A 114,324-nucleotide genomic window follows, 5' to 3' on the forward strand; every position below is an offset into this window, starting at 1 on the left:
ATGGCATTCAAGTCGGTCCCGGAAGATGCGGCTGTCGGGCCGGTGTTCGGCACCTTGGAGGTGTTGGTTGCGGTGATCCGCACCTTCTCCAGTGTCACGCCAAATTCTTCGGCAACGACCTGGGCGACCTTCTGATAGAGCCCCTGCCCCATCTCGGTGCCGCCGTGGTTCAAATGAACCGAACCGTCGGTGTAAAGATGGACAAGCGCGCCTGCCTGATTGAGGTGTTTCAGCGTGAATGAAATGCCGAATTTCACTGGCGTCAGGGCCAGTCCCTTTTTCAGGACGGCATTCACCGCATTGAAATCACGGACATCGTCCCGCCGGGACCAGTAATCGGAGGTCTCTTCCAGCTGGGCGATGAGTTCATGCATCACCGCATACTCTTCCACCGGCATGCCGTAAGGTGTCAGATTGCGCTCGCCATCATAAAAGTTCAGCTTGCGGATATCCAGAGGATCCCGGCCCGTCTTGATGGCAATCGCATCAATCATGCGCTCGGCAGCCAGCATCCCTTGAGGCCCGCCAAATCCGCGGAATGCAGTATTGGAGCACGTGTCTGTTTTCAGACGGCGGGACCGGATAGCCGCATCTGGGTAGAAATAGCTGGAATCGGCGTGAAACAGTGTTCGGTCATTCACACCAAGGGACAGATCGACTGAGTAGCCACACCGTGCCAGGAACTCCATGTCAACCGCGCGGATCTTGCCGGTACCATCATGGCCGACCGTCCAGTCAACGCGGAAATCGTGCCGCTTGCCGGTCATGATCATGTCGTCATCGCGATCGAGCCGGACCTTACACGACTTGCCTGTGGCGTGCGAGGCAAGTGCAGCCAAGCTCGCCCATTGGTTCGCCTGGGATTCCTTGCCGCCAAAGCCACCGCCCATACGCCGCACTTCCGCCGTGACCAAGGCATCCGGGACCCCGAGGACCTTGGCCACGGTGTGCTGCACTTCCGTCGGGTGCTGGGTCGACGTATGAACCAGCATGCCGCCCGCTTCCTGCGGCACGGCCATGGCGATCTGGCCTTCCAGGTAGAAATGCTCCTGCCCGCCAATGCGGAACGAGCCGGACAAGACCTCTTCCGCCGCTGTCATGCCGGTTTCAGGTGATCCGCGCCGGAACTGGTAGTCCGGCAGAACCATTGTTTCTGCAGCTTCGGCGTCTTCCTGCGTCAGGATTGGTGGGATCGGTGCAACCTCGATATTAGCTTTCAGGGCTGCCTTGCGCGCCTGATCCCGGGTTTCGGCCACAACGGCAAAGACAACCTGGCCGTAAAACAGGATTTCTCCATCAGCCAGAACCGGATCATCGCCAAAGCCGGACGAACAATCGTTGGTTCCCGGAACATCCTCAGATGTCAGCACGGCGACGACGCCGTCACTTGCGCTCACATCCGTCAGATCGATGGAACTGATCTTGCCGCGGACCGCAGATCTCGCCCAGCCCGGAACGACATGCAGCGTGCCTACGGCCTCCGTCAGATCATCAATATATGGCGCTGTACCCGTGACATGCATTTCTGCACTGTCATGGGGCAATGGTTTCCGCACGTGCTTTAGCGGGGCAGTCACTTTGCTCGGATCAAGCGGCGCGGTCATGATCTGCCTCCCGCTTTGCCAAAACCCGGACGCTTTCCGCCGCCGTTCCATCGGTTTCCATCAAGGCTTTCGCGAGCAAGGCCCGCGCCGTTTCCATGCGGTATTCCGCGCTTGCCCGCATATCCGTCAATGGCGTGAAGTCGGTGTTGAGTGCGTCAATGGCGGCCGCCCAGGTCGATGCATCCTCCAGGATCGCTCCTTTCAATGCCGCTTCTGCTCCGCTGGCCCGCTTCGGTGTTCCCGCCATGCCGCCATAGGCGATCCGCGCGTCGATGATCCGGCCATCAACAATGGTAAACCGGAAGGCGGCCATGACGGATGAGATATCCTGGTCGAAGCGCTTTGAAATTTTGTAGCAGTGAAAGACCTGATTGGCGGAGGGGCGCGGAACAAACAGTCCGGTCACGAATTCCCCGGGAAGACGTTCCTGTTTACCGTAGTCGATGAAGAAGTCTTCCAATGCCAGAGCGCGATCAGTGTCTGCTGACTGAAGCTCCAAAGTTGCGCCAAGTGCAATGAGCGCTGGAGGCGAATCTCCGATCGGCGATCCGTTGGCGATATTGCCGCCAACCGTTCCGGACGCGCGAACCTGTTTGGACCCAATCCGCTTCCAGAGTTCGCCCAGATCCGGTGAGATCCGCGTCATCGCGGCCTCAGTTGCCGCAAAGGTCGCCGTCGCCCCCATCAAAATACCGGCCTCGCTTTCCTCGACTCTGTCCAGGCCCTCGATCCGGCCGAGCCAGATGGTTTTAGGCAGATCGCGGAGGTGTTTTGTAATCCAGAGGCCGACATCGGTCGCGCCAGAGACCAGGGTGGCATCCGGATGCTGACCGTAAAGCGCTGCCAGGCCGTCCAAAGATGCCGGCGAGGAGAAAAACCGTTCACTGGTTCCAAGGAAAATATCGCGGCTGTCTGCGAGTTTCTTCAGTTGCTCGCGGGTTTCATTCGACCGCCAGGTGAACGCGTCATCTGCAACGTTGAAACAGGATTCAAGCGCCGCATCAACAATCGGGCGATATCCCGTGCACCGGCAAAGGTTTCCGGCGAGCCATTCCGTGACCGTCTTGCGGGATTTTGCTTCACCCTCTGCGTGATACAGGGTGAACAGCGTCATGATGAAACCCGGTGTACAGAACCCGCATTGGGATCCGTGAAGCTCCATCATGGCCTGCTGAACCGGGTGCAACCGCTTGTCCTGAACAAGATCTTCCACGGTCACCAGTTCAGCGCCGTCGACCATGCCCAAGAGCTGAATGCAGCTGTTCACAGGCTGATAAGTCAGCTTGCCATCAATGACCCGGCCAAGGGCGACGGTGCAGGCACCGCAGTCACCCTCCCCGCAACCTTCCTTCGTGCCGGTTTCCTTTCGGCGGAGCCGCAAATAGTCAAGAAGTGTCTCGGTCGGTCCGACATCGTGGAGCTCGACGATTTCTCCGCCTTTGATGAACCGGATCGTATCCCGCATTGCTCAACTCCCCCGATAGGTTGAATAGCCGAACGGCGAGAGCAACAACGGCACATGGTAGTGCGCGTTTGCGTCAGCAATCCCGAAGCGGATTGGAACGATATCCAGAAAAAGCGGATCCGGTAGGGTTTGATTAGTACGTTTCAGATACTGGCCTGCATGGAAGCGGAGCTCGTAGGTTCCGGTTTCAAACACATCGTCGGAAAGAATTGCACCGTCGACCCGGCCGTCGTCGTTGGTCACATGGCTTGAAATATGAGCTGGCGCATCGTTCGCAGACCAAAGCTCTATCTTGAGGCCCTTTGCAGGGACCCCCAAAGCAGTATCCAGAACGTGCGTGGTCAAACGCCCCATCAGTCTCTCCCTCTTGCGACAGTGCCGCAAAATCCATCAGATTAAAAATGTGCCTGAAATAGACGCAGATCCAAAGCGCTCATTTGCGTACTTAATGATGCCTAATTGGCATCAATGGATGCTAGCCGCTCTTTCAAGGCGAACACTGCGTGATCAAAAAACATCGCCGGGGCCAATGCCAAGGCGCGCAGAGACGATGTTACCACACAAAGACGATCGGCCTGAAGAGGTTCATCTTTCAATGGCTTAAAGATCAGATGCCCGGCTTCAATATCTTCTTCGCAGCCGATCTGCGTTTGAAACCCAATAACGTTCTCATCCCGCGCCAACGCTCGCATCAATCGCAAGGAATTCGCCTCAACATAGGTCATGGATGCACCAGGAATCCGGCTCCGGATGACATCAATCCGGGCCCGGATCGACAAACCTTCCGCTGGCAAGGCAACCGGATAGCGGAGACAATCGGCAAGACTCAGTCCGTTTTCGTCGGCCAGAGGATGGTTGGGCGCCATCACCGCGCCAATTACCAGATCATGATGGAAGGCCGCGGTCAGGGTCGACATGTCGGGAGGGTCAAATGTAAACCCGACATCCGCTTCGGCCGCTTCTACCTTCCTGGCCGCTTCCTGCGAAGAGGAAACCGAGACGTTGACATGGATACCGGGATACGTCCGGCGGAATGAACTGATCACCGCTGGCAGCAACCGCTCTGCAACGCTCTCCACGGATGCGATGGAGACGGTTCCCCGGCGCAATCCTTTCAACGCATCCAGTTCAGCAACCGTGCCTTCAAAGTCCGAATAGGTCCGCCGGATGTGCGCCAGCAGCACCTCGCCGGCCTGAGACAACCGCATCCGCCGGCCCACGCGCTCAAAGAGCTGCAGGCCCAGGGCTTCTTCAAGCCACAGGATTTGCCGGTTGACTGCGGACGAAGCAACATTCAGCTCGCGCGACGCGGCCCGGATAGACCCAGCCTCGGCAGCGGCAAGAAAGTACCGCATCGCTGGGCTGTAAAGATTCCGGGCCAGCTCCTGTGCGCGCGCTGAACGCATTCTGAACCTTCCTTATGGGATCAGAACGGTCGTGCCGGTGGTTTTCCGGCCTTCCAGATCGGTATGCGCCTGGACCGCGTCGGCCAAACGGTACTCCTGGTTGACCGCGATCTTCACAATGCCTTTGGATACGACATCAAACAGATCGCCGGACGTCATCTCCAGCTGTTCGCGGGTCGCAATATAGCTAAAGAGCGTAGGCCGGGTTGCGAACAGCGATCCCTTTTGCGCAAGCAGTGCAAGATTGAAGTCCTGGATCGGGCCGGAGGACTGACCGAAGCTGACCCACAGCCCGCGAGGCTTCAAGCAATCCAGCGAACCCGGGTAGGTGTCCTTGCCAACAGAATCATAAACAACGTCGCAGCCCTTGCCGTTGGTGATTTCCTTGACGCGTTCGACGAAGTTTTCCGTTCTGTAGTTGATGACATGCTGGTAGCCGTTGGCCTTGGCCAGATCGACTTTGTCCTGTGACCCTGCAGTGCCAATCACCGTTGCTCCAAGATGGGCTGCCCATTGCCCGGCAATCAGGCCGACGCCCCCGGCTGCGGCATGAAACAGAAGGGTTGTCTCCGGGCCGACATTGAAGGTTTGGCGGAGCAAATACTGGGCCGTCATCCCCTTCAGCATCATGCCGGCCGCAGCCTTGTCATCAATTCCGTCAGGAACGACCACAAGGCGGTCCGCCGGAATGATCCGCTCTTGAGCATAGGCGCCAAGCGGACCGACATAGGCCACACGATCACCCGGCTTTATGTGGGACACGCCCTCACCGACTGTCTGAACAATACCGGCGCCTTCATTTCCTGGAATAAACGGTACCCCATCGGGTGCCGGATAAAGGCCGGACCGGAAATAGGTGTCGATGAAATTGAGGCCAATCGCCGTGTGCCGGATGCGCGCTTCACCGGGGCCCGGCTCGCCCACCTCTACATGCTCCCAGGTTAAAACATCGGCGCTGCCTGTCTCATGCACGCGGATTGCCTGTACCATATCAACTCCCACAGATTTTCATCATGATTGCACGCAAACAACTGGTGCAGATCCTTGCAAAGACCATATCCAGCCCGTCGCAACGATGCCAGCGCGAAACGAAGAACACACTGTTTACAGTGCATTAGAAGCTAGAGCCGGGAAAAGTTCTCGTTGAGTGACCGATCAATCGACGCGATCGATCAGCTGCTGAACCGCGGACACTGAGAAGAGATAAAGGCTGGCACCTGTAAACAGGACAGCTGCCCAGGTACTCAACACCATCCCATCCCAGATCGCGAGCGCAGCAAGCGCCATCCAGACAAGCGTGACTGGAAGGGTCAGCCAGCGCCAGCGTTTGACGCGGACCGGGTGAACAAACCGGATCGGCGCAAATGTAAGAACACAGCACACGATTACAGCGGCAATCGTGAAGGCTTCGGACGGCGACAGCACCATGAGACCGAACACCACCATATTCCAGCCTGCCGGGAAGCCCTTGAAGGATCCGTCCGGCGTTTTCATGCCGTTGTCTGCAAAATAGAGCGCACCGGTGAACACAACGAGGCCGCCGCAGATCCAGTTCCACGGGCTTGAGAGCATCAGGCTCCAGGACAGCGCAAAGGCGGGCAAGAACACATAGGTGGCATAGTCGATGACAAAATCGAGGGACGCCCCAGACCAGCGCGGTAGGCGTTCCGCAATGTTGTATTTTCGCGCAAGTGGACCATCAATGCCATCGACGAAAAGTGCCAGTCCAAGCCAGGCAAACATCTCGTCCCATTTGCCCTGTGCACCAGCAAGCAGCGCAATCAGCGCAATCGGGGCTCCGGAAGCTGTCAGAATATGGATCAAAAACAGCGCGGGTTCCGGCGCGACTTTGCCAGGCGTTACGTCCGTCACGGGCCTAGGTCCTCGTTTAAACAATAAAATCCGCGCGGAGTTGCATTTCTTTTTCCGTGGCGCGGTGGCTCCCAATTCTTCGCCCTGATAAGAGTGCTAAGGAGTCAACGGCTTCTATTAGTATTGCAAATCGATGACAGTGTGAACCGCAAAAGCAGAGAAACACTTCAAACCGCAATGTTTCTAAGAAGCGCCTTGACCGAGAACCACTCCAAACGCAAGCGCACCGCCCCATCCCAGCAAAAATATCCCGATCCCAATTGGGAAAGCCCGGCTGGGAAATGTTTTTTCCAAAGCCATCACCGCGCCAAGCACTGCAATCCAAAGGATGTTCATCAACCCAACCGCAAACATCACCGTCATAACGGCCCAGCAGCAACCAAGGCAAATCCAACCCTGTGCCAGTCCCTCACGAAAAGCAGAATGGGCGCTATAATCGCCTCGGTTCCGGGCAAAGGACCATCTGGGATACCAGCAGCGTTCTAAACAGGCGCGCTTAGCAGGCGTGAATTGATACAGGCCCGCGGCAAGCAAGACAGACGTGGTGAGTGCCATACTGACCGGTGCCATCATGTCAGACAACGCACCAATCTTGGACAAACCAACCTGCGCGATAGTCGCAACAACCGCATAGCCGATCCAGACAGCGAGATATCCAATCACGACGGAAACGGTTGCAAAAAAGGCTGATTTGGTCTGATTGTCCTCAATAGAAACGTACTGGTGAAAGGCTTTCACCATGGGCGTCGCGGACGGCAGCATCATGGCCAGTGCCATCATTGCCCACATCATAAAAATCTTGGCAAAGTCGACACCCGTCAACGCAACGCTAGGCATGCCGAACGTTGCGCCGGCCGGCAAACAAAGGGCTGCAAGTGCTGCCCTGGCCTCTTCCGGCAAACCGCGCATGAAATTGAACTGATTGAACAGAATCATTCCCGGCCCGGCTTCAGCCATGTCCATACTTGGAACCATGGCCGCGACCATAACAATTAGATACGACCAGCCGCTCACTGTCAGCGCCGCGACGACCAAAAGAACAAGCGGCCATCCCCGCTGCGGTTCGTCGATTTGCGGTTTCAAGCCATCAGGAGAATGCAAAACGGTCATATGTGTTGTCTTGGGCCAGTCTCATTGCCAGTTTCGAGCAGAACCTACCGCGGAATTCAGCTCAACGAATTGATATTTCTCATGGAGCAGACCACACCCTCGGAGCATTGACGATCCAATTGTCGACCTGCGTGATTTGGTCCCGTTGATCTTTCTGAGGTATAGCCCAACATCGTAAGGCAAGTTGCAACGAGTGTTTAAGTGCGGAAACGATAATGGCCCGGGCGAATAAAGAAATCACGTGTGATGCAGTTGTTGTCGGTGGTGGACCGTCTGGGCGGATCACGGCGCTGGCCCTGGCAAAGACCGGCACCAAAACAGCTTTGATCGCCCCTTCTGACGCGCCACTAGATGCTCGGACGACAGCACTCTGGCAAAAATCGATCGATTTACTCCAAGACCTCGGCGTCTGGGACGACATTCTGCCAACGGCAGAGCCCTTGAAAACGATGCGCATGATCGATGGGTCCAAACGGCTGATCCGCTCCCCCGAAACCCTTTTTGAAAGCGCGGAACTTGGCGTTGAAGAGTTTGGCTACAACATCATCAACGCCGAACTGAACAAGGTACTGGCCGCCGCCTGTTCCGCTGAGGACAACCTCACTTGCGTCGATGACCTCGCTGAAAACGCTGCTTTTTCCGAAGATAAAACCATTATCACCACAAAAACCGGGACAACCGTTTCTGCAGATCTCGCTGTTGCAGCCGATGGCCGTAACTCACTCCTTCGAACCTCGGCCGGGATAGAAGTCAAGCGCTGGTCCTACCCACAGACCGCCCTTGTTCTCAATCTCGAGCACACGCTGCCGCACCGCGGTATCTCGACCGAATTCCACACACCAACCGGACCGTTCACACTTGTTCCGCTGCCTGGCCGGCAGTCCTCTTTGGTCTGTGTCGAGACGGCAGAAACCGCTGGGCGGTTGAAAACCATGGACAAGACGCTGCTCGCTCGGGAGTTGGAAGACCGGGCACGCTCCATTCTCGGCAAGTTCACGGTGATTTCCGAACCGCAAACCTTCCCGCTGTCTGGCATGACCGCCCAGTCGGTGATTTCAGATCGTTTGGCTCTGGTCGGGGAAACAGCGCACGTTTTCCCACCAGTTGGCGCGCAGGGCCTGAACCTATCCATGCGGGATATCTCCGATTTGATATCGGCTGTGGCTGCGGCTCAGGCAAAAGGACTGGACATCGGCAGCCCGGAAGCTCTGAGAACTTTTGAGCACAAGCGGATGGTCGATATCCGGTCTCGGACCAATGCGGTCGATATGCTGAACCGGTCCCTTTTGACGGATTTCCTGCCGGTTCAAGCAGCCCGAAGCGCGGGCATGTATCTGGCCGGCAAGATTGGCCCTTTCCGGCGTTTGCTCATGCGCGAAGGGATGGCGCCGGGAACCGGGTTTCAGCTGCGCCCATAATTCTTGCCTCATTGGAGGTGCTTCAGCGCAGACTTCTTTCTGCTGTGGTAGGTCAAGGCCATCCGGATCATCTGCCGCAACTCCGGCAGAGGCATGGGTTTAACAAGAGACAGGTGCAGGCTCCGGTCTCCGCCGAAGATGAGGTTTGGGAAAAGACCCCGCCATTCCGATACAAGACTGGTGTTGCAGGAAACATAAAGCGCAATGTCGCCCAACTCGGAACCATCACTCGCGATACGGATTGTCGTACCTGATTTGGGTTTTACCGTCAGATAGCTCGGTTGGCCCCATTTGAGCGTTTCGACAACTTTGCCGATGCCGTCAGTCTCAGCGGCCGTCTCGAGGATCAGGAGGCGGAGCTCAAGCAACCCATCGCGGATCTCAGGTGATTCCTGTTCAATCAGTGACAGTGTGGCATTGCCTGACACATCACCCTCCCCGCATGACTTCCGCGAACCCGGTCGGGAGTGCGCCTGTGGTTATGGCCCAAATGAAGGTGGTCACAGTGACAATTGAAACAAGCGTGCCTATCAGGACAAAGCTCGAGGCCCGCTGCACGTAAGTCCCGTAATGCTGGGCGATGACGAACACGTTTGTCGCCGGTGGCAAACATGCCATCAGCACGGCCGTCGCGATCCAAACCGGGTCGATATTGCCAAGCCACATCAACAACATGAAGATCAGCAATGGATGCACGATCAGTTTAACCGCCAGAACAATCGGCAGTTCGATCGGGATCCGGCCAATTGGGCGGATGGCTATGCTGACTCCCATGGCAAAGAGCGCACACGGCGCTGCGGCGTTGCTGAGGTAGGTCAGGAGTGTCGAAAACGCCTGAGGCTGCTGCAACTCAAAGGCAGCGGCCAACACCCCTGCGATGGTCGCCAGAATAAAAGGATGGCTGAAGATCCGCCAAAGAATGCTTTTGACGGTATCTGCGATGCTTTGATCTTCGGCGCCCGCGACTGCCATCATCATTGGCGCCAGAATGAACATCAGGGCATTATCGAACGACAGGATGAGAGCCGTCGGCACTGTTGCCTCTTCTCCAAGGACCGCGAGTGTCAGCCCCGGCCCCATGTAGCCGACGTTGGAATACGCGCCTGCAATGCCCAGAATCGTCGATTCGGCGATGCTCCCCCGTGTAGCCACCACCCCGATGCAGAAGGCCACCGCGAACACGATGTACGTGGTGAAGGTCGTGGCCGCGATGAACGCGAAATTCGCCAATTCCTCAAAAGGGGTTCCGGACAACAGCCGGAAAAACAATGCGGGCAGAGCTAGGTAGACGACAAAGAAGTTCATCCAGCTCAAACCGGCTTCGGGGATCTGTTTGATCTTGCCGGCCGCGTAGCCCAGGAAAATCAGCCCGAAAAACGGTAGAGATAGCGAGATGACGTTCTGCATAATGAGTTCGAAATACTGCGTTTGGCAGGCCGGTTGCGGTGATACGCGGCTGAGCGCTTGCATAATTGTGCTGCCTTCGATAAGGACCCCAACATGCAAGACGGCGCGCCGGATCGCATTCCAAACAGGTCTTGAGGTGAACCGCAAGGCCATAACGTTCCGTATGCCGCTTGTCCCGTGTGCTTTTGCCGGAACGGTGAGACCAATTCAGGCCGTGTGGACCGGGACTGTCCGCCATCAGTGACCAGTTCAGCTTCTATGACGTTTCGAAACCACCTTGAAAGCCTTCTGCTTTCCGCAGCGATTGGCCTTTTCCGGTTGTTCCCGGTGGATTTTGCGTCCTGGCTGATGGGACGTTGCTGGCGCTGGATTGCTCCTTTGAATGCGCGCCACAAACGGGCGCTGACGCATCTGGAAAACGCTTATCCGGACATGCCGCTGAAGGAGCGGGAAAAAATCGTTCTGGGGATGTGGGACAATCTCGGCCGGGTCGCTGCCGAGACCTTCCATATCGACGGGCTCCTGCATCAAGACCATCGGTTCGAGGCCGATGCCGACGAGATCACGCAGGCGGTTCTCCGCGGGGAACAGGCCGCACTGTTCGTGTCGTTTCACAGTGGCAATTGGGAAATGTGCGTTCAGCCCGCGGTGATGGGCGGCCTTGAGATTACCGGCGTCTATCAGGCTTTGAAAAACCCAGAGGCCGACAAGGCGCTCCGCTCGTTGCGGAAGGATCTTTACAAGGGTGGCTTGTTGTCGAAAGGCCACCAGACAGCGCGGAAGATCTTGTCGACCCTTAAAGCCGGCGGGATTGTCGCTATCATGGGCGATCTTCGCGAGACCCGGGGAATTCAGGTCCCGTTTTTCGGTCAGATGGCTTATGCAAACCCAATTCCCGCCTCTCTGGCCCGATCCTGCGGTGTGCCGATTGTCCTTGGACGGGTGATCCGAAAGAACGGCGTGAACTTCCGCATAGAAGGGCGTGCAATCTCCGTGCCCGTCACAGATGACCGGCAGGCGGACATTGAAGCGGCGACTGTCCGTATTCATGAGATTTTTGAAGAATGGATTCGCGAGCATCCTGAGCAATGGATGTGGATCCATAAGAAATGGGCTGCAGCTGGAAGCGCAGCTCCGGCGAAGGACGCTGCGTAAGCAGACGACGCCCTTCCGCCTTTCGGAGCAGTTGCAGTGCAACATTTGGAAGATATGCTAGGGCCACAATTGTGGAGGACAGCATTTTGACCAAAACCCCGAGCGCATTTTACAAACCCCTTGCGATTGGCGCGCCGGATCCCTTCCGTGAACTGCCCGTTACCCTGGAGCGGATGATCCATTTCGTTCCGCCGCATATTGAGAAAATGCGCGCCAAGGTGCCGGATCTCATTGCCAAGGTAGACGTGGTCCTCGGCAATCTCGAGGACGCAATTCCCGCCGATGCCAAAACGGACGCACGCCGTGGCTTCATCCAGATGGCCCAAGATAACGACTTCGGCCAAACGGGGCTTTGGACAAGGGTCAACTGCCTAAACAGCCCCTGGTTTTTGGATGATTTGATGGAAATCGTTCCGGCAGTTGGTGAGAAACTCGATGTCATCATGCTGCCGAAAGTCGAGGGTCCTTGGGACATTCACTATCTCGACCAGCTTCTTGCGCAGCTTGAAGCGAAGGCGGGCATTCAAAAACCGATCCTCATTCACGCGATCCTTGAAACCGCCGAAGGGGTGAAGAATGTTGAGGCGATTGCCGCTGCAAGTCCGCGGATGCACGGCATGAGCCTGGGGCCGGCTGATCTTGCAGCCTCGCGTGGCATGAAAACCACCCGGGTTGGCGGCGGACATCCAGATTATGCAGTTCTTGCAGACCCAACCGAAGGTGCGGCACGAACGGCTTACCAGCAAGATCTTTGGCATTACACGGTGGCAAAGATGGTGGATGCCTGCCTATCGTATGGATTGAAGCCGTTTTATGGGCCGTTCGGCGATTTTTCCGATACCGATGCGTGCGAGAGCCAGTTCCGCAATGCGTTCCTGATGGGTTGTCTCGGTGCCTGGTCACTGCACCCCACACAAATCGATATCGCCAAACGGGTCTTCTCGCCAGATTCCGGCGAAGTGGCCTTTGCAAAAAAGATCCTGGAGGCCATGCCGGACGGAACGGGCGCGGTCATGATCGATGGAAAGATGCAAGATGACGCGACCTGGAAGCAGGCCAAGGTAATTGTTGACCTGGCTAAAGTTGTCGCATCCAAGGATGCAGACCTTGCTGAAGTGTACGGTCTTTAGATTTCGGCAAGTTTGCCGAGCTAATATTGACACTTAGACCCCTTGCATGTGCACAATAGGAAAGCTACTTCCTGCACATGCAAGCAGTTGGCGATTGAGTAATCATGCGTACGGCGAAATTCAAAATAGGTCAGGTGGTTCGGCACCGGGTGTACCCCTTTCGCGGGGTAATCTTTGATGTTGACCCGACCTTCAGCAATACCGAAGAATGGTGGGATGCCATTCCAGAAGACGTTCGCCCGAAACGCGACCAGCCGTTTTATCATCTGCTCGCCGAAAACGATGAAACCGAGTACGTCGCTTATGTCAGCGAACAAAACCTTGTTCCCGACATGACAGGGGAACCGGTGCGCCATCCTCAGGTTGCTGAGATCTTCGAAGAACAGTCAGATGGCTCTTATCTGCCGCGGTCTGTCGAGATGCACTGAAGATCTTCATGACTAGCAGCTCCGAAGATTGAAAGCCGGGTCACCAGGTCCGGCTTTTTTGTTGGCCACGTCCCTGTTTTGCCGACACAAACAAAAAGGCCGGAGCATTTTCGCTCCGGCCTGATCGGATTTTATCAATAAGAAAAGATCTTACTGGTTGGCCGCGTTTTGTGCGTCGATCAGCTTCTGACGTGCTTCGTCAGCCCGTTTCTGCAACTCGTTCTGCAGTTCTTCCTGGCGCTTTTGCAGCTCAGCAATGTCCATCGGCGCGCCGTCATAAACCTTGGTGAAACCAATCAGCGTGACGTCGAAAGCGATTTCCTTGCCCTGCTGGTTGAACGGAATAACCCGCATGCCACCGCCCTGCTTCATCGCATTGACGAAGTTGTTGTCGATTGCCAACTCGGCATAACACGCATTCGGCGCACAAATGCTGTACTTGCCCTGAACCGGCTTACTGTCATCGATCTGGATGCGAACGCCTGGCTGAATCAAAACCCCGGTCGGTACGGCCACCAGGAGCTTCTTCCGAGCTTCGCCTTCAACTTCCTGGATGGCGACGTTGCTCAGGAACTGACCGGTATTCGTCCGCAACTCTATAGAAATAAAGCAGACTTCTTTGTTATTGGTCTGCTCGTTCTTGTTACACGCCTTTGTCCAAGGGCTCTCTTCTTCCTGGGCAATTGCGGGAGCACTTGCGAAAGAAGACAGGGTCACGAGCGCGGCGGCGGCGCCAGCGATCAATCCTCTTTTCAAAACACTCTTCATCGAAACGTCCTCAATCGTGGATGTGCAAATCTTTGCGCTGTTCTGTGACATTCCGCATACAACCGCAAGACCCGGCCGCGCTTTCATGTCGGTTTTCCATGGTAAGACATCCAATTTGGGCAAGAGGGTGACCGATATGCAACGCACTTTCCGATCTGCGAAACAATTCTGAATATCCAATAGTTTCCTGCTTGTTCGGCGCGCTGCCTTTATTTCCTTGTGGTACGCTTTTGAAATGAGAATCAACCGGTTTTCCGTATTTGTCATGTTCAACTGGCCGCGACATTCAGAAAAAAGCAGCTGTGCGAAAACCGCACAGGCGTTGCTGTTTGCCGTTTCTCTCGGCATGGCCGCTGTGCTTTCGACACTTTTAGTTCCCGCTGCATATTCGGCCGACGACTCGGTCAAATGGTCTCATGGCATTGCGATGCATGGCGAACCGGCCCTGCCACCTGATACGCCTTTTCCATACGCAAATCCTAATGCACCTAAAGGCGGTTCCATCACTTTGGGTGTTCAAGGGACTTTCAACAGCCTGAATTCTTTCATCGTTCAAGGCGGCTGGACGTCTGCCCGGGGTATGCGGGAACGTCAGTTCGGCAACAACATCTTTGAAAGCCTGCTGGTTCGGTCTTATGCAGAGCCGTTTTCCCTTTACGGGCTGCTCGCACAGCGCGTTCGAATGCCAGATAGCCGCGAATGGATCGAGTTTGAGCTCAATCCGGACGCCAAATTCTCAGATGGTTCGCCGGTTACAGTTGAAGACGTGATCTTTTCCCTCGAAATCATTGAAGAAAAGGGACGTCCGCCGTTCCGTAATTGGTATGCGCAGATAAAGGAAAAGAGTGTCACTGCACCCAACCGGCTGAAACTGGTCTTTGAAAACGGCGACAACCGGGAACTGCCCCTGCTGGTTGCCCTTGCCCCGATCTTTTCCAAAAAACACACAGATGCCGAGACGTTCGACCGCTCGACCCTCACACCGCTTGTTGCCTCCGGCCCCTACACATTCAAGACCATCGAACCAGGCCGGCTGGTGGTTTACGAGAAAAATCCGGACTACTGGGCGAACGACCTACCGGTCAAAAAGGGTTTCGACAATTTCGATGAGATCCGTGTCGAATACTATCGCGATGAGACCACGCTCCAGGAATCATTCAAAAAAGGCCTCATCGACTTTCTGAAATTCGGTGATCCCGTTCGCTGGGCCACGGGCTTTGACTTTCCTGCCGCCAAGGATGGCGATGTCTTAAAGCTGGAGATCCCGCGTGGTGTTCCAGCGCCCACGCAAGGCATGGCGTTCAACACCCGGCGAGACCAATTTTCCGACCGGATGACCCGAAAAGCACTCAGGATGCTGTTCGACTTCAAGTGGGTGAACGACAATCTCTACTATGGGCTCTACAGGCGGACAGCGGGTTATTGGGACAATTCCGAACTGTCATCGATCGGCCGGCCTGCGAGCGCACGAGAACGCGAGCTGCTTGCCCCCTTCCCCGATGCTGTTGACCCGGACGTTCTGGCGGGCACGTGGCGGCCGGCAGACGCGGATGGCTCAGGCAGGGACCGGAAAGTTCTCCGTGCGGCCCTGAATGAATTCAAGAAAGCCGGATACGCGCTTCAAGACCGCAAGCTGATCCATCAGGAAACAGGCGAACCGCTCAGCTTCGAAATCCTCTCCAAGAACGAGGACGAGGAAAAACTGGCCCTAGCCTATATCCGGACCATGGAATTGCTTGGAATAGAGGCAACGGTTCGCAGTGTAGATCCGTCCCAGTTCGAAGACAGGCGCACACGGCGCGATTTCGACATGGTGTTCAACACTTGGACGTCTTCGCTGTCTCCGGGCGCGGAACAGTACGGGCGTTGGTCATCGCAAGCTGCTGAAACTGAGGGATCCTTCAACTTCGTAGGGGCCAGCGAACCGGCGATCGACGCCCTGATCGACGAAATCGTCGGTGCCCGGTCCAGGGAACACTTTGTCGACGCGGTGCGTGCCTTTGACCGGGTTTTGATCTCAGGGGCCTACTCGGTACCGCTCTATCACTTGCCGGATTATTGGGCCGCACACTGGAAACGCGTTTCGCCGCCAAGCCACCATTCTCTTTATGGGGATGAACTGGACACGTGGTGGTCAACCTCACTCAACTGATCGGACCTACGGACGACTTGAAAAATGAAAGTAACGCCTGAAAGCCTGGTGCAGGAACATCATGAAAGCGGAGCCTGGTCCGATTTGCCACTTGATGAAATTTTCCGCCAAACCGCCGAAACCCACCCCGACCGTGTCGCCATCGTCGATGCGCCGGATCGCGCAACCTGGACAGGCGGCGCGCCACGCCGACTGACCTACGCTGAAGCGAATCGCGAGATCGACAAGCTTGCCGCATTTTATGGTGCAGTCGGGCTCACGCAAGATCATGTGGTTGGTGTCCAATCGCCCAACACCGTAGACACCGTCATTGCAATCTTGGCCGCCTTGCGTGCCGATTTGATCGTTTCCCCGCTTCCCCTGCATTGGCGGCAGAAGAACGTTCTGGATGCGCTTAATTCGATCGGTGCAAAGGGCCTGATTGCGGCAGACCGGATCGAAACCCGGGATGTTGGCACAGCCGCGCGGGATGTGGCGGCGGAACTGTTTTCGCTGCGTTTTGTATTCGGTCTTGGAAAGGACATTCCCGACGGCTTGATCGAACTTGGACCAATGCTTGCCGAAATGGGAGATGAGCTGCAGTTCGAGCGGAGCGAACCGCGCCCGGATCCCGCGGATCATGCTGCGACAATCTGCTGGAGCCGGAGCGGCGAAGAAAACATGCCGGTCAGCCGGTGCCACAATCATTGGACGTCCTGCGGCACTTTGGTCATCAACGAAGCGCATATCAAGGAAGCGGGCAATATTGTCCTCCCCTATTCCCTCAGCGGGCTGACAGGTCTTGGCGGCGGGCTTGTGCCCTGGCTGATGACGGCAGGAACGCTTCATCTTCATCACCCGACGTCGCTTGCTAATCTTGCCGACCACGCCAAAGCCGTCAAAGCGGATGTTGTTCTCGCACCGGGGCCACTTGCGCAGACACTGGACCGTAAGCTTGGCGATGTGAACACCACCCTCCTGGCTGCCTGGAACATCTCTTCGCCGCAGCCAACAACGTTCGTACCGCGCAGGCGTATGGTTGATCTCAATATCGCCGACGAATTTGCCCTGACGGCCCACGCGCGGGGCCCGAGTGCGAAATCAAGGCCCATACCCCTGGGAAAGCATCAGGGGCCAGAGGGGTGTGAAAGCGGGCCAGCCCTAGTCGAAATCGCCGTCTCTGAGACATTTGAAGGCCAAATGCCGACCTTGCTGGTGCGTGGTCCAATGGTGCCCGATATCGGGTGGCGGACACTAAACGGCAATCAGCGCCGCCTGCGGTGGGAAGGCAACGGATATCTGAATACAAATATCAAGGTCTCTGTCACCGATGAAGGGCTGAATGGTTTCGGCGTGCCGGGTCTTTATGCCTTGGGCACCGGTAACCTGGAGACGATTGACGTTATCTATTCGTCTTATCCCGGGATACGGGAAGCGGCCGCGTTCATTGTCGAAGACCCGGTCCTCGGTGCGCGCATGTACGCGGCCCTTGTTCCAGAACCCGGCCACGTGCCCGATGCCGGTGCTTTTTTCGCCTATCTTGACGCTGAGGGAGTTGACCTTGCCAAAATCCCACACAGAGTGTTGATATTGCAATCGTTGCCGCGAAACGACGACGGTACGGTGTGCCGGGACCGATTGACACTACGCACACAAAGGCTGCCTGCGGCTGTCGCGTAATATAAGAGGGGCCTGATGAAGGCAGGTCGATGGTGGGAAACGGGATGGACGTAGAAACCTCGCTCTCTTGGCGCGGACCTTATTGGTATGTGGGACGGTGCCCTCTCCGTCCAGCGTCTTCCCATGCTGAGAACGATCAAGATGTCTCTCTGATGGGGCTGTTTGACCGCTCACTGTCTCCACCACAGCAGCTGCCGGCGGCGGTAATCATCGACATTCAAGACATCCCTACCGAAAAAAGGCGCCCATTTTTTCTTTGGCTGGCAGAAGAGATTCGAACTCTGCCTTGCGATGTTCCGCTTTACATTCTGACTGGAAGCGAAGATGAGCCGGTCGACGGGCTTCGACCAATGGCGATCCTGGAACGGTCAGTTCCAGATGACATCCTGGTGATGCTGATTTGCATTCATCAACGGGCTCTACTTCGTTCGGAAGAAGCTCGGATCCGCCGGCGCATCTTCGGTAGGATCCCCGGGTTTGGTGCGGCACCACACTACACCGGCGGCAGCGGCCTGATGGTTGTCGGGGTGAGCGGACGTTTTCTGGAATGGCAGGCCGCAAGCAGCCACAATGTGGAAGTCGTCGGAGCGTTTGACGGGGGCATGGCCACCGAATTCATGGCGCAGCGGGCGTTTGACGCGGTTGTCATCGACAGCACGTCCGAAGACACCATCGACTACATGCAGCAAATCAGGCGGGACGCCCGCTTTGCGAGCTTACCGGTCTTGGCTGTGTGTGAAGATCCAGAAGATGTCGTTACCTTGTTCCGGAATGGAGCCTCCGACGTCCTTCTTGGAAGAAACAGCCCCGAAACACTCAACCGGAGGCTGGCGTCAGCCATTCGCCTTGGCAAACGGCGCCGTCTCGCCGACCGCGTTCTCTCAGAAAGTCATATGTGGCTTCAGCAACAAATTACCGTCGGTGGCCTCGCTCAAGATCGGTATGAGCATTATCTGGAGACGACAGCCAACGCGATGGCAGCCCGCGGGCTCGATCTTTGGGAAATGCGCCTGTCTCCGGAAAACTTTAATATTCCTGCTTCAACCGCAGAGGATCTTGCGGAACTGAACGGTACTTTGCTGTCTGTTGCGGATGCCACAAGCCGGGATGAAGACCTGGTTTGCCTGGTCCGCGGTCTTGGCCCTGTGGCTGTCTTGAAGAATGAAGCCGGTACTTTGCGCCTTCAAAAACGGATAAACTCCATTCTCGCTCACACGGTGATGGCGCCCTGAACCCGGTTCACAAAGTGTAGATCGGACGTCGGGGCATTTCCCCGGCGCACTCATCCTGCTAGTCTGGCGGTGAGAATACAAAAACTGCAACAAACCCAAGGTCTCCCGAATGAGTAGCACCCCAGCAATCACCATTGATATCGTCTCAGATGTGATGTGCCCTTGGTGCTATATTGGCAAACGCCGGCTGGAGGCTGCGCTCAAACAAGTGCCTAACATTCCCGTCGAAGTTCGCTGGCACCCGTTTCAGCTCGATGCAACGCTTCCCAAAACCGGTAAGGACCGGAAACAGTATCTGAGCGACAAGTTTGGAGGAATGGAACGGGCGAATGCCTTCTATTCCCAAATCAAAACGGCCGGTACGGAAGAAGGTATCCCGTTCGACTTTGACGCCATCAAGCTGTCACCGAACACGCTGGATTGTCATCGACTCATTCTGTGGTCCCGAGCCGATGATGTTCAGGATGATGTGGTGGAGCGGCTGTTTAAGGCTTATTTTGTCAATGGCGAGGACCTGACAAAGTCCGAACTTCTGGTCCGCATTTCAGAAGAAGCGGGAATGCAATCGGATCTCGTCGAGCAACTGCTCGAGACCGAGACCGACCTCGACAAAATCATTACTCAGATAGGCAAAGCCCAGGAATCAGGCGTGACCGGTGTTCCGTGCTTTATCATCGACGGACGTTTTGTGCTGGCTGGCGCCGAAAAAGCCGAAACAATTGCAGCCGGCATCATGCACGCCGATGCGACACGCACCGACGTGGAAGCAGAAACCGCGTCATGATTGGTTTGGCTTACTTTTCGTAAGGCGCGATATCGACGAATCCGAGTTCAGTCGTTGGGTCAAGACGGAAGTCGACGATCCGCCGGACCTGCCGTTTCTTTTCCATCTTCAAGCGTTTCCAAGCCAGCGCGGCAGCGGCCTTAGGATAAACGTGGAAGCCTCGGGGTGCCGTCGACAAATTTTCAAGACCCAGTGTCCGGCGCAAGACACCATTGCCATAGCGAACAGCAAATTCGTGGCGGATGTCGCGCGTCCAATGTTCCGTCGTAACGGAGATGTTCAGGCAATCGTGGTTCTCGACCCGGTGCGGGCCATAGAGCGGCCAATGCATCATCTCCCCGGCCTCCAGGTCGTGCACCTCGGCATACTCGTCAAACCACGGCTGATACGGAACTTCCTCTTCCGTTTCCTGCATCAAGATCTTTTCAAGCGACTCGTCGGTCAAGAACGCCTGATTGACCGGGTATACGTAGACCCGTTTTTTTCCCTGCAGTTGCCAGAGGCTCTGCCCCTGCACATCAGCATGGTAATAAACTTGGATTTTGGGTGAGGACACCAAAAGGGACATGTTGCGCATTGTGGTCTTCAAGTGCGGAACACGGGCCTCGAACTCTGAAAAAATCTGGTTGAGGACGCGATCATATTGCGGATCGATGTCCATGATCCGGAATACGTTCATCCACAAACGGCCGTTGCGAATGCAATTGATCACTTCGGTCCCGCTGGTGCTGCCGATTTCCCCATGGCGCCACTCCTTGACATTCTTGTCGTGGCCCATCGTGTTCAAGGTGTATTGATGCGGCTCAAGCTTGTCGATCAGCTTTCCAAGAGCTTCCTCGGAAAACAATCCAGTTTCCGCGAGCCGATGCTTAAGCTTGATGTTCTGACGGTCAAACAGCGCACTGTGTTGATCTTGCCAATTGGCAATGACATCTTGGGTTTGGGAAATCGCATTCATAACGCAGCCAATCATCCAGAGTTGAACGCTGCATATGTATAAGAACAACTTCAATATATTGTAAATATTGACGCTGTACTCGTGGTTAATGCATTAACCATTAGTCCGGTAATTTGCCAAATGGAACAACAAAACACCGTTATCCGAATGGTAAAAAAATACCCCGCAGAATTTTGCGGGGTATCGAATAGCGTGAATACAACGATCAGCCTTTGAGAATGGACCGGCCGGCGTAGAAAGCTTGCGGACCGAGTTCTTCCTCGATGCGGATCAATTGATTGTACTTGGCAAGCCGGTCAGAGCGCGCCAAGGAACCGGTTTTGATCTGACCGCAATTGGTTGCGACCGCAAGATCTGCAATTGTTGCATCTTCGGTCTCGCCAGAACGGTGCGACATCACGGCTGTGTAAGACGCCTTGTGTGCCGTCTCAACAGCATCGAGTGTTTCAGACAATGTTCCAATCTGGTTGACTTTCACCAGGATGGAGTTGGCTACGCCCTTCTCAATACCCTGACGCAGACGCGCTGAGTTGGTCACGAAGAGATCATCACCAACCAGCTGACATTTGCTGCCGAAAAGATCGGTCGCAGCCTTCCAGCCATCCCAGTCATCTTCCGCAAGACCATCTTCGATGGAAATAATCGGGTAGCGGTTGACCAAGTCTTCCAGATACTTCGCCATTTCCTCAGGATTCAGGGTCTTGCCCTCGCCTTCCAGAACGTATTTTCCGTCCTTGAAAAACTCGGTCGACGCCGCATCGAGTGCCAGGAACATGTCTTCACCCGGCTTGTAGCCCGCGCTCTCGATCGCCTTCATGACGAACCCGATGGCGTCATCGGTTGATGCAAGGTTCGGGGCAAAGCCGCCTTCATCGCCGACATTCGTGTTGTAACCGGCGGCAGACAAAGCTTTTTTCAGTGTATGGAAGACTTCTGAACCCATGCGGACAGCTTCGCTGAGGCTTTCCGCGCCAACCGGCATGATCATGAATTCCTGGAAATCGATCGGGTTGTCGGCGTGTTCACCGCCGTTGATGATGTTCATCATCGGAACAGGCAGGGTGCGGGCCGAAGTTCCACCGACATAGCGGTAGAGCGGCAAACCGGTTGCCTGCGCTGCAGCGCGCGAGACAGCAAGTGAAACACCGAGGATTGCGTTTGCACCAAGGCGTGCCTTGTTCGGGGTTCCATCCAGATCGATCATTGCGCGGTCGATTTGGAGCTGGTCTTCGGCTTCCAGGCCACCGATCGTTTCAAAAATTTCGCCATTCACGGCATCAACGGCGTTCTGGACACCCTTGCCCATGTAGCGGTCGCCGCCGTCCCGCAGCTCGACAGCTTCGTGAGCGCCGGTGGATGCGCCGGACGGTACAGCTGCGCGGCCGAAAGATCCGTCTTCAAGAAAGACGTCGACTTCCACGGTCGGGTTGCCACGGCTGTCAAAAATCTGACGGCCGGTGATGTCGATAATGGCGGTCATGAATTACTCCTCGTTTGCGCTCATCGGTTCCCAGCATTTGGAAGAACCGCCGCGATAAGTCCGGGGCAGCGATTTCAAACACCGCCTCCCCCAAGCAAAACGGGCCGCAAACTCGCGGCCCAATCGATCAAGCCGGCGAACCGGCGGATTTCTTTACAACAGCATCAATGGCTTTCAGCTCAGCCAGAAGAGCTCCAAGGTTCCGCAGCGCGATCATGTTCGGGCCATCTGATGACGTCGTGTTCTCAGGATCTGGATGGGTTTCAATAAAGACCCCGCCAACACCGACAGCAACGGCTGCGCGCGCCAGCACAGCAACCATTTCACGGTCACCGCCGGAAGATCCGCCAAGACCGCCTGGCTGTTGGACGGAGTGGGTTGCATCAAAGACCACCGGTGCTCCGGTTTGCGCCATGATCGGCAACGCGCGCATATCGCTTACCAGCGTGTTGTAGCCAAAGCTCGCGCCACGCTCGGTCAGGAGAACATTCGGATTGCCGGAATCCGTTATTTTCCGGAGGACGTTTTTCATGTCCCAAGGGGCAAGGAACTGCCCCTTCTTCACGTTGATCACAGCACCGGTTTCAGCAGCTGCGACCAGAAGGTCTGTCTGCCGGCATAAAAAGGCCGGGATCTGGAGGACGTCGACCACGTCTGCGACTGGAGCACATTGCTCTGCGTTATGAATGTCAGTCAGGACCGGAAGACCAAATTTCTCTTTGATCTCAGCAAAAATTGGCAAGGCTTCGTTCAAGCCGATGCCGCGGGTTGCTGAAAGGGACGTCCGGTTCGCCTTGTCGAACGAACTCTTGTAGACAACCGGAATTCCAAGACTGCCCGCAATTTCCTTCACTGCTGCCGCGCATTCCAGCGCATGCTCGCGGCTTTCCAATTGGCATGGCCCGGCAATCAAGCTGAAGGGCGCGGAATTGTTGAAGGAAACGCTCCCCACGTTCACAGTGCGGTTGGCTTCAGTCATCAAGGATCCTTTGTCTGCTGGGTAACAGCGGCCCGCTCAATTGAGCGAGTAAATGAGGGTGATGTGAATTCGCGTGTTCAATAACCTTCTTTTCCAGAACCTGCAATATCAGGCGGCTCGGAACACGTAATTCATTTTAATCGATTTAAAAAGCAGGCAGCTCCAGACGTGTAGTTTACGCCACATCCGTTTCACGCAGATAAGAGATACATTCAGTGTTAATACTCTCCGGGGTATTGCCAATACAAAAGAAACGTTACGTCCTGAAGCGTGTTGCGGTAACGCGCTGTCGGATGTGAGCACACGTTGATAAGAGCCACGTGCGTGGCGGAATTTGCAAGAGTTGGAATTTCAGGCATGACCAAACCGATCCGCAAAGCCATCCTTCCCGTTGCCGGTCTCGGAACCCGCTTTTTGCCGGCAACAAAAGCTGTGCCGAAGGAAATGCTGACGATCGTCGATCGGCCGATAATCCAGTACGTGGTGGACGAAGCGCGGGCCGCCGGCATTGAACACATCGTTTTCGTTACCGGCCGCAACAAACAGGTGATTGAGGACCACTTCGACGTGGCCTATGAACTTGAAGACACCTTGAAAGCACGCAACAAGACAGCGGCTCTGGATCTTCTTGAAAAACATCGCCCGACACCCGGATCAACCAGCTTTACGCGCCAGCAAGCCCCGCTAGGGCTTGGCCATGCCATCTGGTGCGCACGCGACATCATCGGCGACGAACCATTTGCCATTCTTTTGCCGGACGTGATTATCAAGTCGAAAGTCAGCTGCCTGAAACAGATGGTCGACCTTTATGACGGAACCGGCGGCAACGTCATTGCGGTAGAGGAAGTGCCGGAAGATCAGACCCAGAACTACGGCATTGTGGAGCTCGCTGAAAAGATAAACGAAAACGCAGCGCACATTTCCAACATGGTCGAAAAGCCGGCCCCTGGAACCGCCCCGTCCAATTTGATGATCACGGGACGCTATATTCTTCAGCCGCAGATCTTCGAGCTGTTGTCAAAACAAGATACCGGTGCGGGCGGCGAGATCCAGCTGACGGATAGCATGCTTAAGCTGATGGAAACTCAGCCGTTCTCGTCGATCAAGTTCGAAGGCCGGAGTTTCGACTGCGGCTCCAAGGCGGGGTTCTTGAGCGCCAACATTGCGTTCGGTCTTGATGATCCGAAACTCGCCAGCGAAATCCTGCCGTTCATGCGTGAGATGATCGACCAACCGGCGGCAGCTGAGTAACTGTTCGAAACTGTGGACTGATCAAAACCCGTCACGAACCGTGGCGGGTTTTATGTTTCACGGCGTAGCGACCCTTCCGAAGTGGCGGCAAGAAGCTGACTTATCCCCACCGGGCGCATTCCGCAGGGGATTCTTAGCTATTTAAGAACTGAAAAGGAATTACCGGCGTATAGTTGGAGTGTTCGAGAAAGGAGACACCGACTATGGCAGCCTCTTATTTCCGGAAATACGCGGCCGGCGTCGTCCTTGGCGCAGCCCTGGTTATTGGCACGGTTTCACCAAGCTTTGCGGCAGATACCAGCGTGTTTCAGTCCATCATCAAGAACCAGATGAGCGCATTTGCTGCGGACGATGCCAAAACGGCATTCTCCTTTGCAACAAGGTCTCTGCAGCAGCGGTTCCAGACCCCTGAGTTCTTTATGCAGATGGTCAAAAGCGGGTATCAGCCGGTCTACCGGCCGAAAGACGTGACATTCGGGCAGTCCAAAATGACCAAGTTCGGCCCGACCCAGGAAGTCTACGTTACTGGCCCCAAAGGCCAGAATTGGCTCGCCCTCTACAGTTTTGAAGAGCAAGAAGATGGGTCGTGGCGGATCTCCGGATGCTATCTGACAAAGTCGGACGGGTTCGCAGCTTAGAAGACCTGGGCAAGTTTCAAGGACATCACAGCGCGGCGATGTCGCCGCGCGCCCAGTCTTCCTTGGTCTTGGCGTAGAAATCCTCGAACCGGCTCTCTTCAATTGCGTCCCGCATGCCCTGCATGAGCGTTTGATAGTAGGCGATGTTGTTCCAGGTCAGCAGCATTCCTGAGAGCGCTTCTCCGGCGCGAAACAGGTGGTGAAGGTAGGCGCGGCTGTACGTGCTTGTCGCCGGACATGCGCTCTCTTCGTCCAAGGGGCGTGGATCGTCCTGGTGGCGGGCGTTCTTCAAGTTGACCTTGCCAAACCGGGTGTAAGCCAATCCATGTCTTCCGGCCCGGGTTGGCATGACACAATCAAACTGATCGATCCCGCGTTTCACGCTTTCCAAAAGATCGTCTGGTGTGCCGACGCCCATGAGGTAACGCGGCTTGTCGACCGGCATGACAGGGGTGGTGATGTCGAGCATTTTCAGCATCACCTCTTGCGGCTCTCCGACAGCAAGGCCACCAACGGAATAGCCTTCCATAGGCAATTTGCCGAGCTCTTCGGCTGAACGGATGCGGAGATCGGGAACATCGCCGCCCTGAACAATTCCGTAAAGCCCCTGCCCCTTGCCTGGGCCGCCCATCTTTTCAAATTGGCTCCGCGAGCGTTCGGCCCACCTCAGCGACAATTCCATGGCCCGCTGAACTTCTTCGCGCGGGCTCGGCAACTTGATGCATTCATCAAGCTGCATTTGAATATCGGAGCCGAGCAAGCCCTGGATTTCGACAGACCGCTCCGGTGTCAGATGATGCTTGCTGCCGTCGATATGGCTTTGGAACCGGACCCCATCCTCATCCAGCTTGCGCAGTTGAGCCAAAGACATCACCTGAAATCCGCCACTGTCAGTCAGGATCGTATGCGGCCAGTTCATGAATTTGTGCAAACCGCCGAGCCGATCGACCCGTTCGGCGGTCGGGCGCAGCATCAAGTGATAGGTGTTGCCAAGGACCACATCCGCACCGGTTTCACGGACATGATCGGTGAACATGGTTTTCACCGTTGCCTGTGTCCCGACCGGCATGAAGGCTGGCGTCCGAACAACACCATGCGGTGTCGTGATTTCACCGCGGCGGGCCATACCGTCAGTAGTGATCAGTTTAAAGCCGAATTTCTTGGGGTCGGTCATGAGGATGCGTCCTGGCTTGCGTCTGGAAACAGCAGAGACGCATCGCCATAGCTGTAAAATCTGTATTCGGTGTCGATGGCATGCTGATAAGCAGCCCGCATGGTCTCAAGGCCTGAAAGCGCCGAGACCAGCATGAAGAGTGTCGACCTCGGCAGATGGAAGTTGGTCATCAACGCATCGATGGCCTTGAAATTATAACCAGGCGTGATGAAGATCGACGTCTCATCTGCAAACGGCACAATTGTCCCGGTTTCCTGGGCCGCGCTTTCAAGAATACGCAAGGACGTGGTTCCAATGCTGACCACCTTGTTGCCCCGCGCCTTGACGGCTTGAAGGGCTGCAGCGGTTTCCTCCGACACTTCTCCCCATTCGGCATGCATCTTGTGATCATCTGTATCGTCGGCTTTGACCGGCAGGAACGTGCCTGCCCCGACATGCAGCGTCACCCGGTGCATCTCGATCCCGCGGTCCTTGATGGCCGCGAGCAACTCAGGAGTAAAATGGAGGCCGGCAGTCGGTGCTGCGACCGCGCCGTCCTTTTCCGCAAAGATTGTCTGATAGTCTTGCCGATCCTGCTCGTCTTCGCCGCGCTTTTGCGCGATATAAGGTGGCAGCGGAATGTGACCGACCTGTGCAATGGCAACATCCAGCTCCGGTCCGGAACAGTCGAACACCAGCAGAACCTCGCCGCCGTCAGATTTTTCCGTCACCGTCGCCGTCAACCGGGCGCCGTTGCCTTCGAATAAAACAAGATCATCGACCTGGAGTTTTTTGGCCGGGCGGACAAAGGCCTTCCACCGGTCAGCCGCAGATCTCAGGTGCAGAGTGACACTGATCCCTGCTTCAATGTCGCCGCGCCGCCGTTTGCCCTCCAGCTGAGCCGGAATGACCTTTGTATCGTTGAACACGAGCGCGTCGCCCGGCTCCAAAAGAGCAGGAAGATCGCGCACGCCCTTGTCGCTCAGTTCAGGTGTTTCACCAGGACGCACAACAAGCATGCGCGCGGCATCGCGTGGCCGCGCAGGCCGCAAGGCAATTCGTTCATTGGGAAGCTCAAAGTCAAACTGATCGACACGCATGGTGAAGGCTAACTGATCCGGTTTTCGGGGTGTTCGGTTGGGGCTGATAATGCCGGTTTGGCATTAGGTCAACCGGAGGTGAAAACAAACACAGCGCGGATGTTGCCACCCGCGCTGTAAAAGTCAGAGCTGAAGTCGAGACTTAAGCGTCTGCGGCAACCTTCATTGAATTGATCTTGTCCGGATTTTGGACAGGCTCACCGCGTTTGATCTTGTCAACATTTTCCATGCCTTCGATCACCTTGCCCCAAGCCGTGTATTGGCGGTCAAGGAAGGTGGCATCGTCGAAGCAGATGAAGAACTGACTATCACCGGAGTTCGGATCCTGAGCACGCGCCATCGAACAAACGCCGCGCACATGCGGTTCGGCGTTGAATTCCGCCTTCAACTTAGTGCCGGAACCGCCGGTACCTGTTCCATTCGGGCACCCGGTCTGGGCCATGAATCCTTCGATTACGCGGTGAAAGACGATTCCGTCGTAAAAACCCTCACGAACCAATTCCTTGATGCGAGCAACGTGGTTGGGCGCAAGGTCCGGGCGCATTTCGATCACGACCTCGCCTTGGGTGGTGTCCATGATCAATGTGTTTTCGGCGTCTTTGATGTCAGCCATAGTTATCTCCTTGGGTATTCAGGGGCCAGTTGGTGCAGCACCGGTTAGCCGGCGTCCGCAGCAACTTGCATCTTGATGATTTTATCCGGGTTTGCAGGTGGCTCACCCTTTGTGATGTTGTCGACGAGGTCCATACCTTCGACGACCTTGCCAAACACGGTGTATTGACCGTTCAGCCAGTCACCATCATTGAACATGATGAAAAACTGGGAATTGGCGCTGTTCGGATTCTGGGCCCGGGCCATGCCAAGCGTTCCACGCTGAAATGGCTCGGACGAAAATTCAGCGTTCACGTCCGGCTTGTCAGATCCGCCGCGGCCGGTTCCGGTTGGATCGCCTGTTTGCGCCATGAACCCATCAATCACACGGTGAAAGACGATGCCGTCATAAAACCCGTCGCGCGTCAGTTCCTTGATGCGCGCGACATGGTTTGGAGCGAGGTCCGGGCGCAGCTCGATGACCACACGGCCATCTTTCAGATCCAGATAAAGCGTGTTTTCCAGATCTTGCTGTGCAGCGGCCATAGCCGGCATGAAGATCAGGGAAGCCAAAACAGCCAGGGCTGTGAGAATTCGTGACATTGGATACTCCCGCAGTTCACGTCGTTAACATGGGGTGAGTTGGGATTAGCTCAGAACGGTATCAGTCCGGTCTTGCACGCCGGCGCAAGGGGTCTGCAACCGGCTCAGGAACAAAAGCGGAGATTTCCCCGCCCATTTGCGCGATTTGGCGCACCAAAGTGGCCGTAATGTGCCGCACTGCCGGAGACGCCGGAAGGAACACGGTTTTTATGTCCGGCTCCAATGTTCCGTTCATTCCAGCCATTTGCATCTCGTAATCAAGATCGGTCCCATCGCGCAGCCCGCGCACCAGATAATCGGCTTTTTGGGTGCGTGCTGTGTTGATCACGAGATCGGAGAACGCGATTACCTCGATCCGGCTCACTTCAGCCTCGGAGAGTTCGGCTACCGCTGATGTGTGGATTAGCTCAACCCGTTCTTCGAACGAAAACAGCGGTTTCTTTCCCGGATGAATGCCGATGGCCACGACGACCTTGTCCGCCAGTGCAAGCGACTGTCTCAAGATGTCCATATGGCCGTTTGTTACCGGGTCGAAAGAGCCCGGGTAAAGCGCGATACGTGTCATGGGCTCATCCTTACTCTGGCGCTCGCCGCATCACAAGGCATCCGAGCCCGTGAAAGACAATTTCCGCCATGCGACATTGTGTGATGGCGGTCACAGGTTTCTTGCCGGACATGGGCCAAGGTGGCCTCATCAACAAACGGCGTGAGCAGGAGCCAAGACGATGAGGAGCAGCAGTTTTTACAAAACAACCGGTCATCACCAGGTTGCCCGTCCCTTTACAGCGAAAACCAAAGCCATGGACCCGATTGCAAATTTCAAACTGGCCTCGATCTTCATCCTGGCCCTGCTGACTGTCTTGATCGCAGGCATCATCAGCATGAACGCGAGCAACGCTTCACAGGCACAAGAAGCTGGTCAGACAGCACCGCAAGGCATGATGGCCACCAAGACCGACCGCGCTGTCATCCCGGCAAAGGCCGCCAACTGTGAAAGCCAGACATGGGGCGCATGGAGCGCTGAATGTGCCGCAGAGCTGACCGGCGCCTCCAAGGTTCGCACCGTTTCCTACGTTACGATCGAAAAACAGCCGAACACCGTCAACCAGACCATTTTGGCCCGCTACCCATCGACCAACTGATCTATATCCTCCAAAACCCAATATCCCCAACGGCAAACAGCGGCTCAGGTTCCACCCTGGCCGCTGTTGTCGTTTTCGGTTTCCCAAATTGCGAAGATACTCTCCAAATCCGGCAAATCCTGACCAACCAGGATCAGCAACAAATTCATCATAGCGTCTGTTTTAATTGACTTATTTCAGGTCAAGAAGCTTTGGCAAAGAGTTTGCTCCGTCAGGTATATCAGCGCTTCGGCGCAGCAACACAGGGAGCAGAATGATGACGAAGACCCACGCAACACGCCGCCCTCGTACCACTACATGGACCCGGACTGCACTGATCAAAAACTATGAGGATCTTGGTATCGCCGCGTTGCATGCGGCGCTGGTATGCAGAAATTTTCGTTCACCAGCACAAGCCGCCAATCAACTCACGACTTGGCATGGCGCCCCGAACATGTCCGGCATTCTTGCAGGTGTTGCAGAGAGTTGAGCTGGCAGCAAAACAAAGTGAACCTGACAGAGAAAAGGGCGGCATATCTAACTCCGAAATGCCGCCCGAATTCTAAGTGTTACTCATTTGAACCTGAGGAGCTGTTCGGTGCATCACCATCGCCCACCTCGCCTGACCCAGCGTCGCCCTCGGCTGCGCCACCTTCTGGCAGTTCACCTTCGACGAGCTCTTCATCCTCATCAACCTCGGAGATCCCTTCAACGGCGACGACCTTCTCGTCTTCGGCCGTCTTGAATATGATCACCCCTTGGGTCGCGCGGCCAGCGATACGGATTCCATCAACCGGGCAGCGGATCAACTGACCGCCATCCGTCACCAGCATGATCTGATGACTGTCTTCAACCGGGAACGAGGCTATCAAGCCGCCATTCCGGTTGTTGACGGCCATTGCCGTAATGCCCTTACCGCCGCGGCCGGTGACACGGTACTCGAAAGACGACGTCCGTTTGCCATATCCGTTTTCAGAAATGGTCAGGATGATCTGTTCAGCAGCGCTCATTTCCGCATAGCGTTCCTGAGACAACTCGCCAGCAACAACACCATCCTCGTCTGCAGCCCCGCCGTTTTCATCCGCTTCGCCGCGCATGGCCCGGGAAAGCTTCAGATATGCGGCGCGCTCCTCGGCATCGACATCGATGTGATGCAGGATTTGCATGGAGATGACACGATCGCCGTCCGCAAGACGGATGCCGCGCACGCCGACCGAATTCCGTCCAGCGAAAACACGCACATCGGTCACAGGGAACCGGATACACTGGCCGGAATTCGTGGTCAGCATGACATCCGAATGCTCAGAACATGTGTCGACCCCCACAATGCCGTCGCCATCTTCCAGCTTCATGGCAATCTTGCCGTTCCGGTTGATGTTGACGAAATCGGAGAGCTTGTTCCGGCGCACGGTGCCGCGCACCGTTGCAAACATCACGTCGAGGTTTGCCCAGGTGTCCTCGTCTTCCGGTAACGGCAGAATTGAGGTGATCTGTTCGCCTTGTTCCAACGGCAGCATGTTGACCAGGGCCTTGCCGCGCGAGGTCGGGCCGCCGAGCGGCAGACGCCAGACCTTCATCTTGTAGCAAATGCCACGAGAAGAGAAGAACAGAACCGGCGTATGCGTGTTGGCAACAAAGAGACGGGTGACGAAATCCTCATCCTTGGTCGCCATGCCCGACCGGCCCTTGCCGCCGCGGCGTTGAGCGCGGTAAGTCGCAAGCGGAACACGCTTGATGTAGCCGCCGTGAGAGACGGTCACGACCATGTCTTCACGCTGGATCAGGTCTTCTTCGTCAAAGTCCGCTCCGCCTTCGATGATCTCGGTCCGGCGCGGGGTTGCGAATTCTTCCTTGATTTCCAGCATCTCGTTGCGGACGATCTCCTGGATCCGCGCCCGGGAGCGGAGAATGTCGAGATAGTCGCTGATTTCGGCGCCGATCTTGTTGAGCTCTTCCTCGATCTCGTCCCGGCCCATGGCCGTCAGGCGCTGCAGCCGGAGATCGAGGATCGCGCGAGCCTGTTCTTCGGACAGCTTGTAGGTGCCGTCCTCTTGAACCATGTGGCGCGGATCGTCGATCAAGCGGATTAGATCTTCCACGTCCCTGGCGGGCCAGTTGCGTTCCATCAATTGCGCGCGCGCAGTCGCCGGATCCGGAGCGGCCCGAATGAGTTTGATCACCTCATCAATATTGGCGACAGCAATTCCGAGGCCGACCAAGATATGCGCCCGGTCGCGGCATTTTTTCAGCAGGTATCGGGTCCGGCGCTGGATGACCTCTTCGCGGAAGGCGACGAAAGCCTTCAGCATGTCGGTCAGGTTCATTTGTTCCGGCTTGCCGCCGTTCAACGCCACCATGTTCGCCCCAAAGGACGTTTGAAGCTGGCTGAACCGGTAAAGCTGGTTCAAAACCACATCCGGCACGGCGTCGCGTTTAAGCTCAATCACGACCCGCATACCGGAGCGGTCACTTTCATCGCGAATGTCGGAGATGCCTTCGACGCGCTTGTCCCGCACCATCTCGGCGATCTTTTCGATCATCGTGGACTTGTTGACCTGATACGGAATTTCCGAAACGATCAGGGCCCAGCGATCCTTGCGGATTTCTTCCGTGTCGACCTTGGCCCGCATCGGCACGGACCCACGGCCCGTCTCATAAGCGCTGCGGATACCGGCGCGGCCGAGGATCATGCCGCCGGTCGGGAAATCTGGCCCAGGCACGATCTGCATGAGCTCTTCCAGCGTCATCGCCGGGTTTTCCATGATCGCGATGGAGGCGTCGATCACTTCGCCCAAATTGTGCGGTGGGATGTTTGTCGCCATACCGACCGCGATACCGCCAGCACCGTTGACCAGAAGGTTCGGGAATTTTGCAGGAAGGACGACCGGCTCGGATTCAGAGTTGTCGTAGTTCTCCTGAAAATCGACCGTTTCCTTGTCGATGTCATCGAGAAGCCGGTGCGCAACCTTTTCCAGACGGCACTCGGTGTACCGCATCGCCGCGGCCGGATCGCCATCGATGGAGCCGAAGTTGCCCTGGCCGTCGATCAACGGCAAGCGTAGGGAGAAATCCTGCGCCATGCGGACAAGGGCATCATAGATCGCGCTGTCACCATGCGGGTGGTACTTACCCATAACATCGCCGACTACACGGGCCGACTTGCGGTAAGGCTTGTTCCACTCATAGCCGTTTTCATGCATCGAATAGAGAATGCGCCGGTGCACCGGCTTCAAGCCGTCCCGGACGTCCGGAAGCGCGCGGGACACGATCACGCTCATGGCGTAATCGAGGTAGCTGCGCTTCATTTCATCGACGATGGAGACCGGCTTGATGTCCGACGGAAGCCCGCCTGAAGGGGTGCTGTTGTCCTGGTCAGCCAAGGAGACACTCATTTGTTTGTTATTGCTGGTGTCTTTATATCCGATTCAATTCGCGGGACCAAATTTGTGGGCGTTTTTGAGCTTGCTAATAATCTCGTAATTTCAATGCCTTATAAATCATATACACAGGCGCACAGAAACATTTCACATGGCTTGGTCGCGCAAGGGCCAAAAGCCCTGTAAAACGCACGTCAAACGCCCTATCAGCATGTCGGAGACACGCGATGATCGACTTTTACATCAATGCCTTCGCCACGCTGTTTGTGACCATCGATCCCGTCGGATTGGCGCCGATGTTTCTGGCGATAACGGCCGGTATGAGCTCCGCAGACCGGCGCCGGGTTGCAATCCGGGCCACCATCACTGCAGCCGGTATTTTGGGCCTGTTTTATTTCACTGGTCAGACAGTCCTAAATGTCCTTGGCATCTCGGTGTCCGCCTTCCGGGTCGCAGGCGGCATTTTGTTGTTCCTGATCGCTATCGAGATGATTTTCGGCAAACGCCAGGAACGCAAAAACGAAACGGCCGAAAAAGCGATGGAATCCGCAGAGGCCCATCATGCGACCATCAACGAACTCGCCATCTTTCCCCTGGCCATTCCGTTGATTTCTGGCCCGGCTGCCATATCTGCGATCATTCTCCTGTCCAGCCAGGCCCCGGACACCCTGACCTATGCCGGTCTTGGCGGCGTGATCTTGATCATCCTGGTCAGTTGTCTCGGCGCTTTTCTTCTAGCCGAACGCATTGAGCGCGCGCTGGGGGATACGGCTCAGCTTGTCATCACGCGCCTGCTGGGCGTCCTACTTGCTGCCCTTTCGGTGCAATTTGTCGCCGACGGGATCCTGGCGTTCCTCGCGTAACCGGTTACGGAAGCTCCAAACGGTATTCCTGCGGCGAGACACCGTGCACGCTGTCCCTTGCGCGGATAACCACAATTGTGATGCCGTCCGGGATCTGAACGCCCGATAAGGACCGGGTAAATGGTTGCTCGTTGACATGCGGGTGCGCCAAGACCCTTTTGCCGAGAAGTTCGCCCTCCGGCGTGTAGACCTCCCAAAGATCCGCATAGTGGTCCCAGCCTGTATCGCCGTGCTTAAGCGTGACAGAAAACGTCCATCCGCCGGCACCCTCTCTCGCCGTTGCATCAACGATCTCCACGTCACCAGCGACGCTTGCGCCAGAGACGAGCACGCTGATGATCGCGGCGATGGAGATAACTCTTTTTCCCAACATTCAAATGCTCCAATGACTTTTTTCAATGTGTCGAGCTTGCCGGGAAATCGAGAAAACACACAATCAAACTTGCGTCACTGCGCGTTAACTTGAGGGCAGGCGTGTGTTGCGGAAAGGCTGAGTTGAAGGCTTACAAACCCCGTCTGACTCTTCAGCACGTTTTTGAAGCGCAATCTTACTGCTGGAACCACGAAACCCTTGTCCAACCATTCGGGTTCTTTTTGGACCCCACCAAACAGCTCGGACTTTAGTGTTTATTTAGAACTCTCGCGCTCTACTGAGCTACAGCTGATTTATTCTTGCGAGCATGCCATGCAGTCCGTTGCCAACACGACATATTCTGGTCTTCAAGAACTCGCGTTTGTCGAAGAATCCATGCCGGAATACAATGAGCATATCGTGAAACTCATTTCCGGAGCGCTTTATGATTGCGAGTCTATCGTAGACTTCGGTGCAGGAATCGGAACATTGGCGGACGTGGTACACAAGCAGACAGCTGTGCGGCCGCGGTGCGTCGAAATCGACGAAACCGCACAGTCAATTCTTCGCCATCGAGGGTATCAGGTCTCTAACAGTCTTCTCGATCTTCCGGAACAGGTTGGCGGCATTTACAGTTCAAACGTTCTCGAACATATCGAAGATGACCGTGGAGCTATCACAGACTGTTTTGAGGCTTTGCAGCCCGGCGGAACCTTGGTCCTCTACCTTCCAGCGTTTCAGTTGCTGTTTTCTGGGTTGGACAGGTCTGTCGGACATTATCGCCGTTATTCGAAGCGGGACCTCATCCACAGACTCCAATCTTCCGGCTTCGCCATCAAAGACTGCCACTATGTTGAAAGCTTGGGGTTCTTTGCCAGCCTTGTGGTGAAGCTTGTCGGTTATGATGTCGAGGGCGGTCTCGGCTCAGCGTCTTCCTATGAGTTTTACAACAAGTACGTCTTTCCCCTCAGCAAGAAAATCGATGCTGTTGGAGCGCGGCACTTGCTGGGCAAAAACATTTTTGTTGTCGCGCAAAAACCGCACGCAGCCTAATTCGCTATTCCGGTAATACAAAGCCCGCTTGGCAACAGCTCCCTAATTTCACTCTGCCTTGTGAAGTCGTGCCCTGATCTGTCAAACTGAACGCCAGGACAGGAGAGGCCTCTATGAACGATGCGGCGGTTCGAGAAACGCTGGTCAAGCTGAAGGCAGAGCTCGAGAGCTTCAGCGAGATTTCCGAGGATGCGCGCGCGACCGTCATGCTGGACCAACAGGCCGTTGGCCGGCTCTCCCGCATGGACGCTCTCCAGGGACAAGCCATGGCGCAAGCCTCCGAGCGACAGCGCCGCGCCGATATACAACGGATAGAAGCGGCGCTCAAACGCCTGGATGAGGGGGAATACGGTTATTGCGCCCAATGCGGCGAAGACATTACTACAAAACGTCTTGAGGTCGACCCGGCAGCGGCCTTTTGTATCCGCTGCGCGAAATAGGGCGTCAGGAGACCAGTCCGCGCAGTTGCTGCATCCAGTTGCTGATGTCACCGGCGACTTTATCGATCGGGAACCGGGAAAGTGCCTCTTCGGTCCACGGGTCATTTGAACACAAAATTTCCTCGAAGCAATTTATCTGCGCGCTGTGTTCCGGTGTCAGCGGCAACCCTCGCGCCGCATTCAAGAGAACCAATTGTTCATGGATCCGCCGCTGTACAGAGAGCGCCGCGCCCATCCTGGCTTTTAGCGCTGGCTCTTCCCGCCAACTCACGCCACCAAAGACCTCTTGAGTAACCCGTTGGCCGGCTCCGAAACACGTGTAGCTCACGCAGCCCGGAAATCCACGTTCAACCCGTTCTTCAAAAATCTTGCAAGTATTGTCGGTTTCAAGGTTCGGGCATTCCTTCCCGGCCGCCTTGTCCAGACCAAATGACTCGGACTTGTCGAACGCAAACACGACGCAGCACAGCGCAGCGCATTTTGAGCAATCCGGTTCAAGGTCGATGAGCGCCACGGGCACGAAAACCTTTTACTTCACCTAAAACAAAGAGACCGCAGCTTGTTTCCAAACCGCGGCCTGCCAAAACTATTCCCACTCGATCGTGCCCGGAGGTTTTGACGTGATGTCGTAGGTCACGCGGTTGATGCCTTCGACCTCGTTGATGATCCGGGTCGCGGTTTCACCGAGAAACTCGTGGCTGAACGGATAATAGTCCGCGGTCATGCCGTCGACGGAGGTTACAGCACGGAGCGCACAGGCGTAATCGTAAGTCCGGCCATCACCCATCACGCCGACCGTGCGGACCGGCAGGATTGCTACAAAAGCTTGCCAGATCTCGTCATACAGGCCGTGCTTGCGGATTTGGTCGATGTAAACCGCGTCCGCCTTGCGCAGGATTTCCAGTTTATCACGGGTGATTTCCCCCGGACAGCGAATGGCAAGGCCCGGTCCTGGAAACGGGTGACGACCGATGAAACTCTCCGGCAACCCAAGCTCACGGCCGAGTGCCCTCACCTCGTCCTTGAACAATTCGCGCAGAGGTTCGACCAGTTTCAAACCCATCTTTTCCGGCAGGCCGCCCACATTGTGGTGAGATTTGATCGTCACCGAAGGCCCGCCTGAGAAGCTGACGCTTTCAATCACATCCGGGTATAGCGTGCCCTGAGCCAAGAACTCCGCGCCTTCAATCTCATTGGCGTGTTTCTGGAACACGTCGATGAACAGCTTGCCAATGATCTTGCGTTTTGTTTCCGGATCGGACTGGCCGTCCAGTTCGCCAAGGAACAGATCGCTCTCGTCGGCGTGGATCAGCGGAATGTTATAGTTGTCACGGAACATCGAGACGACTTCTTCCGCCTCATTCAGCCGCAACAAACCATGATCAACAAAAACACACGTCAATTGGTCGCCGATCGCTTCATGGATCAGGACAGCGGCAACGGAGCTGTCGACGCCGCCCGACAGACCACAGATGACTTTCTTGTCGCCGACCTGCTGACGGATCTTTTCGATCGCGTCGTCCTTGTAGGCGCCCATGGTCCAGTCACCGGTGAACCCGGCGAGCTTGACGAAATTCTCGTAAAGCGTCTTACCGTTCGGTGTGTGATGCACTTCCGGGTGGAACTGAACGGCGTAAAAGTTCCGGTCCGTGTCCGCGGTAATCGCGTAAGGCGCGTTCGGCGAGGTGCCGAATACCTCGAAACCTGGTGCGAGCTTGGCGACGTGATCACCATGGCTCATCCAAACCTGCTCCCTGCCACCCGCGAACCAGCCGTTCAGGATCGACAGATCGGTACCGGCGGGTGTCACGAAGGCGCGGCCGAATTCTGCGGTGCCGCCACCGCCGGAAATCTTGCCGCCATGCACTTCACCACCCAGCTGCTGCATCATCACTTGCTGGCCGTAGCAGATGCCGAGGATTGGAACGCCGATGCTGTAAACGCTCTCCGGTGGCCGCGGTGAACCTTCCCGCGTCACGGAATCCGGCCCGCCGGAGAAGATTACTGCCTTTGGCGCGAATTCGGCCAAAAACGCGTCGGTGACGTTCTGATACGGGTGGATTTCACAGTAGACATTCAGCTCGCGCAAACGGCGGGCGATCAGCTGGGTCACCTGCGAACCGAAGTCAATGATAAGGAGGCGGTCGTGATGATGTGTCATGGCGCGCTTCTACCCGTCTTTTTGCCGAAATTGAACCGGATTCTTGCGCCGCAAACACTCTCGCACAACATTTTGCCTCTGACTGTACTGCGCACCGATCCGGGAGAAGCTGTGTACGGTTGGATTTGGCGTTTGCTCCGGACTCCCCGCCTGCCCTAGGTTAATGAATCAATAACCAGCCCAACCGAGCATCATGACCGCAGCTGCCCGCGAAATTTACGATCAGGCCCTTTGCTTTGAAGCAAAAGGTGATCTCCTAAGAGCCAAGACCGGCTATTTGCGCGCCAGTGAGATGCTGCCGCATGACACCGATATAGCCTATCGGGCGGCCTCGGCATTGCTGCGGACCGGCGAGCTTGAAGAAGCGCAATCCCGTTTGCGCCGGCTCATCTTTGCCGACCCCAGCCATATCAATGCCCGGTCCAGCCTTGCCAATTGCCAGTTGCTTATGAACGATTTGGAGTTGGCCGAAAGCAATTTTCGGGAGGTTCTGGATCGGGATCCGGACCATAAGAACGCGTTGTTCGGACTGTCCAATCTTCTTTTAAAACGTGAACAGGCGCGGCTTGCAGCGCCCTATGCGCAGCGGTTGTCAGCACTGTTGCCCAGCAGTCCCGCAGCGCAGACCGTTGTGGCTGAGGTTTTGGAGAAGGGCGGACAGGCACCGCAGGCAGTGGCTGCGTATCGGAAACTCCTAAAGAGTGCACCAAATCATATTCCCGCGCTGCTTGGCCTTGCCCGCACGCTGTTAAAGTCAAAGCGCTACGATGACGTCATATCTTTGGCGGTCAGGGCTGCCGAGCAAGACGCAGACAATTCCGATGCGTTTGACATGCTGAGCCAGGCCTTAGAAGGCCGCGGCGATTTGGAAGATGCTCTTGAGGCCGGGACGGAAGCCCTCCGCCTTGCGCCGGGTAACACTGAATTGGTGACCCGTTTGAGCGTCATTTGCCGCAAGCTCGGCAAATTCGGCGCAGCGCTTCGTTACGCTCTGCAGGCGGTTGACGCAAATCCGGAAAGCCGCGGCCCGGCAAATGCGCTTGGCGCGGCGCTTGCCGCGATGAAGTTCCCGAACCAAGCCCGCGTGGTTCTGACTTCGGGCAACGGCAAAGACCTGGATCCGGAAATTCGCATGCTGGTTGAAAAGCTGATCAAGGCATCTGAGGGTGCTGCAAAATCAACCAAGAGCACTTCGGCCAGTATCGACAATTCCGGCAACATTGCAGCGCAGAGCCGGGAACCAGACAAAGAAACAGCGGAAATCAACAACGCAACAGAAACGGCCGCGAACTGCGTTTCCGTCGATGGTCCAGACGCAAAACAAACGGAAACGGCGGACCAGACCAAAGCAGTCCGGTCATCTGAAGGCAGTGAAAAAACCAAATTCGGTGCAGGTCCGGATGAACCTTTACCGAATGTGCTGGGCCTCAGCCGGAGAGACGTGTCCTAAAACACTCTAGGCAGTCCGCTCCAGGATCGCGATGAAGAAGCCATCCGTCCTGGTGGATGCAGGCGTCAAGGTCAGATCACCGCGCTCGGTAACATAGGCTGGAACTGGCTTGCCCGGCAGCATTTTAGTCCAGGCATCCAGTGCAGAGACAGACGCAAAGTCTGTATTTTCGGAGAGAAACCGGCTGATTTGGTCGACATTTTCTTCTGAGAGCAACGAACAAGTTGCGTAGACCAAACGTCCACCAACCTTCACATACTTTTTTGCATTATCAAGTACATGCACCTGATCGTTCATGCGATCGTTGAGCGCCTTTTCCGTTAGTTTCCATTTTGAATCCGGGCGGCGGCGCCAGACACCCGTGCCCGTGCACGGGGCATCAATGAACACAAGATCCATCTGCCCCTTCAGGTCGTCCAGCGTGGAGCTCGCGGGATCACGAACCTGGATGTTGCGGACACCGGCCCGCTGCAGCCGTTCATGGATCGGAGCCAAACGCAAACGATCTGCGTCATAGGCGTAGAGCTGCCCCTTGTTCTCCATGGCAGCAGCCAGCGCTAACGTTTTGCCCCCACCGCCTGCACAGTAATCCAGAACCTGTTGTCCGGGCTGCGCCCCCGCCAGCAAGGCTGCAAGCTGACTGGCCTCATCCTGAAGGTCGAACCAGCCTTTGCGGTAGCCCTCTTCGGCTTGAACATGCGGCATCCGGCCAAGACCCGGTTTTGCTTCAATCCGCATTCCAAGTGGCGACAAACTGGTCTCTTGGGCGCCTGCATGGCTGAGTTTTTTCAAGAGTTTTTCGCGATCCGACTTCAGGGTGTTCACCCGCATGTCGACCGGTGCGCGGTGCGCAAGGGCCCGTCCCTCGGCGACCGCATTGTCGCCAAAAACCGCGGAGAATGTAGGCCACAGCCATTCGGGCACATCGGCTGCCTGCCACGGCTGCAAATCGTTCGGCACAAGAGCGGCAAGGCGGTCTGCCTCAGCGTCGGTCAATGACTCGGGCGCATGCCGGTCTTCACTCAATACGGTGGTCAGCGCCTCAAGACCTTTGTCCCAAGTTAGCACATAGGTCGCGAGCGCCAGTGCGCGCGGACTGTCGTCCTGCATTTGAGCTGACAAAGAGGCCCGGTTGCGAAGAGCGTCAAAGACGAGATTGCCAATGACGGTGCGATCTCCCGACCCGGCGAACCGGTGCGCAGATCCCCACTCTTTCAAGGCCACCTGGACCGGCCGATGACGGCGTTCCACTTCGTCCAGGACTTCAATTGCCGCCGCGAGGCGTCCGCCGTCTTTCATTGCTTACCCTTTGAAAAGAGCCGACACCAGACCGGCTCCTTCTATATTTACAGTCGATCAAACGTTTGACGGATAATTCGGGCTTTCGCGCGTGATGGTCACATCATGCGCATGGCTTTCCCGCAAACCCGCGCCGGAAATTTGAACAAAGCGCGCTTTCTCCTGGAAATCCTCAATGGTTTTGCCACCGACATAGCCCATTGCAGCCCGCAGACCACCTGCCAACTGATGGAGAACACTGCCGAGCATGCCCTTGTAAGGGACCTGCCCTTCAATGCCTTCTGGGACCAGCTTCAGGCTGTCGCGGACTTCGGCCTGGAAATAACGGTCGGCCGAACCGCGCGCCATGGCGCCAACGGAGCCCATGCCGCGATAAGATTTGTAAGACCGGCCCTGATGCAGGTAGACCTCGCCGGGGCTCTCTTCTGTTCCGGCAAGCAGTGACCCAACCATCACGGAAGCAGCACCGGCTGCAATTGCCTTGGCAAGGTCGCCAGAAAACTTGATGCCGCCATCGGCGACGACCGGAACACCTTGTTTGCTGGCTTCGTTGACCGATTCAATGATCGCAGTCAGCTGCGGGACGCCGACACCCGCTACAATCCGCGTTGTGCAGATGGAGCCCGGTCCAATTCCGACCTTTACGGCGTCGGCCCCGGCATCAATGAGGGCTTTTGTTGCTTCAGCAGTGGCCACGTTACCGGCTAGAACCTGCACCGAGTTGGAGAGTTTTTTGACCCGGTTGACCTGATCGAGAACCTTCTGGGAATGGCCGTGTGCCGTGTCGACCACCACCATGTCGACCCCGGCGTCGATCAGCCGCTCGGCGCGGGCAAATCCCTCTTCACCAACGCTGGTCGCTGCAGCGACGCGCAAACGCCCTTGGGCATCCTTGGACGCGTTCGGGTTGAGCTGGGCCTTTTCCATATCCTTGACCGTGATCAGGCCGGTACAGTTGCCGGCATCATCAACAACCAGCAGTTTTTCAATGCGGTTTTGGTGGAGCAGGCGTTTGGCTTCGTCTTGTTTGACGTTGTCATTGACCGTAACCAGATTGGAGCTGGTCATCAGCTCGCGGATTTTCTGGTCCGGATTAGATGCAAAGCGCACATCGCGGTTTGTCAAAATGCCAACGAGCTTTCCGGTCACCTGGCCGCCGGTCCCGCCATTCTCAACGACTGGAACGCCGGAAATCCCGAACCGCTTCATCAGATCAAGCGCATCTTGCAGGCTGGCATCCGGTCCGATCACCAGCGGGTTCACTACCATGCCGGACTCGAATTTCTTGACCATGCGGACCTCTTCGGCCTGCTGATCAAGGGAGAGGTTCCGGTGAATGACCCCGATGCCACCGGCCTGCGCCATGGCAATCGCCAGACGGCCTTCGGTAACCGTATCCATGGCCGATGACAGGATCGGAATGTTCAGTTCAAGCTCACGAGTGACTTTCGTGCGCAGATCGACCTCACCCGGCATAACTTCCGAGTGGCCGGGGATCAGCAGCACATCGTCGAAGGTCAGGGCTTGTTGCCCGGTCGATGGGACAAAGAAAGATGCCATTGCCAATTCCCCTATAAATACAAATTGAGACGCACGCTTTTAGGAGAGCCTGCATCTTGTCGAGTCGCTTCGGCTGTGCCGGAGAAGTTGGCGCGGGTGAATAACATGCAGGTGACAGAATGAAAAGGGCCTGTTCGAACAGGCCCTGCACTTTCCATCGCCGTTGTTTCCAAACACCGCATTTGAGTTCAGTCTTCAGGCAGGTCGCTGCCGCGAAAACCCTTGGCAATCACATAGAGCTCCGGGCTTTCTTTCCGGCTTGCAGGAGGTTTCAGGTGCGCAACGGATTTGAACTCCCGCTTCAACTCCTGAAGCATGGCATTCTCGGTCCCACCACGGAACACTTTGGCTAAGAAGGACCCGCCGGGAACGAGATTTCGGCGCGCAAAGTCAATCGCGATCTCAAAGAGATGCGTAGTGCGCAAATGGTCGGTTTGTTTATGACCCGTGGTCGGCGCCGCCATATCCGACAGGACAACATCCGGTTTGTGTCCGCCGAGTGCCTCCATCAATGCTGCCGGTGCGTCGTCATCCAGAAAGTCCTTTTTCAGGAACACTGCGCCGCGCACGTGATCCATGTCCAGATAGTCGATCCCGACGACCTTCGGAGAGTCGACCGTAGACTTGACCCGGTCGACCGCGATCTGACACCAGCCTCCCGGCGCACATCCCAAGTCCACCACCCGGTAGCCGGGTTTCAAGAGCTTGTGCTTGTCGTCAATCTCGATCAGCTTGTAAGCGGCGCGGGACCGGTAGCCATCAATTTTGGCGCGCCGGACATACGGATCGTTCAATTGCCGCGAGAGCCAGCGGGTCGACGATTCCCGCCGCCCGGCCGCCGTCTTGACCTTGACGTGCATACCGCGGTCACCAGATCCCCGTTTTTTCGATCCACTCATTATCTGTTCCTCGGACGGCCACGTCCTTGCCGCGGCCCGTTTTTCCTGCGCGCCCATACACCATCGGCCGCCATCAACTCGGTCAAGATGCCCTCGCGCAACCCGCGGTCCGCAACCCTCAATCTCGGGCAACTCCAGCGCCGCCGGATGGCCTCCAAAATCGCACAGCCGGCCAACACCAGGTCGGCCCGGTCTTCGCCGATGCAAGGATTGCTGACGCGCGCCTCATACGGCATGTCGCGCAGCTGATCAATCATACCGCCGACTTGCGTGTCTTCCAGCCAGGTACCATCGACGCGCCGGCGATCGTAGCGCCGGAGCCCAAGATGAACCCCGGCCAGAGTTGTTACCGTGCCCGAGGTTCCAAGCATATGAACCTTGCCGCTGGAGATCGCTTCGGAAAGATCATCTGCAAGGTTGAACTCGGCCAGATGATCGGCCGCATCGTCCACCATCGCCTCAAAGATGTCCGGTGTGACATGAACGCCGCCGTGACGCTCGGCCAGATTGACAACACCAACCGGCAAGGAGATCCAGGACCGGATGAACCGCGTCAGTGCATATCCGCGCGCGCCGCATCTGTTGCGCAGATCGAGCCAGACGATTTCAGAAGAGCCACCGCCGATATCAAACAAAATGACACCGTCGGCATCATGATCAACCAGGGATGCACATCCTGCCACAGCAAGCCGTGCTTCGGTTTCACGATTGACGATTTCCAGCGCGAGGCCGGTCTCAGCCTGAACACGCGAAATGAAGTCTGCCCCGTTTTCGGCCGCCCGGCAGGCCTCCGTTGCGATCAGACGGGACCGTTCGACGCCGCGTTCCGCCAGCTTGCGATGGCACTGGGCCAACGCATCAATGGCGCGGTCCATGGCCGCATCGCCTAGCCGCCGATGTGCGCCGACCCCTTCCCCGAGCCGCACGATCCGGGAATAGGCATCGACGACACGAAAACCACGTTCTTCGGGACGCGCGATCAGCAACCGGCAATTGTTCGTTCCAAGATCGAGTGCAGCATAAAGAGGCGCATTGCCGGATGCGTGCACTGGATGACGGCGATGACCATGCCGATTGTTTTCCGGTCCGCGCGTGCGAGGGCGGCGAATAGGTTGCGGATCACGTCCGGACGGTTCTGGCGGACGCGGTCCTCCGTCCGGTTTAGGCACGCCATTCAAAGGTCTGGACAGCTGCGGATCTGCTCCGGTCTCAGTGTCAACAGCCTGTGTTTCCTGGTCGGTGTGCGCAGCTTGACCACGATTCTTTTTAGCCTGCCAACGTTTGCGGCCCCGCCGGTTGGCAGCTTTTTTGCCCTTCGCAGAAGGAGACCCCTCGGACAGCGGCGCATCTTTCCCAGCGATGGCTGCATTCATATGTGCGTTTGTTTGCGCTTCCGGATTCGCAGTCCCGCTTTGCGCCGGCCGCCGGCGGCCGCGCCGCTTTTTCTTCCGATGGGACGGGTTCACCGTCCCAGCATCTTTAATGCCGTTCGCCGTGTTGGCGTCAGCTTGTCTGGTCTGCCCGGCCGCTTGAGAGACACTTGTGGCGTCAGATCCACTCGAAGGAGCTTGGCCGTCGGGCCTGTTGCCCTCCCGACCCTGTGCTCCTGAACCCAGACCGGACCGGTTTTTCCGGCGTCGTCGGTTTCGTCCCTTGCGCTCGTTGAGCGCTGCGTTTTGTCCGGACACATCAGGGGCACGTCGCCCGGATTCGGGCGGTTCCTGACCTGAATGAGTCACGTTTTTGCCTTTCGATGCCTCAGGTATATGGGCGTTTCAGCGCGCCACGTACCCGGAGCAAGTCCTTTAGTTGGGAAAACTGTATCAGGTTGACCGCCGCTCGAAAAGAACCCCGCTTGGCAAATTCACTAAGAGACGGCAGGCTGTTCTGCAGGTGTGCAATGTCCGAAAAATTTTGTGATCAAAAAAGCTGAAACTTGCTCTTGCATTTGAGGGGCGGTTGGATGTATACGCCCCTCACCAATTAAGGCGCTCACCGCGCGCCTCCGCCCGCACCAACACGCGTGGTCCGGATTGGGGAATAGGTTAACGGTAGACCCGCAGACTCTGACTCTGTTAGTCCTGGTTCGAATCCAGGTTCCCCAGCCAATTATTCTGTAAGTCATTGATTTTGCGTTATTCTATCCTGTTCCGGATCGAATTTCGGTAATTTATCCAACTGGCACACAAAACCAGACCCCAGAGGTTTTGCGTCTGGTCATAGCATCACTGTTGGGGAATTGGGCATAGGTCCCGTCGGCAAACTCTCAGAACCTCATGCGTGGTGGCAAGGCTTGGTACCGGCGACCACACTTTCATGATTCACTTTTGAACTAAGATCCAAACCACAAGCTTTCATTGAGCATTAAACAGTCGTGCTCTTTAATTTCAGTACGCAAAGCAGACAGTTAGGTGGAGACATGCGCCCTTCGCCTGGGTACGAAGTGCACGCCAGTTACCGGTCATGTCCGCAGCAAAAACTGTTCTTCCAAGATCAGCCAGACACCGACTTGGCAATTAGCAGCACCGATCCGGTGGAAGCGATAGAGAGCATCAAAATGCGCCCAACCGCCTGCGTCATGAACCTTCGTGCCCAACGCCCAAAACCGTACCCGATCAGCAGCCCCGGAAATAGCATCAGGCCATCCAATGCTAGCCGGACATTGAACACCCCCACATAGGCAAGCGCACAAAGAGAGGTGATGTAGGAAAACGTGAAAACCAAAGCCATGGTCGGGCGCGTTTTTTCCAATGGCTCGTTTTGGTACATGATAACAAGCGGGGCGCCCGGAATGCCTGATGTTGATCCCATAACGCCGACGGCCACGCCGCATATCGAGAGGTTTCGAGGTGTGAATGGCGGCGCCTTTGCAAAGATTGAAATTGCAACGGCCAGCAGTATCAAGCTCGCGAACACCACGGCCAGCCTGTCACCAGGAATGCGGCTCAGGATGGCTGCACCGATGAGTGCGCCGACCAGAATGGCCCGCCCAAGCGCCAGGATCTCGCGGCGAGCGACATGAGAACGTCCATCACCAAGCATGAAGACAGACAAAAAGAGATTGATGAACAACATCGGCCCCGGCACGAAACTGATGCTCACAAGCGCCAGCAACGGCGCGGCAATCATCGCGAACCCCATGCCGGTGGAAGTCTGGACCAAAGCGGCGATCACGACGGCGCAATTTGCCAAAAAGAATGCGTCCAGTGCGTGACTGACTTCCACGAAAAGGCTCCCTATCTTGTCTGCAACCTCTTGGTTCCAGGTGAATTTTCCGCCACCAACGGACCAGACCCGTTGATTTAATTGGGGCACAAACACCCAGACATAACGGTTTGCGCGCTTTCAAAACCCGAGCTGGGAGCTGTGAACCTTAATATGGCGGCGCGCGCCAACATCCTGTGAGTGCGCGCCTTTTCTGCCACTTGTTCGCGACGGGTTAGACCGCCTGCTCCATCATATCCGCAGGATCGATGCCGGCGACGCCAACCGGTTTTTTCATTGCGTCACGGCGGAAGGGTTCGCCCAATTCCTGATTGATCATCGCCTCGATCAACGTCGTCTTTCCGGCCTTTTGATCTTCAAGCGCCTGGTTCAGAGCATCCGTTAGTTCTTGCATGGTGCGGGCAACGACGCCCTTCAACCCGCAGGACTGGGCGATCCCTGCGTAAGAGACCCCTTCATCAAGTTCCGTGCCGACGAAGTTGTCGTCAAACCAGAGCGTCGAGTTTCGTTTTTCCGCGCCCCACTGGTAATTGCGGAAAACGATCTGGGTGATTGCCGGCCATTCGCCGCGTCCGATCGCAGTTAGTTCGTTGACAGCGATGCCAAAAGCACCATCACCTGCAAAGCCCACGACGGGCACATCCGGGCAGCCGATCTTTGCCCCGACAATCGATGGCAAGCCGTAGCCGCACGGACCAAAGAGCCCTGGCGCGAGGTATTTGCGGCCCTCTTCGAAAGACGGGTAGGCATTGCCAATTGCGCAGTTGTTGCCAATGTCGGACGAGATAATCGCCTCTTTCGGCAGTGCTGCCTGGATTGCGCGCCACGCCATACGCGGGCTCATCCAATCCGGCTTAGCCGCACGTGCACGTTCATTCCATGTTGTTCCTGGATCGTCATCTTCATGATCCATCGAAGACAATTGCTGCGCCCAACGGGACTTGACGAGCGAAACACGCGCCAACCGTTCATCGCGTCCATCATTGCCCGCAGTATCCGACAGGTTCGCCAGGATACCCTCCGCGACCTTTTTCGCGTCACCGACAATACCGACCGTGACCTTCTTGGTCAGACCGATCCGGTCTGGATTGATATCAACCTGAATGATTTTCGCATCCGTTGGCCAATACTCCATGCCGTAGCCGGGGAGTGTTGAGAACGGGTTCAATCGCGTACCGAGACAGAGAACGACATCGGCCTCCTTGATCAGTTCCATACCGGCCTTGGACCCGTTGTATCCCAGTGGCCCGGCAAAAAGCGGGTGCGAACCCGGGAAGGCGTCGTTGTGCTGATACCCCACGCAAACGGGCGCTGAAAGACGCTCAGCCAGCGCAACAGATGCAGGAATTGCGCCCGAGAGGACCACCCCCGCACCATTCAGGATGACAGGATTCTTGGCGGAACTCAGAAGCTCGGCAGCCGAGGCAACAGAGTTTTCACCGCCCGGCGAAGCTTCGAAAACGATCGGATCGGGGATCTCAATGTCGACGACCTGTGTCCAGAAATCCCGCGGCAGATTGATCTGGGCCGGGCCACTCAGGCGGCGGGCTTGCGAGATCACACGCGTCAGAACCTCGGCGACGCGCGTCGGGTCACGAACCTCTTCCTGATATGCCACCATATCTTCGAAAAGCTTCATCTGCTCGACTTCCTGGAAGCCGCCTTGCCCTATGGTCTTGTTCGCTGCTTGCGGAGTAACCAGCAAGAGCGGCGTGTGGTTCCAGTAGGCGGTTTTTACTGCAGTTACGAAGTTGGTAATGCCCGGGCCGTTTTGTGCGATCATCATCGACATTTTGCCGGTAGCGCGCGTGTAGCCGTCAGCCATCATCCCAGCGCTACCTTCGTGCGCACAGTCCCAGAAGGTAATGCCCGCAGTCGGAAACAGGTCAGAGATCGGCATCATGGCGGATCCGATTATGCCGAACGAATTTTTGATTCCGTGGCGTTGGAGAACTTTGACGAAGGCTTCTTCAGTCGTCATTTTCATGCCGTTACTCCCTTGGAGATGTACATTGGAACTGGAATTCTGGGCGCTACATCGCGCCAACTTTCTGGTCTTCCAAGATCATGTCGGACACTTTCTCACCGATCATGATTGCTGGAGCGTTGGTATTGCCCGAGACGATTTCGGGCATGATCGAACAGTCAGCGACACGCAGTCCCTCAATGCCTTGAACGCGCAGACGCTCGTCGACAACGGCGCCTTCGCCTTTGCCCATCTTGCAGGTGCCTGTTGGATGATAGATTGTCGTCGAGTTATTCCGCGCCCAGTCGAGCGTGGCTTCGTAGTCGTCGATATCAAGCGAGGCGTCCGGCCGGAATTCTTCTGAAATCTTATGCTTCAGCGGAGCATGCTGAGCGATGCGCCTGGCGATGTTGATACCGGCCACGATCGTCCGGCGATCGGTCTCGGTCGACAGGTAGTTTGGATGTATTTTCGGATAAACGCTGGCATCCGGCGACGCGAGGCGGATTTCACCACGACTTTCCGGGCGAAGTTGACATACCGACATCGTAAAGGCTGAAAATGGGTGAACGCCTTCACCAGGGCTGTCGGCTGACCAAGGCTGGACGTGGAACTGGATGTCCGGCGTATCAACGTGATCACCTGTGCGTAGGAACCCCATCGCCAAGCTGGCGGCCATCGTCATCGGTCCGGCCCGGAACAGCGCGTACTTCAACGCGATACGTGCCTGGTTGAGTAAACTGCGAACTTCGTCGTTCAGTGTAGGCTCATTACACTTGAAGACGAGGCGCGCCTGTAGATGGTCCTGCAAGTTCTTGCCGACGCCCGGCAGGTCAGCAACAATATCAATACCTTGCTCTTTCAGGTGTTGGGCCTCTCCAATGCCCGACACCATCATCAGCTGCGGTGAGCCGATAGCGCCCGCCGAAAGAATGACTTCCGCACGTGCTTTCACAGTGTGCGCGCGCCCTTCAGTGTCCTGGTAGACCACACCTGTTGCGCGGCGCCCTTCAAAAAGGATGCGTGTCGTTGCTGCCCGGGTCACAATCTGAAGGTTCGAACGCGACCGAACCGGTTTCAGGAAAGCAACGGCAGAGGAGCATCGCCGTCCATTCCGCGTCGTGAGTTGAAAATACCCGACGCCTTCCTGTTCAGCGCCATTGTAATCGGGATTTAGAGGGTAACCCGCAGCCTGGGCTGCCTCCACCCAGGCATCGCAGATAGGCCTTCGCAGGCGCATGTCCGATACCGACAACGGACCGCCCTGTCCATGGAACGCATCAGCGCCACGCTCTTGATCTTCCGAGCGCTTGAAAAGAGGCAGGACATCGTCCCAACCCCAGCCTGTGTTCCCCATTTGACGCCAGCGGTCATAGTCCTGCGGTTGCCCGCGAACATAAAGAAGGCCGTTGAGAGACGAAGACCCTCCGAGCACTTTCCCGCGCGGCCAGTCAAGTTGCCGGCCATTCAATCCTGGATCTGGCTCTGTCTTGTAACACCAGTCGACACTGGGGTTATGCATGGTCTTGAAGTAACCGACCGGAATATGGATCCACGGGTTTCGATCCGCGCCACCCGCTTCCAGAAGGAGGACCTTGGTGTTCGGATTCGCACTTAGCCGATTTGCGATCACGCATCCCGCCGAACCGGCGCCGACGACCACAAAATCTGCTTCCATTTTCAAAAAACCCTCCATCAGATGCAATTATCTCTATGCAAGTTACCAATACTAATCTAGCTTTTTTTGATAAATTAAGTATCATTAATTCACAAAATGGGAGGAATAAATGGGAATTTATGATCGCATAAAGGGTATCTCACGCCGAGATTTCTTCAAAATTGCAGGAACTTACGGCATGAGCTCGACGCTCTTTGCTGCAGGCGCGTTCGGCGGTGTGATGACGGCGGCGAACCTCGCCAGAGCGGCAGAGTCTACCTACAACAAGCGCTTCGCAAAGGACGCCAAGCACACTCTGAAGTTCGGCGCGGCCGGATTTAACCCGCAAAACCTGTTGATCGAGCGGGCCGGTTGTCTTGAGTTCGCCCGTGACCTGGAGGAGCGTACGGACGGAGAAATCCGCATCGAATTCATCGGCAATAACCAGATTTGCGGCCAGCTCTCGTGCGTCGAGAAAGCACAGCAGGGGATCATCGATCTCTACGCGGCGTCGACCCAGAATTCAGCCGGTGGTGCGCCCTACCTCAACGTCCTTGACTATGCGTATATGTTCCGCAGCCGCGCTGATCAGTACTACTTCATGTACTCACCGGAATCTCAGCGGATCCTGCGCGAACCATTCGAGAAGCGTCACGGACTGAAGTTCCTGTTCACACACGCTGAACTTCGGGGCATCCAGCTCGGTCTGTCCTGGCAAGACAAGGAAACGGTCACATCGATTGACCAACTGGCAGGCACCAAGAACCGCGTTACGGGAACGCAGCTTGGCCGGATCGCCATGAATGCACTCAACCTGAACCCCGTGCCTGTCGCGTGGGAGGAAACCCTTGACGGCCTCAAGCAAGGGTTGATCGATGGCGCTGAGACATGGGCTTCGGCCGTGGCCTATGCCAACATGTCGCCGGTTGTGAGCCAATGTGTTGACCTGCGGTTCTTCTGCGGCACCGAACACACGGCGATGACCGTATCAACCTTCGACAGCCTGAGTGGCGAGTTGCAGGATGCCGTTATGGAATCCTCATACCTCACCCAAGTTCACGTGCAGGCAGCAAACGAGGCCGCTCTCGTCAATACCGTCGGTTTCTCCAACCCGCAGTTGCCGGACACGATCTTCGCCCAGAACAATGTTCGGGTTGCGTCTCTGTCGGATGCTGAAATTCGCAAGGCCGAAGAAATGTGTTCGCCCGAGTTCCAACCGCAGCTCTGGGAGCAGTGGCGCGAACGGATTAACGGCTGGGCCGGTGGCATCGACACCTACCAGGACATTTACAACGAGGTGCGCAACAACCCGCACACACTCGCTGAAAATGTCGAACCGCGCCGTTGGTGGAAAGGCTGATATAGTCCCAATGCCTATCGCCGGAGGGCCTCCGCAAAGAGTGTGTGAGGGCCTCCGGCAAAGAATAAATGACCGGATAATCCCGGCGACAATAGGAAAGAGGGAGGACGGCCGATGGAGCTCTGGTCCGATTTGGCTGCGCTCATCAGAGCGCTGGGAAGTCAAGATTCTTGGACGATCCGGCAGGCGCTTTCACCTAATACGGTCTACATTTTCGGCGCCGTGTTCCTCGCGATCTCAGGTATGCTGCTTGCCTGGATCTACCACCATGTCCCCGTCGTTGAACGCTACTTCGAACGGACTGTTATGGTGACCTGCTATCTTTTGACGGCAGCCATCATCTTCTGGGGCGTCATTGACCGTTTCGTCTTCTCAAATCAACAACCTTGGTCAACCACCATTCCCCCATTTCTTTTCATGATCATGGCGCTCTTCGGGGGGGCCTACAATATTCGGATGCGAACGCATCTCAGCTTCTCTGAATTCCGAATGATCATGCCGCGGACGGCACAGTTCGCCTGTCTGCTTCTCGATTTCGCTCTTTGGTTTGGCTTCGCGCTTATTCTTCTCGTGACAACCCTACGCGTTGTTGCGCTGTCCGCTTCGAACTTTCAAATCGTTCTGGGAACAGACAACACCATGCAATGGTGGTTCCTGTTGTCGGCTCCCATCGCCGCGACCCTCATGGCGGCGCGTGCGGTTGAAAACATCGAAGATGACATAAAAAATATGCGCGCTGGCAAGCCCCTCCTCCGGCAGGCGGTTATTGGAGGAGATACCTGATGACGGATGGAACCCTTGTCACGCTGATCTCCGTCGGCGTTACGATACTCTTTATGCTGGGCGTCCCGGTGTTTTTGGTGATTGCCTATTGGGTGGTTGGCTGCTCATTCGTTCTTGGGCTGACCCTCGACAACATGGGCGCCGAGATCCTTAACGTCTTCAACAAAGGCTTCGCACTTCTCGCGATGCCGCTCTTCATTCTAACTGGGGATCTGATCAACAAGTCCGGAATTGCCCGGCGGTTGTCGGACTTCGCGTATGCTTGTCTTGGGTGGCTTCGAGGCGGGTTGGCCATGGCCTCACTCGGCGCTTGCGGTCTGTTTGCCGCGATTTCAGGTTCAAACTCCGCCACCACCGCAACGATCGGTTCAATGCTACATCCCGAGATGGTCAAGGGCGGCTATGATGAGCGTTTCTCCGCCGCAACAGCAGCAGCAGGTGGAACTGTCGGTATCATCATCCCGCCGTCGATTATTTTCATCGTCTATGGGTTTCTCATGAATTTGCCGATTTCGGACCTGTTCGTTGCGGGTATCGTGCCCGGCGCGCTCATGGTCATCGGAATGCAATTCGCCTGCTGGATTATTTGCCGCATCAACGGATGGGGCTTTTTGATCCCACTCCAGTTAAACCGGGTGCTTAAAACCGCATTCGGTGCATGGCTTGGCTTTTTTGCAATCGGTCTTGTCCTTTGGGGCATCTACACCGGAAAGTTTTCGCCAACCGAAGCAGCTGGCGTCACAGTTGGTTTCTGCATCATCGCAGGGCTTCTTTCTTGGCTCGTCAGCCGCCTGACGCGACAGGACCGCGATCGCACATGGCAAGAAAAGAACTATGCGGAAATGCTGGTCGTCGAGGGTTTCACGCTCTGGCAAGTGCCGGGGATCACGATGCGTTCGGCCGAGATCACCGGCATCCTTGCGCCGTTGATCGCAATTTCCGTGGTGATGCAGCAGATCCTGTCGCTTCTCGGAGCCCAGCAGGTTATCGGCGATTTCGTAACCTCCATGGGCGGTTACTATGCGGTTTTGTTTACTGCGATGATCATCGTGTTTTTCTCCGGTATGGTGTTGGAATCCCTTCCGGTCACGATCATTCTTGCGCCTATCCTGGCCCCGATCGCGGCAAGTGTGGGTGTCGATCCGATCCACTTCTCGGTAATCTTTCTCATTGGCGCTTCTATAGGGTTTATTACACCGCCTTACGGGCTAAACCTTTACGTGGCATCTGGCGTAACGGGAGTGCCATATTTCCGACTCTTGCGCTATACGGTTCCTTATCTGGTAGCGCTGATCGGGGTATGGATATTTGTTTCTCTCACACCAGAGGTCGCGCTATTCTTGCTTCCAGACAGATAGGGAAACTGAATGTCGGTAGACGCAGAAGCGGATGCAAAAGGACAAATTCCGACGAACCTGAGGCTTTTGCTGATCTTCGAAGAGGTCGCACGCTCCGGGGTTCCGGTCACTGGCGCAACATTGGCCGAGACACTGAACCTGCCCAAACCCACTGTTTACAGGCTTTTGACAACAGCCGAAGAAGAAGGGTTTCTCCAGCGCGACGTCGACGGTAAGTCCTTTGGGCCGGGGCGCAGGCTCCGCCATCTTGCAGGCAACACGCTGTCATCGCAACGGATGAGGACCGAGCGATTGATCGTGATGAAAGCCTTGGCCGAGGAGGTGGGCGAGACGTGCAATCTCGCTGCGCCCGGCCGGTTTGGAATGGTTTATCTTGACCGGGTCGAAACGCATTGGCCGTTGCGCATTCAGCTGCGCATCGGGTCTCATGTCCCGTTCCATTGTACGGCAAGCGGTAAGATGTACTTGTCGTCATTGCGAACGGAGAAGCTGGACCGCTTGCTGTCCTGGATGGAGTTCGAGAAACACACGCCAAAGACAATTACCGATAAAAACCTTTTGCGTGAGGAGCTCGCAACGACCCGGGCAAGGGGTTATTCAACCGACAATGAAGAATTGCTGGAAGGCATGGCAGCGATTGCAGTGCCCCTGAAGGATAGCGAAGGACGATTGCTTACAACGCTCTCCATACACGCACCTGTACAACGTTTGTCCTTCGAAAACCTTGTATCGGTGTTGCCAGCATTGCGGGAGGCAGCCGCTAAGATCGAAGAACTTGCGTTAAACTGATCCACGCCACCTGAAAAGATGGTATCCATCCAGCGGAAGCGAAGTGTGTACGGTTATGTCCCGCGAAAACGCTGGCACGTGACGTCGACCGAAGAAAGCAACCAAAGCTGGGCGTGGAGAAAGACCCTTACCCGCTTCCAGAAACAATGCCTAAAAGCCGCGATCACCGAACCGCTAGCAATGATTCGATGAGGCCTCCAAGTCAGCTGCGCTGTGCAGTGATCCCAAAACTCAATCAGGCCGATTTTCCGGCTTAATTTGTTTAGGCATGGATATGCGCACCTGGCGGGCAGTGCTTCGGTTCAAAGCCAAAAGTTGGATCGGTTCATTGGGCCGCGAACAGACTATCAGTTGCAGACTTTGATAAATCTCACATCAATAGCAGCTACATTGGTGTTTGGTTGTAAGCGTGAACGGGTGAACAGACTTCGCCTCATCGCTGGTCTGTGTTCCGCCTCTAACCACTTGATGCGACGGGCGTTCTTTTTGTTTTCATCACAAACGCTGCAGCTCATGAGGTTTGGTGCCAAGCGCTGATAAGGTCGGCTGAGGTTCTTGAAGACAGCTCTGACAAAAGAGCATCAATCCGACATCACTCCTTCACGAACCAAATCGTAGAATTTTCAGGCCATATGGAAACGGAAAAAAGCCAAAACTTCTGTTCACCGATCCAGCTCATGTCAGGTTACCTCACATATACACCGGGCTACCGGCGTGGTGGGGCTGGTGGGGCAGCGTCGATGAACCGCCTGGCGGCTTGTGCTTGGCGTGGATCGGCTTCTAGGAGCGCGTCATAGCCGTCTTCAGCGAGTTCCGGATCGCCGCCCCAGACACCGGACTGGATTGAGAACCGAAGCGCTTGCGGGTCGTTGGGGGCAAGCTCCAAGAGCTTGCGCGCATGTCCGGTCATTTCCGCAAACCGGCCGGCGAGCTGAAGTGATACCAACAATGACATGCGGGAGTTAATGGAATTCGGAACCTGCTCCACAGCCTGCCCATGCATCCTGATTGCGTCGTCGAACTGACCTGCCTGGGCCAAGATGCGCCCCGCTTTGAGCAACTGTCCATGGTTCGCAGCTTTACTACAAATCGATGCAAGGTCGGTAGTTTCAGTCGTACCGGGCTGCCCTCCCCCAGACGTGTCGAGCAATGCCGCGCAGGCTTCAAACCCGCTCCCAAGTTCTTCGGTCACTTGGTCCGCTTGCGGATCGCTGCGCAGATCGAGAAGTTTGGTCACATCACCCAAGGGGATCGCTTCAAATCGGCCGTCACCACCACCAACGGCAATGCCAACCAGGCGGCCGGCTGTGTCAACAAGTCCTCCGCCGCTGACGCCCGGTTGCATTTGAACCGTAACGTGAAGACGGCCAAACACGCCATCTCTTGCCGGAGGAGACAGCAATTCGCCCGGATCAAACACCCGGACTTGCTTACGCGCAATGTCTGCACCAATCGCGTAAAAGGCACCTTTGCTTTCAGGCGACGCTACCGGCGAAGCGTTCAGAGCCGGGATCACACTCCCGTCGGGCAATCCGTCCACCTGCAACAAGACAAGATCTCCCTGATAGGCTGATGGAAGAACTGTCGCCGTCTTTGGTCCAGAGGGTGTGTGCACCGTCGCGGTCTTCGAATTGCCGACCACATGCCGGTTGGTCACCAACAAATCGTCTGCGATGCGTGTTGCGCTTCCTACGGGATCAAAACTGGACACCGGAAAAACAATCTGACGCATTTGACAGACGTCTTCAGGATGCGGGCAGTCAGGATCTTTAGCCGTTTCCAGTTGAGAGGCGACCTGCGTTGTCTCTTCCGCAAAAGACAATGAAACAGTTTTTGTCTCGCCAGACCTTTGTAGCGTCAGGCTGACCTGTTCTATTGTCTCCGGCAGAACTGCCATGGCAGATGCGGCATCTCGTGGGCTCAAGACGCGCTGCGCGCCAATGGATACAATTTGATCTCCAGCTTTTATCCCCGCTCTGTCTGCCGGGCTGCCGCGATCAACGGACACAACTGCCGGCGCTGCGATTTCAGCGAGTTGCGACAGGCGCGCTCTATTGAGGCGCCAGCCGGGCTCCAGATAGGTGACGCTCCCATCTGCCATCAAAGCGTCGGTTACCCGCAGAAGGAGCTGCGATGAAACCGCGAAATTGACGCCAATATTGGCATCGGCATCGGAGGCAAAAATGGCAGAGACCATGCCGACCAACCGACCATCTTGGTCAACCAGCGCCCCGCCTGACGAACCTGGATTTGCGGCAGCATCCGTCTGGACAAAGTCTTCAACGGTGTTGAACCCGGCATTGCTGACATTCAGGGCCGAAACCACACCGCAGGTTACGGACAAACCGAGACCAAAGGCATTTCCGATTGCGCACACAGGTTGAGCAATCGCTGCTGTTTCGGCGATCTCGATCGGCTCGACCGGCTCTTCGATCCTCAAAAGCGCGATATCGGTGGACGTATCTTGCGCCAGCAACCGCGCCGGCAGAATACGGCCATCTGAGAGCCGGACATCGATGCGTGTTGCGGGTTCGATCACGTGCCAAGCAGTTGCGATTATGCCTTCGCGGATAACCACTCCGCTGCCTTCCGGAGCCCGCCCCGGCCGGGCTCCCGAACCACCTTGTTGATGGCCAGGCCAAACAGGCAGAACGGAGACCACATGTTCAAGCGCAACAGCGGGAGATGCCTTCGTTGGCGCCCCCGCCAGAAGGGCCGCTGCGATTGCTGCAAGGAGACACGAGATGAAACGGGCCACTTTCCCCTCCGATAGATTAGCCGTCTATGTCATCAGTTCGGACTGCATACGGACGCAAGCCCGATCGGGATTGGACAACGATCCCGTAATTTTTAACCAATCGCAACAACCTGAATTAGGCAGATCTAAGCACCACGTCTTTGAATTGTTTTTACAACGATTTTATTCACGTATTTCCGCAGCGAATTCGATTTCGCCTAGAGATCCTGCCCTATTCTCACTACTCTCGCTTTAGAAGAAGAATCATTGTCCTGGTGTGCGTGCTCATGACGTTTTTGTGCGAACAGGTTGTGTCGGAAATTGATCGTCACGACCTGAATTGCGACCCGCGTATTTTTCATGTCCTGCATCTCTTTCTGACAGAACCGGGCTCTCCGGTTGCACGGGAAGTTCAACGTCTCATCGCGAGCGAAGAGGGATTGACGGCCAAAGCGTTGCTTTTCGTCTACGAAAACTTCGTGCAGCCAAATGTCAGCTCAGAGAAACAATTCGAGTCGATGAAACGCTCACAAGGACACCTTGATGCGATCCGGTCGTCCGCCGAAACATCGGCTGAGTTGTGCAAGGTTGCGAAACGCAAAAGCACAAAAGACGATGTCATTAAGGCCTTGTCCGACAACATGGACGAGATTCTCACGCGCACGGTAAAGCTGGAGCAAGAACTCGCCGCCAGCCAGAGCGAAATCTTCACAGATTCGCTAACAGGTATCTACAACCGACGATATCTGGAGGCCGAGTTCGCAGCAAGACAAGCACGCATGGGACCGAAGTACTTTTTGGCGTTGCTTGACATCGATCACTTCAAGAACGTCAACGACACCTACGGACACATTATCGGCGACCAGGTGCTTAAACTGGTAGCGACCGCTATCAAAAGCCTCATCCGAAACCAGGATGTGCTTTGCCGCTATGGCGGTGAAGAATTCGCAATCCTCTTCGACAATGCAGATGAAATAGAATGTGCGGACGTTGTTGAACGGGTGCGTTTGGGCGTCACCAAGCACAAGCTGGTCAACCGCAAGCAGGGTCAAACGATCGGATCCGTGACTCTGTCCGCAGGTCTGGCCCTCGTGGAGCCGGACGATGATTTCGACACGGCTCTGGAGCGTGTGGACCGGCTTCTTTACAAGGCCAAACAGGCCGGACGGGACCGCCTCGTCATTCAAATGTAATGCGGTTATCAAACTGTTCCCGCAACTTCGCGGTTTCAAGATTGTAGAACAGAAATCCGTTTCAGGATCGGCCCGGTTTTACCCTCAAGAGCTCCGCCCTGCCCTGTCAGGCTTGCTCCAATGAAAGGATCTGCCGTTTCTGACAGTTCAAGATACCTGTTGGCGAACAATCGGCGCGCCGCAAGTCCATCCCAATCATCCGGCAAAACGGATGGCGGAAGCCGAGGGTCCTTCAGCCGGATGGCTCTGAATTCATGGACCATAGCGAGCCTTATGGTGACGGCCTCCAAACCCGACAAGCCAACGCAGTCCAGTGCCTCAAATTTCGTGAAAAATGATTGGTACCTGCAGGCCAATTGCTCCAGTCCGAAAACTTTGTTGAGCATCTCGGCAACTTCGTTTGTGCTGCGTTGATCAGGACAAGCCTTGAAACAGGCGCCTGTTGCAACTCTGCTTGGCCGATCAGCTCCAACAAACAGTGTTTCTGAAACAGCCCCAAAACCTTGATCGACGAGACCTTGGTGATCCGTTCGGTCCGGTTGGACGATGAACAACAAACCGCAGTCGGTATCCGGCGGACCGAATATCTGCTCCGATGCTGACTGGAACTCTTCTCCCGCGGCATCGGTGAGCCGGTAGTAACTGCGCCGCCCATTGCGCTCGCCTTCAAGCTGCCCCCTTACGACCAGGCGAGATACGGCCGTCCGCACCAACGACTCATTGACGCCAAATTGTCCGCACAGCGTGATCAGATCACCCATCCACAAAGTGCCACCACGCGGTTCCACGATGTCACCATAGATGGTGACGATCAAAGGCCCGGCTTTGGGCGGATAGGATGTTAGGAGTTTCGGGAGAAGAGTTGGCGCTTGTGAAGTCATTGATTGGTCGTTTGTCTGAGAGGCGCCACCATAGACCTGACCGCGCAGCATTCCAAGCAATCAGCCTGAACCAGCGAAAGTCATCGCTTGCACGCCAAATCCATGAACGTTATACCGTTACATGTTACAAAGTAACATGAGATCAATTTCCCTGTTCCTCTGGATGACCGAATAAACCGCCATGCAAAACGCCCGAAAATTTCGCCTTGCTCTTGCTGCCTCGACCGTGCTTGCCGGGTCTGCCTTGTCGGCTCCTGCGTTTGCGGATGGACCAAATGTCGTGACCACGATCAAGCCGGTTCATTCTATCGCAGCCGCTGTTATGGAAGGTGTTGGCACACCGCACATCCTGATTGACGGTGCAGCCTCTCCCCACGGGTTTGCTCTGAAACCTTCCCAGGCCTTTCTCCTTGAAGGGGCCGATGTCGTGTTCTGGGTTGGTCCTGAATTAACTTCTTCGCTGGAAAAGCCCATCTCATCGATGGCGGACAAAGCTGCCCGCGTCGAACTTCTTGATCTTGAGAGTATTGAACAGCTGAAATGGCGTGAGGGTGACCAATTCGACAGCCATGATCATGGCGACCACGACGATCATGGTCATGACGATCACGGGCACGACGACCACGCACACGATCATGACAAGCATGAACATGAAGAAGAGCATGCTGCGCACGATGATCATGGGCATGACCATGATCACGACAAAGAACATGCACATGATCATGACGAACACGCTCATGAAGAAGAGCATGCCGAACATGATGATCACGGGCATGACCATGGGCACGATCATGCCGGCGGCAACGACCCGCATATCTGGCTAAACCCGGAAAACGGCATTGCGATTGCCAATGCGATGGCCACCACATTGTCAGAAGTTGATCCAGCCAACACCGATACCTACAAGGCAAACGCCAAGGCTTTTGCTGAGAAGGTTTCTGGCCTGGAAGCAGAGATTTCCGCCAAGCTGGAACCGGTGAAAGGTCAGAAATTCATCGTGTTCCATGACGCCTATCATCACTTTGAACACCACTACGGCATCGAAGCTAGCGGTGCGATCACAGTGACGCCAGAGGCTTTGGCAAGCGCAGAACAAGTCGCGGAAATTCAATCCCGTGTTCGTGACCAGAACGTTGTCTGCGTTTTCCAGGAACCGCAATTCGATTCCAAGCTGGTCAATGTCGTGATCGAGGGCAGCGATGCGAAAGTCGGCGTTTTGGATCCGCTTGGCACTGAGCTTGCGAACGGCCCGGACCTTTACCCGGCTCTGCTGACAAGCCTGGCAGACTCTCTGGCGGATTGCCTCAAGTCTTGATTGACAATTCTGGGCCCGCTTTTGCCCACCAGGCGGGCTCAGCCAGCTGGATCGACAAATGAGGCCGGCAGCCGTTCGGCTATGAAGACCGGGCGCTTTTTCTTGCCCGATTAGAGCCCGGGTGGCACAGCTGAAACGACGACCTCAGCCAACTGCACTCGTCCAGCAAAAAGCCCGCCGATACACTCGGCGGGCTTTTCATTTATTACGGGAACCAGTCTCAAGAAGCGCGGGCCTTGGCACGAACCTCTTCGGTTTTCTCCAGTGCCTTGAGCAGGTAACGGTCGCGGTCATAAACGTCCGTGTAGAACCCGATCGAGCCGTCAGCTTCCGGCCATGCCGTGAAGTAAGACACGTAGACCGGGATATCACCGGTCACCTTTTCCTGGGCGTTCTGACCCGCAGCAATCCGAGAGGACACATAATCCGTCGATTTTCCAAGAACTGCCGCTGCCATGCCTTTTGGATCATGCAAACGGATGCAGCCGTGGCTGAATGCGCGCGTATCTTTGTTGAACAAGCTCTTTGACGGCGTGTCATGCATGTAAATGTGATGCCTGTTCGGGAACAGGATTTTCACCTCGCCAAGCGCGTTGGAGCGACCCGGATACTGGCGCACATTGATCGACTTCTGTTTGTTGGCGACCGCATACCAGTCGACTGACGCGGAGGACACTTTGCGGCCACCCGGCGTCGTCACTTCATAGCCCGCCTGATCCAGATAGGACGGATTGGCAGCAAGCTTCGGAATCATCTCATTGACGATGATCGAATATGGCACGCCCCAGTACGGGTTGTATTCAACGATCTCGATCTTGTCGTAGAAGAAGTTGGTCTGGTTGGACTTCTTGCCGACGACAACGCGCATCGACATCGGGTCAGTGCCCGGCTCATAGTATGTTGCGGTGAACGCCGGCTGGTTGATGAACACCTTCCGATCGCCCAGATCTTCCGGAAGCCAGCGGCTCCGCTCCATTGCAAGCTCGACCTTGGCGATCTTGGCCGCATTGGTCTCACCGACCATGGCCTTGATCGTGTTCTTGCCGACAATCCCATCTGCCGTGAGCTTCGTTTCCTTCTGAAAGCTCTTTACAAGAGCTACAAGCTCAGGCGTGTAGAGATCGGAGCCGTCATAGGCTGCAAGCGTCGCTGCATGGTCCGTTTTCAGCGTCTCAGAGCCATGTTTGGAAATTGCAGCAACGATATTCTTCATTTCAGGGCTGGATTTGCCCGCCTTAAGGAACGTACCAGGCGCGATCACAATTTGGTCGGATTCTTCATCTTCGGCCTTGAGACGAGCCAGCTCAGCGGTCAATTTCTTGAAGTGATCACTTTGCGGCTGATGGGCTTCCAGCGCGGTCGCCATATTGCCAGATGCCGTAAACTCTTCCAGCGCACCGACAAGATCGACATCATGCCGTGGCAGATCGTGATATTGCGAAATCCGGTTTGGATCGACCCGGCCGCGGGTCGCATCAAGCACATAGGTTAGCGCGGCTGCACTCAGCTCCATTTCAAACTGCATGACCGCCGCATCAAGGTCGTCGCCGTCCAGCGAGGCGGTTGCCGGCAGGGCCACGACATAATCTGCCGGGTTGAGGCCATAAGCGGCAGCGTTTCTCAAAGCACGGCGCATTTGCGCAGCCTTGGCCGTCGGCTTGCCATCTTTGACCCAAAGAAAATCAGGGTACTCCCGGTAAAACGCGATCAGCGCATCGCCGACTTCCGGCAACACCGTCAGCTTGATGTCTTTCAGTGCCGAGCGGGCTTCATCGAAGGGGGTCAAAACAACAGGCGTGGACGTGCTGATGTCAGCATCATTGATAGACGCTGCGTTGCCGTCGGCCGTGGACGGCGTGACTTCCGCAGTTTTCTTTTCCGACAAAGGCGCAAGCGAGACGGCTTTGAAAGTGTCCGGCTTGTAGGTCAGGTACCGCGGGGCAGACACACGAACCTTGGTCGCTTTCTTGCGGCGCTGCTCCTGAAGCTCCCGCTCACGCTGGCGTTGCTGGGCTTCAGGATTGAATAGGCGCTGGAAAAAGCCTTGGGCTTCGGCATCAGCAACCGGCAGCGCGGTGAAACCCGTTGCCAGAACGCTTGCCATCAAGCCTGCCTTCAGGCCGGCGCCAATTTTTTGTCCAAAAGACAGTTTGTAGCCGGAGGCCGGTTTGCCGTGTGCCATCATGCTCGTTCGCATTGTCAAGACCTGTATTTCAAATTGTCCAATACAAACCAGGAGCGCCCAAAACCCTGGTCATTGTTCCTGCCTCGTTGGTCATCCGGTCGCTGCTTTTGGAAATATGAGCAGTCCTTGATCACCCGCACGGTCTTCCAGCCGCCCCTTTCGGGAATCCGGCGTGGACCGCAATTTCGTGTCATTTTAGAGGAGAATACTACACCAAGCCCATACGTAAGGTTAAGTGCGTAGGTACGGTGTAGGTTTCCAAATCACGTCAGTGTGACGTATTTGCATGTCTCCGTCTGACGTGCCGGCATCCCGACACACGCCAGACGCGAAATTTCATGAATTAAAACGGTATTTCATCATCCATCGGACCGGAACCACCGCCGGATGGTCCACCGAATCCGCCGCCCGAAGATCCGCCACCGTAACCGCCGCCGCCGCCGAAGCTGCCGCCACCGCCACCGGAAGACCCGCCGCCAAATCCGCCGCCGCCCTGGTCATTGCCGTAATCCGGCAATCCGCCGGGCTGACCGCCGCCTTCGCCGCGTCCGTCAAGCATCGTCAGATTGGAGTTGAACCCTTGCAGCACGACTTCGGTCGAATACCGGTCCTGCCCGGATTGGTCCTGCCACTTACGGGTTTGCAGCTGGCCTTCCAGGTAGACCTTGGAGCCTTTGCGCAGATAGTTTTCAGCCACCTTGCATAGGCCTTCATTGAAGATGACCACACGGTGCCATTCGGTTTTTTCGCGGCGCTCGCCGGAATTGCGGTCCCGCCAGGATTCGGATGTTGCAATTCGCAGATTGGCAATCGGCCGACCATCCTGGGTGCGCCGGATTTCCGGATCCGCTCCAAGGTTCCCAACCAAAATGACTTTGTTGACACTTCCCGCCATACTCAGCTCCTGTTTGTCTTTTTGCTTCCGGCCCAGCTTTTTTGGCAGCAGCACGGCCTGACGCCCTGAAGAGGCGCAGCTTTATTGGGCCACACCCTAACGATCTCCTCGCTTGATCGCCGCCACTTTTTCCGCATGCCCCCCATTTTCCACAATGTTGAGCACTTATCGGTTCCCGTATGCACCGCATCAGCACACTTGCCAAAGATTTGATAGAACCGGGGCAACCCAGCCGCGCCAGATCTCATTTCGTAAATTGGTCTGCCTTCGGTATATATGTACTTGTTTTGTTCTTATCAGTTTCGTATCCTTGGCGCAATTTCCGCAGGCCCCTTTTTGGGCTCCTGGTGACCTTGAAGAGCATTTTCCGCAAATGCCCATCTGGAAGCCCAACTGGAAACTGCTATATCGGATCCGAGTGGCCCGCCCTGCCCGCTTAGCCGGACCAAATTCATTCATGAGCCCAGATTGGGCGGCCTGCACAAGACCAGAAAGACACGCAATATGACGACGCCGAAGGCCCCTGACACCGAGAGCTGGAAGAACGACCCAACAAAAGTGCTCAGCGTCCGTGGTGCACGTGAACACAATCTGAAGAACGTCGATCTCGATCTGCCACGCAACAAGTTGATCGTGATGACCGGATTGTCGGGCTCGGGCAAGTCTTCTCTCGCCTTCGATACGATCTACGCAGAAGGCCAGCGGCGCTATGTGGAAAGCCTCAGCGCGTATGCGCGTCAGTTTTTGGAAATGATGCAAAAGCCGGATGTCGACCAGATTGATGGTCTGTCCCCGGCGATCTCCATTGAACAGAAGACGACTTCCCGCAATCCACGCTCCACCGTCGGCACGGTCACCGAGATCTACGACTACATGCGTCTCCTGTTCGCCCGTGTCGGGATCCCCTACTCACCGGCGACCGGACTGCCAATCGAGAGCCAGACCGTCAGTCAGATGGTGGACCGGATCATGGATCTGGAAGAAGGCAGTCGCCTCTATCTGCTCGCGCCGATGGTTCGCGGCCGCAAAGGGGAATACCGCAAGGAACTTGCGGAGTTGATGAAAAAAGGCTTCCAGCGGGTCAAGATTGACGGAACCTTCTACGAGATTTCCGAGGCTCCTGCGCTGGACAAGAAATTCAAGCACGACATCGACGTGGTCGTGGACCGGATTGTCGTGCGCGATGATATCGCGGGCCGCTTGGCTGATTCCCTTGAAACAGCTCTGAAACTTGCCGACGGGATTGCCATTGCAGAGTTTGCGGGCGAAAAGGAAGAAAACGGTGATCCGAAGCGGATGATCTTCTCCGAAAAATTCGCATGCCCGGTTTCCGGCTTCACAATCCCGGAAATCGAGCCGCGCCTCTTTTCGTTCAACAACCCGTTTGGTGCCTGCCCCACCTGCGACGGCCTCGGCACAACGCTTGCCTTTGAAGAAGACCTCGTTGTCCCGGATCACACCTTGTCTTTGCGGGAAGGCGCGGTTCTGCCATGGGCGAAGACCGGATCAACGTCGCCTTATTACACGCAGACCCTGGAGGCCCTGTGCCGGCACTATGATGTGTCGATGGCAACGCCCTGGAAGGATCTTAGCCCTGAGGTTCAAGATGCCGTTTTGCACGGAACCGGGAAAACAGCGATTGAGTTCGTCTATGACGATGGTGTGCGCAGCTACCGGACCGAAAAACCGTTCGAGGGCGTTATCGGCAACATTGAGCGCCGCTGGCGGGAAACGGAATCGACCTGGGTGCGAGAAGAGCTGGCCCGATTCCAATCGGATCACGCTTGTCCCTCGTGTCAGGGTTTCCGTCTGAAACCGGAGGCTCTCGCCGTGAAGATCGCAGACCGGCACATCGGCCACATCACCGAACTCTCGATCCGGGAAGCAGCACTCTGGTTCGACGCGCTGCCTGAAAAACTCAACGACAAGCAGACAGAGATCGCCGGTCGCATCCTGAAAGAGATCCGCGAACGGCTGAAGTTCCTGAACGATGTCGGCCTTGAGTACCTTTCAATGGCCCGGTCCTCCGGCACCTTGTCCGGCGGTGAAAGCCAGCGCATTCGTCTCGCCTCGCAGATCGGCTCCGGCCTGACGGGCGTCCTTTACGTTCTCGATGAACCCTCCATCGGGCTCCATCAGCGCGACAACGCCCGTCTGCTGGAGACGCTTCGGCACCTCAGGGATCTCGGCAATACGGTCATTGTGGTCGAGCATGACGAGGATGCCGTGTTGACCGCCGACTATGTGGTTGATGTCGGCCCCGGCGCCGGGGTTCATGGCGGCCAGGTCGTTGCGAAGGGCACGCCACAGGAGGTCATGACCAATGGCAACTCGCTGACAGGTCAGTATCTGTCCGGCGCAAAAATGATTCCGCTGCCCGCAGAACGGCGCAAGATCAACAAGAAGCGCAAGATTTCCGTAAAAGGTGCGCGTGGCAACAACCTGAAGGACGTGGATGTCGACGTGCCGCTCAGCACATTTACATGTGTCACAGGTGTGTCCGGTGGCGGCAAATCCACGTTCCTGATTGATACGCTCTATAAGTCAGCTGCTCGCCGTTTGAATGGCGCACGGGACAATCCGGCACCGCATGACCGGATCGAGGGCCTTGAAGTTCTGGACAAGGTGATCGACATCGACCAGTCGCCGATTGGCCGGACGCCGCGATCTAACCCGGCGACCTATACCGGTGCCTTCACCCCGATCCGGGAGTGGTTTGCCGGAATGCCGGAGGCCAAGGCCCGTGGTTATCAGCCTGGCCGGTTCTCGTTCAACGTCAAGGGCGGCCGATGCGAGGCCTGCCAGGGCGATGGCGTCATCAAGATTGAAATGCACTTCCTGCCGGACGTTTACGTTACGTGCGACGTCTGCAAGGGGAAACGCTACAATCGGGAAACCCTGGAAGTGGAATTCAAGGGCAAATCCATTGCCGATGTCCTAGATATGACTGTTGAAGAAGCCGCAAGTTTCTTCTCCGCCGTCCCTGCCGTGCGCGACAAGATGGAAACTCTGGCGCGCGTCGGGCTGGGCTACATCAAGGTGGGTCAACAGGCCACAACGCTCTCCGGCGGTGAAGCGCAGCGGGTGAAGCTTGCCAAGGAATTGTCGAAACGCTCCACGGGCAGAACACTCTATATTCTGGATGAACCGACCACCGGTTTGCACTTCCATGATGTTGCCAAACTTCTGGATGTGCTTCACGAACTGGTCGATCAGGGGAACACCGTTCTGGTGATCGAACACAATCTGGAAGTCATCAAGACGGCAGACTGGATCATTGACCTTGGACCAGAAGGTGGCGATGGCGGCGGTACGATTGTTGCAGCCGGCCGGCCGGAAGATGTGGCGTCTGTCAAAGAGAGCTACACAGGCCAGTTTCTTGCAGAATTATTACACCGCAGACCGCATCGCGCCCCGGATGCTGCTGAATAAATCAGCAATCTGAGTTGCGGAGCTGCATTGCTCCGCAACATAAAATCTCAAGCAATTGTTTTCTCTTATTATTCCGATAGATTAAATCGATTAGCTTGATTATATTTTTTGCAATGCACAAAACGCATGTCAGGCATGCAGACGCGGCACTTCTTTAAATTTGGCTGGTGAAATATATATGATTTCAACAACGACGCAGCGGGTTGGCGACAACACCTCTGCCAATAAGGAAAAACAAAATGTTTGATACCGTTGTACGCAAATACAACAACTGGAAATCCTACCGCCGCGCGGTTGACGAACTTTCCAGCCTGTCCAGCCGCGAGCTGCAGGATCTCGGCATCAGCCGGGGCGACATCAAGTTTGTTGCCCGCCGCAGCCTGGAAGGCTGATTGAAAATTTAGAGATCGCGTCCCGAGGCACTCCTCCTCCCAGCCAACGGACGTGTGACACGCAGGGCATCCTCCTCCCAGCCCTGTCACGTCGAAACAACGCCCGCCAGTACCTCCTCCCACTGGCGGGTGTTTGTTTGTCTGACGGCCGGTTTTCCCAAACACACACTCTCCCAACCTTAAGCGTTGTGGCTCAGGCCCGATTTGCTGCGCGTGATTGGTCGTCCTGTGGCTTCCATGCCCTTGAGCCATGTCTTCCGCGTTTTCGATAAGACCTTGCTGAGGGGAGCCGAAAGAGATCCTGCTCTTTTGTTTGGCGGCAGGTTTCCCAGCCCCGATACAGCTGGCCATGACCAGAGGCTGCTCAGCGAACTGCCGTGCCGCAGCGCTCAGCACCGCTATGCGCTGAACGCCACTCCAACAGGTGTTAACCCTTCATAAACCTGCGTTTTTTGCATATCAGCTTCGCGTTTGCCCCTCTACCTCGCAGCGCACAAAACAACTATTTCCCCGCTGTAACGAGATGAACGGGCCAGTCGCCGATCCGCGGTGTCATGGCCACTAGATATTAAAGGCCAGAGCCATGATCGATAACGTTGTACGCAAATTCAACAACTGGAAAAGCTACCGTCGGACCTACGACGAACTGTCCAACCTTTCCAACCGTGAGCTGGACGACCTGGGCATTGCCCGTGCGGACATCGCGCGCTACGCCCGCGCCGCCATCAAGTAATTCAGTTTCGCGGTCAAAGGCATCCTCCTCCCAGCCAATGACCGTGATCCTCTGCGGGTTTCCCGCAGACCTCAAAAAGCGCTTGCCGGATCCTCCTCCCACCGGCAGGCGTTTTTTTATGAGCTCTGGAACCAGCGGTCACCCTCGGCCAGCCAACGTTCGATTGGCATGATATCTGGCCGTTTGCCGTTTTCATGCACCCAGGAGTCAACGGCATAGACCGTACCGGTTTTCTTTTCGGTGACTGTCGCAGTCGCATGAGGATAGCGGCCATCAAGAAAAAAACCGCGCGCAACAGGAGAGCTCACACGGTGATGCCTCAGCATCTTGTGTCTTTGGACAACTAACAAAAGAGACGTTGTGTTCGTACTCTCATCAATGCAGTCCATTTGACCGGATACGCCAGCATTCTCGATATCAAAACCACCGATATCGTCTTGAGACCCGACAGTTGAGGCAACGCGGCGCTCTTGCCAGACAACCGCCTTTGCAATTGCCTGCCGTTCAGCATCTGGCGACGCACGGCCGGATGTCAGGATCGCACGCAGCCGAGCAAGATCCCGACGGGAATACTCCACAGGCGTTTTGTAGGCACAACCAAATCCATGACAGATGTAAACCTTGCTGGCTTTGGGCGGGACACCATCATGTGTACCAAACCAGCCGGTCGCCTCGCTGGTCGACTGGCTGGCACACGCAGTGACTATCAACAGTGCGGCAACCGCAGTGATTCCGACTGGCGACAGCGGAGAGGTCATCAGCGTTCCTCGGACGAGAATGATTCACTTGCCGGATACGCTGGCGACTTTATTCATTTGGATGTTGCGGTGATTCTTCTGCAGCAATCAATGCATAAGCAGCCGAGTGACCAAACCAGCAAATGCGCGCTCGTCAAACAGTGTCTGTCCGGTAAAACCGACTTTGCGGTCATCCTCAATGATTCTGGCGGCTTTGAAGAACTCGAAGAATGTCTGATTGGCGGCGGCAAGAAGCTTGTAATAAGTCTGAATGTACCGCTCTGGAACCGGGACTGGCCGCGCAGCGTTCCTTTGGGTGAATCCATGGAACACCAGCCGACCCTCAGGGGCCATCCAGCGTTCGTCTGCGGCAAGGAACAAAAAGGTGCAGCCTGACATGCAGGTGTCTCCGGCCGACACTTGTGCGACAACGCGGGTGCCCTGGTCCTGCGCCGATTTTATGATGTTCACCAGACGAAAAGAAGCTGCAGCATCACCGCCTTTGGGAAGATTGAGATGCAGATACACTGGCGATTTGCGATCACCGGCCAATGCCAAATCCAGCAGAGCTTCCACCAAATTCCGGTTCAAGGCGCCCGGGCTGTAATCCGCAATCTCGCCGCTTAGAACAAGATGGTTGGCAAAGCGTTCAATTTCGACAGCCTTTGCTTGTCCAGGCATGAAAAAGAAGACCAACGACGCCATCATCAGCCCAAACCCAAACACGGACCATCGTTCCATAGAAATACGGCTGGGTATGGCGTGACACGTTGTCGGTGTATTTGATTCAATTCCGGTTCGAGATGCCTTCCACATAGGGATACCTCCGCGCACAGCTAAGGCGCACTTTTTGCGCCTTTTCACAAAGCTGTCATTGTTAGCCGGGAGGCTGCAAGCGTTATTGTTGCGTAAATTTTTCCTTTGCCAGAAAAGTATTTAACGTCTTGTCACACAGCATAAAAGATCAGCTGGCTAGCTATCGAAAATCGCGGTTACCTATCAAGGACCTGCCGACTTCAAGACCGCATTCGGCTGTTCAACAGTGTTTGCGAACCACTTTAACCGGACCGTTGCGATGGATTTGTTTTGCCTGTAATCAGGGCGCAAGAGAGTTGCCTTGCAGAAGCTGGGAGATCCGAAAATACGAATCGGGCTCGGCAGAACACTCAAAGGCACACAATTCCGAAGGAAATCGCCATGCCCCCCATCCATGTGATTGGCGGCGGCCTTGCCGGGTCTGAAGCTGCCTGGCAAATCGCCCAAGCCGGATTTGACGTTGTGCTGCATGAAATGCGGCCGGTTCGCAAAACAGAAGCCCATCAGACCGACGGTTTGGCTGAGCTGGTCTGTTCCAACTCCTTCCGTTCAGATGATTCTGAACAAAACGCTGTTGGGTTGATCCACCATGAGCTGCGTCAGCTTGGTTCGCTCATCATGGCCTCTGCCGATGCCAATCAGGTTCCGGCCGGCAGCGCGCTTGCCGTTGACCGGCATGGTTTTTCTGATGCCGTGACCAAAGCGTTGGAAGAGCACCCCCGGATCACGATATCGCGCGATGAAGTCGCCGGCTTGCCGCCGGAAGACTGGGAAAAAGTCATCATCGCAACAGGCCCGCTCACCTCACCGGCACTGTCGGAAGCCGTGCTTGCGAAAAGCGGCGAAGATGCGCTGGCCTTTTTCGATGCCATTGCGCCCATCGTTCACTTCGACTCCATTGATCTCGACAAGGCCTGGTTCCAGTCGCGTTACGACAAGGTTGGCCCGGGTGGCACCGGCAAGGACTATCTCAACTGCCCAATGGACAAAGAGCAGTACGAGGCCTTTATCGACGCCCTGATCGAGGGCGACACGGCCGACTTCAAGGAATGGGAAGAAAACACTCCCTACTTTGACGGGTGCCTGCCAATCGAGGTGATGGCGGCGCGCGGCCGCGAAACCTTGCGGCACGGGCCGATGAAGCCCATGGGCCTCACCAACGCCCATAACCCGGATGTCAAACCCTATGCGGTCGTCCAGCTGCGTCAGGACAATGCCCTCGGAACGCTCTACAACATGGTCGGGTTTCAAACGAAGCTGAAGTACGGCGCGCAGGGCGACATCTTCAAAATGATCCCGGGGCTGGAAAACGCGCAGTTTGCCCGTCTCGGCGGCCTCCATCGCAACACCTTCCTGAACTCACCGAAAGTCCTGGATGGCACCCTGCGTTTGAAGGCGGATCCGCGTCTGCGTTTTGCCGGACAGATTACAGGCTGTGAAGGCTATGTGGAATCAGCGTCTGTTGGCTGCATGGCCGGACTGTTTGCGGTTATGGAAGCCAAAGGGCAGGACACCATCACACCGCCGCAAACTACAGCCATGGGCGCATTGCTCGGCCACATCACCGGCGGTCATATCAGCCGGGATGACGGGGCCGGAAAACCGCGCTCATTCCAGCCGATGAACGTCAATTTCGGCCTGTTCCCGCTGGTCGAGGCGCCAACAAAAGACCCCGACGGCAAGCGCATCAAGGGCAAGGAAAAGTCAAAAGCCAAAAAGTTGGCGATGACGCAGCGGGCCAAGACAGACTTTGCCGCCTGGCAAGCAGAGATCGGCCCCGTCCGCGAAGCAGCTGAATAACTGTGTGGGGGGCGGTTCAGGCGCCCCTTCCCGCATACCAGTCCAGAGCCAATTGCTCGGTCCGTTGAACGAAGCGATCCTTGCCGTAGACATAACTATCCCAGTCTCCGTCATCGATCTTTGAGAGCTTTCGTTTCAGGTTACCGTATTCATCGGCTTTTTCGGGATGCGCGATCAGATAATCCCGGAATGCCAGATGTCGGATAGCGTGATCCGATCCATTCAAAAACACATGTAGGTGATGGGTCCGGCGCCTATCCGCGTTGAATTTGCGGAAATAGCGTCTTCCTGTAATGCCGTAAGCGCCCATGGCCTCATAGCCGAGCAACTGCATCGCCGGCTGCGCCTGATCGCAGGCCTCAAGACTTGCCACTTCTGCCATCAGATCAATGATGGGTTTTGCGACCAATCCCGGCACAGCCGTGCTGCCGATATGATGAATGCTGCTGAGATTGTCTCCGAGGATACGCGAGACCCGAAGAGCCTCGTCCTCAAACTGATCCGCCCATTCCGGCGCATGCTCCGTCAGTTCGACCATGTCCCTCACCAAGCTCGCGCGTTTCGTTGCCTAAAGGTTGGCGACTGATTTGCCGCTTGCGCGCCACAAGATCCACTGACGGCGCAGTTGCGAAAGTTCCGCAACGTCCTTCAAGGGATTGAAGTCAGCAGCTTCCATCTTTTTCAAGAAAGGTTCAACCAACGACAGCGGGAGGTACGCGGCCCGGCAGGTATCGGGAACATCGCTCGCAGCTTGTTTGACCCGGGACATGTGATGGCGCACATGCGCCCGCATTTCTGAGAGTGCAGCGGCAAGCTCCGGGGTTGCCTCGCCTTTGAATACGGTCTGCAGGTCAACGCCGTGGCGATCCAAAACGTCTTTCGGTAGGTACATTTGTTGGCGGGAGGCATGCCAGGGCAGCGCACGCATGAGGCCGGTCATGCCGTACGCCACCCCCGCGTGACCCGCCACTGGTGCTGTGCCAGGATCTTCACCGTTGTTGAGCACCCAACACGCCAACTGGATCAACCCGGACACCGTCTCACCGGTATACCCCTCCAAATCGTTGAGGTTCGGCATCGGATCATTGTAGAGATCAAAGATCCGCGCTTCCGTCATGGCGATCAGGCCGTTTTTCGGAAGTTTGTAGCGATCAATGGTCTGAGCGAGTGCGGAGGCAACCGGATTGGCTCCAACTGCGCCGTGGGATGTACCCTCCAGAAAGTCCCGCCACCATTGGAGCCGAACTTCCCCCGGCAAAGGCTCTGAGACGATTTCCCGGATCCGGGCAATCTCTGCATTGAAAGCATAAAGCGCCATCAGCCCCGGGCGATGGTCTTCCGGTGCAAGCAATGCGCTCAGATAGCGGTCCTTGTCGTATTGGCGCACGACATCCGCAGCGTGTTCAAAGTCCTCGGCCATAAGGGCTCATATGGAATTGAGAGGGGGTTTAGTCCACCGCCAAAAGAGCCGCAGCAACAGCGCGTCCTTCGGACAGGAGGACATTGAATGTCCGAACAGCTGCGCCGGTCGACATCGGATCGGCGAGAATGCCTGCTTTGCGGAACGCGGCCTTGAGATCCGCAGTGAGCGGCATCAGATCCGGTCCGGTCCCGACCAGCAGAACCTCGATATCGGGCTGTTCTTCGAAGACCCGCTCGAAAGCCTCGAGGCTGAACTCAGACGGTGTTGTCAAGTTCCAGCCATAGATCCCGCTCGGCACGCACAAGAGAGAGCCGCGATGAGACATTTCCGCAAACCGGAACCCGCCGTCGCCATAAGCGTCCAGCGGGGCCCGGCCCGGAAAATGGGCATCGCGGATTTCGAGACCCTTCACGATCAGGCTGTCGCCTCCGTGCCTTCACCTTTCCCGCCGTCGTCATCCTTGGACGACAGGGCGTCCGGACGCAGGTTCAAAAGGATCAGGAACGGCGCGGCCAGGAAGATCGACGAATAGGTCCCGATCACAATGCCGAAGATCATCGCCAACGTGAACGACTGGATCACTTCCCCGCCGAAGATGTAGAGCGCGAGAAGCGCCAACAATGTTGTGACAGAGGTCATAGTCGTCCGCGACAAAGTCTCGTTAATCGATTGGTCGAGGATCTCGGTCAACGGGCGTTTCTTGTATTTGCGCAAGTTCTCCCGAATGCGGTCATAGACCACCACGGTATCGTTGAGCGAGTAACCGATGATCGTCAGGACCGCTGCAATACTCGAAAGCGAGAAGTCGAGCTGCAGCAGCACAAACAAGCCAATGGTGACCACAACGTCGTTGGCAGTTGTCAGGATCGCGCCGACGGCAAAGTGCCACTCGAAGCGGAACCAGATGTAGAACATGATCGCGAGAAGGGATGCTGCCACCGCAATCGCCCCGGCCCGCGCCAGTTCACTGGAAACCCGCGGTCCGACCACTTCCACCCGGCGGAAGTCGACATTGTCGTCTGCAAAGATCGTGCGCACCTTTGCGACAACGGCCTGCTGGGCCAGTTCGCCGCCCGGCTGTTCTTCGATACGGATCAGGATGTCATCCGGCGCACCGAATTCCTGGACCTGAATATCACCCAGCTGCAAGCTGGACAACTCAGACCGGATAAAGCCGATATCGGCAGGGCCGTCTGTTTTGATCTCGATGATCGTACCGCCCTTGAAGTCAATGCCGTAGTTCATGCCGACAGTGAAGAAACCGGCAAGCGATGCAACGACAAGGACGATGGACAGCGGAAAACTGATCTTCCGCAGCCACATGAATTTGAATTTCGTGTTGTCCGGAACGAGTCTCAGCAACATTTTTGTTTACTCCCGGATCAAATCGGCAAGACGGACGGACGGCGATAGCGGACCCATAGGGCCACCATCAACCGGCTGAACGTGAAGGCGGAGAAGACCGTGGTGAAAATCCCGATCGCCAGGGTCACCGCGAAGCCGCGCACCGGCCCAGAGCCAAGCTGGAACAGGATGACAGCTGCGATCAGCGTCGTGATGTTGGCATCCAAAATGGTTCCAAGCGCCCGCTTGTAACCCGCGTCGATTGCCGTGATGGCCGACCGCCCTGCCCGGGCCTCTTCGCGGATGCGCTCAAAAATCAGAACGTTGGCGTCGACCGCCATACCAATCGTCAACACGATACCCGCAATCCCCGGCAACGTAAGCGTTGCCTGCAGGAACGTGAGCGCGCCGAAAATTAGGAACATATTCCCAACAAGTGCAACATCCGCAATCACACCGAAGCGGCCATAGGCGAGGATCATAAAGATGATCACAAGCGCGCCTGCGATAATCGAGGCCATTTTACCAGCTTCAATGGAGTCCGCGCCAAGGCCCGGACCGATGGACCGTTCTTCGATCACGGTCAGCTTTGCCGGAAGCGCACCTGCGCGCAGCAACACTGCAAGGTCGTTTGCGCCTTCAACGGTGAAGTTTCCGGAAATCTGACCGGAACCGCCTGTGATCGGCTCGCGGATGACCGGCGCGGAAATGACTTCCTCGTCGAGCACGATGGCAAACGGACGACCGACATTTTGCTGGGTCACGGTTGCGAATTTCCGGGCACCGGAGGTGTTGAAGCGGAAGTTCACGACCGGCTCATTGGACCGCTGATCAAAGCTGACCTGCGCATCCACGAGATCTTCACCGGCAAGAAGCGGCGTTTCTTCCAGAAGATACGGAAGTGGCGGATCGTCAACCGACATCATGACCACGGTTCCAACCGGCGGGCGGCTCTGCATGGCCTGATCGCCAGTCATGGATGTATCGACCATGTGGAACGTCAGCTGGGCCGTCTGACCGACGAGATCCTTGAGGCGCTCCGGATCGTCTTCACCCGGTGCCTCCACAAGAATACGGTCCGTCCCCTGACGCTGGATGTTCGGCTCGGTCGTGCCGAGTTCGTCAACACGGCGGCGGATAACCTCGATGGATTGCTGAACAATGTTCGTCATCCGGTCGGCAAGACCTTGCTCTGAATACGTAAAGCGCACCAGACCGTCATCGCTGACCGACAACTCAAATTCATCCACCTGCTGGCCGCTGAAAACGTTGGACACAAGCGGATTGACCAACGGCTCCAAGCGTTCCTCGGCTTCAGCCAAGCGGGTCAAGTCGCGAATCCGAACCTGCGCGGCATCGCCCTGAACACCTAGGCCGGTGTACCCGATGCGCGGGTTTTCACGGAGCGCCGCACGGATATCGCCGACAAGCGCCTTCATGCGCTTTTCGATGTAGTCCTGTTGATCGATTTCATAGAGCAGATAAGCACCGCCCTGGAGATCGAGACCCAGAACCATCTGGTTCTTCGGCAGGAAATCCGGCCAGCTTTCGAGAGTTTTTGCAGAAAAGAAATTCGGCAGAGTCGTCACGATGCCAGCGGCAACAACGAGGACGATCAGCGCAATTTTCCAGCGTGCGAAATAGAGCATGGTCTAGCCTTAAAAGCGGACGGGCCGAAACACCTTCGGCCCATCAATACTGGTCTTGGCAGTGTTAGGCTTAAGCGCCTTCTTTAACCGGTTCGGTCTTGGAACGGACTTCCTGAACCATGGAGCGGACGACGCGGACCTTCACGCCTTCGGACAGCTCCACCTGGATTTCCCCATCATCAACGACCTTGGAGACTTTGCCGATCAAACCGCCGGTTGTCACGACCGTGTCACCGCGGCGCAGGTTGGATACCATTTCCTGATGCTGCTTCATGCGCTGGCGCTGCGGACGGATGATCAGGAAGTACATGATCGCAAAGATTGCCACGAACGGCAGCATGGACATAAGAAAATCAGGTCCGGCGGCTCCGGCACCTTGCGCGTAGGCTGGGGTGATCAACATTCAACTCTCCTAAGGGGCGCTTTTTCTTTGCCGCAGGCAGTCTTCCGGCCCTTGGCAAAACGCTCAATTCTGGTGGCGCGGACTATAACGTTGGCGCGCTTCTTTTCAAGCATAACCGGCAAATAGCTGCGTACCGGAATGGGAATAAGTGCCATTTGCGCTCCCTGCCCGTCATGATACTGCTCCGCCGCATGGTTTCCCGCCCCCACGTGGGCCTTTTTTGTAAGGGTTGCAAGACATCATGAGCGCGCCGAGTGACATTGCCGCATTGAATGAAAAGCTCGATTCCCTGATCGATCTGATTTCCCGGGCGGTCCCGGCCGCGCCAGTTCCGGCCGATTTTGAAGCAGCCGATGCCTTTGTCTGGTCGCCCAATCCCGGCGAACTGATACCGGTCGCCAGGGTCAACCGGGTGGATATCACCTTGCTCTGCGCCGTTTCACATGTTCGCGATCTTCTGCTCGACAACACCCGCCGCTTTGCCAAAGGCCTGCCGGCAAACAATGCGTTGCTGTGGGGCGCACGTGGCATGGGGAAATCATCTCTGGTGAAAGCAGCCCAAGCTGCCGTGAACACAGAACTTGGCTCCAGCACGCTCAAACTGATCGAAATCCACCGTGAAGACATCGAATCGCTGCCCAAGCTGATGGCCCAGATCCGCCCGGCGCCTTACCGGTTCATCGTCTTTTGCGATGATCTCAGCTTTGACCATGACGATACGTCCTACAAATCGCTGAAAGCGGTCCTTGAAGGCGGCATTGAAGGACGGCCTGAGAACGTCCTCTTTTATGCCACCTCGAACCGCCGGCATCTCCTTCCGCGCGACATGATGGAAAACGAACGGTCGACCGCCATCAATCCGTCCGAGGCGGTAGAGGAAAAAGTATCGCTGTCCGACCGTTTCGGCCTGTGGCTGGGCTTCCACAAATGCAGCCAGGACGACTACCTGGACATGGTCCGCGGCTATGCATCCCACTATGGCCTTGATGTCGTTGAAGAGACCCTGCGCGCAGAAGCGCTGGAATGGTCCACAACCCGCGGCAGCCGCTCCGGCCGCGTTGCATATCAGTTCATTCAGGATCTTGCCGGCCGTCTTGGAAAGTCATTGGATTAGGGACAAAAAAACCGGCGCCTGTTCGAAAACAGGCACCGGTGAGACTGCCAGGGAGGCGGCATAGAGATTGGGCGGCAAGCCGGACGCTCAGCTGTCAGTGGCTCAGGACGTCCGCTTTGTCGAAATAGTTGAACTCCTCAACGAGAACATCCTGCACGACCTTTTGGCCAATGCGCTGGTTGGTCACCGTTTTTAGATGCTCCGTGAGACCGTCCAGGTCGTAGCGTTCCAGGTTCCGGAAATCGAGGGTCTCATCAGCATAAAGTGCCCTGAATGCCTCATCGACCAGAAACGGATGCGGCGGAACTGGCAGCTTGCGCAAGGTGTCACCGTCGGCGGTGAACACCAATTTGGCCACCACATAGCCCTGCAAGGCGCCTTCAAACAGGATCGGCACATTGACCGGTTTCAACGTCTCGTAGTCGAGGCCGACATACGCGGTTTCTTCCTGATTGCTGGTCTGGTTTTGAGCCGCGATGAACTTGGCTGTTCCATACCCCGAGATCAGCATCGCAATCGACATCCAAACACCGGCCACGAGCATCTTTATCATCGCGCGGGCTCCGGGAACGGCGCAGCATAGGTCCCGTCGGACTCCTGGTCGAGCATAGTGCGCGACATCATTTTTACGACCTCGGAGACGGCATTCATGTGAAGCGTCAGAAGGTCGACGTTTTCCTTGAGAACATCTTTGAATTCCACCAGACGGTCCTTGACGTCTTCAGTGTAAGCTGACGGCGGAACAAGGGACCGCGCGCGGGTAAGATCCAGAAGTGCCTGGCTCTTCCGATACTCAAACGGTTTGAGATCGGTGGTCGGATTGGCGCGCAGCGCCTGTGTCTCCGCTTCCACGACCTCTATGGCGCGGTCAATCGCAATGACCAGGGGTCCGGATACGGCCGGGTTCACCACTGGGCTTTGCACGACAAGATCCTGTCCGGCATCCATCAGACTTTTGCTCCTTGTTTCAATGTATCTGAGATCAGATCGGCGACACCAATGCCGCCGCTTGCCGCCAGCTGCCCGGCGACTTGCTCAGCCAGCATCGACTTCCAGATCTCGCCGGTTGTTCCTTTGCCGAAAACCATCTCCGCATCCTTGGGCAACATGGTTTCGACGAATTGGGTAAGGATCATCGCCTCGAATTTTTCCGCCGGTGATTTTTGCGACGCACCGGCGTCGGCACTGCCGGAGCGGAACATGTCGAAGCTTGTCCCCGCTGGGGCACCGGAGCGTGCGCTATCAAAGGCGAGACTGAAGCCGGAACCGTCGCCGGAAGCCGCGATGGACTTCAAACGGTTCGACGCCTCGCGAATTTCCGTCGGATCTGCTGCTTTGGCGACGTCTAGGATCAGATCTGAAGGAGGCGAAATGGCCATCGCCGATCTCCCTGTTTTGCGGAAACCCCGCCATAAATCATGTTATTTGGTTTAGTTGGCGGAGCTTGTGGCAGGCTTGCGCCCTGCCCGGTTGGCAGCCCGTCAGCCATACCGGCGGTCCAGATACTCCTGCAGCTCCCGTTCGTCGTTTGCGCGCTGTTCTTCACCGCGCATGACAGCCAATCGTTCCGACATGGTTTTGAGCATGTGCCGCTGGCGTTCGAATTCGGCGTTTACCTTTTCCCTGGCAGCAGTGATGCGGGCCATTTCCTCAATGATGCGGCGCAGGCGCTCTGCGGCATTGGCGATGAACCTGTCATGTTGCGCGAGATCACCGTTTGAGAGCGCCAGCAGGATCCGGCGTTCCTTTTCATTCAGTTTGTGGGCCTGTGAATCAAGATCCTGAAGGATCCAGGACGACAGTTTCAAGATCTGCTCTTGCATCTTGAACATGCGTTCGATTTCACGACTGTTTCGTGCCATGTGCGCTAACCCAATTGAAGCCAGGTGAAATACCCGTCGAGGAAGATCATGATTGCTTCGGCCGCGACGAGGTAAAGGAAGTAGAGGCCGCCCGCGATCACGAACGGCAGTGAAATGAAGTAGACCGGGATTTGCGGTGTCAGTTTGTTGATCAGCCCGACGGCGAGGTTCACGACGATCGTGTAGACGACAAACGGGCTGACCACCCGAAGCGCCAGGACAAATGTTCGCGCCAGCTGCTCTGCAAACTGCTCCAGGCTTGCCATCGCAGCCAAAGGCCGCCCAGGCGGAATGACTTCGTAAGACTGCACAAGACCACGCAGGATTTCCCAATGCTGATCGGCAATGAAAATCATGGCTGTTGCGGTCAGCGTGAAGAGATTTGCGACCGGCGGAAGCGCGTCAACACCATCGATCGGCATGCCAGGCATGTTAGACAAGCCGATCGCCATGGAAACCAATGTTGTCAGTGTTTCAAGGGCTGAAATGAAAATCCGCCCGAGAAACCCAATAAACAAGCCGGTTAGAAGCTCCGCCCCAATGAAGAAAGAGACAGTACCAAGCGCTTCATCCGGCAACGCCTGCTGAATGTCCGGCACCAGCAGCGGCGACAATGCCAGGGAGATGGCAAGGGCGATAAACAGCCGGACCCGCATCGGGATCCGGTTGCTGCCGAAACCCGGAATGACCATCAGGCAGGCTCCGATCCGGCAAAACAGAAGAAACGTTGCCAGGACCAGAGATGAGCCGTAGGTGCTGAACAGCAGACCTCCGGAGATCACGACACCGTTCCTAGCGCGGTCACATCAACACCGCGGGCAATCTCGAGATGCGAGAGCACCGGAAGAGTCGGGAACATGCGTTCCACGATCATGCGCACATAAGGACGGGCATCCGGCGCGGCGACAATGGCAAACCTCTGACCGCTCTTCATGTGTTTCTTCACGGCCTCGGACATTTGCGTGCCGAAGTCTTCCACCAGTTGAGGTTCAATATCGAACTCCACCACTTCACCTTTGGCATCGCGCTTGAGCGCATTGTGGAAGGCAAGATCCCAACGATTGCCGAGCCGCAACACTTGCAGAGGGCCGCCTTCAGCGAGATCGCCGCAAATCTGCTGTGCGATGCGCATGCGCACGTGCTCCACAACCTGTTCAGACCGTCTGACATGCGGCACGATTTCGGCAACCGCTTCCAGAATGAGGTTGAGGTTCCGGATGGAAATCCGTTCAGCCAGGAGCAGCTTCATCACGGCTTGCAGGCCGGAGAAGGACGTGTGGGCCGGGCAGATGTCGTCCAGCAGTTTCTGGTACTCAGGATCCAGCCGGTTGAAGAGGTTGCGCATGTCCTTGTAGGACAAGAGTTGCGGCAGGTTGTTGCGGATCACCTCACTAAGGTGTGTCAGCACCACCGTGTTGTTCTCTGCCGGTTCCAGACCGTGACGCCGCACTTCATCCCGGTAGGCGTTGGGCACCCAGATGGCGGGCATGCCAAATGCGGGTTCGCGGGTCTCATCGCCCGGCACCGGCAATCGCTCGTCACCATTAGGGATGACCAGAAGCTCGCCGACCTTGATTTGCTGGGACGCCACGATCGTGCCGTGGATCTTGATTTGATAGCTTTTCGGATCGATCGTCAGGCTGTCCGATACACGGATCTCTGGGACTACGAAACCATATTGTTCGGCAAACTTGCGGCGCATTTTGGCAACCCGGCGGGACAACTCGCCATGGTTGACCACCAGCTCGGCTGAAAGCTGTTTGCCAAGCACCAGCTCGATCTCGGCGGTCTTCAGAGATTCCTTGACCGAGTCCTTCGCCTCTTCCTTCGCCTGGCGCTCGGCATCGGCACGTTTTTTGTCTTCCGTTGCCTGCCGCGCAGCTTGGCGTTTCGGGATCGAGTAGCCAATAAACCCGAGGATCGCCGCAAGCATAAAGAACGGCAGCATTGGAAGGCCCGGCATAAGCGCAAAGACACCCATCAAAACGGCCGCCACGAACAACGCTCTCGGATAACCACTCAACTGATCAAGGACCGCCTTGTCGGCTGACCCACGTGTTCCGCCCTTGGAAACCAAGAGACCGGCAGCGAGCGAGACAATCAGTGCAGGGATTTGGGAAACAAGACCATCCCCGACGGACAGTTTGGTAAAGACATCAGCCGCGTCAGAGACCGACATGTCATAGCGGGTGACACCGATGACGATGCCGCCGAGAATGTTGACGGCCGTAATGATCAGGCCGGCGATGGCATCGCCGCGGACGAACTTCGAAGCACCATCCATTGATCCGAAGAAGGAGCTTTCCTCTTCCAGTTCCTTCCGCCGGCGCTGGGCTTCTTTGTCGTCGATGAGACCGGCGGACAGATCAGCGTCGATCGCCATCTGCTTGCCCGGGATCGCATCCAGGGTGAATCGCGCACCCACTTCCGCGATCCTTGTTGCGCCTTTGGTGATCACCATGAAGTTCACAGTGATCAGGATCGCAAAGACAATCAGACCGATCACAAAATCGCCGCTCATAACGAACTGCGAGAAGCCGCTGATGACAAAGCCGGCCGCGTTAACACCCTCGTGGCCATTTGCGAGAATCACGCGGGTTGTCGCGATGTTCAACGACAGGCGCAGCATCGTGGCGATCAGAAGGATCGTCGGGAAGGACGAAAAATCGAGAGGTTTCTGGATCCACAAGGCAACCATGAGGATCAGAACAGACAAGGCGATCGACATGGCGAGACCAACGTCGATCAAAAAGGTCGGGATGGGAAGAAACAGAACCGCGAGGATCACCACGATCCCGAACGCGAACCCAACATCGCGGCGGCTTTCCGGAGCCCCGTTGACGCTGGAAGTGATGGATGTGTCTGTCATGCCTGCTCTCTTGCGCGTGTCAGCTGATGGCAAAATCGCTGCTCAAACTTGCGCGAGGCTTTTTTCAACCGGCGATCACGCGGTCAGGCACCGAAAAAGCAGAAGGCGGCGGCCGGTCGAATGACCTGCCCACCGCCTCATGTCTGGATGCGCTGATGACGTCTCTAGGTTTCCGCAGTTGCTAGCGATCAGAAACCGTTTTCAATCCGGCTATAAATCACCGTGGTCAAGGCATACATTTGGCCGCCAATGAACGGCCCTGCAATCACGATCATCACCAGAATGGCGACAATCTTTGGAATGAAGGTCAGAGTGATTTCCTGAACTTGTGTAAGGGCTTGCAAGAGCGCAATTACGATCCCAACGATCATTGCAGGAATGATCGCAGGTGCCGATCCGATGAGAATCGTCCAGATCGCGGTCCGGACCAAATCCAGGGCGTCAACTTCATTCATGGCAACCTACAGCCTCTAGGAGATGGAAATACCAGGTCCAAGCAGCACGCCTTTGCCGTTATCAAGGCCGAGAATGGTTCCGTCGGAATAGATTTCGACTTTCTCAACCATTCCGGTTGTTCCGTTGCTGTCCGTGACCGTCCGGCCGATCAGATCATCAACCTGGCCGAAGGACATGTTGGTCAGCATTGTCTCCAGCTTGGAATTGGTCTGGATCGCCTGCTCGACTTGCGAGAAGGTCGCCAATTGCGACAGCTGCTCTGACGCGTCCATCGGCTTGGTTGGGTCCTGGTTCTTCATTTGCGTCATCATCAATTGAAGAAACGCATTGTAATCAACGGTCAACTGCTCCTGAGCAGCTCTAGCGCCGCCGGCTTCGTTCGCGGCGGCCGCCGATGCGACCGGATTTACGCTTGTCATGGCAGGTGTCCTTATACCAGTTCAAGGTGGGGTTCAGAGTACGCAGGTTGCCTGGCAGAAAACCCTGAGGCTTTTTCTTCCTCCTGCCTGGCCCTATGGTCTGCAGCCATGAGACGGGCTTCCAAGGGGTACAGTGCACGCACTGTTTTCATGGCTTCAAACCAACGGTCCTTGCGGGCCAGTTGACCGACCTCATCCAGCTTATCCAGGACCTCTGCGCTTGAGAAAGCGCCTGAGACTGAGGCCAGCACGACGTGAAACATATCCTTGGCCGCAGGCGCTGCCGCGGGATCCATGATCATCGTCTGCAGGATGAAATAGAGTTGCTTCAGCGGCGTCGTGGCCTCTTCTGGCTGAAGCACATGAGACTCTAACAAGAACACGGCATCGTTCATCAACTCGATTGATGTCTTGCGTTCAGCGCGGATCACCGCGCCATTGATAAAGAGGCGTTCCCCTGATTTGAGCGCAATCTTCATGAGCTTACCCCGCCAGACTGTCCCGGATGATGGAATTGATCTCAATGATGTCGGAGAAGTCTTCCTTCTCCCATTGACGCAAAGCCTCCGCCTCTTTCAGCACCCAGATACCGACCGATATCAGGTTGGCCCGCATTTCTTCCGGCAGCTGATTGGCGTCATCCGCGAGGTTTTCCATGAAGAACCCCCAGACCCTGCGCGTGTAGAAAAGCGCATCGATCGCTTCCGGGGAACGGATGCCTTTTTCCTGTGCGGTGGTCAGCTTTCCGATGATGATGCACATCGCCTCATGCTCGTTAAGCCGTTCATCACTGCAAAGGTCATCCATCACCTCAGCGTAAGACAAATTGTACATGGCCCCTCTCTGGTGCTCAGTTGAAATAGGTGGCGAGCCACTTGCCGGATCAGATGTAGTTCAGGAGGCTCAAGCCCTGCATCCGCGCGGTCACGGAGTAAGTCGTTTCAAGCTGGGTCAGCGCCGTGTTGAGGCGAACCGCCGTCTCTTCCTTGTCAACGAGCTCCAGGTCGTTGATGCGGGTGTTCAATATGCTCGTTTGAACGGTGAGACGCTCATTTGCCTGAGCGACCTGCTGCTGAACGGTGCCGAGCTTGCCCATCTCCGTTGTCAGACCGCCAATACCCTTGCTCAGTGCTTCGATCGCTTCATCGACCACGACCTTGAAAGTTTCATCGGACAGGGTCTCATTGCCGAGATCGGACATCATGGTGTAGGCCTTGGCCAAATCCCGAAAAGCCTGCTCATTGGCGCTGGTGGAGGAACTTACCGTTTCACTTGCCGAAATCCGGCTTGCCAGCGGCGTATCCGATGCTGTCGACCAAGTGGTGCCCCAGGCTGGATCCTGGAACATCGTGCCAAAGTTACCGCCGAGATATGCGGACATTGCAGCCGGCGTAATCGTCGCGACATTTGGATCAGCCTGATTGAAACCGAACTCCGCCAAAAAGGCAGCATCTGCGGCAATCTTGTTCGGAGAAGCGGGATCAGAATAATCTGCAAACGGCAATTCATCCGCGTTGATCCCAGCAAAGACAAAGCTACCATTTAGCTGGGTGTTTAGGCGTGAAACCATCAATCCCAATTTGCCTTCGGCGTCGGCCTTGATGATATTCGCGCTTTGCGGGTTCTCCTTGAGCGCAACAAGGGTCGCTTGAAAGTCTTGCGCTGTGGTGAGGATATCGTCCATCGCCGCTTGACTGACGTCCAGACGGGACTTCGTCAGCGCGTTGGTATCCATGATCCCGTGCAAGAACTGGAATTGAGAACGCAACGTTACGCTCTCACCCGTTCGCGTACCGAGATCCAAACCCACATCAAATTTGCGGCCCGACGACAATTCGACCCCAAGCTTGTTGACCAGATTGGACTGGCTCAGGATGTTACGCCGCGACGAATCTGCCAGTGTGAAGGTTGAGATAAAGGTGGTTTTCATGGCTGTTACCTCGTGGCCATCAAGAGATCGTCGAGCATGGAATCAACTGCAGTGATCAGGCGGGATGCCGCCGAATAAGCCCGCTCGATTTCGAGCAGCAGCGTCATCTCTTCATCAATGTTGACACCTGTGGTGTTGTTGAGGTTTTCCGCTGTCCGCCCGACAATGACGGACTGGATTTCAACATTGCTGGTCATGGTCTTGCGGCCACTCTCCAGCCAACTCACCGACGATGCGGCGAAAGAGGATAGGCTGGCATCCGGATCAAGCTCGACGGAGGACGCGAAAGTCCGTGGTGTGTCGAACGCCGTTACAAGTTCCTGGAGGCGGTCGGAGAACCCAGCATTGCCTGCCGGGTTGTAGTTGAAGGCCGCGCCCGCCAACCCGCCATCGCGGATGGCATCAAGGCTGCCGCCCTGATCCGGATCTGCGTTTGGATTCACTCTGATATCAGCTGCAATTCCGCTGGGCACAGTACTTGGTGGGATCGGTGTCCCGGTCCCCAGAAACAGCCCCTGCTGGAAAACACCAGGAGTTGTTTGATCTTCTTCCTGGAAAGCTTCAATCAGCCCTCGGGCGATTTCATCCAGTTGGTCTTGATAGGTTACAGCTGTGTCGTCTCGAAGTTCAGCCAAACCATGCAGGCGACCTGAAGAAATCGGCATGACCGCGCCCGGTCCTGCAACCGGGACGCCGTCAACGATGACAGCATTTCCCGATGTGTTGGCATCATAGGTGATGGTAGGCGCGAAAGTCACCGACCGCGCGGTCGTCTCAAACAGCGTAACGCCACTGTCTGTGTAGACCACAACATCCCCATTCGCCCGGCTGAGCGTGCTGATGCCGATCTCTTCCGACAACGACAACAGAACCTGGTCCCGGCTATCCAGGGCATCGGTAACATCTGCTCCGCTTTGTGTGCCCTTCACGATCACAGAGTTGAGGTCTTCAAGCTTTCCGAGCAGCGAGTTTATTTCGCGTACGGACGTCGCCATGTCAGCGTCCGCCGTCGCCCGGACATCTTGAACCAGTTCTGTGCTCGAGCGGAGGCTGTCAGCCATATTTTTGGCGTTCAGCAGCGCATCTTGAGCCATGACAACGTTGTTCGGATCGGACGCGTAGTTCTGCAAAGACAGTTTCAACTGCCCGAGCTTTGCCGCAGGAGACGTTTCCAGCTCGGTATCACCGATTGTTTCGGCAAGCCGCGTCATTCCGTCCAGAACTGTTTGTTGAGACGTTCCAACCGACGTTGATGAAAGAAGTGACGAATACAAAGCACTGTCGGAAAGGCGAGCAATTCCGTTGACCTTCAACCCACCGGCTTGGCCGGAGGAGGTGTACATCGTGCTCAATTGCACGGATTTTTTCGAAAACCCCGGCTCCTGAGCGCCCGCAATGTTACGGGCGATCACCGAAGATTCTGTCTGACGGGCAGCCAGCGCTGACTGGGCCACCTGCAGGGCGACGGACAAACTCATGATTTAATACTTTCAAGTTTCAATGCTGAACGGCATCAGCGGACCAGGTTCACCAGTTCCTGCATTAGATCGGAGCCGGCCTTGAAGACCTGGGAATTGGCCGTGTAGGTGCGCTGGGATTCGATCATCGATGTGAGTTCGTTGGCGAGATCCACGTTGGAGCCTTCGAGCGCGCCAACAGCCAGTTCACCAAGACCGCCGTCACCCGGGAAACCCACCCGGACATCGCCTGAATCAATTGACGGCCGGTAGATGTTGCCGGACACCGGATCCAACTTGTCCGGGCTCGGCACATCGGCGAGCGGGATCTTGTAGATCGGCCGGCGGTCGCCGTTTGTGTAGATCGAGTACAAGGTCCCGTCTTCACCGAATTCCACCTTCTCAACGGAGCTCGGTGCGTTCCCATCAGCATCCACATTGGTCACAGTGAATCCCGCATCGGTGTAGGTGGAGTTGGTCAGGTCAATGTCATAGGTGCCACCATTCGGGACCGTGATGTTGACCGCGGTCACCGCGCCGGTTCGTTGACCGGTCGTTGTGTCAAACTGAATGGTGCTTGTCCCGATGTTGGCAGCACCATAAGGGAAACCACCCGTGGCCGGATCCCTGTCAGCCGCGTTGTAAACGGTCACTTCCCAGTCGGTTGTCGGCGGTGTGTCCGTCGTCTTGGTGTAATAGACATCCAACGTTACTTCATTGCCGAGGTTGTCGTACACGACCAAGGATGTCTTGTGAGAGTACTCGGCAGTAGCAGCGTTTGCAGACGGCAAGTTGGCAGCCGCAACAATTGCGGAATCTTCATCAACGTTGGCATGCAATGTCGCCGTGCTTGTCGGAGTTGCTTCGAGCTGATTTTGGGTGATGTTGACCGGCTCCAGGCCGCCCAGACCATTTGCGACCACGGACGGTGCATTGCCGTTGGTAATCGGATAGCCCTGCAGATACATGCCGGCTGTGTTGACGAGATACCCCTGGCCGTCGGGAACAAACGATCCTGCACGCGTCAGGGCTTGAGATGCGCCTGCTCCGGTGCTGTCGGACACAATGAAAAACCCATTCCCGTCAACTGCCAGATCAAGCTTCGAGGTCGTGAAGCTCATGGAGCCCTGATCGGAAATGGCGTATTTGGTGTGCGCTTGAACGCCGCCGGAATTGTACGATCCACCACCTTGGGCGAGAACCTGGGACGCGAATTCGGTTTCCGCCCGCTTATATCCGGTGGTGCTTGAGTTCGCGATGTTGTCGGCGACTGCGCCGAGCTTGCTCGATTGCGCGTTCATGCCGGACACACCGGTGCGCATAATCCCAGAAAGACCCATGGAATGTCTCCAGTTTCCAATTCAACTGGTGACAGTCAAACCGATCCAGCTTGCGCGAAGCTGTAGCCAAGGATCGGTTTTATCAATTATTACAGAAACTTATTTATCTTAAACTTTAAATATCGGGATCACGAACTGGACCACAGGACGCACGCGGCGACGGATTTTGACGTTCAAGCGCCGCAGAATGCTTTGGAGTTTTTGGTCCAGTTGCCAAAACCCGATGCAACCATGTTGCGGATCACCGTGCAGACATAGCGTTTTTGGGCGGGATCATTGTTTGGACCGGCATGATAACGGGCAACCGCCATGGTCCATGAGCCCTGGCGGCCACGCAGCTCCTTCAAAAACCGGGCGGCATATTGCACGTTTGCCCGCGGATCGAGCATGTGATCCACGGAACGGAACTGATCCGAATGGTAATGATGATTGATCTGCATGCAGCCGATATCGATCAGCTTCTTGCCGTTCTTGCGCGCCGCCTCAATATCCCGGCGCGCTGCTGTCCGGCTCGGCGGAAACACCGATTTGCCTTCGATATTCAAGGCATGCGGATAAAGAGAGTTGCGCCGACCGGTCTCGGTCAGACCCACAGCGTAGAGGATCCCAAGCGGGACCTGATATTTGCGTGATGCCGCAACCATTTCGCGTTCGCAGACGTTTTGAATTTCCGCGAATGCCGGGGTCGGTTGGAGGACTGCGACACTACATATAGATGCCGTCAGAAATGCGGTTGCCAGGGCCGTCTTCATCGCTTTGCTCCCGTGCCGGTTCAAAACCGGGGAAGGCACTGCTTTCATCATTGCCACCAGTCTGTTCGCCGCGGCCGCCGGTGCCATTCCCGGGTGCGTTCTGGTTCTGCTGGTCCCCGAACGCGCCACCGTTTGTGCCTTGCTGACCTTGCGTGGAGCTGGAGTTGGAGTTGGAGACGTTGGTGGTCACGGTGGCACGGTCATCGGCGGCCTGGATCGTGATCGTATCGGCTTTAAACCCTGTGGTCCGAAGCATCTGATCCAACAGTTGCCTATCTTGCTTCAAGAGCTCGGCTGTCTGTGCCTTACTGGTCACCAAGGTTACTTCAACATTCTCGCCGACCATACGAAGCGAGACTTTGACTGTGCCAAGTTCATGCGGGGTCAGCTGGATTTCCAAAGTCTTCAGAACCGGCCCCTCGGCTTTGTGGATCAGCCCACCTTGAGTACGTCCGGTATCGACCGGCATGTCCTTGAGGGCAGTTGCAATCTGCTCACCCACCTGTTGTGCAGGTGAAAGCCGCAAGTTCGGCGCAAAATGCGTTTCCTGGCGCAGAACCTTGACCGTTCCCGCGGCTTCTTCCGGCAAAGCATTGCGGGCTGCGGCCGTACCTGTTGCCCCCTCGCCAACACGTTCGGGTTCGATACCGAACTGAGCGAAAAGCGATGATGTCCCGGTCTTTGCAGCTTCGCCAGCAGCAATCTGTGCGCCGTTTGCTGCATTCTGAGCCAACATAGTTTGCTGACCTGCCGTATTCTGCGATGCCGTTCCTGGAAAATTGCCCTGCGCTGATTGTGGCGTCCCCTGCCCGGCACGCGTGGCAAGGACGGTTCCAAGAGGCAATGCGGCAGCAGCCGGCATGGAGTGCTGAGTAGACTGGGTTTCAGCAGCGTCTTGCCCTTGAGCGCTTTCTTTTCCGGCGGGTTGGGCACCCAAGACTGTCTGGGACGCCTTTCGGATGGCATCCGTCAAATTGGCTACGCTAAAGGAAGACGGTTCCTGCTTGCCAGCGGCATCTGATTTGACAGCGTCTGCGGTTTCTTTGCCTGCCTGAGTGTCTGTCTGCTCCACTCCCTGAGTGGTTGCGGCTTGCCGGTCGCCATCCTTTGCGTTGCCATCGACAGCCTTCAAATCCGACATCATGGAACGAAACTGATCCGCGACATCTTTTCCGGTGTTCTTGCCGCCCTCCCCCTGGTTCCCGTCTCCGCCGACAGGAGCCTTGGAGGGCGTGCGGATCATCGCATGCGGTGTTACAGTCATTTCTTTACGTCTCCAGCCTGCGCAAGCAGTGTTTCGGTGCGGCGCAACAACAACTCCGCCAGTTCCATGTCGGCCGTGAGCCATTCACGTTCCGCGGGCGTTCCAAGTGTTCCACCCGAATTGAAGGCTCCAATGAAGTTGTCGGGTGGATCCGGAAAATGGCGGATCGAATTCAGAACGGTGTTCACCGCATACAAAAAATCCAGATCCTCCGGCGTTAGCGCAGCCTTGTTCACCGTCCACAAGAGATCCCGGTTGGGCTTGACCGCTTCCCGGTTCAGCCGGGTCGCAACCTGGTAGATTTTCAAAAGTTCGTATTCCGCGGTTCCTGCAATGGCCAGCATTTGAGCCTGATCGGTCGCCTTAGAAGCGATCTGAAGGTTTCCACCCAACAAGGCCGAGCGCGCAAGCCGCATGTACAGCCCCCGGCGGCTGTCGTCCTCGAACTCTTCAAGCACGCCATAAAGCAGATCAAACTTGTCCTGGTCTTCCACGAAACCGAGCGTGTCGAGGGCAATGGCGAACCGGCGCCGGAAATCACCTGAATAGACCGAAGCCCGATACCGGCGCAGATAGCGGATCGAAAGCGTCCGGAAGCGTTCAATATCCCCGACCAGACCGGCGACCAAAACTTCCCGCCTAAGCGCAGCTTCCTCAACCAGCGTTCCTGGCATCAAGAGGCTCGCGATCTGCAAAAGCTCCATCGCCCGGACCGGATCGGTCTGGATGTAGGGAACCGCTTTTACCAAAGCTATGTGCCCACCAAGGCTCGGCGGAAGATTCAGCGGGTCCACATCGGCAAGGCGGGTCAGCATGTCCTCTTCGCGGCCTTCAACATAGGCCAAGGACGCTTCCATCAAGTTCAAGTCGATGACTGGCGCCGGGGTCAACGTCAGCAAATGACGTACAACCTCCGGATTACCGCCGCTCAGAAGATGAATGATCGATGCCCGGGCATTGCGCGGATCCTGCCAGGCTTCCGGCGGTAACTGCAGAAATGCCTCATCCATTTTTTCGAGCAAGGTCCGCTGCATGGCCGCAGCTGAATCACTGCCTGAAGCAACCTGCTCCTGTGCGCTTTGAAGCGCGCGCACCATCTCAAATGGCTCCTTGGCAATTGGGTTTGCTGTTGCCTGGCCCGCGAAGACCACCACAGCTCCAAGGATCGCGCCGACGGTGCTTGCAATACGCGTCAAGCGCCTTATCCAATTTTGCCCGATGCATCCGTTCATTCTGCAACCTCCTCCAGCAAGTAGATCTCCACCCGCCGGTTGCTCGCCGCAAACGGATCTTCCACGTTTTTCAAGTGCCGATCGGCGGCGCCTTCAATGCGCACGAACCGGTCCGATCCAACACCGCCGCGCGACAGCATATACAGCGCCATATGGGCTCGCGCCGAAGACAGCCGCCAATTGTCATAGGTCGCGCTTTTGAACGGACGGGAATCTGTATGGCCGGTTATGACAATCTGCGCTTCGGTTTTGGAAATCACCTTGCCAAGGCGTTCAAGCAAGCTCACCAGTTCCGGACGCGGCTCAGCCGAGCCTATGGCAAACATGCCGAAGTTCTGATCGTCGGTCAGACTGATAAGCGCCCCATCGTCTTGCCGGCCGACTGTGATCTGCGCAGCGGTGTTTTCAAGCAGTGTACCTTCCGCAGCCTCCAGGACTGTCAAGAGTTCGGTGACCAAACGAGCTCCGGGTACAGGCTCGGCTTCAGTTGCTCCACCTTTGGTCTCGGCCGCACCAGCGGTTTCCTGATCTCTGCGATTTACATGCGCAACGATCTGGTTCTGTGCAGTTCCGTTAAGTTCGGAAGGACCATCGCCCGATGCAGTTCCGGCATCGCTGGTTGGTCCGGTTCCGCTTTCAGTTTGGGCCTGCTCTGTGGTGCCATCGGTTTCGAAGGGCGCACTCCAGGACTTGTCACCGTCTGTTTGATGGCCGCTTTGACCTGCGCCGTTTCCGGTGCCCGGCCGCGTCGGCAAACCAGCTGTTTCGGCAGCCGCGCCGTCAACACCGCGGCCCGGCCGGAATTGCCAGAACTGCGGGTCGAACGGATCCCGGTAGGCCTCACCACCGAGGGCGCCTTGTTCCTTCTCCAAGCCTGAACCAATGCCCTCCGGATTGGATTCCATCGTCCGGGCGACATTAATTTTCTGGGCGAGCGTATCGAGCACTGCGTATGGATCAGTAAACAAGATGGACTCTGGATGAGATTGGGTAAATTCCCCAGAGGTCGCCTGAGCGGCCGCCGTTGCTTTTATCTCATCAGTATCCGATGCACTCACCCCTTCCGTTTCCACGTCCGCTTCTCCGGACCGTTCCAGGGTGCTTTCCTGCTCATCCGTTCCACCGAGCTTTCCGGTAAACAGTTTGGTGCCGTTTTCGTTCGTATCACCATTGACGATCGGGTCATTGAGGCCCTTCCGGTTGGGAGCTGTCGAGGCCAGTTTGACCGGATTGAAATATTGGGCGACACCGCGGCGGACGCTTTCGTCGGTCACGTTGATCAGCCACATGACCAGGAAAAACGCCATCAATGCCGTCATGAAGTCCGCATAGGCAATTTTCCAGACGCCATGGGGCTTTTCGTCATCGTCCCAGTTGTTGCGGCGTCGGACAATCACAATTTCATTCGGCATATTGTCCATCAGACCGTCTCCTCAAGCTGCAACGCGTCGAGCTGGCCCAACCAGTCTTCCAGCCTGGTTTCGATAACGGTCTCATCGAAAATCGCTTTCAACTCGACCTGGTCGGCCGGCTGAACCTGAATACGGTCTTTCAAGTCCGGCAGTAGCTGGAGCACCTGAGCGACAAGTGTTTCCGGTCCACGCATCCGGATAGATGTTCCACCAGGTACCTCTGCCAGTTGTGTCAGTTGCTCGGCGAAGGCCCTGACCAACTGGTCGACTACGTTTTGCTTTAGGAAAGGCATCAGTAGCTTGGAAACCGAATAGGACAGACGTTTTTCCGTGATCTCGAGAAAGCCATCGATCGCGGCTGCGACATTTGCAGATTCCCTCATCTCAAAGCGGATCTGCTCTTCTTCCAGATCCCTTGCATGTTTCTCGCGCTCCTGTTCAAGGAGGGCCTCGTAGTGATGACGGGTACGCTCGTCTCCCTCACTCAATCCACGCTCATATTCCGCGCGCCGGAGCTCTTCCTCGCTCAAGATGGGTTCCGGCTTGTGATCCGGCATGATCACGTCAACCATAAGGGCGTCTTCAGGATCAAAAGACTTGAAAGTCGGGGCCGAAAAAACCGGAATATGGGCGGCTGCAGATGCGGTCATCAGGTGCGCTCCGTGTCATAGAGCCACTGGCGCAGGATCGCGGCAGACTGCTCTTCGTTGAACTCCAATAGGGATTCCAGCTTCTTCAGGGCGGATTTGTTCCGCTTGCTGTTGAGGTCCTGAAGCAGATCGGAATGGTCCGGCGGCATCAGGAAACCGGTCTCGCCATCTATGGGATCTGCGGCATCTTCTGCGCCTTCCGGCAAGAGACCGATTTCTGCCATTTCGGCCTGCTCGCTGTTCACTTGCGGCACGAGGGCAGCAACAGCCGGACGCAACCCGAACCAGATCACCAGCATGGACACCGTCAGGATCGCCAGTGCGTTGATGATGTTGCCGGATTGACGGAGCAGATACTCGGTGACACCGATCGGCGGGATCGGCTCCAGATCCCGGCCGCCATCGACGAAGTCAACAACGGAGACTTTTACGAGATCGCCCCGCTCTTCAGCGACACCTGCAGAAGATGCCACCAACGCTTCGATCTCACGAACCTGTTCTTCGATCTGGGATTGTGTGGGTGATCCGCCAAGAGAAGCCGCCAAGCGCGCACGGTCGACAAGGACGGCAATGGACAAGCGATCAACGCGGTAACCGTCCTGGGAAGTTTCGATCCGTTTGGACGAGATTTCATAATTGACGGTCTCTTCGCGCCGTTCCGCTTCCTCCAGAGACCGTTCTCCGCCATCCGCTTCGACATTTTCATCTGGCAAGTTTTGTTCCGCAGTCACTGGCGTTGCCGCGCTGGAGTTTTCCGCATTTTCGTTTTCACGAATTGTACGGACAGACCGTTCGATCCGCGAATCCGGGTCAAAGATGGTTTCGGCAATCATCTTCCGGTCGGTATTGAGCTTTGCCGCAACGCTGACCTGAAAGTTGTCGAGACCAAGATAGGGTGTCAGCGTCTTGCGGACGTTTTCCTGGATCCGGTTGCTGACGGCCGTTTCAAGGGTTGCCATTTGGCCCGCAGACGCTTTGGTCGGGTCCTTTCCGGCCGCGAGTATGCCGCCGGTCGTATCCAGCACCGTAACCTTGGCGGCTTCCATACCCGGAACGCCAGCTGCGACAAGGTGCCGGATGGCATCGGCGGTGCGCACATCATCCGGGATATCTGACCGGATAACGACAGAGGCCGATGGCGGCTGTTGGTCGCGGCGGAAAGAGCCTTTTTCGGGCAAGACGATATGGACACGCGCGGCACGGATGCCTTTCATCAGCTGGATTGTGCGGGCGAGTTCGCCTTCCAGCGCCCGAACCCGCGTCACTTCCTGCATGAAGGATGTCAGGCCCAGGGACCCGAGATCATCAAACAGCTCGTAGCCGGAGTTCGCGCCGCGTGGCAGCCCCTTTTCGGCAAGCAGCATCCTTGCTTTGGCCGTCTGGCCATGACTGACCATGACCGCATCGCCTTCAGAGTTGACGTCAAACGGAATACCTGCGTCGCGCAAGGCGGAGCCGATCCGCGACACGTCTTCGCCGGTTAGGCCTGTGTAAAGCGGCGTCGTTTCCGGCCGGCTTAAATAAAATGCGCCAGCGCCAACTGTGGCGATGGTCGCAAGGCCAATCAGAGCAAGCGCGATCAATCGGCGCATGCCCAATTCCATCAAGTTGGCCCAAAGTTTTTCGGCGTGTTCACGGCCCGGCATGCATAACCCCTTCATGCACGTTCGTCTCAAGTTCCCTGCACTATCGGATCCGGAGCTTGTGCGAGCCTGTCATGTTTTGGCGAAGGGGCTGATTCCAAAACAAAAAAAGACCGCGCCCAAAAGGGCGCGGCCTCTCATCCGGAAATCGGTAAAGATTAACGGAACAGGGACAGAATGTTCTGAGAACCCTGGTTGGCGATGGACAGAGCCTGAATACCGAGCTGCTGCTGGGTCTGCAGGGCCTGAAGGCGGGTGGATTCCGCATTCATATCTGCATCAACAAGCTGACCGATACCGCGATCAATAGCGTCTGTCAGGTTGGACACGAAGTCCTTCTGAAGGTCAACGCGGGTCTTGATCGCACCCAGGAACGCAGCAGACGAAGTCACAGACTGCAGAGCATCATCGACTTGCGCAATCAGGCTTTCGAAAGTCGCTGTATCGTCTACTGCGTCAAGTCCAGACACGTCCCAGGTCAGAATGCTGTCACCGGTGAGCGTACCGGTTACCGCGGTGGCCACCAATGTCGAGCGGTCCTGATCAAGCACACCACTCCGGGCAGTGCTCGAGTCCACAAGGCGGATGTTAGCAAGAGTAACATCTGTCTTCAGGATAGAGATCGCACCAGAAGAGTCACGGGTGAAGGAGCTGACGATTTCAGCAGCAGTTGTTGCTACTGTTGAGTCAGTTTTCAGCCAGTTCTGGCCGTTGAAAACAGCAGAGTCGACAGACTGTGTAAGTGTGTTCTGAAGAGCTGTGATGTTTTCCTGCGTCTTGGACGGGTCAGTACCCGGTGTAGATGCAGTGACCAGAAGCGCCCGCATTTCGGACAGCTTATCAACGGTTGATTCCAATGCGGTGTACATGGTGTCAACCGTCGCTGCACCAAGACCAAGAGCATCTTCAACAGCCGAGAGAGACTTGTTGTCAGAGCGCATGGTCGTTGCAATGGACCAATAAGCAGCGTTGTCAGACGCTGTAGCAACACGCTGACCGGTAGAAATCCGGTTTTGGGTGGTTGCCAAGTCTTTGTTGGTCATGCTCAGCGTTTGCAGAGCGGTCATTGCAGATGCGTTGGTAAGCAAGCTAGACATGATATGTCCCTTTCAAATCATAAGTTTTGAGGATGGGACATTCCGGAGTTACACCGGGACGGCGGGGCAGCATCATGCTTTTGAGCGTTGGTAGGATTTGCTCAACCCGTCGTGTGATTTGCAAGCTAGAGCACAAACCTTGCGCGAAGCTTACGCCGATCATTTCAAGTTGATTCTTATCCGTATTTCAAACTGGCAAATGACACTATGCAGATTTTTGGATGTGTTTCTGCAATCGAAAAACCTACTTCCGTCCTTTGGACCATCGATGTACAAGCAGCGTCGGTTGAACTGCCAAAGGTAATTCCTTTTGCGGTTTAGTCCCTCGGCGAAACGACAAAGGCGGAGCCGAAGGCCCCGCCCAAAAAATTCTCAAGTATTAGTTCCGCCTAGAAAAACGACCGCACAAGACTGCCAACCAGCAGGTTCCATCCGTCGATCAGGATGAAGAACAAGGCCTTGAATGGTAGGGAGATCACGGTCGGCGGGAGCATCATCATGCCCATTGACATGGTGATGGTCGCCACGATCATATCGATCACGAGAAACGGCAGCGCGATCAAAAACCCGATCTCAAATCCCCGCCGCAATTCGGAGATCATAAAGGCCGGAATGAGGACCCGCAGCTCCACCTCTTCGGCTGAGGCCGCCGATCCGTCGGTCACCCGGCCGGCAGCGAGATCGTCAAAGAGCACCAGATCCTTTTCGCGAACCTGGCTCAGCATGAACTCGCGAAACGGCTCGGTGATCTTCACATAGGCCTCTTCCTCGGTGATCTCGTTGTTCATCAATGGCCGGACACCATCTTCCCATGCCCGGTCGAAGGTTGGCGCCATGACGTAAAACGTCATGAAAAGCGCAAGCGAAATCAGGATAAGATTGCCGGGTGTCGTCTGCAGGCCAATACCGGACCGGAGAAACGAAAAGGCAATCACGAACCGGATGAAACTGGTGACCATGATCAAGATACCCGGTGCCAAAGACAGCACCGTGAGCAAGATGATCATCTGGATGATGCGGCCCGACGCGCTGCCCTCGCCTTCCGGCAGCAAAGCAGACAAGTCCGGCACCTGCGCCGCTGCGGCTCCGGTCAGAGCAAACAAAGCGGCAACGGTTAAAAACAACCTCATCATTGGATAACCACAGACTCCAGGATTACTTCGCGAACCTTACCCTTGCTGCGCACTTTGGCGCGCTCATTCAGGTCTTCCCGCAGGTGTTGCAGGCCAACCCCGCCTTCCAGATGCGCCAGGGTCAACGTACGAAGGAAACTCAGAAAATCGTCCTCGATCCGCTTGCGCAGAACAGACACGTCTGTATCCGGCTCGTCTTCCAGCAAAAGCGTTGCCTGAACCCGTATCCATGTGCTGGGCGGTGTTGCCAAGTTGGTCACCAGGGGCTCAAGCCGCTGCAGGCGGGTGGAAGGTGAAAACGGCAAGGTCTGACTGAAGGTTTGGGCATCCCGGATCCGGCCATGGACCGCAGTTTCGGTCATGTCGGAGACGATTTTCGCAAGTCCGGCACCTGCGCCTGCACCAATCAAACTGATCAGGATAAGCGCTGCCATGAAATTGGATTTTGCGTCACCGGTTTCCGGCCCTTCATAGGGCACAAGACTGTTCGACATATTCGATCCCTTCCAGCCTAGAATGGTGTGACGATGTCATAGATCTGCTGGCCCCAACCCGGCTGTTGGACCTCGGAGATCCGGCCGCGGCCACCGTAGGAAATACGAGCCTCTGCGATCTTGTCGTAAGGGATGGTGTTGTTGCTCTCGATGTCTCTTGGTCTGACGATCCCACCGACATTCAGGATCCGCATCTCGTAGTTCACACGGACTTCCTGTGAGCCGGAGATCACCATGTTCCCATTGGGAAGCCGGTCGATCACGATGGCAGCAACAGAGAGTTCAATCTCCTCGGACCTGTCAATGGACCCGGATCCAGCGGACGATGATCCGGAATTGCCATTCAGCTCTGCCTGGCCGCCCGATGTGCTGTTGTTGCTGCCAGCTGAATACGAGCCGCCAATACCGATATCGGCAGACCGGCCGCGCTCAGACGTGTTGTCGAGTTCCGCACGGTCGTCGATCTGGATTACAACAGTCAGGACGTCGCCGATTTTCTTGGCCCTTGGATCAGCAAAGAAATTCTCGCGATCATTGCGCCACAGCGAATTGTAGTCCTTGATCCCGCCCTTGTTGAACGTGCCAAGCGGGTAAACGGTTGCGGGCCGGTTGGCCAACCCGTAACCAACCGGGGTCATTTCCGGGGCACGGCCGATATCTTCCAGTTGCCCGGCACATCCGGAGAGCAATACGGCCCCTAAAGAAACAAGCATCAGGCGCATCAAAATCTCCGTTGTATTTCGGGGTCGGTGAAGCCCATCATGGTCTGCGTCAGCTGTGCTGCCCTTGCGGGCTCCATTTCATCCAGGATCGCGCTGGCAACACGTGCTTTCAGCTTCAAAAGAACGCCAACCGCAGCTTCTTCTTCGGTAGTCGAAAGCTGTTCTGCCGCAGCGGTCGGACGCATCCGGCCAATGATGCTGACGACCTGGTCCTCGACCTGCTCCAGAAGCTGTTCCCGGCGTTCAACCCAGGCCTCGAACTCGCGCTCCTTGCGTTGCAACTCGGCAATCCGGGCCTGGAGGCGCCCTTCCAGGGCAATCATCTTCCAAGTCTGCCACTGGATCCGGGCGTCGCTCGCCGCTTCGGCGATGTTCTTGCAGTAAAGCTGGCTGTCACGATACGGGATGGCAGGTTGCGCCGGGGCGGCTGCAGCCTCTTGCGGCTTTTGCGGCGGTGTTTGTGCCTGCGCCGCGCTCCCCGCGCAGATCAATTGAAGAGCCAGGCATGTCAGAACACCGGCTTTTCGGCATTCATCCACGAATTTAGACATGAACACATTGTCCTTTGCGAGTGACCCGTTTGATTGGACATTCGCCGATCGAGCTTGCGCGAGGCTGTTGATGCCCTGTAAACAAAAGGCGCCGCAAAACCGCGGCGCCTTGTTCGAGATTGCTGACCTGTTTGGCCTGCTGGTTTATTGAACAACCAGTTCTGCCTGCAGAGCCCCGGCGGTCTTGATCGCCTGCAGGATTGCAATGATCCCGGTCGGGCGTAGGCCGATCCGGTTGAGGCCCCGCACCAATGTCGGAAGATCCGTTCCACCGACAACCGCAAGCCGCCCGCCGGTTTCCTGCGCATCCACATAAGTCCGTGGGACCACAACAGTCTCCCCTTGAGAGAACGGTGCCGGCTGGGAAACTTCCGGTGCTTCGGAAATCCGGACTGTCAGATTTCCATGGGTGATGGCAACCGTAGAAATCTGAACGTCCTTGCCGATCACAACCGTTCCCGTGCGCTCATCAATCACGACCTTGGCGCTTTGGTCCGGCCGGACGCGGATGGATTCAATTTCCGCTATGAAACGGGTCAAGCTCACCTTCGGTGGTGGCGTCAAATCTACGGACCGGTAATCGCGTTCCTTAGCGACCCGGACTCCATAGCGCTCCCGGGTGTACCGGTTGATTGCGTCGGTGATGCGGACAGCCGTCTTGAAATCCGGATTGGAAAGTTCCAACACAAGATCGGGAATTTGCGAGAACTTCGCCGGCAGGTTCCGCTCGATAAGCCCGCCATTCGGGATACGGCCGACGGTTGGAATTCCCTGGGTCAAGCTTTCCGCAGCACCGAGTTCTGCGAACCCAGACACTGCAACCGGTCCTTGAGCTACAGCGTAAATCTGACCATCCGCCCCAAGCAATGGTGTGGCAACCAGCGTACCGCCTGCCAATGATGTGGCATCGCCTAAGGAAGAAACGCTGATATCGATGGTCGATCCCTTGCCGATGAAGGACGGCATTTCGGCCGTCACAACGACAGCGGCGACATTCCTCGTCCGGAGCCGCGTGTCGCGAACATTCACCCCAAGACTATCGAGCATCGACTGAAGAGACTGCTCGGTGAAAGGAGAGTTGCGCAGTGTATCGCCAGACCCCTTCAGACCAATGACCAGGCCGTAACCGACCAATTGGTTGTCACGCACACCCTGCAACGTGGCGATATCCTTGATCCGCACCATCGCGGTCGCCGGTACAGCGGTCAAAACCGCCAACAGGCAAATGAAAACACGGAACATAAATCAATTCTCCACGCGAATCGTGCCGTCCTGCTGAACTCTTCCGGACACGACCAAACCGCTGTCGACGTTTCGAACACGCACGAAACTGCCCGCGCCCCCGTTTTGCAGCGCCTCAACCTGCATGATGATGACCAGACCTTGTTCCTGAAACACCAGCCGGGCCGGTTCACCCCGTTTGACGAGCAACGGTTTTTCGACCGAATTGATCGGGATCGGCTGGCCGGGCAACAGTGTGCGCCGGGTCACCTGTCCGACCAGCTGGCTCCGATGTGAGGCGACCGCGAACTGTGTTGCTGTGCGGCTGGGGAACTTGCGCTCCACCAAGTCCCGATGGCCGATTTCACTACCAGCTGGGATCGTTTGGCGGGCAACCGGCAATTCAATGCTCGCCGCGTATGCCGAAGGAGCTGCGGTTAGCACAAACAAAAAGAAGGCGACGCGTTTCAGGGCTTTGGTCATTTCGTGAACCGCCTTTTCTAGCGGATGCCATTGGTCACGGTATTGGCCATTTCATCCGCCGCTTTCATGACCTTTGAGTTCATCTCATACCCGCGCTGAGCGGAAATGAGCGCCGTAATTTCCTTCACAGGATCGACATTGGACGATTCCAGATACCCCTGGCGGACAACACCGAAGCCAGGATCACCAGGAACACCGGCAACCGGAGCACCCGAGGCCGGCGTCTCCCGGAAGAGATTTCCACCAACCGGTTCGAGACCGACATCATTTGCAAAATTTGCAAGAGACAGCTGACCAATTTCACGTGGCTGGATCTCGCCATCGATCTTGGCATAGACCTGCCCGGTTTCGTTGATCACCACTTCGATGGTTTCTTCCGGAACGATAATTGCCGGTTCAACTGTGTAGCCGTCGATGGTCACCAGGCGGCCATCCGCGTTCTTGTTGAAAGAGCCAGCCCGGGTGTAAAGGGTTTCATCGTCCGGGCCGGTAATTTCAAACCAACCTCGGCCGTCCAGCGCGATATCGAACTGGTTGCCCGTGTTGGTCAGCGGTCCCTGCATATGCAGTTTCCGGATGCCCGCTGTCTTTACTCCAAGACCCAGCTGCGCTCCTTCAGGAACCGGATCTTCGCCGCCGCGGTTTGGCACGCCTTGAAGACGCTCTGCCTGATAAAGAAGGTCTGAGAATTCCGCCTGCGCCCGTTTGAACGACGTCGTGTTCATATTGGCAATGTTGTTGGCAACAACTTCAACATTGAGCTGTTGGGCGCTCATGCCGGTTGCAGCGATGGCAAGGGCTTTCATTTTTACGTCTCCTGAATTCGCTAAATCTGACTGACGATTAAATCGCTCTCGATAGAAGCGCGCTTGCCTAGATCGTCATCCGGCTGATTTCCTGATAGGCGTTCACGACCTTGTCGCGAATGGCAATGGCGGTCTGCAGCGTGGATTCTGCCTGCATGACAGCTTCAACAACTTGCTGAACGGAAGCTTGACCATCGACACCGGCGATTGCGGCTGCTTCACCATTTTTCACTTTGTCGATGGCCGATTGCGAGACCTCGGCCATGGCGTCCGAAAAGGACGGGCCGGACACAGCTTCGGTGCCACCCAGCTCAGGCGTCGAGTTCATGTAGCGGGTGGTCGACGAGGACTTTAGAATACCGTCGCTCGAGGCTACCGATGTCAGCGCGGAGATTTCGTTGATCATGATCAGTTCCTCAACAGGTCGATGTGGCGCATGACCATTTCGCGGGCCTGCGTCATGACTTTCAAATTGGCTTCGTAGGACCGATTGGTTTCGCGCATGTCCGCGAGTTCCATCAGCGTGTTGACGTTTGGCATTTTCACATAGCCATCAACGTCCGCCGCCGGGTGGCCCGGATCGTATTCAACGGTGAAAGGCGCCTTGTCAGTTCCAATCCCCTTGACTGCGACCAGATTGGCCTGGGTTGCGCGATTGAATTCGCTTTCAAAGGTGATCGTCTTGCGCCGATAGGGATCATCGCCGGAAGCCTCACCGGTGGAGCGGGCGTTGGCGAGGTTCTCGGAAACAATCCGCATCCGATCGGACTGAGCCTTCAGGCCGGAAGCGGCAATTTGCAGTGTGGCAGAAAGGGGGTCGGACATGAGTTCAGATCACTTTGGCTTAGGGACGAACGGCTGCGAGGTACATTTTGTGAAACGACTTGGCGATGCTGGCATTCAGCGAGTGGTCGCGCGCGACCTCACCGGCTTTCATCAACTCCTGCTCCAGGCTCACGGAGTTGCCGGAGTGGGTAACGTTCCAGCTGTCAGCTTTTTCCATGTCTGAGGCTTTGGCTGCCTCCATGGTCTGGCCCAGATGGCTTCCATGGGTCGCGGTCATGGCAAGATGAGTTTTGCTAATCACCGAAACGAAAGGCTCAACATCTTTGGCACCAAAACCAGGGGTGTTGGCATTGGCGATGTTCTCAGCAATCGCGGCCTGACGGACAGACAGCCATTCGTTGTTTTGCGAGACCAGTTTGTTCAGGAACACCGGTTCCATCGAATACCTCCATTCAGCCGGGATTGGTGCCAGTTCTAAAAGTCCAAGCTTGTCTGAGGCTGGCCCTTTGCCAATCCGCGCCGCAAGGCCCGCACAACCTTCATGGGTGACCGATGGTGCTTCAAGATTTGAAACCGGCACACTCACATGCACCCGGATTGGAATGACCGGAGATCCCAATGACCCAGCGCTGGCGCCCAATCGGCACCTCATTGACAGCAAGCCCTTTTCGTCATCGCCTTCAAAAGCGTGTCCTGAAGCCAGCTATTGTGGGGTTGGCAACACTTGCCAGCACAGGTGTGGTGTCGTCAGCAAATGCCCAACCGGTCAATTGTGATGCCTATGCGCGCTCTTACGCCAATGCCCACGTCAATCCCGATCCAGCTGATCTGAACATCTATGAGAACGGAGCACGCGGAGCCGTGGCCGGAGGAATTTGGGATGGTCCAAGCGGCGCACGCCGGGGTGCGGCCATTGGCGGAGCGCTGAGCGTTCTCGATAACCTGGGAAGTTATCCGGCGGGCTGGCAAAGCCTTTATGACCTTGCCTATCAACGCTGCGCCAACGAACAGTCGGGCGTTACCCACCGGCCGACAACGCTCGGCGATCCCAACTATTATGGTCGGCCCCTCATCCGGGGTCAGGAACCACCGGCGGCCTTGGAGCCACGGCCTGAACTCGCACCGCCCCCACCCATGCCGCCTGCGGCATCTCCCCGCCGCTGAGGTCTCAGATGTTCAAAGGATTATGCTTGAACCGGCAAGCAACAATGGATGCCGTTCAAAAGCGGTTGTTTCCGCGCCGGCGTACTCGCCTGCGGCCCGCAAAACTCGCCAGCTTGACCAACGAATACATCTGCGACTGCACCACGCGAGACATCTCCGCGGGCGGCCTTCGGATCCTGCTGAATGAAGATATACCCCTGCCGAAGGAGTTCTATGTCTTTGATGTGAACGAGCGGACGATTGCGGAAGTCCGCCTAAGCTGGCGCGACGGACTGGAGGCCGGGGTGGCCTATCTGGTTCCCCCAGCCTCGATCAGCTTCTACGAAAACACCGGTGTCCGCCGCCTGGCACAACGGTTCTATGCCGTTGAAGACTAGATGCAATTACGAAAGCAGCTCACTTGTCAGCGGACTTGCCGGGTCGATCAGCCCTTCGATGACATCGAAATGATGCTTGCCTTCGTCCACAAACACCTTGGCGTTGTCCCAGGCCTCCGCCAGCAGCTGTGACTGGCGAATAAATTCAGGCCGCTCGTCACCACCAACCCAGGCCGTCACAGGGCAGTCTTTGGCAGGTTTCTGCAAGGCAGCGCTTTCCTTCACCGCGTCAACCTCGGTGAGCAAAAAGTCATCATTCATCGACGTCTTCATCAAAGGCCGAAGATCATGCAGGCCGCTGATGGAGACAACATTTTCGATGCGCTCGAGCACTTCCGGATTGAGCGGTGTGTCTGCGCAGATCATGCGGCTGACAAGATGGCCGCCAGCAGAGTGGCCTGATAGACGGATTGGTCCTTCGACCCGCCGCGCGGCCTTGTTGAGTGCCGTGCCGATCTGCGCCGTAATCTGCGGGATACGAACGTCTGGCGCCAATTCATAGCTGGGCAAACAGACAGACCAACCGCTTCGAAGCGCGCCCCGCGCCAAATGCGACCAGTAGGATTTGTCAAAGCGGCGCCAGTAGCCACCATGTACAAAGACCACCAGACCCTTGCTTTTGTCCTCAGAGTGAAAGAGATCCAGCCGCTGGCGGTCCGTATCGCCATAGATGATGTCGATGTCTTTTTTGATCCAGCCCGACCGGAATTCGAGGGCTTCATCGGCCCACCGCGCCGGATAGCTTTGAGCGTCCTCAATATAGGCGCCGTTTTCGTAAGCATCATTCCAATCAAAGTCGGGCGAAGTCGTCATAAAACCGTCCTGCAACTGCATGCGAAATTAAACCGGCGCGCATCCTTGCATGATTTGGGCGGGAATTGAAATGGCCGATAGACCATTCATATTGCTTGTCAAATCAGACCACTGCGCCCTAGGTTGTCAGCACAGATTTCCAGGGAGGACCTCATCTGATGATTGAGCGCTGTTCCAATCGCGTGGCGAACCTTGCGCACTTTTTGACACGCAACGCCAAGCGGTGGCCAGACCGTCCCGCGATTGTCTGGGAAGATCAAACCTGGTCGTGGCAGGACCTTGATCGCCGTGTTTCGGCCTTATCTAGCGCGCTTTCATCAGATTTCGGAATCGCCAAGGGCGACCGGATGTTGGTCCAGGCGCAAAACTCGCATCAGATGATCGAGATCATGCTAACGGCCTTCCGGCTCGGGGCTGTTTGGGTGCCGTGTAATTTCCGGCAGGCGCCTGGAGAAACCGCTTATGCGGCTGAAAAGTCAAAGGCGACCGTCTTTCTCTGTGATGCGGAGTATGCGCCCCAGGCTGAAGCGGTCATAGCAGCCCGTCCGGATCTTTCAGGCATCGTCACGATTGGTGAAAGCACGTTCGGCGTGTCCTACGAGGCCTTGCTGGAAAAGCATGCCGGCGCGCGGGTCGCCAATGCGGACGTCGTTCACAATGACCCGTGCTGGTTCTTCTTCACATCCGGTTCGACAGGGCGGCCAAAAGCTGTCGTTCTCACACACGGGCAAATCGGTTTCGTTGTCGTCAACTACATGGCCGATCTTTTGCCCGGAACCAGTGAAACCGACGCTTCGCTGGTGATTGCACCTCTTTCCCATGGTGCAGGCCTTCAATTGATTGCCCAACTCTCTTGCGGGTCGGCGCACATCCTGATGCCCAAGGGCGGCTTCCGGCCACATGAAGCGTTCCAGCTGATTGAACGGCACAAGGTGTCCAACATGTTCACCGTGCCGACCATCGTGAAGCGGCTGGTTGAAGACCCATGTGTTGACCAATTCGATCACTCCAGCCTCCGTCACCTCATTTACGCCGGGGCGCCGATGTACCGCGAAGACCAGAAGCGGGCGCTGGAAGCACTTGGACCGGTTCTTGTCCAATATTACGGTCTCGGAGAAGTCACGGGAAACATCACGGTGCTGCGGCCGGACGAACACACCGTTGATGATGGGCCCAACGCAAAGGTCGGAACCTGCGGCGTGGAGCGAACTGGGATCGAAGTCAGCATTCAGGACGAAACCGGCAAGATCCTCGGGCCGAATGAGACTGGCGAAGTCTGCGTCGTCGGATCAGCCGTCTGCGCAGGGTATCTCGACGATGACGGTGCAAATGCCAAATCCTTCCGGAATGGCTGGTTCCGCACCGGCGATATCGGCCACATGGATGAACAGCGGTATCTCTATCTGACCGGCCGCGCGTCTGACATGTATATTTCCGGCGGTTCCAATGTTTATCCCAAGGAAGTCGAAGAGATCCTGCTGACCCATCCGGCGGTCTCCGAGGTCGCGATTTTGGGCATCCCGGATCCGCAATGGGGAGAGGTTGGCCTTGCCGTCTGTGTAACGGAGACTGGCCAAGAAACGGACGCCGCCGAGCTCAGCGATTTCCTCAAGGACAAGATCACCCGCTACAAGATGCCGGCACGTTATCTGTTCATCGAGGAAATGCCGACCAGCGCCTATGGCAAGATCACAAAGAAGCTCGTGCGCGAATTCCTGACCGAAAAAGGTCTGCTATGAGGCGCCCTGCTCCACAGACGCTCGGCGATATCCGGCATCCCGGCCCGCAGGCACAGGACCGCATGCCATATGCGCCGTGCCATGCAGTGAAAGTTGAATGTCAGGTTTCAGCTGGCGAGCCTTTGCTCGCAATATTGGGGCGCTGGGCGGATGGCGCCGGGTTGTCCTCCGCCGTCCTCGATCTTTCCGGCGTTCAGTTGGCTGCCTTTGATTATGTCATGCCAGACCGGGCTGTCGATGACCGCCATGCGGCCTGGTACAGCGATACGCATTCCTCAAATGGGACGATTCTGAAAGAGGCTGTCGCGGTTCTCGGCTGGCGGGACGGAAACTGGTTTGCACATATTCACGCCTACTGGCAGGAGAATGGCTCCTGGCACCTGGGACATCTCCTTCCGGAGACACTCACGATTGCTGACGGCGCAAGAATCACTGGTTACGGGCTCGTCGGGGCTCGGTTCGAAGCCTCTTTAGACCCGGAGACCGAATTCAAGCTTTTTCGGGTCAAGTCCGAGCCTGAAGCGTTGTCCGGAACGTCCACCAACGCGCTTATCACCACACTTGGGCCGTTTACAGACCTCTATGAAGGCATAACCGAACTCGGTAGTCGGCTTCCCGGGGCCAGCTACTCCGTTCATGGTATTGGCAGCCTAGCAGGCGCACAATTCGAAGACGGTCCACCGATGACTGGCCTGATCTCAGAGATCCTGCTGCAGAACGGTGCCGGAAAGCGGCAGAACGGGAAGTTGTCCCTGCCCTTGCGGACGGTCGATCTCAACAAGGGCCTGTTTCTGGGGCATGCGAAGCCCGGAAAATGTCCGACCCTGGTGACCAACGAGCTGCTGCTGGTCGCGCAAGACTGAGACCTCAAAAAAAGAAAAGGCCGGATCCGGGGAACGGAAAACCGGCCTTCGCGGAACCGCGATCGCTAAAGTGACGGATTAGCTGATCTTTGCCGCAATGCTCTTGGTCTTGCAGTAGCTTTTCAGACCCTCGATGCCTTTTTCCCGGCCGAAACCGGACTTCTTGTTGCCGCCGAACGGCACTTCAATACCGCCGGCGAAATACTCATTGATGTAGATCTGGCCTGCATCGATCTTGCGCGCGAGCTGATGCGCCTTGGCAAAGTTCGATGTGTAGATGCCGGCGACCAGGCCGTATTGGCAGTCGTTGGCCAGTTCCAGCGCATGGTCTGCATCGTCTGCCACCTGCACAGTCAGCACCGGGCCGAAAATCTCTTCCTGGGCCAGCTCATCCTTGACCGGAACCGCATCGACGATGGTCGGCTCAAAGAACCAGCCATTGCCCGTGGCCGGGTCCGTTGTGACGTTACCGCCAACAGCGATCTTTGCACCCCGGTCCTTTGCCCGGTCAATGAAGCCGGCGATCTTTTCAAGGTGTTCGGCGGAGTTCACAGGTCCAAGCTCCGGCTGGCTAAGGCCATGACCAATCTTCAGCGCCTTTGTGCGCTTGACAAGTTCGGAGACAAACTCCTCGTGGATCGATTTTTCGATCACAAGGCGCGACCCCGCGGAGCAAATCTGACCGGCATTTTCGAAGATCGCACCCATGACCCCGTTCAAGGCCTGTTCCTTGTCGCAATCGGCAAGCACAACTACAGGCGATTTGCCGCCCAGCTCCAGAACGACGCGGGTGACATCATCGGCTGCCGCCTTCATCACGGCCTTGCCGGTCTGAACCGATCCGGTGAAGGTGATGTGATCGACACCCGGATGCTGTGTGAGTGGTGCGCCCGTCTGGACACCCGTCCCTGTCACCACGTTGCACACGCCGTCCGGCAAACCGGCGTCCGACAAGATCTTGGCCAACAGCAATGCGGTGAACGGCGTTTGCTCGGCCGGTTTTGCGACAACCGTGCATCCTGCGGCTAGCGCTGGTGCGAAGCCGCGGGCGGCGGTTGAAATCGGGAAGTTCCACGGGATGATGTGAGCTGTCACGCCAACCGGCTCATGGATTGAATAGCCGATGTAATCTCCCGCCAAAGGGAAACTGTCGCCCTGCAACTTGTCACAGGCGCCCGCGTAGTATTCGAACGTGCGCGCGGCACCACGAACATCGCCGATCGATTCTTGAAGCGGTTTTCCGCAGTCGAGTGTTTCGACCACCGATAGCAGTTCCAAGTTTTCCAGGATCAGCTCGGCCGTCTTGGTCAGAATACGCGCCCGTTCTACCGGCGCCATATCGCGCCAGACCGTTTCGAATGCTTCCCGAGAGGAAACAACAGCTGCGTCAACATCCTCAGACGTTCCAGCCGTGAATCGCGCAAAGGCTGTGCCCTTGCCCGGATCGAAGCTTTCCATGGTGCGGTTGTGCGAGGGCTGCGAAAACGCACCGTCGATGAAATGGCCGAGCGGCAACGCGGAAAGGGTGCCGGTCGTTTCGTATTCGGCGATCAGGTCTTGTTGAGACGCCATGATTAGCCTTCCAGAGAGCTGATTTTGTATGTGGATTTGGCGAGCCATTCCGGATTGACCTCAACGCCCCAACCTGGTGCGTCCGTCACAATCGCGTTGCCTTCGATGATATCGAACGGCGATTTGACAAAGAGGTCATACTGCCACGGGTAGTAGTCTTCCTCCTCGATGGAGAATTCCAGATACTTTCCGGCATTCGGAATGGCGCGCAGCAGGTGCATGGTGAACAGCGTCACCAGGGACAGGTTGGCCGCATGCGGGGTGCACGGAATGCCTGCTTCGTGGGCCATTTTCGCGACTTTCATCGTGCGCACCATGCCGCCGAGATAACAAATGTCCGGCTGAATAATGTCGACGACTTTCTCATCGATCATGCGTTTCCAGTCGACCAGCGAGCAGTCTTGCTCACCTCCGGTAACGTCAATGTCGAGCGCATCAGTGACCTGCTTTGTCTGGTCATAATGCCAGTACGGGCACGGCTCCTCGTAGTGAGAAATGCCGTTGGCTTCCAGGAACCGACCGACCTCGATCGCTTTCGCCGGTGAATAACAGGAATTCGCATCGACCAGTAGCGCGGTCTCATCACCGAAGCTCTTGCGCATTAGCGGCACAATTTCCTCTGTCCGTCCGGGCCATTCATCCTGATCTCGGCCGCACTCTGCGCCGATGCGGAACTTGAACGCCGTAAAGCCGCGTTCATCCTGATGGCGTTTCAGGCGATCCGCTTCGTCTTGAGCGATAATGTCCCGTTTCATGGAAGACCCGTAAGCGCGAACCTTGCCCGTCGTTCCACCCAGCAGTTCACACACAGGCTTGCCTTCAAGCTTGCCACGCAGGTCAAATAGCGCTGTGTCGAGACCGCCCATTGCACGGCGCAGATAGGATCCGGGAAACTTGTGCTCGCGATCGGGGATAATGTCCATCAAATGATCGATATTAAGCGCGTCTTCTCCAAGCGCGTAAGGCGCCACTTGCCTGTGCACAACTTCGGCCGTGATGTCGGCGTAGTAAGGTGCGACCTGTCCCCAGCCCGTATCACCGCTGTCAGTCGTGACACGGGTGAAACAGACAAATTCATTGGTAAATGTCTCGATTGATTGTATTTTCATGGGGCTTGCGGTCCTTGAACGAGGCTCCCTGAGCGCAGTTTTCTTGTAATTGGACTATCAAGTTATTCAGAATTGGACTTGATAGAAGGTCCGTTTTGCGCAATCTCCCAGACCAATTGGAGAATTGCGATGAAACGGCATGCCGGGGCGGTTCTGTCATCGATCAAGATTGACAAGCACGCTGATAAGAAAATCTCGATCCAACTCTACATGGCTTTGCGGGATCTGTTGCTGACCGGCGCATTGACGCCAGGCGATCGGTTGCCAGCGACACGAACCCTTGCCCAGGAGATCGGCGTTTCGCGGACAACGGTAATTGATGCGATCGACCGGCTGATCTCGGAAGGCCTTCTGGAAGCCCGTGTAGGCGCCGGCACTTTCGTGAGCGATGCGTTGCACGCCCGGCTTGAGCCGAGGCCGAAGCCGTCGTCGAACGACAACATCAAGGCCATCCCGCGCCTGTCCCATGCCTCCAAACATGCGATACCCGACTTCAAGGTCCGCACACGGCTGCCGCACAAATCCCAAGCCTTTGTCACGGCCCTCCCCGCTCTAGACGCGTTTCCAATGGCGCAATGGGCGAAGCTGTCTGCGCGGCATTGGCGAAAAGACCGGGACGATATTGCGGGCTATGGCGAACCTTTCGGATTTACGCCGTTGCGGGAGGCAATTGCACGTCAGCTGAACGCCTCACGTGGAATCAAATGCGCCCCGGAACAGATCTTCATAACAAACGGCGCACAACGCGCGTTTTCCCTAATCGGCGGCATGCTGGTCAATCCAGGCGAACCGATCTGGTTCGAAAACCCTGGTGCGATCGGGGCGCGCAATGCCTTTGTTGCCATCGGCGCTCAGCCCATCCCCGTTGATGTCGATGCAGAAGGATTGTGCGTAGAGGACGGCTTGAAAAAAGCCCCCCACTTTCGCTTGGCTTTTGTGACCCCCTCGCATCAGCAGCCGCTCGGCAACGTCATGAGCCTTTCGCGGCGACTCGCCCTTATGAAAGCTGCCAGTGAAGCGGACGCCATGATCGTTGAAGATGATTATGACGGGGAGTTTTATTACGGCGACCAGCCGCCGCCGACCTTGAAAAGCATCGATACCCACGATCGTGTGATCTACGTCGGGACGTTCTCAAAGTCGTTGTTCCCTGCCCTTCGACTTGGGTTCCTCTTGGCGCCTGAAGGACTTGTAGAAAGTTTTGAACGAATCTTTCTTACCTGGCTCAGCGGTGTCCCGACCGTGACGCAGGCCATGGTTGCCGAATTCATGGACGAAGGCATGTTTGCCACTCACATCCGCACAATGCGCCAAGTCTATAAAGAGCGGCACGACACGTTGATGGGTGCAGCTTCCAGCCTTGCAGGCGACATCGACCTGCAACCGACAAGCAGCGGCTTTCACGCCGTTGGCCTGACCAACGCCAATCTGGATGAACAGCGGATCGTCTCTGAAACTGCTGCACTCGGGATCACAACGGCCCCGCTGTCCCGCTATGCTCTGGCGGATATTCAACAGCGTGGCCTGGTTCTCGGATTTGGCAGTGCAAGCCCGGACGACATCCGAAAGGGTATTCAGGCACTTAAGGACGTCTTGCCGAAATGCCGCCTCGCATAGCAGACCGCTTTTATCAATTGGTCTGAAAAATTATCTGCAATGGATATATTTTGCAGTCCAATTGATACTTACCGTCTCTCCCTAGGAACTTCAGCGCGGTGAAGGAACGTCAGGCGCGGCTGAAATCTGCAGTTCCGGCACTTCCGGCAGGTCTTGATCTGCTTGAGTGCGGGATCTTCGCAGAGGGGACAGCCAGCAAGAACCTGCGTCTAAAGAGCGAACAGGTCATGCCAGGACAACCCAAATTCGTGCTGAATTGAATAGTGAAATATACCGCACCAGAGGCTTTTCCGGTTGGACAACACTTAGGCCAAAGCTTTGAAGAAAACCCGAGGGGTCACTGGTGAATAAGTATATTTAGCAATATGAAGGGTGGCGGGTATTATCCATGCTCCGCCGCAATCTTGTCGGTAAGCCCATGCGCTGGCTGCATATTCCAGGATCCCACAGAGGCCTGATGCCTCAAACGGAACCATCACCAATCCAGGGAGGATGTAATGAAATTCAAATCGACTCTAACCGGCCTGTTGGCGGCAACAATGCTTGCCAGTGCGGGCGCGGCACAAGCTGAAACACTCCGGCTTCTAACCTGGGGATCCTATGCTCCGGATGAACTCATCCAGAAATTCGAAGCCGAATATCCTGATATCAAGGTCGAGGTGACTTTCTCCAACAACGAGGAAATGATCGCCAAACTGCGCGCCACCGGCGGTGCTGGTTTTGACCTCGCTCAGCCGAGCCATGACCGCATCTACGCGGCACAGCTGGAATACGACATCTACAAGCCGCTTGATCTTTCCAAAATCGACACGGACGTGATGGAAGCCAAGCTTCTGGATGGCGTTAAGGAAAACACGACCATTGACGGCGAAGTCTATGCTGTTCCGCACCAATGGGGCACATCCGGTCTGATGGCCGACAAGACCAAAGCGCCGGATTTCAAGGGCTGGGGCGATCTTTGTGACCCGGCTTACAAGGGCAAGACTTCCATGCGCCTGAAGCGCACGATCTTGCTTGGTACCGCGTTCTCCATGGGCGAAAACCCGTTCGACGCTTACTCCGATCTTGAGAAGTACCAGGGCATTCTCGACAAGGTTGCCGACAAGCTCATCGAGTGTAAGGCCAACATCAAAGCCTACTGGAAGGGCGGCGACGACCTCAGCGCTATGATGCTATCTGGCGAAATCGTGGCCTCGGAAACCTGGGATTCAACCGCTTACAAGTTGTTTGACCAGAACCCGAACATCACCTTCATTCCGCCGGAAACAGGAGCTTTAGCCTGGATCGACACGTTCGCATTGCCGCGCAAGAGCAAGGCCGATGATGCAGCCTACAAGTGGATCAACTTCGTCCTGCGTCCGGAAAACGTGACCCTGATGTCTGCTAGCACCGGTGCGATTGCAGCTGTGAAGGGCGGCAAGGACCTCCTGCCGGAAGACAAGAAAGCAGCTGTGAATGCGGCCTTCACCGATGCCGACATCGACAACCTGAAGTTCTTCGCCAACATTCCTCCGGGCGTGGAAGACATGGAAGGTAAAACCTTGGAGAAAATCAAGGCAGCGACAGGCGGCTAAACAACCGGCCACTTAATATATTGGCGGCAACAGAACAAAAGCTGCCGCCAATTGGCCAATTTGCCGTAGAGCCTAGGCCTAATTCTCGGGGGATGCCGCCATACGGTGTCCCCCCACCTTTCTTCACTTCTCCAGAAGCGTCCAAAACAATGACAAATACTCCCCAATACGACCTTGAATGCGCCGGTGTGACCAAGAACTTCGGGTCCTTCCAGGCTGTCAAAGGCGTCTCCTTCGACATCCCAAGCGGTTCGTTCTTTTCCATTCTTGGTCCATCCGGCTGTGGCAAAACCACTTTGATGCGCATGATTGCCGGATTTGAGGAGCCCACATCAGGCGACATCAAGATCAAGGGCAGGTCTGTTCTCGGAACGCCGCCAAACAAGCGGAACGTCAAGATGGTGTTCCAGCATCTGGCCCTGTTTCCGATGATGAACGTCTATGAAAACATCGCTTACGGTTTGCGCTGTACCGGGATGAACAACGCGGACATCAAAAAGAAAGTACACGATGTCCTGGAACGAATTGCTCTTCCCGATGTCGCGGAACGTGAAATTCACCAGCTGTCCGGTGGTCAGAAGCAGCGGATCGCGATTGCCCGCTGTATGGTGCTCGACCCGGACGTTTTGCTCCTCGATGAACCGCTCGGCGCGCTCGATCTGAAGCTGCGCGAAGCCATGAAAATCGAGTTGAAGCTGCTGCAGCACCAGTTCAACACCACGTTTATCTACATCACCCACGACCAGTCCGAAGCCTTGGTCATGTCCGACAACGTCGCCATCATGAACCAAGGCGAATTCGAACAGATCGGCACCCCGCAAGAGCTTTATCACAAGCCAAAGACGGCTTTCGTCGCGGGCTTTGTCGGCGACAGCAACCGCTGGTCAGGCACCGTCAAATCGAGCGACGGCACCGGCGGAAAGGTCGAAACCTCCCAAGGCTTGCCGATGAGCTTCTCCGCAGCTGGCCAGAACACGGTCGCGGAAGGAGCCAAGGTCGACATCTTCGTGCGGCCGGAATTCATCCACACGGTCCGGGCATCGGAAAGTGGCTCTGGTGGCATTGAAGGCGACAATCAGATGGATGGTGTCGTCGACAGCCTTCTTTTCAATGGAGCCAACAGCCGGGTTCTGGTCCGATCCGGCAATGGTGAGTTGATTGAATCTGATGTCACGCTAACCGGCCACAATGACATCAAACCGGGTGAAGAGGTCCGCTTGATCTGGTCCTCCAAGCAGGCCATGTGCTTTGCACACGAGGAGCATGCCTGATGCAAAAGGACATCAAACGCCTCTCTTTGATCCTCTTGTTTGCGCCCTTTGCGCTCTGGATCATACTTTTGATCATTCTGCCGCACATTGGCATGGTGATCCTGTCTCTCAAAGAAAAAGTTGCGCCGCGGGTCTACGAGTACAGCTTCGCCAATTACCTGGAGTTCATCAACGAACCGATCTACTGGAACACGCTTCTGCGCACTGGATCGATGTCCCTTCTGGTTACGGCTCTGGCACTGCTGATCGGCTTTCCAATCGCCTACTACATTGCAAAAATCGCAGGGCCACGGGCGCGCGGCGGGCTCTTTTTGCTCTGCCTCATCCCACTTTGGGTAAGTGACCTGATCCGCTCGTTCGGCTGGATTCTTCTTCTGCGGGAAACCGGCGTGATCTCCAGCTTTCTCGTCTGGACCGGCGTTATCGGAAGCCCGGTTGAGTTCCTTTACAACGACGTCGCGGTGATTATCGGTCTCGTCTACACCGTCATCTTGTTCATGATTGTTCCGCTTGTCTCTACGCTCGACGGGATGGACAATTC

109 protein-coding genes, 1 tRNA gene and 1 pseudogene (2 of these 111 only partly in view) are annotated in these 114,324 nt (G+C 56.2%); 36 read left to right on the forward strand and 75 right to left on the reverse strand.

Annotation, left to right across the window (positions count from 1 at the left end):
• The 7 genes from xdhB to ACVDG4_RS03595 form a co-directional block, all read right to left on the reverse strand.
• Window positions 1-1,604, reverse strand: partial view of a xanthine dehydrogenase molybdopterin binding subunit gene (gene xdhB, locus ACVDG4_RS03565; protein ID WP_447234040.1) — the 5' portion only. The gene continues 736 nt to the left of window position 1, outside the view; 1,604 of the gene's 2,340 nt are visible here — the first part of the coding sequence; its start codon is at window positions 1,602-1,604; its stop codon lies beyond the left edge, outside the window.
• Window positions 1,588-3,069: a xanthine dehydrogenase small subunit gene (xdhA, locus tag ACVDG4_RS03570; protein ID WP_447234041.1), complete on the reverse strand. Its 1,482-nt coding sequence runs from the start codon at window positions 3,067-3,069 to the stop codon at window positions 1,588-1,590. The genes xdhB and xdhA overlap by 17 nt, the downstream gene beginning before the upstream one ends.
• A 3-nt stretch (window positions 3,070-3,072) precedes the next feature.
• A complete protein-coding gene (gene uraH, locus ACVDG4_RS03575; protein WP_447234042.1) occupies window positions 3,073-3,423 on the reverse strand; it encodes a hydroxyisourate hydrolase in 351 nt (116 codons plus the stop codon).
• Between the two features lie 101 nt (window positions 3,424-3,524).
• Complete coding sequence (locus tag ACVDG4_RS03580; RefSeq protein WP_209175701.1) at window positions 3,525-4,475, reverse strand: LysR family transcriptional regulator; 951 nt, start codon at window positions 4,473-4,475, stop codon at window positions 3,525-3,527.
• 12 nt (window positions 4,476-4,487) lie between these two features.
• Window positions 4,488-5,465, reverse strand: a complete 978-nt coding sequence (locus tag ACVDG4_RS03585; RefSeq protein ID WP_447234043.1) for a quinone oxidoreductase family protein — start codon at window positions 5,463-5,465, stop codon at window positions 4,488-4,490.
• Window positions 5,466-5,630: 165 nt separating this feature from the next.
• The gene (locus ACVDG4_RS03590) at window positions 5,631-6,347 is read right to left on the reverse strand and encodes a CDP-alcohol phosphatidyltransferase family protein (protein WP_306147185.1); all 717 of its coding nucleotides are present in this window, start codon (window positions 6,345-6,347) and stop codon (window positions 5,631-5,633) included.
• 183 nt (window positions 6,348-6,530) lie between these two features.
• Window positions 6,531-7,457: a DUF2182 domain-containing protein gene (locus ACVDG4_RS03595; protein WP_447234044.1), complete on the reverse strand. Its 927-nt coding sequence runs from the start codon at window positions 7,455-7,457 to the stop codon at window positions 6,531-6,533.
• Between the two features lie 215 nt (window positions 7,458-7,672).
• Between ACVDG4_RS03595 and ACVDG4_RS03600 the strand changes: the two genes are divergently transcribed.
• Entirely contained in the window at window positions 7,673-8,875 is a 1,203-nt protein-coding gene (locus tag ACVDG4_RS03600; protein ID WP_447234045.1) for a UbiH/UbiF family hydroxylase, read from the forward strand.
• An 8-nt stretch (window positions 8,876-8,883) separates the two neighbouring features.
• Here the strand turns inward: ACVDG4_RS03600 and ACVDG4_RS03605 are convergent, their stop codons facing one another.
• Window positions 8,884-9,303: a DUF1801 domain-containing protein gene (locus tag ACVDG4_RS03605; RefSeq protein ID WP_447234046.1), complete on the reverse strand. Its 420-nt coding sequence runs from the start codon at window positions 9,301-9,303 to the stop codon at window positions 8,884-8,886.
• Between the two features lies 1 nt (window position 9,304).
• Window positions 9,305-10,282 carry an AEC family transporter gene (locus ACVDG4_RS03610; RefSeq protein WP_133947461.1) on the reverse strand — a complete coding sequence of 326 codons (978 nt, stop codon included), beginning with the start codon at window positions 10,280-10,282 and terminating at the stop codon, window positions 9,305-9,307.
• Between the two features lie 240 nt (window positions 10,283-10,522).
• Here ACVDG4_RS03610 and ACVDG4_RS03615 point away from each other — a divergent pair, with 240 nt between their 5' ends.
• The 3 genes from ACVDG4_RS03615 (at window position 10,523) to hspQ (ending at window position 12,995) form a co-directional block, all read left to right on the forward strand.
• Window positions 10,523-11,437, forward strand: a complete 915-nt coding sequence (locus ACVDG4_RS03615) for a lysophospholipid acyltransferase family protein (protein WP_447234047.1) — start codon at window positions 10,523-10,525, stop codon at window positions 11,435-11,437.
• Window positions 11,438-11,523: 86 nt separating this feature from the next.
• Window positions 11,524-12,567 (forward strand): HpcH/HpaI aldolase/citrate lyase family protein, encoded by a 1,044-nt coding sequence (locus ACVDG4_RS03620; RefSeq protein ID WP_447234048.1) that lies wholly within the window; start codon window positions 11,524-11,526, stop codon window positions 12,565-12,567.
• 104 nt (window positions 12,568-12,671) lie between these two features.
• Window positions 12,672-12,995 carry a heat shock protein HspQ gene (gene hspQ / locus ACVDG4_RS03625; protein WP_133947467.1) on the forward strand — a complete coding sequence of 108 codons (324 nt, stop codon included), beginning with the start codon at window positions 12,672-12,674 and terminating at the stop codon, window positions 12,993-12,995.
• A 150-nt stretch (window positions 12,996-13,145) separates the two neighbouring features.
• Here hspQ and ACVDG4_RS03630 read toward each other — a convergent pair whose 3' ends face one another.
• A complete protein-coding gene (locus tag ACVDG4_RS03630; RefSeq protein ID WP_133947469.1) occupies window positions 13,146-13,850 on the reverse strand; it encodes an invasion associated locus B family protein in 705 nt (234 codons plus the stop codon).
• A 148-nt stretch (window positions 13,851-13,998) separates the two neighbouring features.
• On the opposite strand from ACVDG4_RS03630, the gene ACVDG4_RS03635 reads away from it, so the two are divergent.
• The 4 genes from ACVDG4_RS03635 (at window position 13,999) to ACVDG4_RS03650 (ending at window position 19,590) form a co-directional block, all read left to right on the forward strand.
• Window positions 13,999-15,915, forward strand: coding sequence for an extracellular solute-binding protein (locus ACVDG4_RS03635; protein ID WP_447234049.1), 1,917 nt, complete (start codon window positions 13,999-14,001; stop codon window positions 15,913-15,915).
• Window positions 15,916-15,939: 24 nt separating this feature from the next.
• The gene (locus ACVDG4_RS03640; protein WP_447234050.1) at window positions 15,940-17,574 is read left to right on the forward strand and encodes an AMP-binding protein; all 1,635 of its coding nucleotides are present in this window, start codon (window positions 15,940-15,942) and stop codon (window positions 17,572-17,574) included.
• A 44-nt stretch (window positions 17,575-17,618) separates the two neighbouring features.
• A complete protein-coding gene (locus ACVDG4_RS03645) occupies window positions 17,619-18,806 on the forward strand; it encodes a PleD family two-component system response regulator (RefSeq protein WP_447234051.1) in 1,188 nt (395 codons plus the stop codon).
• 109 nt (window positions 18,807-18,915) lie between these two features.
• Complete coding sequence (locus tag ACVDG4_RS03650; protein ID WP_447234052.1) at window positions 18,916-19,590, forward strand: DsbA family oxidoreductase; 675 nt, start codon at window positions 18,916-18,918, stop codon at window positions 19,588-19,590.
• Window positions 19,591-19,600: 10 nt separating this feature from the next.
• Here ACVDG4_RS03650 and ACVDG4_RS03655 read toward each other — a convergent pair whose 3' ends face one another.
• The 3 genes from ACVDG4_RS03655 to kdsA all read right to left on the reverse strand — a co-directional run bounded on the left by ACVDG4_RS03655 (window position 19,601) and on the right by kdsA (window position 23,007).
• Window positions 19,601-20,548: a hypothetical protein gene (locus ACVDG4_RS03655; protein ID WP_447234053.1), complete on the reverse strand. Its 948-nt coding sequence runs from the start codon at window positions 20,546-20,548 to the stop codon at window positions 19,601-19,603.
• A gap of 205 nt (window positions 20,549-20,753) precedes the next feature.
• Window positions 20,754-22,028: a phosphopyruvate hydratase gene (eno, locus tag ACVDG4_RS03660; protein WP_306147172.1), complete on the reverse strand. Its 1,275-nt coding sequence runs from the start codon at window positions 22,026-22,028 to the stop codon at window positions 20,754-20,756.
• Window positions 22,029-22,155: 127 nt separating this feature from the next.
• Complete coding sequence (gene kdsA / locus ACVDG4_RS03665) at window positions 22,156-23,007, reverse strand: 3-deoxy-8-phosphooctulonate synthase (RefSeq protein ID WP_447234054.1); 852 nt, start codon at window positions 23,005-23,007, stop codon at window positions 22,156-22,158.
• A 357-nt stretch (window positions 23,008-23,364) separates the two neighbouring features.
• On the opposite strand from kdsA, the gene galU reads away from it, so the two are divergent.
• Complete coding sequence (gene galU / locus ACVDG4_RS03670; RefSeq protein ID WP_209175719.1) at window positions 23,365-24,258, forward strand: UTP--glucose-1-phosphate uridylyltransferase GalU; 894 nt, start codon at window positions 23,365-23,367, stop codon at window positions 24,256-24,258.
• 203 nt (window positions 24,259-24,461) lie between these two features.
• On the forward strand, window positions 24,462-24,896 hold the full coding sequence (locus ACVDG4_RS03675) for a DUF4864 domain-containing protein (RefSeq protein ID WP_447234055.1): 435 nt from the start codon (window positions 24,462-24,464) through the stop codon (window positions 24,894-24,896).
• A gap of 25 nt (window positions 24,897-24,921) precedes the next feature.
• Here ACVDG4_RS03675 and tgt read toward each other — a convergent pair whose 3' ends face one another.
• From tgt to coaD, 5 genes are all read right to left on the reverse strand, one after another.
• Complete coding sequence (gene tgt, locus ACVDG4_RS03680) at window positions 24,922-26,070, reverse strand: tRNA guanosine(34) transglycosylase Tgt (RefSeq protein WP_447234056.1); 1,149 nt, start codon at window positions 26,068-26,070, stop codon at window positions 24,922-24,924.
• The gene (gene queA / locus ACVDG4_RS03685; protein WP_447234057.1) at window positions 26,067-27,149 is read right to left on the reverse strand and encodes a tRNA preQ1(34) S-adenosylmethionine ribosyltransferase-isomerase QueA; all 1,083 of its coding nucleotides are present in this window, start codon (window positions 27,147-27,149) and stop codon (window positions 26,067-26,069) included. The genes tgt and queA overlap by 4 nt, the downstream gene beginning before the upstream one ends.
• A 142-nt stretch (window positions 27,150-27,291) precedes the next feature.
• Window positions 27,292-27,753 carry a peptidylprolyl isomerase gene (locus ACVDG4_RS03690; protein ID WP_085955881.1) on the reverse strand — a complete coding sequence of 154 codons (462 nt, stop codon included), beginning with the start codon at window positions 27,751-27,753 and terminating at the stop codon, window positions 27,292-27,294.
• Between the two features lie 53 nt (window positions 27,754-27,806).
• On the reverse strand, window positions 27,807-28,343 hold the full coding sequence (locus ACVDG4_RS03695) for a peptidylprolyl isomerase (protein WP_209181067.1): 537 nt from the start codon (window positions 28,341-28,343) through the stop codon (window positions 27,807-27,809).
• 61 nt (window positions 28,344-28,404) lie between these two features.
• The gene (gene coaD / locus ACVDG4_RS03700) at window positions 28,405-28,908 is read right to left on the reverse strand and encodes a pantetheine-phosphate adenylyltransferase (RefSeq protein ID WP_447234058.1); all 504 of its coding nucleotides are present in this window, start codon (window positions 28,906-28,908) and stop codon (window positions 28,405-28,407) included.
• A 160-nt stretch (window positions 28,909-29,068) separates the two neighbouring features.
• Between coaD and ACVDG4_RS03705 the strand changes: the two genes are divergently transcribed.
• Window positions 29,069-29,485: a phosphopantetheine adenylyltransferase gene (locus ACVDG4_RS03705; protein WP_447234059.1), complete on the forward strand. Its 417-nt coding sequence runs from the start codon at window positions 29,069-29,071 to the stop codon at window positions 29,483-29,485.
• 548 nt (window positions 29,486-30,033) lie between these two features.
• Here the strand turns inward: ACVDG4_RS03705 and gyrA are convergent.
• Window positions 30,034-32,856 carry a DNA gyrase subunit A gene (gene gyrA / locus ACVDG4_RS03710; protein ID WP_447234060.1) on the reverse strand — a complete coding sequence of 941 codons (2,823 nt, stop codon included), beginning with the start codon at window positions 32,854-32,856 and terminating at the stop codon, window positions 30,034-30,036.
• Between the two features lie 212 nt (window positions 32,857-33,068).
• Here gyrA and ACVDG4_RS03715 point away from each other — a divergent pair, with 212 nt between their 5' ends.
• Complete coding sequence (locus ACVDG4_RS03715; RefSeq protein WP_447234061.1) at window positions 33,069-33,704, forward strand: MarC family protein; 636 nt, start codon at window positions 33,069-33,071, stop codon at window positions 33,702-33,704.
• A gap of 4 nt (window positions 33,705-33,708) precedes the next feature.
• Here the strand turns inward: ACVDG4_RS03715 and ACVDG4_RS03720 are convergent, their stop codons facing one another.
• Window positions 33,709-34,077 carry a hypothetical protein gene (locus ACVDG4_RS03720; RefSeq protein WP_447234062.1) on the reverse strand — a complete coding sequence of 123 codons (369 nt, stop codon included), beginning with the start codon at window positions 34,075-34,077 and terminating at the stop codon, window positions 33,709-33,711.
• A gap of 312 nt (window positions 34,078-34,389) precedes the next feature.
• Here ACVDG4_RS03720 and ACVDG4_RS03725 point away from each other — a divergent pair, with 312 nt between their 5' ends.
• Together ACVDG4_RS03725 and ACVDG4_RS03730 are read left to right on the forward strand one after the other, a co-directional pair.
• On the forward strand, window positions 34,390-35,109 hold the full coding sequence (locus ACVDG4_RS03725; protein WP_447234063.1) for a class I SAM-dependent methyltransferase: 720 nt from the start codon (window positions 34,390-34,392) through the stop codon (window positions 35,107-35,109).
• A gap of 113 nt (window positions 35,110-35,222) precedes the next feature.
• Window positions 35,223-35,549, forward strand: coding sequence for a TraR/DksA family transcriptional regulator (locus ACVDG4_RS03730; protein ID WP_447234064.1), 327 nt, complete (start codon window positions 35,223-35,225; stop codon window positions 35,547-35,549).
• 4 nt (window positions 35,550-35,553) lie between these two features.
• Here ACVDG4_RS03730 and ACVDG4_RS03735 read toward each other — a convergent pair whose 3' ends face one another.
• Both ACVDG4_RS03735 and guaA read right to left on the reverse strand, forming a co-directional pair.
• Window positions 35,554-36,069 carry a hypothetical protein gene (locus ACVDG4_RS03735; RefSeq protein WP_447234065.1) on the reverse strand — a complete coding sequence of 172 codons (516 nt, stop codon included), beginning with the start codon at window positions 36,067-36,069 and terminating at the stop codon, window positions 35,554-35,556.
• Window positions 36,070-36,135: 66 nt separating this feature from the next.
• Window positions 36,136-37,710 (reverse strand): glutamine-hydrolyzing GMP synthase, encoded by a 1,575-nt coding sequence (gene guaA, locus ACVDG4_RS03740; RefSeq protein ID WP_447234066.1) that lies wholly within the window; start codon window positions 37,708-37,710, stop codon window positions 36,136-36,138.
• Between the two features lie 193 nt (window positions 37,711-37,903).
• Here guaA and ACVDG4_RS03745 point away from each other — a divergent pair, with 193 nt between their 5' ends.
• Window positions 37,904-39,160 carry a tetratricopeptide repeat protein gene (locus ACVDG4_RS03745; RefSeq protein WP_447234067.1) on the forward strand — a complete coding sequence of 419 codons (1,257 nt, stop codon included), beginning with the start codon at window positions 37,904-37,906 and terminating at the stop codon, window positions 39,158-39,160.
• A 6-nt stretch (window positions 39,161-39,166) separates the two neighbouring features.
• Here ACVDG4_RS03745 and ACVDG4_RS03750 read toward each other — a convergent pair whose 3' ends face one another.
• The 4 genes from ACVDG4_RS03750 to ACVDG4_RS03765 form a co-directional block, all read right to left on the reverse strand.
• Window positions 39,167-40,459, reverse strand: a complete 1,293-nt coding sequence (locus ACVDG4_RS03750; RefSeq protein WP_447234068.1) for an RsmB/NOP family class I SAM-dependent RNA methyltransferase — start codon at window positions 40,457-40,459, stop codon at window positions 39,167-39,169.
• A gap of 57 nt (window positions 40,460-40,516) precedes the next feature.
• A complete protein-coding gene (gene guaB / locus ACVDG4_RS03755; protein WP_306147155.1) occupies window positions 40,517-42,019 on the reverse strand; it encodes an IMP dehydrogenase in 1,503 nt (500 codons plus the stop codon).
• Window positions 42,020-42,207: 188 nt separating this feature from the next.
• Window positions 42,208-42,918, reverse strand: coding sequence for an RlmE family RNA methyltransferase (locus ACVDG4_RS03760; RefSeq protein ID WP_209175734.1), 711 nt, complete (start codon window positions 42,916-42,918; stop codon window positions 42,208-42,210).
• The gene (locus tag ACVDG4_RS03765; RefSeq protein WP_447234069.1) at window positions 42,918-44,291 is read right to left on the reverse strand and encodes a Ppx/GppA phosphatase family protein; all 1,374 of its coding nucleotides are present in this window, start codon (window positions 44,289-44,291) and stop codon (window positions 42,918-42,920) included. The genes ACVDG4_RS03760 and ACVDG4_RS03765 overlap by 1 nt, the downstream gene beginning before the upstream one ends.
• A 661-nt stretch (window positions 44,292-44,952) precedes the next feature.
• Between ACVDG4_RS03765 and ACVDG4_RS03770 the strand changes: the two genes are divergently transcribed.
• Window positions 44,953-45,026, forward strand: a tRNA-Gln gene (locus tag ACVDG4_RS03770).
• A 385-nt stretch (window positions 45,027-45,411) separates the two neighbouring features.
• On the opposite strand, the gene ACVDG4_RS03775 is transcribed toward ACVDG4_RS03770, so the two are convergent.
• The 3 genes from ACVDG4_RS03775 to ACVDG4_RS03785 form a co-directional block, all read right to left on the reverse strand.
• Entirely contained in the window at window positions 45,412-46,143 is a 732-nt protein-coding gene (locus ACVDG4_RS03775; RefSeq protein ID WP_447234070.1) for a sulfite exporter TauE/SafE family protein, read from the reverse strand.
• A 214-nt stretch (window positions 46,144-46,357) separates the two neighbouring features.
• Complete coding sequence (gene xsc / locus ACVDG4_RS03780) at window positions 46,358-48,130, reverse strand: sulfoacetaldehyde acetyltransferase (RefSeq protein WP_447234071.1); 1,773 nt, start codon at window positions 48,128-48,130, stop codon at window positions 46,358-46,360.
• A gap of 46 nt (window positions 48,131-48,176) precedes the next feature.
• The gene (locus ACVDG4_RS03785) at window positions 48,177-49,787 is read right to left on the reverse strand and encodes a GMC family oxidoreductase (RefSeq protein WP_447234072.1); all 1,611 of its coding nucleotides are present in this window, start codon (window positions 49,785-49,787) and stop codon (window positions 48,177-48,179) included.
• Between the two features lie 109 nt (window positions 49,788-49,896).
• On the opposite strand from ACVDG4_RS03785, the gene ACVDG4_RS03790 reads away from it, so the two are divergent.
• The 4 genes from ACVDG4_RS03790 (at window position 49,897) to ACVDG4_RS03805 (ending at window position 54,056) form a co-directional block, all read left to right on the forward strand.
• The gene (locus tag ACVDG4_RS03790) at window positions 49,897-51,126 is read left to right on the forward strand and encodes a TRAP transporter substrate-binding protein (RefSeq protein WP_447234073.1); all 1,230 of its coding nucleotides are present in this window, start codon (window positions 49,897-49,899) and stop codon (window positions 51,124-51,126) included.
• 114 nt (window positions 51,127-51,240) lie between these two features.
• Window positions 51,241-51,909 (forward strand): TRAP transporter small permease, encoded by a 669-nt coding sequence (locus ACVDG4_RS03795; protein WP_447234074.1) that lies wholly within the window; start codon window positions 51,241-51,243, stop codon window positions 51,907-51,909.
• Window positions 51,909-53,267, forward strand: a complete 1,359-nt coding sequence (locus ACVDG4_RS03800; protein WP_447234075.1) for a TRAP transporter large permease — start codon at window positions 51,909-51,911, stop codon at window positions 53,265-53,267. The genes ACVDG4_RS03795 and ACVDG4_RS03800 overlap by 1 nt, the downstream gene beginning before the upstream one ends.
• A 9-nt stretch (window positions 53,268-53,276) precedes the next feature.
• Window positions 53,277-54,056, forward strand: a complete 780-nt coding sequence (locus tag ACVDG4_RS03805) for an IclR family transcriptional regulator (RefSeq protein ID WP_306147147.1) — start codon at window positions 53,277-53,279, stop codon at window positions 54,054-54,056.
• A gap of 706 nt (window positions 54,057-54,762) precedes the next feature.
• Here the strand turns inward: ACVDG4_RS03805 and ACVDG4_RS03810 are convergent.
• Window positions 54,763-56,814: a trypsin-like peptidase domain-containing protein gene (locus tag ACVDG4_RS03810; RefSeq protein WP_447234076.1), complete on the reverse strand. Its 2,052-nt coding sequence runs from the start codon at window positions 56,812-56,814 to the stop codon at window positions 54,763-54,765.
• A gap of 266 nt (window positions 56,815-57,080) precedes the next feature.
• On the opposite strand from ACVDG4_RS03810, the gene ACVDG4_RS03815 reads away from it, so the two are divergent.
• Complete coding sequence (locus tag ACVDG4_RS03815) at window positions 57,081-57,986, forward strand: GGDEF domain-containing protein (RefSeq protein ID WP_447234077.1); 906 nt, start codon at window positions 57,081-57,083, stop codon at window positions 57,984-57,986.
• Between the two features lie 35 nt (window positions 57,987-58,021).
• Here the strand turns inward: ACVDG4_RS03815 and ACVDG4_RS03820 are convergent, their stop codons facing one another.
• Complete coding sequence (locus tag ACVDG4_RS03820; protein WP_447234078.1) at window positions 58,022-58,867, reverse strand: PaaX family transcriptional regulator C-terminal domain-containing protein; 846 nt, start codon at window positions 58,865-58,867, stop codon at window positions 58,022-58,024.
• Window positions 58,868-59,048: 181 nt separating this feature from the next.
• Between ACVDG4_RS03820 and ACVDG4_RS03825 the strand changes: the two genes are divergently transcribed.
• Window positions 59,049-60,182, forward strand: coding sequence for a zinc ABC transporter substrate-binding protein (locus ACVDG4_RS03825; RefSeq protein ID WP_447234079.1), 1,134 nt, complete (start codon window positions 59,049-59,051; stop codon window positions 60,180-60,182).
• 220 nt (window positions 60,183-60,402) lie between these two features.
• Here ACVDG4_RS03825 and ACVDG4_RS03830 read toward each other — a convergent pair whose 3' ends face one another.
• Together ACVDG4_RS03830 and ACVDG4_RS03835 are read right to left on the reverse strand one after the other, a co-directional pair.
• Window positions 60,403-62,379 (reverse strand): L,D-transpeptidase family protein, encoded by a 1,977-nt coding sequence (locus ACVDG4_RS03830; RefSeq protein ID WP_447234080.1) that lies wholly within the window; start codon window positions 62,377-62,379, stop codon window positions 60,403-60,405.
• A 331-nt stretch (window positions 62,380-62,710) separates the two neighbouring features.
• The gene (locus tag ACVDG4_RS03835; RefSeq protein WP_133949830.1) at window positions 62,711-63,262 is read right to left on the reverse strand and encodes a single-stranded DNA-binding protein; all 552 of its coding nucleotides are present in this window, start codon (window positions 63,260-63,262) and stop codon (window positions 62,711-62,713) included.
• A gap of 504 nt (window positions 63,263-63,766) precedes the next feature.
• Here ACVDG4_RS03835 and uvrA point away from each other — a divergent pair.
• The 3 genes from uvrA to ACVDG4_RS03850 all read left to right on the forward strand — a co-directional run bounded on the left by uvrA (window position 63,767) and on the right by ACVDG4_RS03850 (window position 67,819).
• Entirely contained in the window at window positions 63,767-66,694 is a 2,928-nt protein-coding gene (gene uvrA, locus ACVDG4_RS03840) for an excinuclease ABC subunit UvrA (protein ID WP_447234081.1), read from the forward strand.
• A gap of 239 nt (window positions 66,695-66,933) precedes the next feature.
• Window positions 66,934-67,086, forward strand: coding sequence for a DUF1127 domain-containing protein (locus tag ACVDG4_RS03845; RefSeq protein WP_082429181.1), 153 nt, complete (start codon window positions 66,934-66,936; stop codon window positions 67,084-67,086).
• Window positions 67,087-67,669: 583 nt separating this feature from the next.
• Entirely contained in the window at window positions 67,670-67,819 is a 150-nt protein-coding gene (locus ACVDG4_RS03850) for a DUF1127 domain-containing protein (RefSeq protein WP_008194643.1), read from the forward strand.
• A 116-nt stretch (window positions 67,820-67,935) separates the two neighbouring features.
• On the opposite strand, the gene ACVDG4_RS03855 is transcribed toward ACVDG4_RS03850, so the two are convergent.
• Window positions 67,936-68,577 (reverse strand): hypothetical protein, encoded by a 642-nt coding sequence (locus ACVDG4_RS03855; RefSeq protein ID WP_447234082.1) that lies wholly within the window; start codon window positions 68,575-68,577, stop codon window positions 67,936-67,938.
• An 87-nt stretch (window positions 68,578-68,664) separates the two neighbouring features.
• Window positions 68,665-69,297, reverse strand: coding sequence for a hypothetical protein (locus ACVDG4_RS03860; RefSeq protein WP_447234083.1), 633 nt, complete (start codon window positions 69,295-69,297; stop codon window positions 68,665-68,667).
• Between the two features lie 456 nt (window positions 69,298-69,753).
• Between ACVDG4_RS03860 and trmFO the strand changes: the two genes are divergently transcribed.
• Complete coding sequence (gene trmFO, locus ACVDG4_RS03865; RefSeq protein WP_447234084.1) at window positions 69,754-71,172, forward strand: methylenetetrahydrofolate--tRNA-(uracil(54)-C(5))-methyltransferase (FADH(2)-oxidizing) TrmFO; 1,419 nt, start codon at window positions 69,754-69,756, stop codon at window positions 71,170-71,172.
• 16 nt (window positions 71,173-71,188) lie between these two features.
• Here the strand turns inward: trmFO and ACVDG4_RS03870 are convergent, their stop codons facing one another.
• The 6 genes from ACVDG4_RS03870 to yajC all read right to left on the reverse strand — a co-directional run bounded on the left by ACVDG4_RS03870 (window position 71,189) and on the right by yajC (window position 75,991).
• Window positions 71,189-71,710 carry a GrpB family protein gene (locus ACVDG4_RS03870; protein WP_447234085.1) on the reverse strand — a complete coding sequence of 174 codons (522 nt, stop codon included), beginning with the start codon at window positions 71,708-71,710 and terminating at the stop codon, window positions 71,189-71,191.
• A 30-nt stretch (window positions 71,711-71,740) separates the two neighbouring features.
• Window positions 71,741-72,592 carry a phytoene/squalene synthase family protein gene (locus tag ACVDG4_RS03875; RefSeq protein WP_447234086.1) on the reverse strand — a complete coding sequence of 284 codons (852 nt, stop codon included), beginning with the start codon at window positions 72,590-72,592 and terminating at the stop codon, window positions 71,741-71,743.
• A gap of 28 nt (window positions 72,593-72,620) precedes the next feature.
• Window positions 72,621-73,010, reverse strand: a complete 390-nt coding sequence (locus ACVDG4_RS03880) for an Mth938-like domain-containing protein (RefSeq protein ID WP_447235081.1) — start codon at window positions 73,008-73,010, stop codon at window positions 72,621-72,623.
• Window positions 73,010-73,960: a protein translocase subunit SecF gene (secF, locus tag ACVDG4_RS03885; protein ID WP_447234087.1), complete on the reverse strand. Its 951-nt coding sequence runs from the start codon at window positions 73,958-73,960 to the stop codon at window positions 73,010-73,012. The genes ACVDG4_RS03880 and secF overlap by 1 nt, the downstream gene beginning before the upstream one ends.
• A 17-nt stretch (window positions 73,961-73,977) precedes the next feature.
• Complete coding sequence (secD, locus tag ACVDG4_RS03890) at window positions 73,978-75,588, reverse strand: protein translocase subunit SecD (protein WP_286190220.1); 1,611 nt, start codon at window positions 75,586-75,588, stop codon at window positions 73,978-73,980.
• Between the two features lie 70 nt (window positions 75,589-75,658).
• Complete coding sequence (gene yajC, locus ACVDG4_RS03895) at window positions 75,659-75,991, reverse strand: preprotein translocase subunit YajC (RefSeq protein WP_133949848.1); 333 nt, start codon at window positions 75,989-75,991, stop codon at window positions 75,659-75,661.
• A gap of 241 nt (window positions 75,992-76,232) precedes the next feature.
• Between yajC and ACVDG4_RS03900 the strand changes: the two genes are divergently transcribed.
• Window positions 76,233-77,105 carry an ATP-binding protein gene (locus ACVDG4_RS03900; RefSeq protein WP_447234088.1) on the forward strand — a complete coding sequence of 291 codons (873 nt, stop codon included), beginning with the start codon at window positions 76,233-76,235 and terminating at the stop codon, window positions 77,103-77,105.
• A gap of 94 nt (window positions 77,106-77,199) precedes the next feature.
• Here ACVDG4_RS03900 and ACVDG4_RS03905 read toward each other — a convergent pair whose 3' ends face one another.
• The 30 genes from ACVDG4_RS03905 to flgB all read right to left on the reverse strand — a co-directional run bounded on the left by ACVDG4_RS03905 (window position 77,200) and on the right by flgB (window position 102,324).
• On the reverse strand, window positions 77,200-77,658 hold the full coding sequence (locus ACVDG4_RS03905; RefSeq protein WP_133949852.1) for a hypothetical protein: 459 nt from the start codon (window positions 77,656-77,658) through the stop codon (window positions 77,200-77,202).
• Window positions 77,655-78,053 carry a hypothetical protein gene (locus tag ACVDG4_RS03910; protein WP_447234089.1) on the reverse strand — a complete coding sequence of 133 codons (399 nt, stop codon included), beginning with the start codon at window positions 78,051-78,053 and terminating at the stop codon, window positions 77,655-77,657. The genes ACVDG4_RS03905 and ACVDG4_RS03910 overlap by 4 nt, the downstream gene beginning before the upstream one ends.
• Entirely contained in the window at window positions 78,053-78,484 is a 432-nt protein-coding gene (locus ACVDG4_RS03915) for a rod-binding protein (RefSeq protein WP_306147114.1), read from the reverse strand. Before ACVDG4_RS03915 ends, ACVDG4_RS03910 begins: the two co-directional genes overlap by 1 nt.
• Before the next feature lie 102 nt (window positions 78,485-78,586).
• The gene (locus tag ACVDG4_RS03920; protein ID WP_008196338.1) at window positions 78,587-78,967 is read right to left on the reverse strand and encodes a hypothetical protein; all 381 of its coding nucleotides are present in this window, start codon (window positions 78,965-78,967) and stop codon (window positions 78,587-78,589) included.
• Between the two features lie 5 nt (window positions 78,968-78,972).
• A complete protein-coding gene (gene fliR, locus ACVDG4_RS03925; protein WP_447234090.1) occupies window positions 78,973-79,749 on the reverse strand; it encodes a flagellar biosynthesis protein FliR in 777 nt (258 codons plus the stop codon).
• Entirely contained in the window at window positions 79,746-81,836 is a 2,091-nt protein-coding gene (gene flhA, locus ACVDG4_RS03930) for a flagellar biosynthesis protein FlhA (protein ID WP_133949860.1), read from the reverse strand. Before flhA ends, fliR begins: the two co-directional genes overlap by 4 nt.
• A gap of 188 nt (window positions 81,837-82,024) precedes the next feature.
• Entirely contained in the window at window positions 82,025-82,291 is a 267-nt protein-coding gene (gene fliQ, locus ACVDG4_RS03935; RefSeq protein ID WP_133949862.1) for a flagellar biosynthesis protein FliQ, read from the reverse strand.
• 15 nt (window positions 82,292-82,306) lie between these two features.
• Window positions 82,307-82,711 (reverse strand): flagellar hook assembly protein FlgD, encoded by a 405-nt coding sequence (gene flgD / locus ACVDG4_RS03940; RefSeq protein WP_447234091.1) that lies wholly within the window; start codon window positions 82,709-82,711, stop codon window positions 82,307-82,309.
• 11 nt (window positions 82,712-82,722) lie between these two features.
• Window positions 82,723-83,190, reverse strand: a complete 468-nt coding sequence (gene flbT / locus ACVDG4_RS03945) for a flagellar biosynthesis repressor FlbT (protein WP_428525748.1) — start codon at window positions 83,188-83,190, stop codon at window positions 82,723-82,725.
• A 4-nt stretch (window positions 83,191-83,194) separates the two neighbouring features.
• A complete protein-coding gene (gene flaF / locus ACVDG4_RS03950; protein ID WP_133949868.1) occupies window positions 83,195-83,545 on the reverse strand; it encodes a flagellar biosynthesis regulator FlaF in 351 nt (116 codons plus the stop codon).
• Between the two features lie 49 nt (window positions 83,546-83,594).
• Window positions 83,595-84,641 (reverse strand): flagellar hook-associated family protein, encoded by a 1,047-nt coding sequence (locus tag ACVDG4_RS03955; protein WP_447234092.1) that lies wholly within the window; start codon window positions 84,639-84,641, stop codon window positions 83,595-83,597.
• A gap of 5 nt (window positions 84,642-84,646) precedes the next feature.
• Entirely contained in the window at window positions 84,647-86,119 is a 1,473-nt protein-coding gene (gene flgK / locus ACVDG4_RS03960; protein WP_447234093.1) for a flagellar hook-associated protein FlgK, read from the reverse strand.
• A 35-nt stretch (window positions 86,120-86,154) separates the two neighbouring features.
• Window positions 86,155-87,438: a flagellar hook protein FlgE gene (locus ACVDG4_RS03965; RefSeq protein ID WP_447234094.1), complete on the reverse strand. Its 1,284-nt coding sequence runs from the start codon at window positions 87,436-87,438 to the stop codon at window positions 86,155-86,157.
• A gap of 173 nt (window positions 87,439-87,611) precedes the next feature.
• Window positions 87,612-88,178, reverse strand: coding sequence for a transglycosylase SLT domain-containing protein (locus ACVDG4_RS03970; protein ID WP_447235082.1), 567 nt, complete (start codon window positions 88,176-88,178; stop codon window positions 87,612-87,614).
• Window positions 88,144-89,454: a flagellar hook-length control protein FliK gene (gene fliK / locus ACVDG4_RS03975; RefSeq protein ID WP_447234095.1), complete on the reverse strand. Its 1,311-nt coding sequence runs from the start codon at window positions 89,452-89,454 to the stop codon at window positions 88,144-88,146. The genes ACVDG4_RS03970 and fliK overlap by 35 nt, the downstream gene beginning before the upstream one ends.
• Complete coding sequence (locus tag ACVDG4_RS03980) at window positions 89,451-90,650, reverse strand: MotC family chemotaxis protein (RefSeq protein WP_447234096.1); 1,200 nt, start codon at window positions 90,648-90,650, stop codon at window positions 89,451-89,453. Before ACVDG4_RS03980 ends, fliK begins: the two co-directional genes overlap by 4 nt.
• A gap of 32 nt (window positions 90,651-90,682) precedes the next feature.
• Window positions 90,683-92,107, reverse strand: coding sequence for a MotB family protein (locus ACVDG4_RS03985; protein WP_447234097.1), 1,425 nt, complete (start codon window positions 92,105-92,107; stop codon window positions 90,683-90,685).
• On the reverse strand, window positions 92,107-92,748 hold the full coding sequence (locus ACVDG4_RS03990) for a hypothetical protein (protein WP_447234098.1): 642 nt from the start codon (window positions 92,746-92,748) through the stop codon (window positions 92,107-92,109). Before ACVDG4_RS03990 ends, ACVDG4_RS03985 begins: the two co-directional genes overlap by 1 nt.
• Window positions 92,748-94,394, reverse strand: coding sequence for a flagellar basal-body MS-ring/collar protein FliF (gene fliF / locus ACVDG4_RS03995; protein ID WP_409691931.1), 1,647 nt, complete (start codon window positions 94,392-94,394; stop codon window positions 92,748-92,750). Before fliF ends, ACVDG4_RS03990 begins: the two co-directional genes overlap by 1 nt.
• A 155-nt stretch (window positions 94,395-94,549) precedes the next feature.
• Window positions 94,550-95,488, reverse strand: coding sequence for a flagellin N-terminal helical domain-containing protein (locus tag ACVDG4_RS04000; RefSeq protein ID WP_209175771.1), 939 nt, complete (start codon window positions 95,486-95,488; stop codon window positions 94,550-94,552).
• 389 nt (window positions 95,489-95,877) lie between these two features.
• Window positions 95,878-96,618 (reverse strand): flagellar type III secretion system pore protein FliP, encoded by a 741-nt coding sequence (fliP, locus tag ACVDG4_RS04005; protein ID WP_133951123.1) that lies wholly within the window; start codon window positions 96,616-96,618, stop codon window positions 95,878-95,880.
• Window positions 96,618-97,115, reverse strand: coding sequence for a flagellar basal body-associated FliL family protein (locus tag ACVDG4_RS04010; RefSeq protein WP_447234099.1), 498 nt, complete (start codon window positions 97,113-97,115; stop codon window positions 96,618-96,620). The genes fliP and ACVDG4_RS04010 overlap by 1 nt, the downstream gene beginning before the upstream one ends.
• Window positions 97,116-97,132: 17 nt before the next feature.
• Complete coding sequence (gene flgH / locus ACVDG4_RS04015; protein WP_133951126.1) at window positions 97,133-97,828, reverse strand: flagellar basal body L-ring protein FlgH; 696 nt, start codon at window positions 97,826-97,828, stop codon at window positions 97,133-97,135.
• An 8-nt stretch (window positions 97,829-97,836) separates the two neighbouring features.
• Entirely contained in the window at window positions 97,837-98,388 is a 552-nt protein-coding gene (locus ACVDG4_RS04020) for a MotE family protein (protein WP_209002425.1), read from the reverse strand.
• Window positions 98,389-98,532: 144 nt separating this feature from the next.
• Entirely contained in the window at window positions 98,533-99,630 is a 1,098-nt protein-coding gene (gene flgI, locus ACVDG4_RS04025) for a flagellar basal body P-ring protein FlgI (RefSeq protein ID WP_447234100.1), read from the reverse strand.
• 3 nt (window positions 99,631-99,633) lie between these two features.
• Window positions 99,634-100,092, reverse strand: coding sequence for a flagellar basal body P-ring formation chaperone FlgA (gene flgA / locus ACVDG4_RS04030; protein ID WP_306147098.1), 459 nt, complete (start codon window positions 100,090-100,092; stop codon window positions 99,634-99,636).
• 17 nt (window positions 100,093-100,109) lie between these two features.
• Window positions 100,110-100,898 (reverse strand): flagellar basal-body rod protein FlgG, encoded by a 789-nt coding sequence (gene flgG / locus ACVDG4_RS04035; protein ID WP_133949890.1) that lies wholly within the window; start codon window positions 100,896-100,898, stop codon window positions 100,110-100,112.
• A 67-nt stretch (window positions 100,899-100,965) separates the two neighbouring features.
• A complete protein-coding gene (gene fliE / locus ACVDG4_RS04040; RefSeq protein WP_447234101.1) occupies window positions 100,966-101,304 on the reverse strand; it encodes a flagellar hook-basal body complex protein FliE in 339 nt (112 codons plus the stop codon).
• A gap of 2 nt (window positions 101,305-101,306) precedes the next feature.
• On the reverse strand, window positions 101,307-101,723 hold the full coding sequence (gene flgC / locus ACVDG4_RS04045) for a flagellar basal body rod protein FlgC (RefSeq protein WP_055673363.1): 417 nt from the start codon (window positions 101,721-101,723) through the stop codon (window positions 101,307-101,309).
• Between the two features lie 19 nt (window positions 101,724-101,742).
• On the reverse strand, window positions 101,743-102,324 hold the full coding sequence (flgB, locus tag ACVDG4_RS04050; protein ID WP_447234102.1) for a flagellar basal body rod protein FlgB: 582 nt from the start codon (window positions 102,322-102,324) through the stop codon (window positions 101,743-101,745).
• Between flgB and ACVDG4_RS04055 the strand changes: the two genes are divergently transcribed.
• Together ACVDG4_RS04055 and ACVDG4_RS04060 are read left to right on the forward strand one after the other, a co-directional pair.
• Window positions 102,303-102,848, forward strand: coding sequence for a hypothetical protein (locus ACVDG4_RS04055; RefSeq protein WP_447234103.1), 546 nt, complete (start codon window positions 102,303-102,305; stop codon window positions 102,846-102,848). The genes flgB and ACVDG4_RS04055 overlap by 22 nt on opposite strands.
• A gap of 26 nt (window positions 102,849-102,874) precedes the next feature.
• A complete protein-coding gene (locus ACVDG4_RS04060) occupies window positions 102,875-103,225 on the forward strand; it encodes a PilZ domain-containing protein (RefSeq protein WP_008191365.1) in 351 nt (116 codons plus the stop codon).
• Between the two features lie 6 nt (window positions 103,226-103,231).
• Here the strand turns inward: ACVDG4_RS04060 and ACVDG4_RS04065 are convergent, their stop codons facing one another.
• Window positions 103,232-104,038: a hormone-sensitive lipase gene (locus ACVDG4_RS04065; protein ID WP_447234104.1), complete on the reverse strand. Its 807-nt coding sequence runs from the start codon at window positions 104,036-104,038 to the stop codon at window positions 103,232-103,234.
• 158 nt (window positions 104,039-104,196) lie between these two features.
• Between ACVDG4_RS04065 and ACVDG4_RS04070 the strand changes: the two genes are divergently transcribed.
• Together ACVDG4_RS04070 and ACVDG4_RS04075 are read left to right on the forward strand one after the other, a co-directional pair.
• The gene (locus ACVDG4_RS04070) at window positions 104,197-105,777 is read left to right on the forward strand and encodes an acyl-CoA synthetase (RefSeq protein WP_447234105.1); all 1,581 of its coding nucleotides are present in this window, start codon (window positions 104,197-104,199) and stop codon (window positions 105,775-105,777) included.
• A complete protein-coding gene (locus ACVDG4_RS04075; RefSeq protein WP_447234106.1) occupies window positions 105,774-106,640 on the forward strand; it encodes a PPC domain-containing DNA-binding protein in 867 nt (288 codons plus the stop codon). The genes ACVDG4_RS04070 and ACVDG4_RS04075 overlap by 4 nt, the downstream gene beginning before the upstream one ends.
• A gap of 78 nt (window positions 106,641-106,718) precedes the next feature.
• Here ACVDG4_RS04075 and ACVDG4_RS04080 read toward each other — a convergent pair whose 3' ends face one another.
• From ACVDG4_RS04080 to ACVDG4_RS04090, 3 genes and pseudogenes are all read right to left on the reverse strand, one after another.
• Window positions 106,719-108,212 carry an aldehyde dehydrogenase family protein gene (locus ACVDG4_RS04080; protein WP_447234107.1) on the reverse strand — a complete coding sequence of 498 codons (1,494 nt, stop codon included), beginning with the start codon at window positions 108,210-108,212 and terminating at the stop codon, window positions 106,719-106,721.
• A gap of 2 nt (window positions 108,213-108,214) precedes the next feature.
• A complete protein-coding gene (locus ACVDG4_RS04085; RefSeq protein WP_447235083.1) occupies window positions 108,215-108,967 on the reverse strand; it encodes a mandelate racemase/muconate lactonizing enzyme family protein in 753 nt (250 codons plus the stop codon).
• A 48-nt stretch (window positions 108,968-109,015) separates the two neighbouring features.
• Window positions 109,016-109,342, reverse strand: a pseudogene (locus ACVDG4_RS04090) (mandelate racemase/muconate lactonizing enzyme family protein); the annotation flags it as partial.
• 108 nt (window positions 109,343-109,450) lie between these two features.
• Here ACVDG4_RS04090 and pdxR point away from each other — a divergent pair.
• The 5 genes from pdxR to ACVDG4_RS04115 form a co-directional block, all read left to right on the forward strand.
• Window positions 109,451-110,938, forward strand: a complete 1,488-nt coding sequence (pdxR, locus tag ACVDG4_RS04095) for a MocR-like pyridoxine biosynthesis transcription factor PdxR (protein ID WP_447234108.1) — start codon at window positions 109,451-109,453, stop codon at window positions 110,936-110,938.
• 98 nt (window positions 110,939-111,036) lie between these two features.
• Window positions 111,037-111,198 carry a hypothetical protein gene (locus ACVDG4_RS04100; protein ID WP_306147089.1) on the forward strand — a complete coding sequence of 54 codons (162 nt, stop codon included), beginning with the start codon at window positions 111,037-111,039 and terminating at the stop codon, window positions 111,196-111,198.
• Between the two features lie 237 nt (window positions 111,199-111,435).
• Window positions 111,436-112,512, forward strand: coding sequence for an extracellular solute-binding protein (locus tag ACVDG4_RS04105; RefSeq protein ID WP_133949906.1), 1,077 nt, complete (start codon window positions 111,436-111,438; stop codon window positions 112,510-112,512).
• A gap of 149 nt (window positions 112,513-112,661) precedes the next feature.
• On the forward strand, window positions 112,662-113,783 hold the full coding sequence (locus ACVDG4_RS04110; protein ID WP_447234109.1) for an ABC transporter ATP-binding protein: 1,122 nt from the start codon (window positions 112,662-112,664) through the stop codon (window positions 113,781-113,783).
• Window positions 113,783-114,324: the 5' portion of an ABC transporter permease gene (locus tag ACVDG4_RS04115; protein WP_209175785.1), read on the forward strand. Its footprint extends 325 nt past the window's final position; 542 of the gene's 867 nt are visible here — the first part of the coding sequence; it begins with the start codon at window positions 113,783-113,785; the stop codon falls past the right edge of the window. Before ACVDG4_RS04110 ends, ACVDG4_RS04115 begins: the two co-directional genes overlap by 1 nt.

Source organism: Roseibium sp. MB-4, assembly GCF_053005265.1.

Bases quoted from the DNA above. Each gene is read 5' to 3' on its own strand.
- xdhA (WP_447234041.1), bottom strand. From the start codon at position 3,069: ATGCGGGATACGATCCGGTTCATCAAAGGCGGAGAAATCGTCGAGCTC.
- uraH (WP_447234042.1), bottom strand. From the start codon at position 3,423: ATGGGGCGTTTGACCACGCACGTTCTGGATACTGCTTTGGGGGTCCCT.
- ACVDG4_RS03580 (WP_209175701.1), bottom strand. From the start codon at position 4,475: ATGCGTTCAGCGCGCGCACAGGAGCTGGCCCGGAATCTTTACAGCCCA.
- ACVDG4_RS03585 (WP_447234043.1), bottom strand. From the start codon at position 5,465: ATGGTACAGGCAATCCGCGTGCATGAGACAGGCAGCGCCGATGTTTTA.
- ACVDG4_RS03595 (WP_447234044.1), bottom strand. From the start codon at position 7,457: ATGACCGTTTTGCATTCTCCTGATGGCTTGAAACCGCAAATCGACGAA.
- ACVDG4_RS03600 (WP_447234045.1), top strand. From the start codon at position 7,673: ATGGCCCGGGCGAATAAAGAAATCACGTGTGATGCAGTTGTTGTCGGT.
- ACVDG4_RS03610 (WP_133947461.1), bottom strand. From the start codon at position 10,282: ATGCAGAACGTCATCTCGCTATCTCTACCGTTTTTCGGGCTGATTTTC.
- hspQ (WP_133947467.1), top strand. From the start codon at position 12,672: ATGCGTACGGCGAAATTCAAAATAGGTCAGGTGGTTCGGCACCGGGTG.
- ACVDG4_RS03630 (WP_133947469.1), bottom strand. From the start codon at position 13,850: ATGAAAGCGCGGCCGGGTCTTGCGGTTGTATGCGGAATGTCACAGAAC.
- ACVDG4_RS03635 (WP_447234049.1), top strand. From the start codon at position 13,999: ATGAGAATCAACCGGTTTTCCGTATTTGTCATGTTCAACTGGCCGCGA.
- ACVDG4_RS03640 (WP_447234050.1), top strand. From the start codon at position 15,940: ATGAAAGTAACGCCTGAAAGCCTGGTGCAGGAACATCATGAAAGCGGA.
- ACVDG4_RS03645 (WP_447234051.1), top strand. From the start codon at position 17,619: ATGGACGTAGAAACCTCGCTCTCTTGGCGCGGACCTTATTGGTATGTG.
- ACVDG4_RS03650 (WP_447234052.1), top strand. From the start codon at position 18,916: ATGAGTAGCACCCCAGCAATCACCATTGATATCGTCTCAGATGTGATG.
- ACVDG4_RS03655 (WP_447234053.1), bottom strand. From the start codon at position 20,548: ATGAATGCGATTTCCCAAACCCAAGATGTCATTGCCAATTGGCAAGAT.
- eno (WP_306147172.1), bottom strand. From the start codon at position 22,028: ATGACCGCCATTATCGACATCACCGGCCGTCAGATTTTTGACAGCCGT.
- kdsA (WP_447234054.1), bottom strand. From the start codon at position 23,007: ATGACTGAAGCCAACCGCACTGTGAACGTGGGGAGCGTTTCCTTCAAC.
- galU (WP_209175719.1), top strand. From the start codon at position 23,365: ATGACCAAACCGATCCGCAAAGCCATCCTTCCCGTTGCCGGTCTCGGA.
- ACVDG4_RS03675 (WP_447234055.1), top strand. From the start codon at position 24,462: ATGGCAGCCTCTTATTTCCGGAAATACGCGGCCGGCGTCGTCCTTGGC.
- tgt (WP_447234056.1), bottom strand. From the start codon at position 26,070: ATGACCGACCCCAAGAAATTCGGCTTTAAACTGATCACTACTGACGGT.
- queA (WP_447234057.1), bottom strand. From the start codon at position 27,149: ATGCGTGTCGATCAGTTTGACTTTGAGCTTCCCAATGAACGAATTGCC.
- ACVDG4_RS03695 (WP_209181067.1), bottom strand. From the start codon at position 28,343: ATGTCACGAATTCTCACAGCCCTGGCTGTTTTGGCTTCCCTGATCTTC.
- coaD (WP_447234058.1), bottom strand. From the start codon at position 28,908: ATGACACGTATCGCGCTTTACCCGGGCTCTTTCGACCCGGTAACAAAC.
- ACVDG4_RS03705 (WP_447234059.1), top strand. From the start codon at position 29,069: ATGAGGAGCAGCAGTTTTTACAAAACAACCGGTCATCACCAGGTTGCC.
- gyrA (WP_447234060.1), bottom strand. From the start codon at position 32,856: ATGAGTGTCTCCTTGGCTGACCAGGACAACAGCACCCCTTCAGGCGGG.
- ACVDG4_RS03715 (WP_447234061.1), top strand. From the start codon at position 33,069: ATGATCGACTTTTACATCAATGCCTTCGCCACGCTGTTTGTGACCATC.
- ACVDG4_RS03720 (WP_447234062.1), bottom strand. From the start codon at position 34,077: ATGTTGGGAAAAAGAGTTATCTCCATCGCCGCGATCATCAGCGTGCTC.
- ACVDG4_RS03725 (WP_447234063.1), top strand. From the start codon at position 34,390: ATGCAGTCCGTTGCCAACACGACATATTCTGGTCTTCAAGAACTCGCG.
- ACVDG4_RS03730 (WP_447234064.1), top strand. From the start codon at position 35,223: ATGAACGATGCGGCGGTTCGAGAAACGCTGGTCAAGCTGAAGGCAGAG.
- guaA (WP_447234066.1), bottom strand. From the start codon at position 37,710: ATGACACATCATCACGACCGCCTCCTTATCATTGACTTCGGTTCGCAG.
- ACVDG4_RS03745 (WP_447234067.1), top strand. From the start codon at position 37,904: ATGACCGCAGCTGCCCGCGAAATTTACGATCAGGCCCTTTGCTTTGAA.
- ACVDG4_RS03750 (WP_447234068.1), bottom strand. From the start codon at position 40,459: ATGAAAGACGGCGGACGCCTCGCGGCGGCAATTGAAGTCCTGGACGAA.
- guaB (WP_306147155.1), bottom strand. From the start codon at position 42,019: ATGGCATCTTTCTTTGTCCCATCGACCGGGCAACAAGCCCTGACCTTC.
- ACVDG4_RS03760 (WP_209175734.1), bottom strand. From the start codon at position 42,918: ATGAGTGGATCGAAAAAACGGGGATCTGGTGACCGCGGTATGCACGTC.
- ACVDG4_RS03765 (WP_447234069.1), bottom strand. From the start codon at position 44,291: ATGAATGCAGCCATCGCTGGGAAAGATGCGCCGCTGTCCGAGGGGTCT.
- xsc (WP_447234071.1), bottom strand. From the start codon at position 48,130: ATGAAAATGACGACTGAAGAAGCCTTCGTCAAAGTTCTCCAACGCCAC.
- ACVDG4_RS03785 (WP_447234072.1), bottom strand. From the start codon at position 49,787: ATGGAAGCAGATTTTGTGGTCGTCGGCGCCGGTTCGGCGGGATGCGTG.
- ACVDG4_RS03790 (WP_447234073.1), top strand. From the start codon at position 49,897: ATGGGAATTTATGATCGCATAAAGGGTATCTCACGCCGAGATTTCTTC.
- ACVDG4_RS03795 (WP_447234074.1), top strand. From the start codon at position 51,241: ATGGAGCTCTGGTCCGATTTGGCTGCGCTCATCAGAGCGCTGGGAAGT.
- ACVDG4_RS03800 (WP_447234075.1), top strand. From the start codon at position 51,909: ATGACGGATGGAACCCTTGTCACGCTGATCTCCGTCGGCGTTACGATA.
- ACVDG4_RS03805 (WP_306147147.1), top strand. From the start codon at position 53,277: ATGTCGGTAGACGCAGAAGCGGATGCAAAAGGACAAATTCCGACGAAC.
- ACVDG4_RS03815 (WP_447234077.1), top strand. From the start codon at position 57,081: ATGACGTTTTTGTGCGAACAGGTTGTGTCGGAAATTGATCGTCACGAC.
- ACVDG4_RS03820 (WP_447234078.1), bottom strand. From the start codon at position 58,867: ATGACTTCACAAGCGCCAACTCTTCTCCCGAAACTCCTAACATCCTAT.
- ACVDG4_RS03825 (WP_447234079.1), top strand. From the start codon at position 59,049: ATGCAAAACGCCCGAAAATTTCGCCTTGCTCTTGCTGCCTCGACCGTG.
- ACVDG4_RS03830 (WP_447234080.1), bottom strand. From the start codon at position 62,379: ATGCGAACGAGCATGATGGCACACGGCAAACCGGCCTCCGGCTACAAA.
- ACVDG4_RS03835 (WP_133949830.1), bottom strand. From the start codon at position 63,262: ATGGCGGGAAGTGTCAACAAAGTCATTTTGGTTGGGAACCTTGGAGCG.
- uvrA (WP_447234081.1), top strand. From the start codon at position 63,767: ATGACGACGCCGAAGGCCCCTGACACCGAGAGCTGGAAGAACGACCCA.
- ACVDG4_RS03845 (WP_082429181.1), top strand. From the start codon at position 66,934: ATGTTTGATACCGTTGTACGCAAATACAACAACTGGAAATCCTACCGC.
- ACVDG4_RS03850 (WP_008194643.1), top strand. From the start codon at position 67,670: ATGATCGATAACGTTGTACGCAAATTCAACAACTGGAAAAGCTACCGT.
- ACVDG4_RS03855 (WP_447234082.1), bottom strand. From the start codon at position 68,577: ATGACCTCTCCGCTGTCGCCAGTCGGAATCACTGCGGTTGCCGCACTG.
- ACVDG4_RS03860 (WP_447234083.1), bottom strand. From the start codon at position 69,297: ATGGAACGATGGTCCGTGTTTGGGTTTGGGCTGATGATGGCGTCGTTG.
- trmFO (WP_447234084.1), top strand. From the start codon at position 69,754: ATGCCCCCCATCCATGTGATTGGCGGCGGCCTTGCCGGGTCTGAAGCT.
- ACVDG4_RS03870 (WP_447234085.1), bottom strand. From the start codon at position 71,710: ATGGTCGAACTGACGGAGCATGCGCCGGAATGGGCGGATCAGTTTGAG.
- ACVDG4_RS03875 (WP_447234086.1), bottom strand. From the start codon at position 72,592: ATGGCCGAGGACTTTGAACACGCTGCGGATGTCGTGCGCCAATACGAC.
- secF (WP_447234087.1), bottom strand. From the start codon at position 73,960: ATGTTGCTGAGACTCGTTCCGGACAACACGAAATTCAAATTCATGTGG.
- secD (WP_286190220.1), bottom strand. From the start codon at position 75,588: ATGCTCTATTTCGCACGCTGGAAAATTGCGCTGATCGTCCTCGTTGTT.
- yajC (WP_133949848.1), bottom strand. From the start codon at position 75,991: ATGTTGATCACCCCAGCCTACGCGCAAGGTGCCGGAGCCGCCGGACCT.
- ACVDG4_RS03900 (WP_447234088.1), top strand. From the start codon at position 76,233: ATGAGCGCGCCGAGTGACATTGCCGCATTGAATGAAAAGCTCGATTCC.
- ACVDG4_RS03905 (WP_133949852.1), bottom strand. From the start codon at position 77,658: ATGATAAAGATGCTCGTGGCCGGTGTTTGGATGTCGATTGCGATGCTG.
- ACVDG4_RS03910 (WP_447234089.1), bottom strand. From the start codon at position 78,053: ATGGATGCCGGACAGGATCTTGTCGTGCAAAGCCCAGTGGTGAACCCG.
- ACVDG4_RS03915 (WP_306147114.1), bottom strand. From the start codon at position 78,484: ATGGCCATTTCGCCTCCTTCAGATCTGATCCTAGACGTCGCCAAAGCA.
- ACVDG4_RS03920 (WP_008196338.1), bottom strand. From the start codon at position 78,967: ATGGCACGAAACAGTCGTGAAATCGAACGCATGTTCAAGATGCAAGAG.
- flhA (WP_133949860.1), bottom strand. From the start codon at position 81,836: ATGACAGACACATCCATCACTTCCAGCGTCAACGGGGCTCCGGAAAGC.
- fliQ (WP_133949862.1), bottom strand. From the start codon at position 82,291: ATGAATGAAGTTGACGCCCTGGATTTGGTCCGGACCGCGATCTGGACG.
- flgD (WP_447234091.1), bottom strand. From the start codon at position 82,711: ATGACAAGCGTAAATCCGGTCGCATCGGCGGCCGCCGCGAACGAAGCC.
- flbT (WP_428525748.1), bottom strand. From the start codon at position 83,190: ATGAAGATTGCGCTCAAATCAGGGGAACGCCTCTTTATCAATGGCGCG.
- flaF (WP_133949868.1), bottom strand. From the start codon at position 83,545: ATGTACAATTTGTCTTACGCTGAGGTGATGGATGACCTTTGCAGTGAT.
- ACVDG4_RS03955 (WP_447234092.1), bottom strand. From the start codon at position 84,641: ATGAAAACCACCTTTATCTCAACCTTCACACTGGCAGATTCGTCGCGG.
- flgK (WP_447234093.1), bottom strand. From the start codon at position 86,119: ATGAGTTTGTCCGTCGCCCTGCAGGTGGCCCAGTCAGCGCTGGCTGCC.
- ACVDG4_RS03965 (WP_447234094.1), bottom strand. From the start codon at position 87,438: ATGGGTCTTTCTGGGATTATGCGCACCGGTGTGTCCGGCATGAACGCG.
- fliK (WP_447234095.1), bottom strand. From the start codon at position 89,454: ATGACTGTAACACCGCATGCGATGATCCGCACGCCCTCCAAGGCTCCT.
- ACVDG4_RS03985 (WP_447234097.1), bottom strand. From the start codon at position 92,107: ATGGACAATATGCCGAATGAAATTGTGATTGTCCGACGCCGCAACAAC.
- ACVDG4_RS03990 (WP_447234098.1), bottom strand. From the start codon at position 92,748: ATGACCGCATCTGCAGCCGCCCATATTCCGGTTTTTTCGGCCCCGACT.
- fliF (WP_409691931.1), bottom strand. From the start codon at position 94,394: ATGCCGGGCCGTGAACACGCCGAAAAACTTTGGGCCAACTTGATGGAA.
- ACVDG4_RS04000 (WP_209175771.1), bottom strand. From the start codon at position 95,488: ATGTCTAGCTTGCTTACCAACGCATCTGCAATGACCGCTCTGCAAACG.
- fliP (WP_133951123.1), bottom strand. From the start codon at position 96,618: ATGAGGTTGTTTTTAACCGTTGCCGCTTTGTTTGCTCTGACCGGAGCC.
- ACVDG4_RS04010 (WP_447234099.1), bottom strand. From the start codon at position 97,115: ATGTCGAACAGTCTTGTGCCCTATGAAGGGCCGGAAACCGGTGACGCA.
- flgH (WP_133951126.1), bottom strand. From the start codon at position 97,828: ATGCTTGTTTCTTTAGGGGCCGTATTGCTCTCCGGATGTGCCGGGCAA.
- ACVDG4_RS04020 (WP_209002425.1), bottom strand. From the start codon at position 98,388: ATGTCTAAATTCGTGGATGAATGCCGAAAAGCCGGTGTTCTGACATGC.
- flgI (WP_447234100.1), bottom strand. From the start codon at position 99,630: ATGTTCCGTGTTTTCATTTGCCTGTTGGCGGTTTTGACCGCTGTACCG.
- flgA (WP_306147098.1), bottom strand. From the start codon at position 100,092: ATGACCAAAGCCCTGAAACGCGTCGCCTTCTTTTTGTTTGTGCTAACC.
- flgG (WP_133949890.1), bottom strand. From the start codon at position 100,898: ATGAAAGCCCTTGCCATCGCTGCAACCGGCATGAGCGCCCAACAGCTC.
- fliE (WP_447234101.1), bottom strand. From the start codon at position 101,304: ATGATCAACGAAATCTCCGCGCTGACATCGGTAGCCTCGAGCGACGGT.
- flgC (WP_055673363.1), bottom strand. From the start codon at position 101,723: ATGTCCGACCCCCTTTCTGCCACACTGCAAATTGCCGCTTCCGGCCTG.
- ACVDG4_RS04055 (WP_447234103.1), top strand. From the start codon at position 102,303: ATGACCCAGCGCTGGCGCCCAATCGGCACCTCATTGACAGCAAGCCCT.
- ACVDG4_RS04065 (WP_447234104.1), bottom strand. From the start codon at position 104,038: ATGACGACTTCGCCCGACTTTGATTGGAATGATGCTTACGAAAACGGC.
- ACVDG4_RS04070 (WP_447234105.1), top strand. From the start codon at position 104,197: ATGATTGAGCGCTGTTCCAATCGCGTGGCGAACCTTGCGCACTTTTTG.
- ACVDG4_RS04075 (WP_447234106.1), top strand. From the start codon at position 105,774: ATGAGGCGCCCTGCTCCACAGACGCTCGGCGATATCCGGCATCCCGGC.
- ACVDG4_RS04080 (WP_447234107.1), bottom strand. From the start codon at position 108,212: ATGGCGTCTCAACAAGACCTGATCGCCGAATACGAAACGACCGGCACC.
- ACVDG4_RS04085 (WP_447235083.1), bottom strand. From the start codon at position 108,967: ATGAAACGGGACATTATCGCTCAAGACGAAGCGGATCGCCTGAAACGC.
- pdxR (WP_447234108.1), top strand. From the start codon at position 109,451: ATGAAACGGCATGCCGGGGCGGTTCTGTCATCGATCAAGATTGACAAG.
- ACVDG4_RS04105 (WP_133949906.1), top strand. From the start codon at position 111,436: ATGAAATTCAAATCGACTCTAACCGGCCTGTTGGCGGCAACAATGCTT.
- ACVDG4_RS04110 (WP_447234109.1), top strand. From the start codon at position 112,662: ATGACAAATACTCCCCAATACGACCTTGAATGCGCCGGTGTGACCAAG.